The organism is Microbulbifer regidiadema (SeqCode), from assembly GCF_052467605.1.
In genome coordinates this window covers 1,150,263-1,265,605 of the sequence record NZ_CP174316.1, presented here as the reverse complement: position 1 = coordinate 1,265,605, position 115,343 = coordinate 1,150,263, and the positions used below count along the sequence as shown (strand labels likewise).

General features: G+C 50.9%; 95 protein-coding genes and 2 tRNA genes (1 of these 97 only partly in view). 68 read left to right on the top strand and 29 right to left on the bottom strand.

Annotated elements, in window-relative coordinates; genetic code table 11:
• The first annotated feature begins 50 nt into the window (after positions 1–50).
• The 4 genes from ACJJIF_RS06100 to ACJJIF_RS06085 all read left to right on the top strand — a co-directional run bounded on the left by ACJJIF_RS06100 (position 51) and on the right by ACJJIF_RS06085 (position 3,869).
• Complete coding sequence (locus ACJJIF_RS06100; RefSeq protein WP_444931348.1) at positions 51–992, top strand: peptidyl-alpha-hydroxyglycine alpha-amidating lyase family protein; 942 nt, start codon at positions 51–53, stop codon at positions 990–992.
• Between the two features lie 32 nt (positions 993–1,024).
• Complete coding sequence (locus ACJJIF_RS06095) at positions 1,025–1,381, top strand: 5-carboxymethyl-2-hydroxymuconate Delta-isomerase (protein WP_444931347.1); 357 nt, start codon at positions 1,025–1,027, stop codon at positions 1,379–1,381.
• Between the two features lie 378 nt (positions 1,382–1,759).
• Positions 1,760–3,028, top strand: a complete 1,269-nt coding sequence (locus ACJJIF_RS06090; protein ID WP_444931346.1) for a metallophosphoesterase — start codon at positions 1,760–1,762, stop codon at positions 3,026–3,028.
• A 133-nt stretch (positions 3,029–3,161) separates the two neighbouring features.
• Entirely contained in the window at positions 3,162–3,869 is a 708-nt protein-coding gene (locus tag ACJJIF_RS06085) for an ion transporter (protein ID WP_444931345.1), read from the top strand.
• 63 nt (positions 3,870–3,932) lie between these two features.
• On the opposite strand, the gene ACJJIF_RS06080 is transcribed toward ACJJIF_RS06085, so the two are convergent.
• A complete protein-coding gene (locus ACJJIF_RS06080) occupies positions 3,933–5,006 on the bottom strand; it encodes a 3-deoxy-7-phosphoheptulonate synthase (RefSeq protein ID WP_444931344.1) in 1,074 nt (357 codons plus the stop codon).
• Positions 5,007–6,040: 1,034 nt separating this feature from the next.
• On the opposite strand from ACJJIF_RS06080, the gene ACJJIF_RS06075 reads away from it, so the two are divergent.
• The 4 genes from ACJJIF_RS06075 to ACJJIF_RS06060 all read left to right on the top strand — a co-directional run bounded on the left by ACJJIF_RS06075 (position 6,041) and on the right by ACJJIF_RS06060 (position 12,956).
• Complete coding sequence (locus ACJJIF_RS06075; protein ID WP_444931343.1) at positions 6,041–9,580, top strand: sialate O-acetylesterase; 3,540 nt, start codon at positions 6,041–6,043, stop codon at positions 9,578–9,580.
• Positions 9,581–10,162: 582 nt separating this feature from the next.
• Entirely contained in the window at positions 10,163–10,954 is a 792-nt protein-coding gene (locus ACJJIF_RS06070; RefSeq protein ID WP_444931342.1) for a V-type ATP synthase subunit E family protein, read from the top strand.
• A gap of 95 nt (positions 10,955–11,049) precedes the next feature.
• On the top strand, positions 11,050–12,216 hold the full coding sequence (locus tag ACJJIF_RS06065; protein WP_444931341.1) for an acyltransferase family protein: 1,167 nt from the start codon (positions 11,050–11,052) through the stop codon (positions 12,214–12,216).
• A 128-nt stretch (positions 12,217–12,344) separates the two neighbouring features.
• Positions 12,345–12,956 carry an aspartate/glutamate racemase family protein gene (locus ACJJIF_RS06060; protein ID WP_444931340.1) on the top strand — a complete coding sequence of 204 codons (612 nt, stop codon included), beginning with the start codon at positions 12,345–12,347 and terminating at the stop codon, positions 12,954–12,956.
• Between the two features lie 273 nt (positions 12,957–13,229).
• Here ACJJIF_RS06060 and ACJJIF_RS06055 read toward each other — a convergent pair whose 3' ends face one another.
• Positions 13,230–14,126 carry a fatty acid desaturase family protein gene (locus ACJJIF_RS06055; RefSeq protein ID WP_444931339.1) on the bottom strand — a complete coding sequence of 299 codons (897 nt, stop codon included), beginning with the start codon at positions 14,124–14,126 and terminating at the stop codon, positions 13,230–13,232.
• 18 nt (positions 14,127–14,144) lie between these two features.
• Positions 14,145–14,951, bottom strand: coding sequence for a hypothetical protein (locus ACJJIF_RS06050; protein WP_444931338.1), 807 nt, complete (start codon positions 14,949–14,951; stop codon positions 14,145–14,147).
• Between the two features lie 1,723 nt (positions 14,952–16,674).
• On the opposite strand from ACJJIF_RS06050, the gene ACJJIF_RS06045 reads away from it, so the two are divergent.
• The 4 genes from ACJJIF_RS06045 (at position 16,675) to ACJJIF_RS06030 (ending at position 20,520) form a co-directional block, all read left to right on the top strand.
• Positions 16,675–16,992, top strand: a complete 318-nt coding sequence (locus tag ACJJIF_RS06045) for a hypothetical protein (protein ID WP_444931337.1) — start codon at positions 16,675–16,677, stop codon at positions 16,990–16,992.
• A gap of 988 nt (positions 16,993–17,980) precedes the next feature.
• A complete protein-coding gene (locus ACJJIF_RS06040) occupies positions 17,981–18,670 on the top strand; it encodes a hypothetical protein (protein WP_444931336.1) in 690 nt (229 codons plus the stop codon).
• A gap of 135 nt (positions 18,671–18,805) precedes the next feature.
• Positions 18,806–19,351 carry a PIN domain-containing protein gene (locus tag ACJJIF_RS06035; RefSeq protein WP_444931335.1) on the top strand — a complete coding sequence of 182 codons (546 nt, stop codon included), beginning with the start codon at positions 18,806–18,808 and terminating at the stop codon, positions 19,349–19,351.
• A 290-nt stretch (positions 19,352–19,641) separates the two neighbouring features.
• Positions 19,642–20,520 carry a DMT family transporter gene (locus tag ACJJIF_RS06030; protein ID WP_444931334.1) on the top strand — a complete coding sequence of 293 codons (879 nt, stop codon included), beginning with the start codon at positions 19,642–19,644 and terminating at the stop codon, positions 20,518–20,520.
• A 72-nt stretch (positions 20,521–20,592) separates the two neighbouring features.
• Here the strand turns inward: ACJJIF_RS06030 and ACJJIF_RS06025 are convergent, their stop codons facing one another.
• On the bottom strand, positions 20,593–21,420 hold the full coding sequence (locus tag ACJJIF_RS06025) for a DUF2306 domain-containing protein (RefSeq protein WP_444931333.1): 828 nt from the start codon (positions 21,418–21,420) through the stop codon (positions 20,593–20,595).
• A gap of 189 nt (positions 21,421–21,609) precedes the next feature.
• On the opposite strand from ACJJIF_RS06025, the gene ACJJIF_RS06020 reads away from it, so the two are divergent.
• The 3 genes from ACJJIF_RS06020 to ACJJIF_RS06010 are packed head-to-tail and all read left to right on the top strand — an operon-like array spanning position 21,610 to position 23,994.
• Positions 21,610–22,881, top strand: a complete 1,272-nt coding sequence (locus ACJJIF_RS06020; protein WP_444931332.1) for a sensor histidine kinase — start codon at positions 21,610–21,612, stop codon at positions 22,879–22,881.
• Complete coding sequence (locus tag ACJJIF_RS06015; RefSeq protein WP_444931331.1) at positions 22,881–23,555, top strand: response regulator; 675 nt, start codon at positions 22,881–22,883, stop codon at positions 23,553–23,555. The genes ACJJIF_RS06020 and ACJJIF_RS06015 overlap by 1 nt, the downstream gene beginning before the upstream one ends.
• Positions 23,542–23,994, top strand: coding sequence for a hypothetical protein (locus tag ACJJIF_RS06010; RefSeq protein ID WP_444931330.1), 453 nt, complete (start codon positions 23,542–23,544; stop codon positions 23,992–23,994). The genes ACJJIF_RS06015 and ACJJIF_RS06010 overlap by 14 nt, the downstream gene beginning before the upstream one ends.
• 486 nt (positions 23,995–24,480) lie before the next feature.
• Here the strand turns inward: ACJJIF_RS06010 and ACJJIF_RS06005 are convergent, their stop codons facing one another.
• Both ACJJIF_RS06005 and ACJJIF_RS06000 read right to left on the bottom strand, forming a co-directional pair.
• Positions 24,481–24,717, bottom strand: coding sequence for a hypothetical protein (locus tag ACJJIF_RS06005; RefSeq protein WP_444931329.1), 237 nt, complete (start codon positions 24,715–24,717; stop codon positions 24,481–24,483).
• On the bottom strand, positions 24,710–24,892 hold the full coding sequence (locus ACJJIF_RS06000) for a Tse2 family ADP-ribosyltransferase toxin (protein ID WP_444932320.1): 183 nt from the start codon (positions 24,890–24,892) through the stop codon (positions 24,710–24,712). Before ACJJIF_RS06000 ends, ACJJIF_RS06005 begins: the two co-directional genes overlap by 8 nt.
• A gap of 19 nt (positions 24,893–24,911) precedes the next feature.
• Between ACJJIF_RS06000 and ACJJIF_RS05995 the strand changes: the two genes are divergently transcribed.
• The 6 genes from ACJJIF_RS05995 (at position 24,912) to ACJJIF_RS05970 (ending at position 29,016) form a co-directional block, all read left to right on the top strand.
• Positions 24,912–25,346 carry a Tse2 family ADP-ribosyltransferase toxin gene (locus ACJJIF_RS05995; protein ID WP_444931328.1) on the top strand — a complete coding sequence of 145 codons (435 nt, stop codon included), beginning with the start codon at positions 24,912–24,914 and terminating at the stop codon, positions 25,344–25,346.
• Positions 25,346–25,555, top strand: a complete 210-nt coding sequence (locus ACJJIF_RS05990) for a hypothetical protein (protein ID WP_282953297.1) — start codon at positions 25,346–25,348, stop codon at positions 25,553–25,555. The genes ACJJIF_RS05995 and ACJJIF_RS05990 overlap by 1 nt, the downstream gene beginning before the upstream one ends.
• A 479-nt stretch (positions 25,556–26,034) precedes the next feature.
• The gene (locus ACJJIF_RS05985) at positions 26,035–26,550 is read left to right on the top strand and encodes a YcxB family protein (protein ID WP_444931327.1); all 516 of its coding nucleotides are present in this window, start codon (positions 26,035–26,037) and stop codon (positions 26,548–26,550) included.
• Positions 26,551–26,791: 241 nt separating this feature from the next.
• On the top strand, positions 26,792–27,142 hold the full coding sequence (locus tag ACJJIF_RS05980) for a response regulator transcription factor (RefSeq protein ID WP_444931326.1): 351 nt from the start codon (positions 26,792–26,794) through the stop codon (positions 27,140–27,142).
• Positions 27,129–27,581, top strand: coding sequence for a hypothetical protein (locus ACJJIF_RS05975; RefSeq protein WP_444931325.1), 453 nt, complete (start codon positions 27,129–27,131; stop codon positions 27,579–27,581). The genes ACJJIF_RS05980 and ACJJIF_RS05975 overlap by 14 nt, the downstream gene beginning before the upstream one ends.
• A gap of 463 nt (positions 27,582–28,044) precedes the next feature.
• Positions 28,045–29,016 (top strand): 5'-nucleotidase, encoded by a 972-nt coding sequence (locus ACJJIF_RS05970; RefSeq protein WP_444931324.1) that lies wholly within the window; start codon positions 28,045–28,047, stop codon positions 29,014–29,016.
• Between the two features lie 613 nt (positions 29,017–29,629).
• Here the strand turns inward: ACJJIF_RS05970 and ACJJIF_RS05965 are convergent.
• Positions 29,630–29,839 carry a hypothetical protein gene (locus ACJJIF_RS05965; protein WP_444931323.1) on the bottom strand — a complete coding sequence of 70 codons (210 nt, stop codon included), beginning with the start codon at positions 29,837–29,839 and terminating at the stop codon, positions 29,630–29,632.
• Between the two features lie 248 nt (positions 29,840–30,087).
• Here ACJJIF_RS05965 and ACJJIF_RS05960 point away from each other — a divergent pair, with 248 nt between their 5' ends.
• From ACJJIF_RS05960 to ACJJIF_RS05950, 3 genes are all read left to right on the top strand, one after another.
• Positions 30,088–31,395, top strand: coding sequence for an AAA family ATPase (locus ACJJIF_RS05960; protein WP_444931322.1), 1,308 nt, complete (start codon positions 30,088–30,090; stop codon positions 31,393–31,395).
• 346 nt (positions 31,396–31,741) lie between these two features.
• Entirely contained in the window at positions 31,742–32,839 is a 1,098-nt protein-coding gene (locus ACJJIF_RS05955; protein WP_444931321.1) for an IS630 family transposase, read from the top strand.
• Between the two features lie 15 nt (positions 32,840–32,854).
• A protein-coding gene (locus ACJJIF_RS05950; RefSeq protein WP_444932319.1) for an IS3 family transposase occupies positions 32,855–33,942 on the top strand; the annotation gives its coding sequence in 2 pieces (ribosomal slippage) (positions 32,855–33,038 and positions 33,038–33,942; 1,089 coding nt in all).
• 290 nt (positions 33,943–34,232) lie between these two features.
• On the opposite strand, the gene ACJJIF_RS05945 is transcribed toward ACJJIF_RS05950, so the two are convergent.
• Both ACJJIF_RS05945 and ssp4 read right to left on the bottom strand, forming a co-directional pair.
• A complete protein-coding gene (locus ACJJIF_RS05945) occupies positions 34,233–34,682 on the bottom strand; it encodes a hypothetical protein (RefSeq protein ID WP_444931320.1) in 450 nt (149 codons plus the stop codon).
• On the bottom strand, positions 34,682–35,605 hold the full coding sequence (ssp4, locus tag ACJJIF_RS05940; protein WP_444931319.1) for an Ssp4 family T6SS effector: 924 nt from the start codon (positions 35,603–35,605) through the stop codon (positions 34,682–34,684). Before ssp4 ends, ACJJIF_RS05945 begins: the two co-directional genes overlap by 1 nt.
• Positions 35,606–36,016: 411 nt before the next feature.
• On the opposite strand from ssp4, the gene ACJJIF_RS05935 reads away from it, so the two are divergent.
• Together ACJJIF_RS05935 and ACJJIF_RS05930 are read left to right on the top strand one after the other, a co-directional pair.
• Entirely contained in the window at positions 36,017–36,307 is a 291-nt protein-coding gene (locus ACJJIF_RS05935) for a hypothetical protein (RefSeq protein WP_444931318.1), read from the top strand.
• 178 nt (positions 36,308–36,485) lie between these two features.
• Positions 36,486–36,977: a gamma-glutamylcyclotransferase gene (locus ACJJIF_RS05930; protein WP_444931317.1), complete on the top strand. Its 492-nt coding sequence runs from the start codon at positions 36,486–36,488 to the stop codon at positions 36,975–36,977.
• Between the two features lie 156 nt (positions 36,978–37,133).
• Here ACJJIF_RS05930 and ACJJIF_RS05925 read toward each other — a convergent pair whose 3' ends face one another.
• The 3 genes from ACJJIF_RS05925 to murI form a co-directional block, all read right to left on the bottom strand.
• The gene (locus ACJJIF_RS05925) at positions 37,134–40,592 is read right to left on the bottom strand and encodes a UvrD-helicase domain-containing protein (RefSeq protein ID WP_444931316.1); all 3,459 of its coding nucleotides are present in this window, start codon (positions 40,590–40,592) and stop codon (positions 37,134–37,136) included.
• Positions 40,589–43,288 (bottom strand): PD-(D/E)XK nuclease family protein, encoded by a 2,700-nt coding sequence (locus tag ACJJIF_RS05920; protein ID WP_444931315.1) that lies wholly within the window; start codon positions 43,286–43,288, stop codon positions 40,589–40,591. Before ACJJIF_RS05920 ends, ACJJIF_RS05925 begins: the two co-directional genes overlap by 4 nt.
• Positions 43,289–43,376: 88 nt before the next feature.
• The gene (gene murI / locus ACJJIF_RS05915) at positions 43,377–44,210 is read right to left on the bottom strand and encodes a glutamate racemase (protein ID WP_444931314.1); all 834 of its coding nucleotides are present in this window, start codon (positions 44,208–44,210) and stop codon (positions 43,377–43,379) included.
• Positions 44,211–44,468: 258 nt separating this feature from the next.
• Between murI and ACJJIF_RS05910 the strand changes: the two genes are divergently transcribed.
• The 4 genes from ACJJIF_RS05910 (at position 44,469) to ACJJIF_RS05895 (ending at position 47,963) form a co-directional block, all read left to right on the top strand.
• A complete protein-coding gene (locus tag ACJJIF_RS05910; RefSeq protein ID WP_444931313.1) occupies positions 44,469–45,845 on the top strand; it encodes a DNA recombination protein RmuC in 1,377 nt (458 codons plus the stop codon).
• A 6-nt stretch (positions 45,846–45,851) separates the two neighbouring features.
• Positions 45,852–46,784: an AEC family transporter gene (locus ACJJIF_RS05905; RefSeq protein WP_444931312.1), complete on the top strand. Its 933-nt coding sequence runs from the start codon at positions 45,852–45,854 to the stop codon at positions 46,782–46,784.
• Complete coding sequence (locus tag ACJJIF_RS05900) at positions 46,781–47,245, top strand: DUF2489 domain-containing protein (protein ID WP_444931311.1); 465 nt, start codon at positions 46,781–46,783, stop codon at positions 47,243–47,245. The genes ACJJIF_RS05905 and ACJJIF_RS05900 overlap by 4 nt, the downstream gene beginning before the upstream one ends.
• A gap of 103 nt (positions 47,246–47,348) precedes the next feature.
• Positions 47,349–47,963, top strand: coding sequence for a DUF1287 domain-containing protein (locus ACJJIF_RS05895; protein WP_444931310.1), 615 nt, complete (start codon positions 47,349–47,351; stop codon positions 47,961–47,963).
• Between the two features lie 348 nt (positions 47,964–48,311).
• On the opposite strand, the gene ACJJIF_RS05890 is transcribed toward ACJJIF_RS05895, so the two are convergent.
• Both ACJJIF_RS05890 and ACJJIF_RS05885 read right to left on the bottom strand, forming a co-directional pair.
• Positions 48,312–49,175, bottom strand: coding sequence for a sulfotransferase domain-containing protein (locus tag ACJJIF_RS05890; protein WP_444931309.1), 864 nt, complete (start codon positions 49,173–49,175; stop codon positions 48,312–48,314).
• Between the two features lie 1,140 nt (positions 49,176–50,315).
• Positions 50,316–50,403, bottom strand: a tRNA-Ser gene (locus tag ACJJIF_RS05885).
• Between the two features lie 2,323 nt (positions 50,404–52,726).
• Here ACJJIF_RS05885 and ACJJIF_RS05880 point away from each other — a divergent pair.
• Together ACJJIF_RS05880 and ACJJIF_RS05875 are read left to right on the top strand one after the other, a co-directional pair.
• Entirely contained in the window at positions 52,727–53,278 is a 552-nt protein-coding gene (locus tag ACJJIF_RS05880; protein WP_444931308.1) for a hypothetical protein, read from the top strand.
• A gap of 190 nt (positions 53,279–53,468) precedes the next feature.
• Complete coding sequence (locus ACJJIF_RS05875; RefSeq protein WP_444931307.1) at positions 53,469–53,705, top strand: hypothetical protein; 237 nt, start codon at positions 53,469–53,471, stop codon at positions 53,703–53,705.
• On the opposite strand, the gene ACJJIF_RS05870 is transcribed toward ACJJIF_RS05875, so the two are convergent.
• Both ACJJIF_RS05870 and rne read right to left on the bottom strand, forming a co-directional pair.
• Positions 53,706–53,793 (bottom strand) — tRNA-Ser (locus ACJJIF_RS05870).
• Positions 53,794–53,958: 165 nt separating this feature from the next.
• On the bottom strand, positions 53,959–56,931 hold the full coding sequence (gene rne, locus ACJJIF_RS05865) for a ribonuclease E (RefSeq protein ID WP_444931306.1): 2,973 nt from the start codon (positions 56,929–56,931) through the stop codon (positions 53,959–53,961).
• A 782-nt stretch (positions 56,932–57,713) separates the two neighbouring features.
• On the opposite strand from rne, the gene rluC reads away from it, so the two are divergent.
• Both rluC and ACJJIF_RS05855 read left to right on the top strand, forming a co-directional pair.
• Positions 57,714–58,709 carry a 23S rRNA pseudouridine(955/2504/2580) synthase RluC gene (gene rluC, locus ACJJIF_RS05860; RefSeq protein WP_444931305.1) on the top strand — a complete coding sequence of 332 codons (996 nt, stop codon included), beginning with the start codon at positions 57,714–57,716 and terminating at the stop codon, positions 58,707–58,709.
• 14 nt (positions 58,710–58,723) lie between these two features.
• Positions 58,724–59,365: an HAD-IA family hydrolase gene (locus ACJJIF_RS05855; RefSeq protein ID WP_444931304.1), complete on the top strand. Its 642-nt coding sequence runs from the start codon at positions 58,724–58,726 to the stop codon at positions 59,363–59,365.
• On the opposite strand, the gene ACJJIF_RS05850 is transcribed toward ACJJIF_RS05855, so the two are convergent.
• Positions 59,362–59,958, bottom strand: coding sequence for a Maf family protein (locus ACJJIF_RS05850; protein WP_444931303.1), 597 nt, complete (start codon positions 59,956–59,958; stop codon positions 59,362–59,364). The two genes, ACJJIF_RS05855 and ACJJIF_RS05850, sit on opposite strands and share 4 nt — an antisense overlap.
• A gap of 105 nt (positions 59,959–60,063) precedes the next feature.
• Here ACJJIF_RS05850 and ACJJIF_RS05845 point away from each other — a divergent pair, with 105 nt between their 5' ends.
• From ACJJIF_RS05845 to bcp, 17 genes are all read left to right on the top strand, one after another.
• The gene (locus ACJJIF_RS05845) at positions 60,064–60,606 is read left to right on the top strand and encodes a YceD family protein (protein WP_444931302.1); all 543 of its coding nucleotides are present in this window, start codon (positions 60,064–60,066) and stop codon (positions 60,604–60,606) included.
• Positions 60,607–60,679: 73 nt separating this feature from the next.
• The gene (rpmF, locus tag ACJJIF_RS05840; protein ID WP_108733564.1) at positions 60,680–60,874 is read left to right on the top strand and encodes a 50S ribosomal protein L32; all 195 of its coding nucleotides are present in this window, start codon (positions 60,680–60,682) and stop codon (positions 60,872–60,874) included.
• Between the two features lie 3 nt (positions 60,875–60,877).
• Positions 60,878–61,936, top strand: a complete 1,059-nt coding sequence (gene plsX / locus ACJJIF_RS05835; RefSeq protein ID WP_444931301.1) for a phosphate acyltransferase PlsX — start codon at positions 60,878–60,880, stop codon at positions 61,934–61,936.
• A gap of 50 nt (positions 61,937–61,986) precedes the next feature.
• Positions 61,987–62,931, top strand: a complete 945-nt coding sequence (gene fabD / locus ACJJIF_RS05830; protein ID WP_444931300.1) for an ACP S-malonyltransferase — start codon at positions 61,987–61,989, stop codon at positions 62,929–62,931.
• Between the two features lie 41 nt (positions 62,932–62,972).
• Positions 62,973–63,728, top strand: a complete 756-nt coding sequence (gene fabG / locus ACJJIF_RS05825; protein WP_444931299.1) for a 3-oxoacyl-ACP reductase FabG — start codon at positions 62,973–62,975, stop codon at positions 63,726–63,728.
• Between the two features lie 225 nt (positions 63,729–63,953).
• Positions 63,954–64,190: an acyl carrier protein gene (acpP, locus tag ACJJIF_RS05820; protein WP_152453358.1), complete on the top strand. Its 237-nt coding sequence runs from the start codon at positions 63,954–63,956 to the stop codon at positions 64,188–64,190.
• A gap of 189 nt (positions 64,191–64,379) precedes the next feature.
• On the top strand, positions 64,380–65,621 hold the full coding sequence (gene fabF, locus ACJJIF_RS05815; protein WP_444931298.1) for a beta-ketoacyl-ACP synthase II: 1,242 nt from the start codon (positions 64,380–64,382) through the stop codon (positions 65,619–65,621).
• A gap of 45 nt (positions 65,622–65,666) precedes the next feature.
• Positions 65,667–66,437 carry an aminotransferase class IV gene (locus ACJJIF_RS05810; RefSeq protein WP_444931297.1) on the top strand — a complete coding sequence of 257 codons (771 nt, stop codon included), beginning with the start codon at positions 65,667–65,669 and terminating at the stop codon, positions 66,435–66,437.
• A complete protein-coding gene (mltG, locus tag ACJJIF_RS05805) occupies positions 66,434–67,498 on the top strand; it encodes an endolytic transglycosylase MltG (protein WP_444931296.1) in 1,065 nt (354 codons plus the stop codon). The genes ACJJIF_RS05810 and mltG overlap by 4 nt, the downstream gene beginning before the upstream one ends.
• Entirely contained in the window at positions 67,498–68,118 is a 621-nt protein-coding gene (gene tmk, locus ACJJIF_RS05800) for a dTMP kinase (RefSeq protein WP_444931295.1), read from the top strand. The genes mltG and tmk overlap by 1 nt, the downstream gene beginning before the upstream one ends.
• Before the next feature lie 65 nt (positions 68,119–68,183).
• Entirely contained in the window at positions 68,184–69,203 is a 1,020-nt protein-coding gene (locus ACJJIF_RS05795) for a DNA polymerase III subunit delta' (protein WP_444931294.1), read from the top strand.
• Positions 69,204–69,308: 105 nt separating this feature from the next.
• Positions 69,309–69,662 (top strand): PilZ domain-containing protein, encoded by a 354-nt coding sequence (locus tag ACJJIF_RS05790; RefSeq protein ID WP_108733558.1) that lies wholly within the window; start codon positions 69,309–69,311, stop codon positions 69,660–69,662.
• Positions 69,663–69,669: 7 nt separating this feature from the next.
• A complete protein-coding gene (locus ACJJIF_RS05785; RefSeq protein ID WP_444931293.1) occupies positions 69,670–70,446 on the top strand; it encodes a TatD family hydrolase in 777 nt (258 codons plus the stop codon).
• A 27-nt stretch (positions 70,447–70,473) separates the two neighbouring features.
• Complete coding sequence (locus ACJJIF_RS05780) at positions 70,474–71,097, top strand: dUTP diphosphatase (RefSeq protein ID WP_444932318.1); 624 nt, start codon at positions 70,474–70,476, stop codon at positions 71,095–71,097.
• A gap of 133 nt (positions 71,098–71,230) precedes the next feature.
• Entirely contained in the window at positions 71,231–72,211 is a 981-nt protein-coding gene (locus tag ACJJIF_RS05775) for a malate dehydrogenase (RefSeq protein ID WP_444931292.1), read from the top strand.
• A 173-nt stretch (positions 72,212–72,384) separates the two neighbouring features.
• Positions 72,385–72,906: a DUF2244 domain-containing protein gene (locus ACJJIF_RS05770; RefSeq protein WP_444931291.1), complete on the top strand. Its 522-nt coding sequence runs from the start codon at positions 72,385–72,387 to the stop codon at positions 72,904–72,906.
• An 83-nt stretch (positions 72,907–72,989) separates the two neighbouring features.
• Positions 72,990–73,466, top strand: a complete 477-nt coding sequence (bcp, locus tag ACJJIF_RS05765; RefSeq protein WP_444931290.1) for a thioredoxin-dependent thiol peroxidase — start codon at positions 72,990–72,992, stop codon at positions 73,464–73,466.
• 247 nt (positions 73,467–73,713) lie between these two features.
• On the opposite strand, the gene ACJJIF_RS05760 is transcribed toward bcp, so the two are convergent.
• Positions 73,714–73,896, bottom strand: a complete 183-nt coding sequence (locus ACJJIF_RS05760) for a hypothetical protein (RefSeq protein ID WP_444931289.1) — start codon at positions 73,894–73,896, stop codon at positions 73,714–73,716.
• Between ACJJIF_RS05760 and ACJJIF_RS05755 the strand changes: the two genes are divergently transcribed.
• From ACJJIF_RS05755 to ACJJIF_RS05740, 4 genes are all read left to right on the top strand, one after another.
• Positions 73,888–74,334, top strand: coding sequence for a helix-turn-helix domain-containing protein (locus tag ACJJIF_RS05755; protein ID WP_444931288.1), 447 nt, complete (start codon positions 73,888–73,890; stop codon positions 74,332–74,334). The two genes, ACJJIF_RS05760 and ACJJIF_RS05755, sit on opposite strands and share 9 nt — an antisense overlap.
• Before the next feature lie 111 nt (positions 74,335–74,445).
• Positions 74,446–74,778, top strand: coding sequence for a preprotein translocase subunit YajC (gene yajC, locus ACJJIF_RS05750; RefSeq protein ID WP_020415218.1), 333 nt, complete (start codon positions 74,446–74,448; stop codon positions 74,776–74,778).
• A gap of 380 nt (positions 74,779–75,158) precedes the next feature.
• Positions 75,159–76,184, top strand: a complete 1,026-nt coding sequence (locus ACJJIF_RS05745) for a D-cysteine desulfhydrase family protein (protein WP_444931287.1) — start codon at positions 75,159–75,161, stop codon at positions 76,182–76,184.
• Positions 76,185–76,292: 108 nt separating this feature from the next.
• Positions 76,293–77,951: an alanine/glycine:cation symporter family protein gene (locus ACJJIF_RS05740; protein WP_444931286.1), complete on the top strand. Its 1,659-nt coding sequence runs from the start codon at positions 76,293–76,295 to the stop codon at positions 77,949–77,951.
• Between the two features lie 530 nt (positions 77,952–78,481).
• Here the strand turns inward: ACJJIF_RS05740 and ACJJIF_RS05735 are convergent.
• Both ACJJIF_RS05735 and ACJJIF_RS05730 read right to left on the bottom strand, forming a co-directional pair.
• Positions 78,482–80,629, bottom strand: a complete 2,148-nt coding sequence (locus tag ACJJIF_RS05735; protein WP_444931285.1) for a M4 family metallopeptidase — start codon at positions 80,627–80,629, stop codon at positions 78,482–78,484.
• A 420-nt stretch (positions 80,630–81,049) separates the two neighbouring features.
• Positions 81,050–82,384: a glutamine synthetase family protein gene (locus tag ACJJIF_RS05730; protein ID WP_444931284.1), complete on the bottom strand. Its 1,335-nt coding sequence runs from the start codon at positions 82,382–82,384 to the stop codon at positions 81,050–81,052.
• 187 nt (positions 82,385–82,571) lie between these two features.
• Here ACJJIF_RS05730 and ACJJIF_RS05725 point away from each other — a divergent pair, with 187 nt between their 5' ends.
• Positions 82,572–83,861 carry an NAD(P)/FAD-dependent oxidoreductase gene (locus tag ACJJIF_RS05725; protein ID WP_444931283.1) on the top strand — a complete coding sequence of 430 codons (1,290 nt, stop codon included), beginning with the start codon at positions 82,572–82,574 and terminating at the stop codon, positions 83,859–83,861.
• Positions 83,862–83,917: 56 nt separating this feature from the next.
• Here the strand turns inward: ACJJIF_RS05725 and ACJJIF_RS05720 are convergent, their stop codons facing one another.
• Positions 83,918–85,723 carry a M4 family metallopeptidase gene (locus ACJJIF_RS05720; RefSeq protein WP_444931282.1) on the bottom strand — a complete coding sequence of 602 codons (1,806 nt, stop codon included), beginning with the start codon at positions 85,721–85,723 and terminating at the stop codon, positions 83,918–83,920.
• A gap of 1,063 nt (positions 85,724–86,786) precedes the next feature.
• Between ACJJIF_RS05720 and ACJJIF_RS05715 the strand changes: the two genes are divergently transcribed.
• On the top strand, positions 86,787–87,689 hold the full coding sequence (locus tag ACJJIF_RS05715) for a 5'-nucleotidase (protein WP_444931281.1): 903 nt from the start codon (positions 86,787–86,789) through the stop codon (positions 87,687–87,689).
• Between the two features lie 294 nt (positions 87,690–87,983).
• Positions 87,984–88,955, top strand: coding sequence for an HTH-type transcriptional regulator CysB (cysB, locus tag ACJJIF_RS05710; protein WP_444931280.1), 972 nt, complete (start codon positions 87,984–87,986; stop codon positions 88,953–88,955).
• Between the two features lie 46 nt (positions 88,956–89,001).
• Here the strand turns inward: cysB and ACJJIF_RS05705 are convergent, their stop codons facing one another.
• From ACJJIF_RS05705 to ppsR, 3 genes are all read right to left on the bottom strand, one after another.
• Positions 89,002–89,292 carry a hypothetical protein gene (locus tag ACJJIF_RS05705; protein WP_444931279.1) on the bottom strand — a complete coding sequence of 97 codons (291 nt, stop codon included), beginning with the start codon at positions 89,290–89,292 and terminating at the stop codon, positions 89,002–89,004.
• A 149-nt stretch (positions 89,293–89,441) separates the two neighbouring features.
• Complete coding sequence (gene pabB / locus ACJJIF_RS05700; RefSeq protein WP_444931278.1) at positions 89,442–90,800, bottom strand: aminodeoxychorismate synthase component I; 1,359 nt, start codon at positions 90,798–90,800, stop codon at positions 89,442–89,444.
• A 73-nt stretch (positions 90,801–90,873) separates the two neighbouring features.
• Entirely contained in the window at positions 90,874–91,701 is an 828-nt protein-coding gene (gene ppsR / locus ACJJIF_RS05695; RefSeq protein WP_444931277.1) for a phosphoenolpyruvate synthetase regulatory kinase/phosphorylase PpsR, read from the bottom strand.
• 190 nt (positions 91,702–91,891) lie between these two features.
• Between ppsR and ppsA the strand changes: the two genes are divergently transcribed.
• The 3 genes from ppsA to rraA all read left to right on the top strand — a co-directional run bounded on the left by ppsA (position 91,892) and on the right by rraA (position 95,869).
• Complete coding sequence (gene ppsA, locus ACJJIF_RS05690; protein WP_444931276.1) at positions 91,892–94,255, top strand: phosphoenolpyruvate synthase; 2,364 nt, start codon at positions 91,892–91,894, stop codon at positions 94,253–94,255.
• 436 nt (positions 94,256–94,691) lie between these two features.
• Complete coding sequence (locus ACJJIF_RS05685; RefSeq protein ID WP_444931275.1) at positions 94,692–95,255, top strand: L,D-transpeptidase; 564 nt, start codon at positions 94,692–94,694, stop codon at positions 95,253–95,255.
• A gap of 134 nt (positions 95,256–95,389) precedes the next feature.
• On the top strand, positions 95,390–95,869 hold the full coding sequence (gene rraA, locus ACJJIF_RS05680) for a ribonuclease E activity regulator RraA (protein WP_444931274.1): 480 nt from the start codon (positions 95,390–95,392) through the stop codon (positions 95,867–95,869).
• Positions 95,870–95,932: 63 nt separating this feature from the next.
• On the opposite strand, the gene ACJJIF_RS05675 is transcribed toward rraA, so the two are convergent.
• Positions 95,933–97,375 carry a di-heme oxidoredictase family protein gene (locus ACJJIF_RS05675; RefSeq protein ID WP_444931273.1) on the bottom strand — a complete coding sequence of 481 codons (1,443 nt, stop codon included), beginning with the start codon at positions 97,373–97,375 and terminating at the stop codon, positions 95,933–95,935.
• A 338-nt stretch (positions 97,376–97,713) separates the two neighbouring features.
• On the opposite strand from ACJJIF_RS05675, the gene ACJJIF_RS05670 reads away from it, so the two are divergent.
• Together ACJJIF_RS05670 and ACJJIF_RS05665 are read left to right on the top strand one after the other, a co-directional pair.
• Positions 97,714–99,948, top strand: coding sequence for an acyl-CoA dehydrogenase (locus ACJJIF_RS05670; RefSeq protein ID WP_444931272.1), 2,235 nt, complete (start codon positions 97,714–97,716; stop codon positions 99,946–99,948).
• A 22-nt stretch (positions 99,949–99,970) separates the two neighbouring features.
• Positions 99,971–102,178, top strand: coding sequence for an acetyl-CoA hydrolase/transferase C-terminal domain-containing protein (locus ACJJIF_RS05665; protein ID WP_444931271.1), 2,208 nt, complete (start codon positions 99,971–99,973; stop codon positions 102,176–102,178).
• 339 nt (positions 102,179–102,517) lie between these two features.
• On the opposite strand, the gene ACJJIF_RS05660 is transcribed toward ACJJIF_RS05665, so the two are convergent.
• Positions 102,518–104,116 carry an isocitrate lyase gene (locus ACJJIF_RS05660; protein ID WP_444931270.1) on the bottom strand — a complete coding sequence of 533 codons (1,599 nt, stop codon included), beginning with the start codon at positions 104,114–104,116 and terminating at the stop codon, positions 102,518–102,520.
• Positions 104,117–104,230: 114 nt separating this feature from the next.
• Between ACJJIF_RS05660 and ACJJIF_RS05655 the strand changes: the two genes are divergently transcribed.
• The 5 genes from ACJJIF_RS05655 (at position 104,231) to ACJJIF_RS05635 (ending at position 113,133) form a co-directional block, all read left to right on the top strand.
• Entirely contained in the window at positions 104,231–105,166 is a 936-nt protein-coding gene (locus ACJJIF_RS05655; protein WP_444931269.1) for a LysR family transcriptional regulator, read from the top strand.
• Between the two features lie 176 nt (positions 105,167–105,342).
• Entirely contained in the window at positions 105,343–107,517 is a 2,175-nt protein-coding gene (locus ACJJIF_RS05650) for a malate synthase G (RefSeq protein WP_444931268.1), read from the top strand.
• A gap of 353 nt (positions 107,518–107,870) precedes the next feature.
• A complete protein-coding gene (locus ACJJIF_RS05645) occupies positions 107,871–108,437 on the top strand; it encodes a Rieske (2Fe-2S) protein (protein WP_444931267.1) in 567 nt (188 codons plus the stop codon).
• 338 nt (positions 108,438–108,775) lie between these two features.
• Positions 108,776–110,284 (top strand): hypothetical protein, encoded by a 1,509-nt coding sequence (locus ACJJIF_RS05640; protein ID WP_444931266.1) that lies wholly within the window; start codon positions 108,776–108,778, stop codon positions 110,282–110,284.
• An 887-nt stretch (positions 110,285–111,171) separates the two neighbouring features.
• Entirely contained in the window at positions 111,172–113,133 is a 1,962-nt protein-coding gene (locus ACJJIF_RS05635; RefSeq protein WP_444931265.1) for a GMC family oxidoreductase, read from the top strand.
• Positions 113,134–113,208: 75 nt separating this feature from the next.
• Here the strand turns inward: ACJJIF_RS05635 and asnS are convergent, their stop codons facing one another.
• The 3 genes from asnS to ACJJIF_RS05620 all read right to left on the bottom strand — a co-directional run.
• Entirely contained in the window at positions 113,209–114,615 is a 1,407-nt protein-coding gene (asnS, locus tag ACJJIF_RS05630; protein ID WP_444931264.1) for an asparagine--tRNA ligase, read from the bottom strand.
• A gap of 145 nt (positions 114,616–114,760) precedes the next feature.
• Positions 114,761–115,234: a L,D-transpeptidase family protein gene (locus tag ACJJIF_RS05625; RefSeq protein WP_444931263.1), complete on the bottom strand. Its 474-nt coding sequence runs from the start codon at positions 115,232–115,234 to the stop codon at positions 114,761–114,763.
• A 5-nt stretch (positions 115,235–115,239) separates the two neighbouring features.
• A protein-coding gene (locus tag ACJJIF_RS05620) for a sterol desaturase family protein (RefSeq protein ID WP_444931262.1) crosses the window boundary here: on the bottom strand, positions 115,240–115,343 show its 3' end. Its footprint extends 1,066 nt past the window's final position; the window shows 104 of its 1,170 coding nt (coding positions 1,067–1,170); its start codon lies beyond the right edge, outside the window — the gene reads right to left on this strand; it ends in the stop codon at positions 115,240–115,242.

The window sequence follows — 115,343 nt, the reverse complement described above, 5'->3', positions numbered from 1 at the left end:
GGGAAAAAGTGACAATACCCCAGTAGACTGACGAGTAAAAGGAACTCCCAATGAGAGTGGTTATACAGCTGTGTTTGATTTTGCTTCCCTGTGCTTTTGCCTTGGCGGAGCCCTCCCCTAGCAACCCGCTATTTCATATCAAAAGTGGTGACTTTGAGCTGCCAGACGGGTGGTACTTTGGTGAGGTTGCTGGAGTGGCTCGCAGAGATAATGGTCACTTTGTCGTGTTTCACCGAGGATCGCATCCACTGCTGGAGTTTGACGGACAGCGGCGTTTTGTCCGGGAGATAGGGGCCGGGCTATTTGAAAACCCACACGGTCTCCGCGTGGACCAGCAGGGCAATATTTGGACGACTGATACCGCTACACACTTGGTGCTGAAATTTGCCCCCAGTGGAGAAGTGGCGCTGGTCTTGGGGAAGCGCGGTACGGCCAGTGAGGGCTGGTTTGATCGTGACTATAACTTGGTGCTGTTCAACCAGCCTCAAGATGTAGCTGTAGATGGAGATGGGTTTATTTATGTCGTGGATAAGGGCAATAGCCGCATTGTAAAACTGGATGAGAGGGGCCTTTTGGTAACTACCTGGGGTGGTCAGGGCTCTGCCCCTGGTGAGTTTAATTTTCCCCACTCCATTGTGATTGATGCCTCGGGGCAAGTGTATATCGCTGATCGTGAAAATCAGCGGGTGCAGATTTTTAATTCTAATGGCAACTACGTAAATCAGTGGGCGGATATAGGTTATCCCTATGTCCTCTTTCTCAGAGGTGATGCTCTGTGGATGACGGATGCACGGGCCGAGGAGCTGCGGCAGTACGATCTCTCTGGCAATCTCAAGATACGCTACCAGGGGCAGCCCGGGCGGGGTGCGGAGCACTTTGGTTTCGTGCATGGAATTTACGTGGATAAGGATGGGCTTTGGATATCCCATATCCTGAACTGGACGATCGATCGCCTACTGCCGGCAGATTCGGTACCGGCTCCCGCTATGTAGCTTTTTCTTGATAAATGTATTTAGGAGTATTTATGCCTCATTGTGTTATCCAGTGTCCTTCAAGCATGTTGGCGTCGATAGATGTTCCTGGTTTGCTGGCCTCAGTACATATGGCCGCAGATCAGTCTGCTCTTTTTGAGTCGGGGGATATCAAAGTTCGTATGCTACCGGTTGAGCACTACTTGGTAGGGGGCAATCCAGGGCCTTTCATACATCTTGAATGCAGCCTGCTGTCTGGTAGAAGTGTGGAGCAGCGGCAAAACTTGGCTCAGTTGCTGGCTAAGGCTCTATGTACAGTATTGCCTGAAGTGGAGATGATCTCTGTGGAAGTCCGAGAGATCGTACGAGCCGCTTATTGTAACCGCGCCGCATTGGAGCTTGCGCTGTAGCCTCTTAATGAGCTGGAGCGGGTAGCCACAATCGAATTTTAGATGAGCATTGCGCGCCCCAATTGGGGCGCTTCGCTTGATAGCGGGTCAATTTTGCTCAGGTTTTCTTTTCAAGTCTTAAGCGTATCGCGAAAATTTATAGGACTTTTTGGCGATATAGATTTCATATTCCTACCAAGGGCAGTTGGCCTAATTCCGCATATTTCGGGCAGCTTTTGCTGTTTTTTGCTTTTCAAATGTATTTGGCTTCTATTTAATAGGCGGACAGTTCCATTGGGAAGGGGTACGATGGTGCAGGCTCTTTCTTCTTGAGGTTGGGAGCTGGTTTTGGAAAAGCGCTATCTGAAAAATATTTAGTTTGTATAAAGGGAGTTATTTGTGGTTGCAGTGGTTGTTAAGCGAGGGCTGGTTTTACTCTTTGTATTGTCGATTCTTGGGGTTGTCGGCATAGCTGGCCTGCTTAATAGTAGTACGATTATTAAAACTTCGGGGCAGGTAGTTCAAGGTATTAAGATACCTACTGGAGAGACAGCTATTAGATGGCGTGCAGATTTGAGCCGGGTTGCGGAAGACCCGAAAATTGAAAAGATGCAAGGGCCAGTCATAATCCGAACTACAAATGACTATGTTTCTCGGTGGTTTTGTGAAGATCGGGTTGAGGAGCAGCGCTCTACTTCTACAGAATTTACTTTGAGGTGCGGGGCCGATAAGAGAAATTTTTCTTTGAGGCAGCGTGAGGTTGAATTCCAGCCGTATGATGGGGTAAGTCCAATAGCAGTGGTCAGTGATTTGGAGGGGGATTTGGACTTCTTCCAAGAATGGGCTCGCAGCCTTGGTGTTATCGATGCCCAGGGGAATTGGTCATATGGCACTGGGCAGTTAGTAATTGTTGGTGATGTACTAGATCGGGGGCGGTATGTTTATGACTTGCTCTGGTTTATTTATCATCTGGAGAAGCAGGCGGCGGATAGCGGTGGCGCGGTACATTATTTGTTGGGGAATCATGAGCAATATGCATTTTCCTATGAAATAAAATCGGTAGAGGCAGAGCACTTATGGGCTATAGAACAGCTGAGAGCTTATAATCAAGCTTTGGCCGAAGATACCGTTTTAGGGGCTTGGTTAAGAAGTAAGAAGGTGATGCTTAGACTTGGATCTGTGCTCTTTACTCACGGTGGTATCAGCGCTCAGGTGTTAGAGCAGGATCTAAGTATTAATGATTTTAATAACTCCCATCGAGCCTATTTGTCTGGTGATAATAATATAGACGATAGTTTGTTAGTCGGGGGCTTCTCACCAACACAGTATCGTGGCTATGCGTATGGAATGGATGGCTACCCAGAGGCTAATCAGAAGTTGGTTGATGATACTCTGGATTACTATGATGTGAATTACATTGTGGTCGGTCACAGCACTCAAGAAGAGTTGGCTTCTAAGTTCCAGGGCAGGGTGTACTTGGTTGATAGTACTCTGTATGTACCTAAAGCACTGGTCTTTGAATCGGGAGAGCCGGTGGTGCATGATATTGGTGTGATGCGCAAGGATTTTGAGGATGCTCATACTGTGGAAGAGCCATTTGACATTCTCAACTCTAAACACTGGATGGCGTTTCTTGGTGTTTTTCTTGTTCCTTTTCTTACTCTATAGCTGTGGAGATTTAAGCCTCTCAGTAGAGTAGTTAATTTTAGCTGAAGTAAAACTGTATGCTGATGTTTTAGTGTCGAGGTATTTGGGCTCGATTTGTATAAATCCGATGTGAAAGGGTAGGTGGGGTGTTCTGGTGGAGTTGAGAGTTATAACCTGGATTAAAGGTTTTGAGATTAAAAAAGCCTGGGCTGTCTTTATTCAGTGCTTGATAGTTGCGTCTTTGATTTCTTTTTCTATCGGTACTCTCCCTGATTTAACTCAGGGGCAGAAGGACGCACTACACCTGTTTGAAGTGTTTACAGTGTTAGTTTTTACTTTGGAGTATGTGCTTCGCGTTTATTTTTCTGAAAATAGGTTGGGCTTTATTTTTAGTTTTTATGGGTTAGTGGACCTTATGGCATTTTTGCCTTTTTATATAGCTTCTGGGCTGGATTTGAGGGCGCTTAGGGTTGTTCGTCTATTTCAGGTTTTCAGAGTACTAAAGCTATTGCGCTATAGTAAAGCCATTGCCCGGTTTGGCTGTGCATTTCGAATGGTTAAGGAAGAGTTGGTGTTGTTTGGTGTAACCGCACTTATCTTGCTTTATTTATCTGCGGTAGGTATCTACTATTTTGAAAATGCAGTTCAACCAGAGCAATTCAAATCTATTTTTCATAGTTTATGGTGGGCGGTTACAACTTTGACTACTGTGGGCTATGGGGATATGTACCCGGTCACTGTTGGTGGGAGAATATTTACTTTCTTTGTGCTTTTGACGGGGTTGGGGGTGGTTGCAATTCCGACAGGCCTTGTAGCTTCGGCTTTATCTAAGGCTCGGCTCGAAGAGATGGATGATGAGTAGGGAATTGTCGCTAGCTTTGATGGGTAAGAGGCCCTTCGCGGGCCTCTTACAGGGGCGGGCTATTTAAGAAGTGCGTGCCTTTAGAGGTTCGCGCAACTGCTCGGCCATCCGCAGTAGTAGAGACTCTGTAGTTTCCCAGTCGATACACTTGTCGGTAACGGAAACCCCATACTCCATATCGCTCAGGTTTGGCAGGATTTTCTGATTACCGGCCTTCAGATTACTTTCCACCATAACACCGATAATCGACTGGTTGCCGTCGAGAATCTGGTGGGTCACATTGTCGACCACCAGGGGCTGTAGCTCGTGGTTCTTGTTGGAGTTGGCATGGCTACAATCGACCATAATGTTTGGCATGATATTAGACTTGCGTAGCTCCTGCTCACACATAGCGACACTTACGGAGTCGTAATTCGGCTTGTTATTGCCACCGCGCAGTACAACGTGGCCGTAGGGGTTGCCGGCGGTGTGGATTATCGCAACTTGCCCGCGCTTGTTGATACCGAGGAAGCGGTGGGGATTGGCGACAGACTGCAAGGCATTAATAGCCACTTCCAAGCCACCGTCAGTACCGTTCTTGAAGCCTACAGCAGAGGAGAGGCCGCTGGCCATTTCCCGGTGAGTTTGTGACTCGGTAGTTCTCGCACCAATGGCGGACCAGGAAATAAGGTCTTGCAGGTATTGGGGAGAGATCGGGTCCAGTGCCTCTGTCGCAGTGGGTAGCCCCAGTTCGGCGACATCCATTAGCAGCTTGCGGCCGATATGTAGGCCCTCTTCAATTTTGAAGGAGTCGTTCAAGTGGGGGTCATTGATAAGCCCCTTCCAGCCAACAGTGGTGCGGGGCTTCTCAAAATAGACGCGCATTACTATCAGAAGTGTGTCGGAAACCTTGTCTGCCAACGCCTTCAGACGCTTGGCATAATCCATTGCGGCGTCCACATCGTGAACGGAACAGGGCCCGATAACCACCATTAGGCGGTGGTCTTTGCGGTCGAGGATATCGCGTACGGCGGCGCGCCCTTTGGCGACAGTCGCTTCGGCGGCGTCGCTAATGGGGAGTTCTGCTTTCAGCGTCTCCGGGCTGATGAGGACTTCCTGGGAGACAACATTTAAGTCGTCGAACTGCTGTGTGGTCATGGTGCCTTCTGGTTACTCTATTCCTTAGTGCCGCACTGCACTTGCAGGCGGATGACTTATCCTACTGCGCCGCAAAGAATAGGGCGAGGGTTTCATTTGCAACCAAATGTTTGGCCCTATTTTGGGATGTGTATCTCCCTTTACTCTAGCGTGCCTCTGAAAGCCCCGCAGAGCGGACCTTGTCTTATAAAGGATTGTGGCCATTCATGGCGAGCTGCGCCTAACATCTGTAGCCTTCAAGACCCGCAGAGGCATTACGGAGTTACTTAGAGGCTCCTTAAGTCTTTACGCTTGATTTGGCGGTGGTCTAGTGCATCCATAGGGTTTGCAATTATTGTCCCCGATAATATAAAGGCTCGCTTCGCCTTTTAATCGAATGAAAATCCAACACTATGTGCCATAAGGGGGCTAGCCGCCCGGTGGTAGGTTTTGCTTGAGTTTGCCGAATAACTCTATTGAAAAAAGATGAAAAGCTCCCGCGATAATTTTTGCTATTACGAGAAGATTGGAATGTTAACTCCTCCAGAAAAACTTCCGGAAGGGGGCGCTGTGCTCTGAATTTCGCAGACAATTAAAGGAAAAGAAGGCCTCGCTCATTAAGCGTATTGAAAGAGATGGCTATGCTGTTTCCGAAATTGAAGTAAAGATGTGGCTGTTTCTAATTGAAGTAGCTCTATCAGCATGGCAGGCCTGTCAATCTTGATCCTTTGGTGAAAATTTGCACTATTATTGGTTCGGTCGTACCAAGTGGTAGATTGCATAATAATTTTATATGGCGTATTTGCTGGGCTAGAGGTTGGTCATGGGGCGAAACATGAAAACTTTGGCGGTGGGCTAACGTCTCTTGCTGTGACTTTGTCGCCATCAATGCGTATCGCCAAAAAAAAGTTGACCACAAAAGTATAAAAAATCGATATAGGTAAAAGTAAAGAACTGTGAAGTAGGCTGGCTAAATTAAAGAACTATTTCACGGCATGGGGCGCCATGCACGGATAAGCTTTATTCGTTAAGTTCAGAATCTTTAGATGGTCAGCATGTTTACAAGCTCAAATGAAAAACTTCAATCCAAAAAGGTGTTGAAAGCCCCGTTTTTACTATTATTAAGCGCACTGCTTTTTGGTTGTGGCGGGGGCGGTGGTAGTGATGAGGCAACATCGGAAGAGGATTCTGCCGGTGAGAACTCAGGGGGGGAAGTCGTAGACACACCTTCTGAAAATAGTCGTAGTAATAGCCTACCTATTGCCAATGACCAATTAGTGCAGATGGCTGCACATGGTCGTTTGGCTAAATCTATATTTCTCGCCGCCTATGATGCAGATCTAGACTCGCTGCAATATACCATTCAATCCCAACCTACTCATGGCAGCTTAACCGGCAGCGGTCAGCGCTGGGAGTATCTCCCTGAAACAGGTTTTACCGGTACTGACAGCTTTTCTTATATGGCGTCTGACAGTAGCGGTGCCAGCAATCTTGCGACGGTAACGATTGAGGTTGCGGCAAATGATTGTGCCAGTGATTTTCTGGAAGGACCCTCTGACAGCTTACTTATGCACGTTCCCTCCCACCTGGAATTCCGCGATGTAGCCGGTGGTAATAGTGTGGTTGTTGAGGGTACCGCCCTGACAGAAAGCGCCTCCTCAGACCCGGAGGTGGAAGGCCGCACTATGTTCGTGAGCCGCAATGACTTTCATAGTGCGGATATGACCATCGCCCTTCCCGAGCAAGACGATCTCGCTTACTTTAGTCTGTCATTTCAGTTTATTCCGGATAGCGCCAACGGTGATGAAGTGATGGTGCGATCAATCGCCGATCCAACTACTAACAATAATGCCGGCAGTTTTTATGTGGGCACCAGTGGCAGTGGTGTTGTCGGGCAGCTGGGTAGTCAAGACAGTCAGCAGTTTTCTAATACTGAGAGCACTTTAAAGACCCGCAGTTGTAATCATATAGCACTCACAGTTGATAATGGCACATTGACTGTCTACGTGAATGGGGAGGCATCCTCTTCAGTAGCGATCGATAGTGAAAGCTATGCCCACTTGGGCGATATGCTGCAATTTGGGCCCTTTGCCGGGAAGATCTGGGATGTGCGCCTCTACGAGCGTGTGCTGACTTATGATGAGGTTATGGACTTAGGGGGCAGCAAATGTAATGAAGCTATGGTTGCCACCAGCCCCTATGATGGTTACAACAATTACCTGTGTTCAACCTATCAATGTCAGTGGTGGCCTGATGACACCGATAAGACTATGGAAAACTTTGAGCACTATATTGTGGCTCAAGAGCGCGTCTGGGAGCGGAATATCTTTGAGGCCGGTATGTACGGTCAGGGTGAGCTCTGCACCTACTTTAGCGATGACGGCTCCACACGGGACCTGGAACTAAACGATGCGATCAGCGGCACCTTCGTTAAGGATTACACCTTAGAAGATAACCCCCTAACTCAATCAAATGCCCAGCACTGGCTGCATGAGAACTTCCACTCCTACCAGGGGAGGCTAAACAGAGTTACAGGGGAAGCCAGTGGAAAGTACACCCTGGAATCCTCTGCCAGCTGGGGAGCGGATCACAATATCCCCGGAGTTAAGGACAGCCTCTTGGGCTACTATACGCTCCACCCGCATATTAGCCTGTGGGCTATTCAAGACTCCCCGGTAGATCACCAATACGGTTATGATTTCAAGGGCGGTCATCAATACGGGGCGTATATTTTTTGGTCATGGCTTACCAACTACGCAGTTAGTAAGGATCTAATGGGGGGCGTGTTCCGTAATTCCAGGGATGGGCTTAATGACCTGGAAGCTGCCGATGCCTATCTAACGGCTCAGGGGCACGATATGAAAGCCCTGTTTGCAGATTTTGCTGCACGTATTACAACTTGGGATATGGTTGAGAGCGAGGCCTACCAGATATCGGAAGCAGTTTCACTGAGCCGAATGCTGGATGAGCACCCCGATGCCAGCACTCATGACAATAAATTTACCCATACCTTCGATAGCGAAGGAACCGGTAACAGCTGGACCGATATGGATAGCGGCTATGTACCCGGCTCCTGGGCGTTTAATGCCTTTAAGGTGGAAGGTATCACTGAAGATAACAACTACACCATTGCCGTTAGGGTGGATGCTGAAAATAACCCCGCACATGCAGACTTCCGTGGCCGTGCAGTGGTCTACAACCCTTCCACCGGCTCTCGCAGCTACTACCCGTTTGATATTGACAGCTCAGGTGAGGTTTCCAGCACCGTAGTTCCTGTACCGGCAGATCACGAGCTCTATGCGCTGGTGGTTACTACTCCGGATACTTTTAGGGATTTCGAGTTTTACGATTATGACTTCGCCATTTATCCATCGGGCGGTGATATCGACTCTGACCCAGTGGGGGATAGCTCTAATAGTGATACCGTCAAAGTTGTAGTGATGGCTGGTCAATCCAATATGGAAGGCAATAACACCCGCTTGGATCGCTTGCAGGAGCTGGTTTGCCATGCCAATGAAGACTATACCTATGGTGATTCAGACTGTGGCTCAACAGACATCAGTGATGAGCAAATCAACGAACAGTTTATCGATAATACTGACTCGCTAGATGACTACAGTGAGAGACTGAGCAGTGATAGCGAAGATCCGGTGGTACAAAAGCTTGGGCAATTCCTCTGTCGCGCGGGCAGCCTGGACTCCCTCTCTGGGGAGACTTGCGACAGCCGTGATTTTGATTTAACCGATCGACTCTTTGCCACCATCAGCAGTTATTATTTCTCTTCAAGTGATGGCTCTTATGGCTATAACTACGATGCCTGGATGCAAATGAGTTCCGCTATGGAGGTGGCCGAGGCTTATGCTGATGGGCACCTTAGCGCAGATCTTGAATCTGTACGGGATGATGTCACTGTACTCCAGTATCAGGGTTCACTAAACGATACCGGTTCTCTATCGTTTTCAGAGCGCTACGGGCAGCTGTTCCCAAATTATGGTGTATCCACTAACCGCTATGGTCCGGAACTCACTTTTGGCCACTATCTTGGCGAAGAGACCGAGGGTGATTTACTGCTCCTAAAAGTGGTGCAGGGCGGCACTGACTTACGGGTCGATTGGAAAGTGCCCGGCTGCCACGACTCTAGCGCTAATGAGTGGACGGAGGACGAAGAAAACCAGGACTCTCTTTACACCGCCATGCTGGAAAAAATTGAAGCCTTGCGCGATCCAGAGGTTTTGGCCAGTTATTTCCCACAGTATGAAAACAAGACAATAGAGATTGATAGCTTTATCTGGTTCCAAGGTTGGAATGATGGCGGACAATCAGTAAATGAAAGTAATTATCAAGCGAATCTGACTTGCTTAGTAGATGGCATGCGCGAAGCGCTGAATGATTACGACCTGCCTATTATCATCACCAAGAGCCATTACGGCGATTCAAGTGGTGCTATTCAGTCAGCCCAGCAAAATGTTGCAGACGCTACCTATAATGTTGAAGCGCACGATACGGATGATCTCTCCGGTTACTACCACTATGATCCGGCGGCACATTTGGTGATTGGTAAACGCATGAAAGAGGTGCGAGATAGCTTACCCTAAGCAACCACATCCCATTTAAACAAGTGTCAAGTCCTTTCTAAAAGCTTAGGGGGCCTCTAAAAGCGCCGCAGAGATATTGCGGGGCTATATAGAGCCCCCTTTTATTTGCCCCTCATATTATTAGCTCGTAATTTACTGTGTGCTCAACACAGATATGGTTAGATTTATAATCTGCTGAGCGCGCGTACAGTCAAACATTGATGTAAATCGCCCCCGCCTTTAAATCGAATCCTGTGATGTAACACCTAATAATAACAGCCGCAGAACCGCCTATAGAGGCTTGCAGGTTTGTGAATCCTACAAATAATTCAGAGGTTTCTGTTCTGCTGACCTGATCCCGCCAGATTACACTCAGGCTCCTGAGGTGTTATTAGTGTTTTAGGGTATCAGTGATCCGCTTATTTAGGCTTCCCATTGTTATGGCTGTAAAGCAGTGAAAATTTTTCATCAGGAAGCACTGAGAGATCTACCTCTTGCTGGTTAGTTTGGAGCTGAACAGTTTGTGCTGTACGCTACGCTAATATGAATAGGTTCTATTTCAATAGAGCCTAAAATAGCCATCAAATAGCATTGGAGTACCAAGTGGAAAGGGTGTTTCTCAGGACTTTTGGAGTTCTAGGCGTGATTTTATTTGCCCCTCTATTCCTTCTTACATTCGCTGATCCCCATGTGATCGAGAAGTCGGGTAAGTCATTTATTGAATGGAAGCTTCAGTCTGAGGCAAATATGCAGATTGATGCCGTACAGCTCCCAGAGCCAACAAAGCTAGAAGTGCTACTTGGCGCTAAAGCGCGAGAACTCCGCGCTAAAACTGAGAAGAGCCTTGAAAAGGTAAAGCAGCAACTCAAAGCCGATGCGCCAGCTATTTTGGCCGAACAAATTGCAAAACTTCAAAATCTAGACTGTGAGTGCCGAAAAAAGTGGCAGCAGTCAATCAGAGTATCTATGGAGGCAAAGCTTGCCTCCCTCGAAGCGGCTAAGAGTAAACTTGTTGAGTTTAGCCATGTTAAATATATGGAAATTATCCATAAACTAACTTTGGATGTGCGTATTTTCTTGGGGGTAAATGCAGCTGTTTTTATTTTCTTGCTAATCGCCTCATTTATGCAGCCGAGAGCGGTCAAGCAGCTATTCTTACCCGGTGGGTTAATGTTGGCGTCAACAGCGGTTTGCTCATACTTTTATCTCTTTGAACAAAACTGGTTCTATACGATTATTTACTCTGACTATACTGGCTTTGCCTATGTGGGCTATTGGGGGCTGGTCTTTGCTATCCTGTGCGATATTGTTTTCAATAGGGCGAGGGTAACAACAGAAGTGCTCAATGCTTGCCTTACGGCAATTGGCCAAGCGGGAAATTTGGCTCCGTGCTAAAGAGGTTGCTAAAGTAGAGGTTTTCTACATATTGTCCTGGATTTTCTACGAATATTATAACTCACTATAAGCTAATGGAAGGTTGGAGGGGCATGGTGGCACAAAGGTATTCTGAATTAGACTGGTTAAGGGTCTTTTTGATTCTGGCTGTATTTTTGCATCATGTATTTATGCCATTCAATGGTGATGGATGGCACGTAATGAATGGAGAGTCAAGTAAGTTGCTCGATGATGTAATGGTATACTTTGAGCAGTTGAGGTTGCAAACTCTCTTTTTTATTGCTGGAGCAGGAAGTCTACTTTTATTAAGAAAAGTTAATGCCAGAGAGTTTTTGGTTGGTAAATTTCATCGGCTTTTTGTTCCCTTGGTTTTTGCCACCATGCTCATAGTGCCACCACAAAACTATTTTGAGGAAATAAATAGTTACACGAGCATATTTGACGCTTATCAACATCTGTTTCTATCATTTGAGACGAATCACCTTTGGTTTATTGAATTTCTTCTTGTGTTTATGTTGTTGGCTATTCCAGTCAGATTGGGGTTTGATAGTAGGCTGGGGGCTATTCTTATCCATAAGATGGAACGCTTGGTATCCTTTAAGCATGGGCTGTTTTCAATTGTAATCATTTTTTTGTTGTTGAGGTGTGGTCTCAAGCTTCTAATGCCTTCCCAGGACAAGGGTATTGATAACTTATCAGTTTCATTGTTTTTCTTTCTGTTCTTTTTTGTTGGTATGTGTTTCATTCGTAGTCCCAAGATATGGAGGTCTGTAACCAGCAATCGTTTGGTAAATTTAAAGTGGTTCATTTTTAGTTCTATACTGTTTTATGCTTACTATTTCAAGCCTGATATTAGTGAGTACGTGGCACTAGAGGTGCGTTGGCAACTCTGGTGGCTGGTTTGTACACTCGTTTCTTGGTCTGGATTGTTGGCGTTGGTGGGGTACGCAAGTGCGTTTTGTAAGCAAACGCCCAGATGGCTCCATACTGCTAATGAATTAATTTATCCGTTCTATATAGTACATCAAACCGTTATTGTGGCGTTGGCCTTTTATATCGTGCAGTGGAACGCAGGTATTGCAATAAAGTCAATAAGCTTGTTGCTGTGCTCATTCATTGTATGTAGCTTGCTGTGTTTTTGGGTTGTAAGGCCTATAGGGATTTTTCGTTATTTGTTTGGTTTAAAATCAAAGCCGACCGCTTACAATCAGTTAAGCCAAAATGATATCTCTGGTAGGGGTTCGGTCGTGAATGTAAGGTGAACTCTGTGAGCAAAGGACGTCGCGAAATGAATGTTTCACCCATGCATATAGGTATAGTTGGTTGTTCTGCTTAGGGGGCTGCTCTTTGTTATAAAACAATATGCAGTGAAAGTGCTAAAGTTTTAGGGGTGCATTCGCACCCAGAAATTTCCATGCATACCCACTCTCTGGCAAGCTATGTAAATCGTCTAGATTCCAATGACTTGGCTGGGGTTGCTGAGTTAATGCTTTCTTCTGCGCATAAGCTTAAGGCGCAGGGCGCTGATTTCCTAATCTGCCCAGATAATACTATCCACCAAGCATTTGAGTATATTGATGAACAATCGCCATTACCTTCGCTGCATATAGTTGAGGTTGTAGTAGAAAGGGCAAAATCTAGAGGTTTTCAGAAGCTTGGGATTTTAGGTGCTAAATGGCTGGTAGAAAGTGAAGTTTATCAAAGGAAAATAGAAAGCTTGGGTCTTGGCTGGAGGCGCCCGACAGAGAAAGAGACAAGTGAAATGAGCCGTATAATCATGCGGGAATTGATTTGTGGTGTTTTAATGTCAGAATCAGCCGCTTACTTTCAGGGGGTAATTAATAATTTAAAAGATAGCGGTTGCGATGCTGTAATACTTGGTTGTACTGAAATACCACTAATTATTAGCGATCTAAATTTACCTCTGCCTACCCTGAATTCTAATTATTTGCTGGCAGCGGCGGCGATTCGGAAGGCGACAGAGCATGTAGTTTGCCAATAGAGTGAGGGTGGGCGCTGTGCCAGGCGCCTCTGAGTGATTTTGTGGTGTGTAGGGTGGGGGAACACCCTAAAAACCCCGCAGAGATATTGCAGGGGGTGTTCTTGGTCCCTGATTAATTTGCAGGAATTTTTTTGGCGGCTGTAATATTTAAGAATAGAGCTTTATGTGAAGAATATTGCTCAAGCTAAAAGGGCAGAATGTTTCACGGTCTGCCCTGAATCTATTTTCTATCTCAGAAGGCACCGCCGCTAGTAAGTTAATAGTAGCTGCCGGTTATCTTAGTGCCTGTTTCAAAACACCTAAGTAGCTATTGGTTGACTCGATATCATCATAGTAGCCACGAGACTTCAGTAATTGATGTAATGCCCTTAAGTTATAGGTGGGAACCGCCATAAAAGCATGGTGTTCACAGTGGTAGCTTAGGCCATCGGTGGGGCTGACAAACAGTAAGCCTAGTATGCCTCTTGGGAGTGAGCGAGTATTATATTTGGGCTCCAGATCGTAGAGGTCCTTGACCCCAGCATGTTCTGCGATTTGACGCATCCGTATAATAGCCATATATACAGTGAGGTAAGCCGCTACCCATAAAGCATATAAGTGTGGGAAGCCTGAGATCCACAATACGGCAAACATAATAAAGTTGACAAACACTCCTCGAGCTAACTGATTGTTAACTCTTTGCTCTCGGCTTAATAAGTCCCGACCGCTTAAAAGCAGGTATAAGTTTGCTTTCAAGCCTGTAATCCCCAAGAAATCCCTAGCAAATTTTCTGATTAAACTTTTCTTGGTTACAGGATAATCTTTATAGTTTTTTAGGTCTGGATCTTGATCTGTCCCCGCCTTTCGATGATGTTTTAAATGGCACTTAATATAGGTTTCACCATCCATTAGCAGAAAAGGTGAAGATAGCCACTTGCATACAAACTTATTGTAGGATCGGGTTTTAAAGAGTGTTTTATGCCCGGTTTCATGCATGATTGCCGCCAAGGCCTGCTGGCGACCCGCCAGTAAAAATACTGCGGCAAGATAAGTTGACCAGTGTGGTAGCAATGCTGCTCCAATAAAAATACCTGCTATGCCAAGCCAGGCGCTGACCACTATCCACCAGGCTTTGGCATCACTACGCTGTAGGAATGGCTTGAGTTCTTCTTTGCTAATGGGGATGTCCATTGGGGTCACCTTGTTTAATTATTCGTTAACGCCTAACCTTTTTAATTGGTCTAACCAGATATTGCGTCCGGTCCGATCGTATTCATGTAGGATATTTTTTAGTTGCTGATATTTTTTTTGTGGTCTAATTACTTTTGGTAGTAGTGGGTCAACGGCTAAGCGGTGAATAGCTTCACCCCCTAAGCGACAGGTTTCAGATAGTGTTACATTGATCGGCTTCGACGCTAGATTTTTTAGACTGTCTTCAAGTGACTCTATAAGAGCATCATATTCTCTGTCGAGTCGATCAACATCCCATAACTGATGGGTCCACTGACTGGCGAGAGAGTCTGGCGCTTCCTGTAATATAAAGCAGTGGGCACCGTCTTCAAGTCCAAGATTTATTAAGGTTGCGGTTATTTCTGTATAGTTGAGTCGTAAGTTATTAGGCCGCACCCATAGATTGTCCAGGCCAGCGGCAAAACCATGCCACTCAAGTGCTATTAATGATCTTTTGCGGCTGGCGCGAGCTGTTCCTCTTGGGAGATGGCAGGCGAGCCAGCTATGGTTCCAATTATCATAATGAAAAGTATCTTTTTGCCAGCGATTAATAAAGGCACGCTTTGTTAAAGCCTTCTCAGTTAATCGATATACGCCTCTGCCATCATGGGTGACTAAATCAGTGCCGGTCAATCTGTTTAAGGTTACCCGTAGATTATTCATGGAAATATCGAACGCATCAGATATAAAGCTGAGTTGGCTGGTTGAAAGCTCGTGCTGTTGATTGACGCCCATTAGATCCAGGAGGACATTTTTGGGTGTGGGTTCATAGGTAAATTGATACATGATGAATGTTGTGACAACGCCCTGAGCTGTATTTTTTTGGATATTACAGAATTAAACACAGTGTGCAACATTCTGTAAGCTTTAAGGAGGAGGAGGGCGACAAAATAGAAAAAATGGCGCTTATTGTTGCTCTGAGTTTCAATTTCAATTGTTCGTTATTGCTGGGGAGGGGTTTTTAAAGCAATCGATGGGTTTGTAATAAGTGGGGGGGCTAACTGTTATTTTTATAAGTGAATAGCTCACTTGTGCGAGGCGGGTGGCGCAGATGGCAACATTTAGCTCGCAACTTTTTTCTTTCGGTATTGTAAGTGCAGTGTTTGTCCCAATTTTTTGTTTTCGCCACTTCAGCATTTCTCGATGAAAATGTTTATTTTTGTTGGCGTTTGGTCTCTAGCGGTATCCTGGAAACGAGGTCCTTGCTTACAAAGCTGGAATCAAAATAGAGAGACCAAGAGGGCTATCTTTCGTCGAGATCCTGTTCTTTGCGCACCTTATCTTCACCTTTTATCTGAACAGCTCTCTTGACAATGGGTGGTAAAGAGGTTGTGGGTATGGGGGTTTGTTTCTGCTTGGCTGCTACTCATATTTAACATGAGGCCGGGACGATCGTCTCAACTTCTGGTTTTGTTGTTTAAGTTAATAAGTTCGTTATCACTGATATTTAAGCTGTGAGTGAAGATATCTTGGTGTCAGGGTGGAATTTCAGGAGGCTAGATTGTGAACATTTGAGGGGGCAATCGGTTGATTGATATTGGTTCGGTTGCCTGAATTTCTGATGTTTTTTTCATCTGCCTCTTTAGTTGTTAGCCTTGGCGGTTTACACTTTCGCATTGATGAGTGCACAGGGCTATGTCCGAACTAGTTGGGGGTATACACCTCACGGTATCAGAGGGTGAAAGGAGTAGGGCTAAAATTAAAATCTGGCATTTTGCTAAGCCAGAATTTGATTTTTCAGACAATCGGATTAAAAACAGCAGGAAATAGGATGACTAGCAACTTAGAGGGCTATTACAGCAAAGACATCTTCTAGCTATTTACAGCTAGAGGATTAAATGATGTCCGTGAAAAACAAATGGAAAGATCGCGATCTAAATGGTCGGATTCGGCGCAAGTATACAGGACCTTATTCTACATGTTGCTTTAACCATACTCCAAGGTGGTGGGTTCAGCTCTATATGACTAAACCCCGGAGGCGATTGAGTAAGCAGTTATGCAAGGCTATATTTAGGGGTGAAGACCCTGAAAATTTAGTTTTTCCATTAGGAAATAATAGACCTCATGAGTATTACTGGTGAGGTATATCCAGCAAGAGATAAGGCTCAAAATGAGCCTTATCTCTTGACAATTTACCCCCCCTCTTGTCAGTCACTTCTTATACCGTGTAGTTCTCTTAGCGGTGAGCAAGGAAGGGGCGTCTGTTTGTGCTTGGCTCTTGCTCCCAGGTTCTGACTGATACACCTGTTCCGCTTACAGGTTTTCAACTGACTTGGGACGCAGGTAACAATATGCTTATTTTTACCGGTGAGCTTGACAAGCTTTGTTACTCTAAGAGGCGGGTGCTCTATATATATTCCGATTTTTAATTGGCGATTAAATTATTTCCCTCAAGCCTTGAAAATTCTTCTGTTAGCCACAATAGATTAGTAAATTTATCTGAGAAACAAGAATTTTAACGCTTGGTGAGCTTTGTGGTTTAAATCAATGGGCCTGGGGAGGTGGCTTGATGTACAAAGAACAATTTAAATCTGCAATCCGAAATATGACTAAGGTACGCCTAACTTTCTACTCTAAAGAAGATGGCAAGAATTTGGTTCGGCTCTGTGCACCGATGGATTACGGACCAAGCCGATCAGCACACAATAAAGATGAAAGGTACCATCTATGGGATTATGAAAGTGATAAGGAGAATCACGTTCTTTCACTGTTGCCTGGCCAGGTGAAGGATATGGAGTTTTTGGATGAAGCATTTAATCCTAATGAATTTGTCACTTGGACAGCGAATTGGTTTGTCGACAGAGATTGGGGGCCAGATTACAGCTAAAGCTTAACAAGCATAGGTAGGGCCGCAGCTGTGCTGCGGCTAATAATCTTTCCGCACCTATAAACTTTGTATTTACCCAAAAAACAAGAATCCTGGTTCAGTATAAATGGTACTACCAGATAGAGGCTCGGGTAGAATCCTTCACTATCAGGTCGTGTTATCCTTGAAGCATTTGCTCTTAACAGCCGCTATGGACCAGCTTTATTCTCTTTTAGTTCGGGTTTAGATCTCTTTGTTGGTGCAATTTTTGTTTGTTTTCAATTCATCAAATGGTGGTTTTAACAGGGGGATAAAGGAATCGTTATACTCCCTGCTGCTTCTTCCTGTCGGTATGGCTCTAGCTCATACATGTACGAGCTCTCTTCGTAGTTATCATTTTCAGTGGTCTCGGACTGACTTAAAAATTCATTAAACTTAATAGCAGTTTGTAGAGCCTGTATACAAATAACAAGACTTTTTTCATTGAAATTCCTTAAAAGGATGCCGGTATTTTCACCAGTTTGGTACTTTAGGATCAACCTGTTTGTTTGAGGTGAATACTCAAGCTGGGGATGGCTATCGATTTCAGTGGAGTAGGCCGCTGAACTACCAATAGCGGAAAGCCAAGCAGCCACAGATTGACATGTCGGATCTAAAATGAACCCCATAAGGCGTGGACCGCTGAGGTTAAGTATATCTGGGGCCTTATGGGTGCACCTTGTAGTAGTTATTGACCTCTCTGTACGCAAGTCTATCAAGTTATTGCTGGCGTTATCTCTGGTACAATTTTGGCTAAAGGGCGCTTACGATGGCCTACGAATCATGGGGTGCGAGAGGAACCTTATTTCACTAAAGCTAGGGGATCACAGTTATATCACTAGTTACTACAGCTATACCGGTGGCCTACAGTGGTTGACTACCATAGTAAAATAACGTATTTACAATACATGGTGATCTTGGTGTTGTGTATACCATACACTTGCCTTTAAACTGGGTATTATAATAACCGATGCAACAACTTATAATCATCAGTGCACTATTGTTGTGCGCTTTCACCTATCAAAATCCAATACTCACCAGTGAGGAAAATACAACCTTGCTGCAAGCCTGCCAAACCATTGCCGCTCGTTACCCGGTCAACATTGATAGCCAAAAAGAAGTTAGCTTGACAACTTTTAGAGGCTATTTTCCTCACGGTGGGCAGATAGATCAATGGCAGGAGGGGCAGGCGCAGATCTCAGGGGAAATGGAGCAGCATTTAGAAACTGTGCAAGAGATTCGCAGGCTACTGTTTTCCGAAAGTTTTCCCCAGGGATCATTAATCATAGATATTAGGTTACTGTCAGGACCATCAAATTATCAATATGCGCACCTGAGTTTTGGGGAGCGTATAGGTCCTGATATTATTGGCCCGAGATTTAAATTTACTTATCACTGGCCAAATGTGAGTGAACCTTTAAGTCTGACTAGCCAAACTCTGGATGGGGTGGTGCGTACCAGAACCTTTCCCGGTGACTGGTCTATATCCTGTTTTTATGATCAACTAGAAGTTGTGTCTATCAAACAAAATCTACAGCAGGCTAACTTTAAGCTGGATCAAAATAGTATTCTTACCTATGAGATAGCGGGGCTATCGGCTTGGGGGGAGGTGCGTCAGAGTTTTTCTTGCCCTGAAGAACTTGCAGAAATTTCTCTGTGAGTTTTATCTGAGGCGGGTGTTGGTTCCCAGTGCTTTATTTGAGCCTTCTATTTGATTGGTGGTTTTGGCGTTTTATACTTTTGTGTGTTAATTCTCAAGGATTGCTGTCAGTGTTAACGCAGGAGGAACTCCGTAATGAAATGGGCATTTGTCGACTATGAAAATATTGGCGGCATGGAGAAAATAGATCTATCCAAATATGAGAAAACTATTGTGTTTCTCGGTGCGAAGCAGCCGAGGTTAGATTTTGGTGTTTCAAAGTATGATAGTCCCATTGATCTTGTTGTAATTCAAATCAAAGCTACCCAGTCAAATAATCTTGATTTTCATCTGGCTTACTACCTCGGTAAGTTTGATCGTGAAGCAGGAAAAAAGGTTATTTTTGAAGTTATTACGAATGATAATGGATTTGCACCATTGATTTCACATCTGAAGGCAAATGGCAGAACTTGTACGCAGGTTAAAAGTGTAGTAGCTGAAGAGCCCATTCAAAAATTGTTAACTTCACTTATGAAGTCACCCAAGGAGAAGAGACCAAAAACAGTTACTTCATTAAAAAATCATATTGCAGCGCATTTGAAATTGCAGGGCAATGAGGTAGCTGTTCAAGGCCAAGTAAATAAATTGGTTCAAGAGAGAAAATTGATCCTCAATGGGGAATCTGTGGAGTATCAGTGTTAACAAGAGATTGTATGTGGCAGCCTATATTTAGCTGGCTCTGTATTGGCTACCATTTTTCACTAAGGGGATAGTTGATCCCTCACCTTGCTGGAATCGACACGCTGTATCTTATACGTAAATTATGGGGCTAAGAAACTAGCGCCAGTTGGCAAGCCTGATGGGAAATAGATCAATCGGGGGCTAATGTTATAAGAGCCCTGTTTTACAATGATCCGCCTGAAGCGTGAATGAGGGCCTGATTATTGCGTCTCAGGCAGGCTTGCCCTCTATTTGTTGAAGGTGGTGACACCTTGCCCTCTACTTATCAAAATCACTCCCTGGGTGTTGGCCTGGCTCTCGTTGGCGGAGTGTTGATGGGGTGTGTCGGCATTGCCGGTAAGCTGGGTGCTGGCGCAGGCCTCAGCCCCTTTCTGTTGTTAGCTGCACAGGTCGTACTACTTGCTCCATTGTCGGGGGTGCTTCTCCTGATACGACAAGGGTTGGCGGGTATAAAGCCGGTGAACCCACAAATCCTTATCCTTCGCTCAATATCAGGTTTTATCTATTTTGCGGCCTTCTACTGGGCACTAAAAGGAATACCAATTGCGGATGCATTGGTACTGGAAAGCACGAATCCATTCTTCGCTATGTTGATGGCCAAGGTATTTCTCGGCCACCGGGTTAGTACTGCAACTATCTTTCTGGCGGTGGTGGCGTTTCTTGGTGTATGCCTTATTTTACTCCAGCACAGTGCCCAGGGTATGTTCAGCCCTTACTCACTTCTTGCGTTGCTGGCGGGAGTAGCGCGTGCCGCAGGTAGTATCACAACCGGTGTCGCAGGCCGGACCGAGCCGCCTGAGCGCATCATGTTCTATTTTGCTGTTGGGATGCTGGTCTTTAGCCTGTCTATTGTGTCCTGGGAGGGTGTGAAGCTGGAGGCGTCGTCACTATGGATTCTGGCGATTCCCGCGCTGCTGTTCGTTCCGCAGAATCTTGCTTACACAATTGCTAACCGTATCGCCCCCGCTTACCTCATAGGCGCGCTCTTTTACAGTGCGATCCTCGTCGGTGTGTTAGCCGATCGATTTATATTCGGCACTGAATTTGGCATTCATGGAGTGATTGGCATGGGAATTACAGTTGCTGCTGGGCTCGGGCTGGCCTGGTTGCGGGCGAAAGAGCTCGAATAATCAAAGGGCCCCTGAATAACTTCGCGCATCCCAGGAGTCGAAGGAAATCCAGCACCCGTCCAGGCTGTAGCCTCAGATCCGAGGTAACCACAATCCCATCGTAGCGGCAAAAATACCAATGCCCATAAATACGGTCAGCGGTGCCAGCACACAGATAAAAGCAATCTGGGTACCCTGTGTGGTTTTACGCTTTTGACAGTGAAAATACCATTCCAGCATGGCCAGTGGGAGCAGGTATTGGCCGAAGCCCAGCGCATACAGGAAAGGCCCGCTAAAGGATTTCCAGTCGATTCCCCAGCCGCCGGTGAGCATTGCCCAGCCCATCAAGGCTACACGAAAAAACCACACTGCACTGGCAGCCATAAAAAGACGCAAAGCCCAGCGGCGGTGCTCAGCAATGCGCCGAGCCATCGCGGTCTGCACTGCCAGAAAGGCAAACCCCAGAATCAGTATACCGTCCATGGTGATGCTGATTTGCGATACCAGATTACCAAAGGTGTGCCGCGTCCAGGTCATGTACATCCCAGCAACACTTGTGATAACGGCCGCGAGCAGATAGCTGCGCCCCAGCCAGCGATGGAAGCTGGGGGCATACCGCCGCACCGAGGGGATCAGTTGCAGGGGCCCGCCGCCAATCACAATCACGGCCAATAGCACATGGCTCACCGAAGCCAGGTTGCCCAGTGTATCGCCCTCGCGGAAGCCCGTCGGTAGGTGCAGCTCCTTCAAACCATACAGGCCGGACTCGGCGATGGGTGGGTAGAATACGGCCAGAATATAGGCAAGGAAAATTGCATGGCCGATGGCCGCGATGTAGAACCAGATTTTTACTGATAGGCTAACGGCCCGCCGGGTGTTTAATGGCCGCAGCAGAGTTTGGCTGAGTACAGCGTTGTTCATGGGTTTCTCCAGGTGACAATAGTGCGTGTTCGGGCTGAATGTGCTTGCCGAGCATGTTCGGTTTTTTCATGCATGCGCACATCGGCCACAGGCGGGAATCTGACCTCCCCCAAAAGGTGGAGAAGCCCTCGCTTCCGTCTCCCTCGAAAGTCTCATGACAGCTAAGTGCGCCTGGTTTAGCATGCGCCAATGAAATCATCGTCCCTAAATACGCCTGCATCGAACCTGCCTAACGCCAGCCTGGGGTTACCTAAGCTTCCGGTGTGGCAGCCATTCCGTGGACCGTTCGAGCGTTGGCCCCACCTGACTGACCTGCTCATCGTCCTGCTTATGTTCTTGCTGACGCTGCTGATGTGGTCGCATGGCGGCGCGCGCGAAGTGCTGGCCATGCAGAGCCTGTGGGATGTGATGGCTTTTCAGCTCGCATTCGTCGGCTGTTTCGTACTGTTGTGGCGCCGCACACACCCCTGGCAGGTACAGGGCGTTATTCTCGGCGCAACAATATTGCTGGAGCTGGGTTTACCGGCGGATGGCATCGTGGCCATGGCGGTTTCGCTATATAGCCTTGGCCGCTACGAGGCCAATACTCGGGCCAGCTTTATCGGGGTTATCGCAACGCTGGTTTTTGTGGGGTTTGACCAGGGGATTCCGGTTCAGCCAACCGCTGCCGGCACAATAGCGGTGATGCTGGTATGGGCGCTGTGGTATATCGGCCGCCGGCTGCGTTTTCGCGGTGAATATCTGCGCTTGTTGGAAGAGAGGGCCGAATATTTGGAGCGCGAACGCAATGCCGAATCCGAGCGCGCAGTAGCGGCCGAGCGCACTAGAATCGCCCGCGAGATGCATGATGTGGTGGCGCACCAGGTGAGCCTTATGACCGTGCAGGCCGGTGCCGCCAGGGCTATCAGCCGCAATAACCCGCAAGCCGCCAGTGAGGCCATGGCTTCTGTGGAAGCGGCTGGCCGCCAAGCCATGACAGAAATGCGTCATTTGCTCGGCGTACTGCGTCCGACCAGTGACGACACCGGACTCACCCCGCAGCCGGATCTCAATGACCTGCCAGCTCTGATCGAAAAGGTCCGGCAGGTATTAAGTGAGGTCGACTACGAAACCCACGGCGCGCTGGATGGACTGCCGGCCAGTGTTGCGCTCGCCGCCTATCGCATCGTTCAGGAATCCCTCACTAACGTCATTAAGCATGTCGGTGCCGCAGCGCGGGTACAAGTGAGCCTGTGCGTAGGCCATGGCATTCTCAGCATTCGGGTGCGCGATGACGGAAACACCATCGGCGAGCGGCCCATGGTGGTATCAGCTATTGACGAGCAATCCAGTGGTGGGCATGGCATCGCTGGTATGCGCGAGCGCGCGGAATTGCTCGGGGGGCATCTTTATGCCGGCGCGGTCGATGGCGGTGCTTTTGAGGTGCATGCACAATTGCCCACAGGAATGGGGAAAACATAATGTTGCGAGTGATGGTGGTGGATGACCAGGCTTTGGTGCGGCGCGGTTTTGCCCTGATCCTGGATAACGAGCCCGATATTGAGGTGGTCGCCGAAGCCGCTACCGGCATCGAGGCAATTGAAGCCGCAAAAGCACATCAGCCGGATATCATCTTGATGGATATTCGTATGCCGGAGATGGACGGGCTGGAAGCCACGGCGCGTATCCTGGAAGCTGGTGATGCAACTTGCCGCGTTATTATTCTGACCACATTCGATCCCGATGAATACGTGTTTCGCGCGCTGCGGGCGGGGGCCAGTGGTTTTGTGCTCAAGGATATTCTCCCTGAGGCGCTGGTACAGGCGGTGCGCACCGTAGCTGAGGGCGGCGCCATGCTTGCACCGGGCATCACTCAACGCCTGATCAGCCAGTTTGCACAGAAGATGGGAGCTGGGCGCAACCTGGCGGAACGGCTGGAACGCCTGACTACCCGGGAGCGTGAAGTGCTGGGGGCCATTGCCGCTGGCAAGAGTAATGCCGAGATTGCCGAGGCTCTATTTATTGGCCCCGCCACGGTAAAAACCCACGTTTCCAGTTTGCTCTCCAAACTGGGGCTGCGCGACCGTGCACAGGCAGTGGTGTTCGCTTACGAATGTGGCCTAGCCACCGTAGGGGAGTGCGATGTTGGCTTCTAGATCGAGGGGCGATTTCCAGCGCAATGCACTGTATCGACTCGCCGCCTTTGGCGCAGTTATTCTGGGCCTGTTCTTTACCCTCGGAGCCCAGGGTCACTTTTTTGCCATCTGGCCAGTGGTAACTAGCGGCGAAATGGGTTTATCCCGTCGCCTGCTGTTGATGTTGCCCGGCGTAATGCTCGCCGGCACAGTAGTGCTTAACCTCTTGCTCTGCAAACCGCTCTGGCAAGAACGTGGCTACGCACTCAACGTTGCGCTCGCGGGTAATTTGCTCGTGATGAGTTACTTGCTCTATCTGATGATACGCGGCGTTCCCAATCACCCTATCGGCGTTTTTCTCGCATTGGAGATGTCTTTTGTAATACTGCTCGCAGGAATAAGGACCGGACTGGTCTGGCCTGCGGTTGTAGAAGTGCCGGTTGAGCGGGGTAGGCAGTAATACGTGCGCTCTTTTGGGAGAAGCTATTTTTACGGCTTCCATCGGTTTCTTTGCGCTCAACATGATTTCTTCCTGAAGATACTCAAGCGTGGGGGATACTCCTTTGTTGGGGAGCGGCCGTAGTGGAGCGGAATAGGGAGGTGTGATGACTAGTGCCCCTTAATAGATTCGGTGCCAGTTTTATCACTTGGCTACTACTGCCTTGCCACTTCGCCATTTTGTGGGTGTCCAGAATTGTTTTGGTATTGCGGCGTCGCAACTTAGCCCTGTCCCGGCTAATTCTCCGACCAGTTGAGACTCTCGCTTATTATTCTTTAGAGAGGCAATGAAAGTATCTACTGCATTTTTTCTGGAGGTGAAGTGGTCTAATACTTGACCACTACAGATCGCCTGGAGAAATACATCAGCCTATAAGCTGTTTAGCTGACACAGAGTTTTGAACACCCTCGAAACACATCCTAAATCTCCATGCACGCCTCTCTAAAGTTATTCTTGCTCATCTATCAAAATGGATTCTAATGGTGGCAGATCTGCCCCGCTTTCAAGCTCCTCAAGATATACACTCTTGAGGACCTTAAAGGCTTCATCATAAGTTATTAATAATTCAGTAATATTTCCCGGATCTCTCAGGGTCTCAAATTTTAGTAAAGACTCAAATCTATTAATGCTCTCATAAACTGACTGAACAGAAACTAAAAGAGTATCCCTGTCAATATTAGGCATTTTTTAATTGACCTCTTTGTTTTTCGATGTTAGCGAGCAATTGATCTATTAATACTTTGAAATTAGCTATTGACATTGGGTGGTCAGGTACAATTGAATAGTGTGTAGCTTGAAACCGATCATTGTAGTCATCTTCAATTATAAGGATTCCACCTGGAATCTCAGTACTGCACAAACGTGCCAATCAAGTCTATATGAAGAGATTTGATGTGGATGTGGTGCTTAGGAAAGGAACGCTTGATAATCCGCAGATCGATAAAGTTAGGTATCGTGAGGACCATCGGCCAATGATGGTGAAAAACAACAGAACGGGTGAAGAAAGGCCCAAACGAAACGATATCGTAACCTACCGGATGCCAGGCTCTTCAGAGCCGTATATTTTGGCTAAATCGGGTGGGGTATCACTTTTCGATGGTATCAGTAGTAAAGTTCCATTTAGAGAGGGAAAGGATGCTTGGTGGATAATTACCAAAGATGCGAGATTGGAACCAGGGTTGATTATTGCAAAAGATATGTTTCCCGATGCAGAAGGCAATACCCACTACTCGATTGAAGCGGAAATCGATATGCCTGTTTCCGAGTATTTTGAAAAGCTTGCCGCCTTAAAAAAATATATGAGAGTTAAGTGATGTCTTATAACTACAAAGATTTGAACTACATACGAGAAGCCCTTGCTTGCTACGAAGAAAAATTGTGTGATGTTGATATTAACGAATGTGATGATGAAGAAGCTGAAGAGCTTCAAGAAGATATTCTGTACATGGGACGTTTGAGGGCGCTGACCGAAAGAATGATTGACGAGTGGGAGAATAAGGGCCCCACTTTAACCTCAGTCTGAAGGTCAGGACATAAAGTAAAAAGGTTAAAGTGGTTAAGGCCTCCCTTGTGTAGGGAGGTCGTATTGAGCTAATTATTTAGACAAATATAGGTACAGGTTGCATCTGCCTTCAACTGCCTAACCTAGGTTTTTGTTTTATGAAGAGATTTATACTCCTGGCATGCAAGCTTCTATTGATAACCGCTGTATTTATACTGCTGCTGTTAGTGTCATTTCTAACTACTACGCTATTGGTGCAAGGAGATCAACACCCAGAAAGCTGGGTGATAAATGTCTATGATATTTCTGCTATGGCGATAGTAATTGCCCTTTATATTGCCGTAATGGTATATACGTTCAGAAGATTTTTTAAGACAGAAAAGCGCCTCAGGGAGTAGAAATATAGTGATGTGATTAGCTTTCGCTGTGTGTCCAAAAAATTTACGCTTGGGCTTAAGGTAGATTGACCTTTATATATGATGTAGATTGTGGAGATTCGTTTGAAACTTAAAGTAGTAACCTCTAAAGCTGACCATAATAATTTTTGTGACTATGTGGTATGTAGTCGTTTGAAATCACATACATGGATATCGATTTTTAAGAACCTAGTTGTTTGGTTGGCTATCGGTTTAATTTTTATGTCTTGTGTTAAGTTTAAGGCTGGGGAAATTGAGCTGAGTCCGTTCATATTAGTTATGGTAATATCACTTGCGTTTCTTTTTTATGTTGCTCTTAGTAGGTTGTTGGCTGTAAAAATAGGCAAGTGCTTTACACCAAACAAAGATGGAATAATATTAGGCTCTAAAGAGTATGAGATTACTCCAGAGGGTATTAAAGAAACTTGTCAACATGGCCATAGTTTTTATAGCTGGGCAGTGGTTGAGCAGGTAGAGGAAGTTAATGGGGCAGTTTATGTTTTTGTGGATCAAGCATTAGCTTTGATTTTTACAGCTGAATCATTAGAGCAAATTGATTTTAAAGATGATCTTTTAGATACATTGAAAATGCATACATAATACACCCAAGATGCATTTAGGCCAGAATGTGGTATCTGGCCTTTTTAAGAAAAATACTATTTCCGGTCTAACAACTTATCATGTGAAGAAGTATAGATTATGAGCAGAATAATAGTTTAAGATATTTGTGTCCGCATAAAAGCATTGAGGGTATTTGCTTCAGAATTTTCAGATAGGGTAGAGATGCTAGATTCATTTATTTCTTAGATATGCTTGCTTCCTGTTGATTCTTAAGGTGTGAGTGGGTATCTCTGTTGGGGGAGTTTGCACCGTAGCTGAGGGCGGCGCCATGCTTGCACCGGGCATCACCCAGCGCCTGATCAGCCAGTTTGCACAGAAGATGGGAACTGGGCGCAACCTGGCGGAACGGCTGGAACGCCTGACTACCCGGGAGCGCGAAGTACTGGGGGCCATTGCCGCTGGCAAGAGTAATGCCGAGATTGCCGAGGCTCTATTTATTGGCCCCGCCACCGTAAAAACCCACGTTTCCAGTTTGCTCTCCAAACTGGGGCTGCGCGACCGCGCACAGGCAGTGGTGTTCGCTTACGAATGTGGCCTAGCCACCGTAGGGGAGTGCGATGTTGGCTTCTAGATCAAGGGGCGATTTCCAGCGCAATGCACTGTATCGACTCGCCGCCTTTGGCGCAGTTATTCTGGGCCTGTTCTTTACCCTCGGAGCCCAGGGTCACTTTGTTGCCATCTGGCCAGTGGTAACTAGCGGCGAAATGGGTTTATCCCGTCGCCTGCTGTTGATGTTGCCCGGCGTAATGCTTGCCGGCACAGTAGTACTTAACCTCTTGCTCTGCAAACCGCTCTGGCAAGAACGTGGCTACGCACTCAACGTTGCGCTCGCGGGTAATTTGCTCGTGATGAGTTACTTGCTCTATCTGATGATACGCGGCGTTCCCAATCACCCTATCGGCGTTTTTCTCGCATTGGAGATGTCTTTTGTAATACTGCTTGCAGGAATAAGGGCTGGGCTGGTCTGGCCTGCGGTTGTAGAAGTTCCGGTTGAGCGGGGTAGGCAGTAATGCGTGCGCTCTTTTGGGAGAAGCTATTTTCAGCAGCTTTTGTCGGTTACTTTTCACTCAACCTGATTTCTTCCTGAAGATACTCAAGCGTGGGGGGTACTCCTTTGTTGGGGAGCGGCCGTAGTGGAGCGGAATAGGGGGGTGTGAGGGCTAGTGGCCTTAAGCTGAAATTCCACTGTAACTTATTGAATTTAAACAGTCTTCATGAACTCGGCGTCAGTCTTATCACTTGGCTACTGCTGCCTTGCCCACCTTGCTATTTTGTAGGTGTCCAGAATTAAAAAATTATTTTAAATAATTTGTTTGGTTTTATATTTCTTAATGCATCTTTATTTTCTGGGTTATTTCCCTGTTTAATTATGAGTCTTGCCGGTTTATACTTTTATTAGTGGGTGTCCATGGTTGCATGGTGCCGCTTTTGGGGTGGCTGCGCAGGACGCCTAATCAATCTGAAGGATAGTTGATGCCATATCCAATCGAAAGTAAGCTTGTAATAGCAGTATCGTCGAGTGCATTGTTTGACCTGTCAGAATCAAATGCCGTTTTCGAAAATCAAGGCCCAAAAGCCTACAAAGAATTTCAAGAAGCGAATCTGAATAATGTTCTTAAAAAAGGTGTTGCTTTTCCATTTATCCGACGGTTCCTTCAGGTAAATCAGCGGTTTAAAGATGAGGTCCCGGTTGAAGTGGTTTTGTTGTCGAGGAATTCTGCTACTACAGGCAAAAGAGTATTCCGCTCTATTAAACACTATGAGCTTGATATTTCTAGGGCAGCTTTTGTCGAAGGGAAGTCTCCTTATGAGTATGTTCCAGCGTTTAATGCATCACTCTTTCTTTCAGCAAATGAAGTGGATGTCCAAAATGCAATAGATGCAGGATTCCCTGCTGGTGTTGTATTGCCTAGCAAGATTGTAAACGATGATGGTGATGATGAGTTAAGAATCGCATTCGATTTTGATGGTGTGATTGCTGATGATGAGGCTGAAGCCATATTCAAAGATGGGGACTTACCAGAGTTTCATGAATATGAAGTAAAAAAGTCTGCAATTCCTCATCAACCGGGGCCGCTGGCAGATTTTTTTAAAAAGTTATCCTCTCTACAAGAATTAGAGGATAAAGAGGTTGAAGCGGACCGAAACTATAAGCGTATACTTAGGACTGCGATTGTAACTGCTCGAAATGCACCTGCACATGAAAGGGTCATTACGACTCTTGAAGATTGGGGGGTAAGTGCTAATGAAATGTTCTTTTTAGGTGGGATGGTAAAAGAAAGAATATTAACCAGGTTTAAACCTCACATGTTTTTTGATGACCAAAGAAGTCACCTTAAATCAGATACTGGTGATATACCTATGGTGCATATTCCGTTTGGCATTGCTAATAACTCAGATCTTAAACGCGAAAGTGCTGGTGGCCAGCTAGAGTTGGTTACCTAAAGCTGAATGATTATCATTAATTTCAGTAAGCATACTTAAGGAGGAAGCATGCAACCGTTTCCTCGGCCGTGATCGCCCGCAGTGCGTAGTTGTCCCGCAGCCTTCAGTATCCGATAAAAGCTTGATTCTCAGGCTATATACTCATTACGGTCTGCTAGTGCAGGCACTATTTGACCCGGCGGCTTACTGGCAAACTCTGGGCTATTACACACAACTAAAACAATTTGCCACTCCTCTTCCGTTAGCCTATTTTTCGACATTGGGCTGAAGATCCTCCTTCGCCTCTCCAGTGCTGCAAGGTGCGCAGACGGATGCCGACCTCATCACAAGCAGAGACTTTACGGGCACCGGCTGCCCCAGCTTCTTCTATCCAACCAATGAGTTGATGCTGCTCTGGGGGCGGGGTTAATCGTCCCTGCTGTCTACCTCTCCCCTGAGGGCATTCAACTTTTTCTCTAAGCACCAGCAGTGCCGCTGTCTCAGCTAGCGCTTTTTCCTTGCGTCTGAGATCCCGCTCCAGCTCCTTGATACGCCGCTTAGATTGTCGAGCTTCTTCCCGTTCCCGTTTGCGTCTCTCAGTATCCGATAACGCCTCTTCAATAAAAGCCGTTTTTCAGGTCTGCACCTGCTCGGGGTGTGGTCCCTTACTGCGGCAGTGTTCACTTAGTTCAGTCTCGCTGAGTTTTGCTGTTTCAACGACGACAGCAAACTTAGCTTCTGCCGACCAATTTTCACCCTGCTTACCGCTACCCGGCACAGCCCCCCTTTCTTTGGCTTCTTGGTGCCAATTGTACAAGGTGGCTTCACTAATGCCTTCCTCCACAGCAACCATCCGGGATGGGCCGATTATCCGGTGGCAATAGCTTCTTAAGTACTGAGGCTTTGCGTTCTATTGAGTAACGGGGTATTTGCTCCTCTTAGCGCCCCCTGTCTTACTTTTCCATTTTAAAGAGGCGACAACTATCCTGATGCAGGGGGCTTTAGCTAGTAGTCTTGGTGGTTTATACTTTTACTTTGTGAATGTTCAGGATTTTACTTGTGAAAGACTAAGAGTGTATCTAAAGGGAATTTATGCAAATAGTATATGATCAGGATCAAATGTTGGCGATTCAGCTAATTGAATCTGCTATTCAAAATTCCTCATTTAAGCAGCATATACTTATAAAGGGCGAGGCTGGTAGCGGTAAGAGTGCTATAATAAAGGCAGCAATTGCTAGGCTTTGTATTGTCAATCATCCTATATCAGTTACGGCTCTTACAAGTCGTGCTACAAATAAGCTCAGGGATGGTATTAGTGGGGTGTGTCCGGAAACTTCAATATCTACGACGGGTCGTTTGTTTGGTTTTTGGTTTGACAGATTGGGTTATATAAATTGGCGCAAAAAAACACCAAAATTTCAGGTGGGGCATGTAATTTTTATAGATGAGTGTGGGATGCAGGATGGGAAGGCAGTCAAGTTTATTATAGATGTTGCAAATGCCCAGAATTGCTTGCTGGTTATGGCTGGTGATCCTTATCAAATACCGTATATGGAAAACGATAAATATGTCGAATCCCCAATTTTTGATGATTTATCTTTCACGCAAGTAGAGCTTTCTGGTTGTTATAGGCAGGATTCTGTAGGGAAAAATGATTTATATCAACTGGCAAGAGATGTTAGAGCGTCTATCGATGGTAAGAGATTTCCAGATTTTTTATCATTTAGTTGCGTTGAAAAATTGCCATTCACATCGTTTGTAGATGCGGCCTCTAAGCGTTTTAAAAATGGAGATTCAGTAAAAATAATTTCAATTTCCGGGTCTGATGCAGAGATTGATGGGTTAAATAGAGGGGTGAAGAAAAAGGTTCTTCCTGGTAGGTCTAGCTCCGCATTTCAAGAGCAGGAGATATTGATTACATTAGCTGATATGGAGACCGCTCAAGGTTTTATATCAAAGGATACTGATTTGATTGTTGAGTCTGTTTCTAAGCCAAAAAAATCAAGTGTTGGTGTAAGAGTTAACGATTATGTTTGTCGATCAATGGTTGATGATAAACGTGTAGAGCTCTCAGCTGCTCTTAATATAGAGGAGGCTGTTGCAGTGCATAGAGATCTAAAAAATAAATTGAGGAAGTCATTGGAATTAGGGGATAGGTTGGGTGCCAATGAGGTAAGAAAGAAGATCAGTGAGTTTGAGCGCTTTGCGGCTCCTGTTAATTCGGCTTATGCCGTAAATATAATTAGCTCTCAGGGTTCTGATTATGATCATGTTTTTCTTGATTTAACTGGATTGCGAAAAAAATATGATCGTAATTTACTCTTGCGAAAAATATATGTGGGGGTGACTCGTGCTCGAAAGTCTTTAACAATTACTGGTAACTTCCCTAAAAATCTATAAGTGTGTGAGTCTTGTTAAGGCTAAATTGAAGTTTTTTCTTGCCTGTATTCGCTCTCGAAATGTATTATCTTCTGGGTTGTTACGGCAGCTGCATATTCTTCCGCTGCCTATCTGGTGTGCTGTATTAAATGGGTTGCTGATTTGGATGATCCTACCCATCAACGACGGACACTCTCTTAAGCGATAAACTACGCAGCAGAGGTGCTCTATGACAAGACCAAGTAATCCAACCAAAGCCACTCGTAAACAATACTCAGAGGAGTATAGAAAGGATGCCCTAGTGTAGTGTATTAAATAGGTTGCTGATATATAATGTGAGCTTCATTTAGCGATTAAGTGAAGATCAATGCCAGCTCAAGTCGAAATCAATTTATCACCGGAAGAAAAAAAGCAGTTGGAAAAGAATATAAAAAGTCGAAAAATATCGGTGAGATTAGCTGAGCGTTCAAAGATTATTTTGCTCGCTGCCAAGCAGGTTCCCAACTACCAAATTGCGAAAAAGTTAAGCGTTGATGTCAATACGGTGGGCCGATGGCGCAATCGTTTTGCAGAAAAGCGTCTGGCAGGGATAGAGAAGGATTTGCCCAGGGGGGCTAATCATGGCGGTAAGAATTCAGAAGAGCAGGCAAAACTCCGCTCGAAAATTATCAAGATGACGACAGGAAGTAAGCCAAAGGATGGGACACACTGGACAACGCGAGGCATGGCGAAAGTCTTAGGAATTAACCACTCTTTTGTCAGCAGGGTATGGCAGGAAGTGGGCCTTAAGCCTCATCTAACCGAAAAGTTCAAGGTGAGTAACGATCCTGCTTTTGAAGAAAAATTACGCGATGTTGTTGGCTTGTATATGTCACCGCCAGAAAATGCTGTTGTCTTTTGTGTGGATGAAAAAAGCTCGATTCAGGCCCTGGATCGGACACAGCCTGGACTACCCATGAAACCGGGGCGGTGTGGCACTATGACCCATGATTATAAACGTCACGGGACAAGCACTCTTTTTGCCGCCCTTAATACGCTGACTGGTGAGGTCATAGGTGAGTGTAGAAAGCGCCATCGTCATCAGGAGTTCTTAGGCTTTTTAAAGACCGTAGAAAAGCAAACACCTAAAGAACAGGATCTTCATCTTATCGTCGATAATTACGCGACTCACAAGCATGAAAATGTAAAGCGCTGGCTCAAGAGAAACAAACGAGTTCATCTTCATTTTATTCCGACCAGTTCATCCTGGCTAAATCTGGTAGAAAGATTTTTTGGATTACTCACAGAGAAGCAGTTGCGCCGAGGGGCATTCACCTCAGTCAAGGAGTTGGAAACGGCTATCGTGAAATTTATTGAAACACATAATGAAGCCAAGAAAGCTTTTGTGTGGACGAAATCTGCTGAGGAAATTTTATTGAAAGTGGAGCGTGCACGCCAAGCACTCTCAAATCAGCAATCTATTTAATACAGCACGCTAGCACTGGCGCTCAAGGTCGGGGTAAGCGTTGCAGCTAAACAGCTTGGGTTGCATCCTTCCCAGATTTATGGATGGCGAAGTAAGGCTAAGTTACATCAGAGCCGAGGGGATGCCGAGAGAGAGCTGGCCACAGAGAATGCTCGATTTAAGCGGCAGCTGGCTGAGCAGGCAGAGGAGCTGGCGATCTTAAAAAAGGCCGCAGCGTACTTTGCAAAGAGCCTGAAATGAGGTACGCCTTCATGCAAAAGGGCAGGCATGAATTCAGTATCAAAGCGATGGCCAAGGTATTCGACGTATCTCGCAGCGGATTTTACGATTGGGTGTCAAGATCGGCCGACCAATCCAAGCGCTTGCAGTACCGAATGCAGCTCGATAGCTTGGTACAGCAGCGCTTTATAGCCAGTAAAGAACGTAGTGGTGCCCCTCGCCTGACGAAGGAGTTGGCCAGTGAGGGGAGTAAATATAATCAAAAAACAATTGCTGCCAGTATGCGTCGACAGGGCCTACGGGCTAAAGCAGGCAGAAGATATAAAGCCACAACCTACTCAAAACATGGCCTGCCAGTAGCTCCAAATCTGCTCGAGCAGGACTTCAGTGCTGAAGCGCCGAATCAGAAATGGGCTGGGGATATTACCTACCTACGAACGGAAGAAGGTTGGTTATATCTGGCTGTAGTGATAGACCTATATAGTCGGCTGGTTATTGGTTGGGCGATGTCAGAAACGATGACAGCTACACTGGTCTGTGACGCCCTTCAAATGGCTTTATGGCGACGCAAGAAACCTACGAATGTTATCGTGCATACTGACAGGGGAAGCCAGTATTGCTCTAAAGATTATCAATCTTTAATTACAGCGTATGATCTGCGGTGCAGAATGAGCGCCAAAGGTAATTGCTATGATAACGCATGTGCAGAAACGTTCTTCCACTCACTTAAGGTAGAAGCAATCCATGGTAACCGCTTTCCTGCAAGGTGCCTCATGCGAGAAACCGTATTTGAATATATAGAGATAGACTACAATCGAAACCGCTTACACAGCGCCAATGGCTATCTCAGCCCTGAGGTGTTTGAGGAGCAACTAGTCGCTTAGTGGTGTGTCCGTTGTTGATGGGTAGGATCAGTAACGTTTTGTCATCACTTAATCTTTTGGTGGAGAAGAAGCGGTAGATGTTACCTTCAGCTAATCGTTCTTTTTCAGATGATTAACTGATACTGTTCAGAGCTGAATGCAGGGATCAAATATTCAACACGGCCGTGCTTTTATTCTTTTCTGGTGAGTATAACTAAACAGAGGTGGATTTACTATGCTCCGTGTTTGTTTTTCACAATCTATGGATGTCCATTTTCTACCTTTAGTTCTTCCATCCCCATACTCTTCAATCAGGATTCAGATACTTCAGCTTTGACATTTCTCAAAGCCCTGGCTTCTTTCATATAGTTAAAAAAATCTCGGTATTTGACGCTATTTATTGTAATCAGGCTTGCCACGGAACAAGCCGCAGAAATTAAGCATAAAGTAACACCCGCAGAAAAAATCAAGCTCATCAAAGATAAGCCCAGATATAAAACTGAAAGAGCCTTAAGCCCCAAGACGCCAAGTCTGATTCCGCGAGTAACCAGAATATTAAACAAAATAAAAATCAAAATGCTGAGGGCGGAAATAGGAATCGCCAATTTGGGGTTAATGTCGGTTAAATAGATTACCGCAATAGAGATAGATAGGCCGTGCGCTACCATTAGAGCGAGGGTAACCAGCAAAAAACGTGACATATTAGGAGGGAAAACAAGCAGCGGCCTTTTTTTGTCATCCCCATTAATCTGAGAGTTCATCAATTACTAACCTCTTCGTAAACACCTACGGCTAGCGCACTTACAGAACCAGATGTTGCGATTCCGGTAAAACTAATACTGGCAGCAATAGCCTCTTTTAATTTTAGTGTCAAGGCCTGATTAATGCTCTCGTGAGGAAAGCGCTTAGGGTAGCGCCCAGATCGAATTAATGCCTTCATCGCCTTCCCAGAAACATTTTGGTGGTTCAGGCGTATAACTTCTTCAGTCAATCGCTTACGTTCTTGACGAGTAAGCCCTTTCAATATTTCGAGTGTAGATTTAGATGAGGCCTTCTTAAGCGTTTGCACTGTCTTCAATATTACAACTGAAGAAGCCGCCACACCAGTTAAGGAAATGACATCAACTGCATGTGAGGCATTGTTATACCATTCCTGACTATCAAGCCAATCCTTAGTTTGAGAATCAGATATCTCTAAAGCAGTTCTTCCTAATCCATTCGCACACTGAAGTGTACTTGCGGTAGCGGCCGCGTAACCCAAGTAGGTCACGGCAGCGCTAGTGCCTCCAGAGATAGGGATTGCCGCTGTAGCGCCTACAACAACGATCCAAGATAGTATCGCGGCGCCGCAACTTAGCCCTGTCCCAACTAATTCTCCGACCAGTTGAGACTCTCGCTTATTATTCTTTAGCGAAGCAGTGAAAGTATCTACGGCATTTTTTTCTGGAGGCTCCCTCAAGACAATATGAATTGGATTTTGCCTGCATAAGGGCTGAAACTCCCTTAGTGTTACTAAAGTAAAATCAGAGTCTATATATGAAACACCTGCCCCATTCAGCTCATAGGTATCATCGATAGACTTGAAGAGTTTAGGTAAATCAATCTCGTGGGATAGCCGCTGCTTGAGAAGCGACTCTTTGTAGGTAGAGCTGGGTAGTGATACCGCAAAATTATTGCTGTTCATGGAATTCCTTTTCCTTCACATTCCCTATGTGCTTTCAGAGCATACGAGTCACGCTGCTCATTCATTAGACTACATCACTAGTTCAGTTACTAATAGACTTTAGTGGTGTTCTGGGAAGACCAGAGTGTGAACTTGAGCACATACATGAAAATCGTGAAACCTGCCCCAGTGTAGTGGTCAAGTATTTTTGGCTACTTTCTTTTGAGTATCTCGAAATTTTTCTTCTACCACATTTGGCGGCAAGCTTTTGCTGTGCTTTTGCCGCTTAATTTGAGGTTTGTAGATTATTAGAAAGATAATAGATGCTATCTTCTATCCGTTACGAAGATATGACGGTTTCTCGGTTAGTCCAAGAACTCCAGTTGGTTGCTGATCGTATGAGTCAATAAGAGATGACGCGAAGGTAATAGGATGATTAATTATAAATTGCCCGAGGAGAAAGAATTTCTTTTACATTATGCAGAGTTATTCAATGATGAAAAAAGTCTTGATATTATCAATTCGGGATCTTTGGCTAATAAAGAAGAGGCTATTCACTTCGCTGAGTTTTTCTGGATAACTGTCAGTGAGTCTAACAGGCAAGATAAAAAGAAAGGTGAGAGTAGTGAGTATATCCTTGAGAAAATCATCATTACGCTGATGGCCTACTTTCGTTCAGCTGGTTATGAAGATGAATGGGAAGAGGTAACTGATAAAAATTAGTGTAAACAGATTGCAGCAGTGCTAGCCATTGAGAATGAGGCTGTAAACTTATGGCGTGGTAGCGGTATGACTAAGCCGCTGACCTCTTACGCTGTTGGGCTGGTGTGCTTTGGAATTATAGCGAAGCGTGGCATATAGATGCTGCTTTTGCATTCACTGTTAACTATATGGAGTCAGCATGAGGTATTTTGCTTACGGGTCAAATATGTCTCTTCCAAGACTCAAAAAAAGGGTTCCTAGCGCTGTGCGAATAGGAATGTTTACTCTTGCTGAACATTCTCTTCGTTTTCACAAGGTGAGCAAAGACGGTTCTGGCAAGTGTGATGCACTGTTTACCCAAGATTCCAAAGATTGTGTGATTGGTGCACTGTTCGAAATATCAGATAAAGAAAAAGGTGCTCTAGATAAGGTAGAGGGTTTAGGTTACGGCTATAAGGAAAAGAGGGTTCGGGTAAGTGATGTCAAAGGAAATTCCCTCGAAGCAGTAACCTATTATGCAACGAATACGGAGCCGTCTTTGCAACCTTATTCTTGGTATCTATATCACGTAATATATGGAGCGAAAGAAACGGGGATTCCTACGGACTATCTAAATAGATTGGAAACAATCAAGGGTAAGGAAGACCCTGATAGAGAGCGGGATGCAAGAGAACGTGCAATATACAGTTGAAAAACTCAGGCGCAATAATGGCTATTGCGTTGCGACTTTTCTTTTGCTGCAAGCTTGTGCGTGCTGGAGGATGTAAGGCACAGTGTTGGAGATAGCTGATCTCTGGCGGCTTTATAAAAAGTGCAGGTACAAGCCCTGCACTATACTAAATTCGCTCTACCCCAACTCCACCAACCTCCGCATCAACGGAAAATACAGCGCACAGCGAATATTCCGCTCCCCCCGCGCATAAAAGAGCTTGCGGTAATTCTCCAACTGATTCCGATACTGCTCCAGCTGTGCGGCAATAAACTCCTCCTGGCTCTCTCCAGCACTGGGTTCTGCGGTTTTATAATCGACAATCCAGCGGGTGCCTTCGTTGTCGATAAACGTGCGGTCCACAATGGAGCGTCTCAACTGTCGGCCACCGCTGTGCAGTTCCAGCTCGCAGGCGGACTCTCTCAGTGAACCATCCAATAGCCAGCGGCCGGTGGGGCAGTTGAGGCTGTTGCGCACGGCGATCTCCACTTTCTCGGCGGCGCGCTCCAGGCTGGTGGCGGATAGCCCTAATTGTTTCAGGCGCAGTTGCCACAGGGGGCGCTGGGCTTCCAGTTTGCTGGGGGTCCAGTCGTGGAGGTTGCTCTCGGCAATGGTGGCGAGGGTTTCGTGGGCGACGGTGCCGGCGTGTTTGAGCCAGCGCAGGGCTACCTGGCCCAGTTCGGGAATATTATCTTCTTCCTCCGTTTTGGCTTGGTAGTCTGGCATGCGGTATTGGGCCAGCCATTCCTGCCGGGGCATGGCTTGGGCGCGCCACTGATTGGGCAGGCGCAGCAGGTAGTCGTGATCTCTGCCGGCGTCGTCCGGGTTGAGCTCGGCTTCTTGGGCTTCCAGCCAGTGGCACCAGTCGCTTTCCTGGTGTTGCGCAATACTGGGCCAGATACCGGCGAGTAGGGCGGCACTGCCGGGGGCCTTTAAATTGCCCTTTTTTTCATCCCGGTTGATGCAGGCCAACAGGTGCAACGAGCGGATGGCGCGGGTGCAGCCCACATACAGCAGGCGCGTGCCCTCCAGGCGTTCGCGCTCGCTGTTGTCGTGCTTTAGATACTCAAATACTGGGTCCTGCCCGCCGCGCGCATTTTTAGGGGCGAGCAGGAAGCGGCTCTCGCCTTCGCGGTTGAGCCATTCGCTCCAGCGCAGCAGTTGATCGCTGCCGGGTTTGCCACTCTGGTCCAGGCCGGGAATTAGTACGTGTTCAAACTCCAGACCTTTGGATTTGTGAATCGTCATTACCTGCACTTTGGCATCCTGGGCGGGACGGGCGTAGAGCTGTTCCAGGGCCAGGGTGAACTGTTGCCAGTCGGTAATGGCGCCGCCAGTATCAAAGGCCTCTAATAATTGCAGAAAATCCTGCACATTATTCAGGTCGGACTTTTGTGCAACGGTGGCGGGGCCGCCCAGTTCCAGCCAGAGGCCTTCAATCCAGGTGCGCAGGGGTTTGCGCCCGCGCTGTTGCCAGGCGTGCAGCAGTTTGGGGGCCACCTGGGCCAGGCGGTAGCGCCCTTCGTCGCTGAGCAGGGCGATATCGCCCACTTCCTGTAGGGTCATCAGCAGCGGGCGGGCGCTGGTGTCGGTTGCGCTGATATCCCCGTTGCCCCAGTTGGCCAGGGTGTAGAGGTCTGGCAGTTGCAGTCCGCACCAGGGGGCGCGCAGTACGGCCAACCAGCTGATGCGGTCGCTGGGGTCGAGTAGGGCGCGGGTGAGGCTGAGCAAATCCAACACCACCATTTTACTGGCGAGCGGTGCCAGCTCCGGGGCCTGAAAGGCGATATTGTTGGCGCTGAGGGTCGCTAGAATCCGTTGCAGGTGCTTTTTCTTGCGCACCAGAATGGCGATGCGGCTGTCGGGATCTTGCGCTTGTAATTGCTGTACCAGCTGCGCGGCTTGGGTTGCTTCGCGGTTGCGCTCTTCGTCATCAATACAGCCGTAAAAGTTTACCGAGGGCTCGGCCCACTGGCTGTCTTTAAAGGCTTCGGATTGCAGGTAGCGCACGGCGCCGCGACCGATATTGTCCGCCTGTGGAAAGGCCCGCTGGAAAGTTTCATTGACCCAGTTCACCAGTGCACTTTCGGAGCGGAAATTGACCTGGAGGTCGAGGGCTTCCAGGGGGACCTCGCCGATGCCGCGCTCGCGCGCGTCGAGGAAAATACCCACGTTGGCATTGCGGAAGCCGTAACAGGATTGCATGCCGTCGCCGACGATAAATAAGGTGCGGCCGTCACCCGGTTGCCAGCCGGCGGTGAGTTTTTCCAGCAGTTGCAGTTGGGTGTGGGAGGTGTCCTGGAACTCGTCCACCAGAATATGCTGGGTTTGCAGGTCCAGTTTTAGCGCCAAGTCTGTGGGGTTATCGCTATCGCCCAGGGCGATCAGGGCGGCCTGGGCCACTTCGGTATAGTCGGTGGCGCCCAGCTGCTGGAATACCAGTTTTAATTCGGCGACAAGCTTGGGCAGTACCAGGGCGAGCCCTTGCAGCAGTTGCCACTGGCTCTGTTGCAGCCCGCTGGGGAGCTTGCCCACTTCCCGCAGGGCGGCGAGCAGCGCTTCGTTGCCGGTCAGTTCCGCCAGCAGGTCTTTCATGCGCTGCTTGTACTCTTCGGCGATGGGGCGTTCGGGGTCTTTTTTATCCGGTAGGCCAAAGCCGAGTTTTTTATTGATACCGCCGCCTTTGCGCAGATCGCCGGTGGTGGTGAGGAGCAGGTTGCCGAGGGCGAGCCAGGCGGGTAGGCCACTGCTGTCGCTAGTCGGGAAATCGTCCAGTTCGGCGAAAAGGCACAGGTCGTGGTTGGGATTTTCCCTTTTTAAATTAGTGCCGGCATAACAGGCCAGTTCCAGCAGTTCCCCGGCGTAACTGCCGAGGGTTGCAGTGAGGTCCTGCAGTTTTTCTGCCACCAGTTCGTCGATCACAAAATGGAAATAGTCCTGGGCGCCGGCGAAGTTGACGCTCAGCAGTGGGCCCAGCCATTGCTCGCGCTTTTCCAACAAAATACGCAGTAGCTTATTGAGCTGGCCCAGGTCATTGTCCAGGTGGAGCAGCAGTTGCTGTAAGTCTGTATCTGGGGTTTCGCCATCGAGGTGTTTGAGCAGGTTGACCACAGCCCGCTCGAAGGCGATTTGGGTGCGCTCCAGGGGTTCGCCCGGTGCGCCCAGGCCGCTCTCGATGGGCAGTTGGCTGGCGAGGTTGCGGCAGAGGCCGTCGATGGTTTGAATGCGCAGGCGCTGGGGGGTTTGCAACAGCTCCCACTCCAGTTCGCGATCCCGCTCCAGCAGGGCGCGGGCCAAATCCCAGGTGATGGCGTCGTGGGGGTTTTCTGGGCGGGCTTGGTCGCGGGCGCTGTGCAGGGCGTCGATCAGGCGCTCGCGCATTTCACCGGCGGCTTTGCGGGTGAAGGTAATGGCGAGCACTTCTTCCGGCTGCTGGCAGGCGGCGAGCAACTTTAATACCCGCTGGGTGAGCAGGCCGGTCTTGCCGGAGCCCGCCGGCGCGGAGACGGCAAAGCTGCGGCTGATATCTAGGGCCTGGCTGCGGGCATCGGCGTCAATGGGGCGGCGCAGGGCGGGAGTGGTCACAACTTCGTTCATTCGCTTATTTGCTCCCTTTCCGGCCAGCGGTTTAGGGGCCAGAGTTCACTGTGGTTATCGGTGGGCCGGTCGAAGGCGAGGGTGGCGATACCACTGCGATACTCAGTGGCGAGGGATTCCAGGCTGTAGCGCCAGTGCTCCACCAGATTGCTCCAGGTGCCGTAGGGGGATTCTTTTTCGGTATCGCCCACGGCTTTAATGCCGGTGATGGGGTGCTCCAGGTCTCCGCAGCCATTCCATTTGCAGTTGCCGTTGCGCACCTGGCCGAAGGCGATGGCGTGGGCATCCGGTTGGAATAGGGCGTAGAGGGGCAGCTGGGGCTCGCGGATGCGCTGGGTCAGCCAGTCGCGAATACTGGGAACACCGGTTTTGTAATCGATAACCAGTTGTTCACCGCTGGCGAGTTGGTCCAGCCGGTCCAGGCGCAGATTAAAGTGCAGCCCGCCGATCTCCACGGCCTGTTCCCACTCCACTTTTTCTACGGAGAAGTTGGGCCTGTCTAATTCGACGGACAGCCACTGTTGCAGCAGGCGCTCCAGGCGCTGCTTTTCCATCTCCCAAAATCCAATCGGCAGGTGATTGTATTTTTTGCGCACGCTGCCGAGGGAGCGCTCCACCGCCCATTCGACTTGGGCTTGGCGCTGCTCGTCGTCCATAGCTTGTAGCTGCGCCAGAGTGCCGCACTGCTGCCAGAATTCCGCCAGCACCTGGTGTACCACATTGCCGCGTTCGGCGGGGCCGAGGCCGATATCCGGTTGGGTAAAACTGCTGGCGCCGAGGCGGAAGCGCAACTGCGCATTCAGGGGCGACAGGGCCTGGGCCTTGAGTACCGAGGCGCCGCCGCGCACTCGCTCGCATTCGGCGGGGGTGAGCGGCGGTAGCTTTTTATCCGCGACTTTTTCCAGCCAGCTGGTTTGCGCCAATTGCTGGTAGTGGTGGTGCAGGGCGCTGTCGGCAAAGGGCTGGGCGGTGTGCGGGGGTTCAAACAGGCTGCTCAGACCCTGCTGCACGCCGTCCTCTTCGCAGGTGTAGCTCACGACGATATCGCCGCTGGCATTCTGCAGGTCGGCGGTGAGTTCGCGGGCCAGTTCCAATTCCCGCTCGGCGCTGGCGCGGGGCATCTTCCAGTGTTTTTGCCATTGAATCGGCAGCAGCGGGTTGGGCGCCGGTGCCGGCGGCCACTGCTGTTGGCCGAAACCGACCAGGCGCAGGTGATCGAAGGCGAGGCCGCCGGCTTCCAGCACGCCGAGAATTTGCAGGGGGCCATCGCGGGTTTCCGCCTGGAAGGGGGTGCGGCTGGCAATCTGTCGCAGCAATTGCAGGGCCTGGGTGAGGGGCAGGTTGCCGCCGCAGGCACTGATTGCGGCGAACTCTTCCAGGGTCGACTCCCACTGCATCAGCTGTTGGTACTCCTGGCTATCCGGGTTGCGGCTGCCGGGCCAGTTTAGTGCGCTGAGGGTTTCGGAAAAGCGCGCGGCCCAAACTTCTGCCGGGGCCCGCTGCCAGCGGCGGGCGCGCTCGGCGATTTGCTCCAGCTGTTGCGGCAGTTGCGGTGCCTCCAAATGGAGTACACCGGCGCTGTGCTCGGCCCAGTAGCGCAGGGTTGCGCCGTCGATACGGCGCAGTTCCAGCTTTTGTAAGCGGCGGAATAGGGCGCTGCGCAGCCAGATTTCGCTGTCGTCGCCCCAGAAAGGGCTGAACAGGATATTTTGCAATTGGGGGTAGTCCCACTCGTCTTGCAGCAGCGACAGCAATTGCAGGGCGGCACTGCCAATCGGTGTTTGCGCCAGGGGGGTGCCGGCGGAAAAGTTAAATGGCAATGTGTAGCGCGGTTGCCTGGGGTCCAGGTATTGGGGTTCGAGCACGCGGGAAAATACCGCCTCCACCCGGGCGCGGCACTGGCCCAGATTGTTCACCACTATGCCGACGCTGTGGCCGGGATTTTCGGCCAACTTTTGCCCGGCCCAAAGGGCGGCCTGGTAGAGCTCTTCATCTAAATCGGCGCAGGCGGATACGGATAAATCGCTCTCTTGGGTGAGGCCCGGCCTTTCAAAAACGGCTTCGGCACCGGCGTGAATCAGGGCGCGGGCCAGGGGCGAAATCTGTGCGAAGCCGGCGGTATCAATCTGTGTTAGCGGCTCCAGGATACCCTCTTTGAAAGCGCGCAGGATCAGCTGGTCGCGCTGGTCCGGGGTGATGGCGTTGTGGCTCTGAAGCTCCCTGGCAAAGGCTTTGATCATGGCGCATAGCGGCAGTTCGTCGCTGCGCATAGAGAGCGCGAACTGCTCCAATAGGGGCGTCAGCGCTTCATCTATTTGCGTGAGGTCAGGGATCAACTGCCACTGGAACAGCTGTGTCAGGGCGCTGTCGGCATCCCGGCACAGTTGCTGGCTGTTGAGTAATTGCCGGTCTAGGGATTCATCCAGGGCGCGCTGCCAGAGTAATTGCCGCTGCTCTCGATTCAGTACCTGTGGCAAGGCGGGTTGCCAGTTGCGCTGTTGCAGCTGAGCCCAGAGTTTGTCCAGCCAGCTGCGCAGAGATTCCACCGGCGGCGGCACCCAGCAGGCATCCGGCGGCTGCTGTGCGGCAAACACCTGCTGGCAGCGGTTGCGCAGGCGGTTGTTGGGAGTGAGCAGCAGCCCTCCTGGGGGCAGCTGCGCAAATATATCGAGAGCGGGAAATGCCGGCTTCAACATGGATTCGGGTACCGGTTAGGGCCTGTTATTCCGAGAACGGTCGCGGTTTGTGACGGGACTGTCAACCTTAGTGCGCAGTTCTTATCATTTAGCAGCGGGATATCGGGGGTTCGGCAATGGGGGAGAACTCGCGAAATGCCTGTTCGAGCTTGCCGGTTTGATCAGCCGTGCTGGTGATTAGGCGGCCGGTGCCGGGGGTGTCCGGTAGCATCAGCTTTAGTTCTTCCAGCCACCAGCGCACCCGCCGGGCGATGGCTTCGCCGGAATCGAGCCACTGGATCGGACGCGGGGCGAACTGGCCGAGTTCTTCGCGCAGCAGGGGAAAGTGAGTGCAGGCCAATACGGCAATATCCACTTGGTCACCACCGGCGGTGTGAAAGACGCGGTGCAAGACCGGCTCTAAATCCTCTGCGCTGATAGCTTCGCCGCGCAGTTTGTTCTCTGCCAGGTGTACCAGCTCCGGCGCGGGCACATTGATCACCCGATTGCCGTTGGCAAATTGCTCGATCAGCTCGCGGGTGTAGCGGCGGTTGACGGTGCCCTCGGTGGCAATCAAGGCAATGGTGCGGGAGCGGCTGGCGGCAGCGGCGGGCTTAACGGCGGGCACCACCCCGACTACGGGTTTCTGGAGGGATTCGCGCAGCTGGGGCAGGGCCAGGGTGCTGGCGGTATTGCAACCCACGACTAAAATATCTGCCGCGCAGCGCTCCATCATGGTCTGGGCCTGCTGGACAATTCGGGGGCGCAGCTCCTCTTCGCTCTTGTTGCCGTAGGGGTAAAAGCCGTTGTCCACGCCCAGGTGCAAAGTCAGGCCCGGTATCAGTTGGCGGATCTCCCGCGCAATGCTGATGGCGCCCACACCGGAGTCAAAGATCAGGGCGCTGGGGGCGGGGCTATCTGAATGGGGGCTGTGTTTGTGCATGCGTTCTGGAATATCAACATCGAAACCAATCCTTCAAGAATACCTAAAACCCGGTAAAAATTCCCGCTGGGTCTCCTGTGCATTGGGCTCTGCCCCCGATACTCGAACCGCTGCTTGCGCTGGCGCGGGGTACTTTCCCGGGGGCAAGCTGCTAGAATGGCACTTTTGCCTGGGTGACTTCCCGGGCAGGTCAGTGGCTGAGGCCCCTGGCAGAATCCTGATTTATCCATCTCTTTCCGGGTCTGGGAGTACCACTCTATGTCAGCGTTCCCGCTGCAATTAAATGCCGATCATGCGGTGATGGTGGCTGTTGCCATCTTATTTCTGGTGGGCTTGGTGTTTTGGCTGGCGCGGGCGAGTAGTCGCCGCGCCCTGTTGCAGAGTGAGGCTGCGCTACAAGTGGCCCAGGCGCGTATCGATAGTAGCCGCGAGCGGGAGTCTCAGCTTGGCCTCGAAGTGGAGTCCCTGCGCACCGAGCTGGCGGACAAGCTGCAACAGCTGACCCGCAGCCAAGTTCTGGTGGAAAAAGGGGAGGCGGCCCTGGCGGAGCAGCGCAAGCTGATGGAGCAAATGCGCATTGCTATGGGGGAGCAGTTCGAAAACCTGGCCAACCGGATTTTTGAAGAGAAGCAGCAGAGTTTTGTTCGCCGCAGTGAGGACAGCCTGCGCAAGAGCCTCGATCCGCTGGAGCGCCAGCTGGGGGATTTCCGCAAGCGGGTTGAGCATGTCTACGATCGCGAGAATGCTGAGCGCAACAGTCTGCTCGGACAGATCAAGGCGCTGCGCGAACAGACCCAGCGCATCAGCGATGAGGCCCTGAACCTGACCTCGGCCCTAAAAGGGGACCGCAAGGTCCAGGGTAACTGGGGGGAGGTGGTGCTGGAGCGCCTGTTGGAGGAATCCGGCCTACAGAAGGGCCGCGAGTACGAAACCCAGGTGACCCTCACCAGTGATGGCCGCAGGCGTCAGCCGGACGTGGTTGTACGCCTGCCGGAAAACAAAGATCTGATTATCGACTCCAAGGTCTCCTTAGTGGATTACGAGCGCTACAGTTCGGCGGAGACCGACGAGGAGCGCGCTCAGGCCCTGAAGCAGCACGTGACCTCTCTGCGCGCGCATATTACCGGCCTCAACAAGAAAGCCTACGAGCAGCTGGAGGGGGTGCGCACCCTGGACTTCGTCTTTATTTTCGTACCCATTGAAGCTGCGTATATGTTGGCTATGCAGGCGGACCCGGATTTGTTCCGCTTTGCTTACGAGCGGCAAATTGTGTTGGTGAGCCCCACCAGCCTGATGGTGACTCTGCGCACGGTCGAGAATATCTGGCGCTACGAGAAGCAAAACAAGAATGCGGAAAAGATCGCCGACGAGGCCGGCAAGCTGCACGATCAGTTTTCTATGGTGCTGGAGTCGCTGGATCTTCTCGGTGACCGCCTGCGCCAGGCGGATGATGCCTACCAGCAAGCTTACAAGCGACTGGCGACAGGCCGAGGCAATGCAGTGAAACGCATCGATGGTCTGCGCAAGCTCGGGGCTAAAACTCGCAAGCAGATTTCTGCCCAGCTGCGCGAACAGGCTGAGGACTCTGGACAAAAGGCGCTGCCTCGGGGAGAGGGGGTCGCTGCGGAAAGCTAACTCCCTATGGAAAATATTGCCTTTGCCCTGCTGGTGACAGGCCCGATTTTTTTGATGATTGTTGGCGGCTACCTGTTATCCAGGCAGGGAGTCCTGCGAAAAGGCTTTTTCGACGATGCGATGGTGCTGGTTTTCAACGTAATGTTGCCGGCGCTGTTATTCGATAGCATTTACTCGTCGAGTGCCAATCCCACCCATGAGATCCCTCTGCTGACTGCGGGAATTCTGGGGACTTGTGTCATCATTCCCATTGCCTGGTTGATGGCCAGACCGATTGCGGTTAAAGATCGCAGTGCATTTATTCAGGGGGCTTTTCGCGGAAATGTTGCCATCGTGGGGCTCGCCTGGGTGGAGAAAGCCTTTGGCGCATCCGGGGTTTCTCACTCTGCGGTACTGGTCGCTGCGCTGACAATACAGTTCAATATTTTCGCGGTGATATTATTCGTTTTTTACAATGAAGAGAAAAAGTTCGGGCCGCGCTTGCTCCTTACTGAGCTGACAAAGAACCCATTGCTTATCGGGGTTTTCCTGGCAATATTGTGCCGTGTGCTGGACTTCAAAGTCCCGCAAGTGGTGTTGGATACGGTTAAAATTCTTGGCTCTGCCAGTTTGCCGTTGGGATTGATTTGTATCGGTGCCAGCATGAGGTTGGGCCAGCTATTGCGCAGCTCGCCAACAGCGCTGACATCTTCGGCGTTGAAGTTGATTGGGGTGCCGATACTCTCTGTGTTGATAGGCTGGGCTATGGGAATGAGCCCGACCTACTTGGGCTATCTGATGCTGATCACCGGCTCACCCTGTGCCATATCGGCCTTTGTAATGGCCCATACCATGGGTGGCAATAGCCAGTTGGCGGCCAATATTATTGGCCTCAGTACAGTGCTCTCTGTTATTTCGGCCAGCATCGGGCTGGCGTTACTTAAGGTGTATATTAAATGACTGTGTTTCCTACTTGGCTGCTGGTGATTGCGGCTTTGGTTATCTTCTCTCTGGCGATTGTGGCTGGTTATTATCTGCGCAAATTATCCGTCGCACAGAAAGAGCAGGCCACACAGCTAGCCGAGCTGGAGCAAGCCGCAGAGGATCAGCGCCAAAGGGTCAACGACAGTATTCAGATTATCGCCCGTACACTGCTGGATGATGGGGTGGGGCTCACCGAGGCGTCGATTCGTATTCGTGTTCTTCTGGATTCGCTTCAGGTTGAAGACAAAGTGCGTGAAGAGTTTGTGGCTTTTTACACTATCGCAGAGAAAACCAGCCATATCCCTATTCTGAAAGACTGGAAAAAGTTGCCGCGCAAAGAGCAGTTCAAGTATGAGCGGGAGATGGCGCAGGTAGAGGCGGACTATAAAGATTTTGCAATAGATGCGGCCAAGCGCATTTTGGGGCGTTCGTTTTAGTCTTGAATGGAACCGCCCTCTGTTTGGGGGTGGCGTTGTGAATCAGCGGGCAGGTGACTGCCTGTTGATTGAAGAAACTTAATAAGGTCCTACCAGAAGTGGTATGAAAAGATTAATTGGAAGTTTTCTTTTTATTGTTGTGGTGGCAGCTCTCTCCCTTTATTGGATGACCTACAAAGGTGAGCGAAATTTTAAGGAGCACGGTGGGTTACCTGATGTAAATCAGGTTGTTCGAAATGCCCGCTCCCTTTCATATACACCCTATGATCCATTGATGGGGATGTATAATAATATTGGGGGGAAGCTCGGATTTATTGTATGCAGCGATGTGCCTAATATTGCATATGGTATGGCTGGGTACTCATTTGAGGTGGTGATGAGGGAGAGCTTCAGTAAGAATGCTGCTTTCTATGATTCTCGTAATGGAAACAACCCTGCCAATCCATTTTTTCACCGGCGGGCGCGAAATTTATACTCTTATTTTCAATCCATCCAATCTCTGAAGCCTGCTTCCTATAAGCCAAGGCTGGGAGATCTTGTGTTTTATAGAAAGTCCGAAAATGGATATATTGCTCATGTGGCCTTGGTCACGGAGGTGGATGGTAACGGCTATAAAATTATGGAATCAGCCCCCAAAACTGTGCTTGCGCAAGAGGTGGATATGACTTCCCCTATCAATAGAGGTTGGATATTGGCCGGGTTTGGTAAGATGTATTGAGGGGGGCGTAGGGTGCCCACGTTCTGTATTGTGATTTCTTGAAGGGGCTATATTCCTGCGAAGCGGTGCCTTGATTGGGGGCTACTCCGAAATTTAGGGGGTACGGAATTACTTGGTGGCTTCCTAGGGTTGGCAGTAAGGCGCAAGCGGGGTTTTATATTGGTGGCGGATGGTAAGCGCTAACTATGATTGGCGCAAACTCTTCTGAATAAGGATTTCTCACTGAACCTTTGTCTGCGGTAATGCTATATACTTATAAGGTTTGAGTTGCACGATGGCGATTGGAGTAATGAATTTGTGGGAATTTTACCATGCCATCCGCTATACGGGTGGCATGGTGATTAAATTTTATGCATAGTTCCATCCGGACCATTGATCTTTAACTCCAAATCTGTACTGGCAAAAATCATAGGTTTCTCGGTAGTGTTGGAAAATGCGTTCAGCTAAATCCCGGTTTAGCTCCTGAAGAGAGTCACTTTTTTTGGATACATTAACTCTCTGTTTTGTGTCGGCTTCAAATTCATTTAGCGCTAAGAATTTCTTTATTCTGGCAATGGTATTTTCTTCGAAAAGCTCTTCGTAAAGTGAGTAAAAAATATTTTCTGGTTGAAAGATAAGCTCTAGATTTTGGATTGTTGTTTCATACCTAGTGCGCATTTCTGTAGTTCTGAGTCCAAACTCTGCTTCTAGTTGTTTTTGTTCATCTGGTAGATGGGCAGATGGGTCTGCTATCAGCTTCTTTCTTCGTTTCATTCTAACCATTGACCAGCATCGCTCTATAGGGTCCCTCATTATAAATATGACCTTAACGTTAAATCCTCGCTCCTCAAGATTTAACTTGATATCGTTTAGTGCTGTCGGGGGGAGGGCTGAGTAGCTTGGAGTGATATCTCCAACAGTAGTAACTTCTGGACCTCCTTTGTGCCACAAGTAGTCAAAGTAATCGTAGTAATTTTGAGTGTCCATGTAGAAGCTGAGGTATTTCAGGAGTCGGCCTTTTTCGGGGGATGCTTCTTGGGTAATTGGGGCGGCCTCTAGATCCTTAAATTTTTGGGTTAAAAAGTGTTTGCACTCTGGAATATGTAAGGCATCAAATACGTGATACTCCTTCTTGAACCCCGTATCAACATTTTTCGACTTATTCAGTTGGGAATGTAGCCATGAAGTACCGCCTTTTTGGCATCCAACCCCTAGGATAAAATTCTTTTCCACGCTTTGCCCTTGCTGTATTAGATGTACATCGATGGGTAATTATTATGCCGATTGCTATTCATAAGGCAAGAAGCAAAGCTGGCCTGGGTGTTGAGTTGTGCGGTATTTGGTACTGAATAGTGGGGTTGTGTGGGGGCTTGGCCTTAACCAGTGTTTATCTTCGCTGTATTCGCGATGGTAGACTTTGGTTGGGTTTTTCAGGCGTGCTTTGGCTTTAGGTTAATAGCTTTATTTTCGGTTTTCTTAGGCGAATGTAGTTGCGCGATGAAGTTTGGTAGACGTTTTTTCTGGCTACCTATAAAAAAGGGATGGGAACTGTTAGTCTCTGCGTCTTGTATTTAAATAAGGTTCGGCCTAAATCCGTTTGTCGAAAGTTGAAAGCTCGGTATATGACTGGATTTTTTATATTAATGATGGAGGAGTGGGTGTTTGAACTTGGGATTTGTTTGGGGCAATGATTTCCAAGGCTATTTCTTTTGGCTGCTCAGTCATCTGATCAAATTGAGTTGAGCCATGTAGTGATCTAATGCTTCTGGGCTCTTGGTTAAGACAGAAAAGCTGTCCGGCGAGATGAAATATGACAGTAAGGGGATGTTGGTATTTTAAATCAGAAACTATGAAAGGTGCCGTAGCTTTTGTGTCTGGAGAAAGGGCTCCTAAAAGTCAGTACTTTCTTTGCTAAAAGTATTAAATAAAATGCAAGCTTATTAAAGGGCGGTAAAGCAGTTTTCCGGCTGGATTACTCTGTCGGATAGTGCAAACAGATAAGAGTACTATTGCGTTTTGTGTCGGCTTGTTGGTTGGTATCTAGAGGTTCTCGCTAGCATTCAGAACTCTGTAGCATCTTTGTGGGTCTTGGTGAGTATAGTCTTAGGCGTATGGTCGTATTCCTTTACAAGAGTCGCAATGGAGTAGTTGTGGCCTTTAAGGGGCTCCATAGAACTCCTATTCCTGCGAAGTCACGTCTTGGCGGGAGGTATTCTGAAGGCCAGAGCCATCGCGGAGTTGTTCAGAGGCTCCTTAGTTAGGCGCGGAACTGTAAATATTTGTAGAGATTGGCTGCGCCTTGTGTGGAGCTCCAGTTTGGAGATCTTGCCCAAAAACAAAAAGCCCGGCATATAGCCGGGCTTTTTATTGATATGGCGGTGGGGCAGGGATTCGAACCCTGGGACCTGTTACAGTCAACGGTTTTCAAGACCGCCGCTTTCGACCACTCAGCCACCCCACCAAATTGAACGGTGCATTATCCATGGCTTTTCAGAATATACAAGTGCCATGTTGAATTTTTTAAGAAATTCAGCAGTTTAGGCGATTTATTGGACAGTTTTGGGGCTTGGCTTGAGAGTGGCCCTATCTATCTATCTATCTATCGGTCGGTGGATGCGGCCTCAAGCGATGCCGTATGTTGGCTCTCTAATATCAGTCGAGCCCAGGAGTTGCTCTATAAGGGTGATTGGGCCTGGCTTGTGTTTGTGTAGGAGAGTTTCCACTTACCCCCCCCCTCTCCGCTATGGGTTGTAATTAGGTAGGCTTCTTGTTCTGTGTAAAAATCTTTCATAGTTGTCACGGTAATGGCGTTCTGCAAAATGACTTATATGGGATACTAAGAATTTCCTTACCTTAAAGATCACCCTGTATGAGTCGCGGCCGATGTATTTCATATGAGCGCGCATGGCAAAAAAGATGGCGTCTAGAATGTGTGCGTCGACATCCGGAATCATTAAAAGAAAATCGTCCAGGTAAAGAGTCTTTTTTTGCGAATCGTAGGTTGCCATGACAAGCCCTATTAGGGTTTCCTTGTGCCAGATGGCGCATTCGAAGCGATCGGGTTCATATTTTTTCGCAAGGAGCCCCCTACGTGAAAACCATAGTGTGAAATAGGATGGAATGCGTCCGCATGGTTGGATGTCTGTTTTTAGGTGTTCGTAAACAGGGGTTTGGTCAAAAAGTGTCAACTTAATACTAGGTGGGAAGTTGGGACTTCTTTCCTTGGCAAATTGTACCCCTGTGGCGAGTGATAGAAGTCTGACCTTGTTATGGTCTCCCTCTGAGAGAGGGTGCGATTGATGTGATGATGGGTATCGTGGGGGTTCTGGGGGGGAATCATTCATGTGGAATCCTTTCCGTCTTTAAGGTGGGGCCAACGCTATAAGCCGGCCGACTCCTCTTAGCTAGATATAAGGCATCTATAGAGGTGATTGTTTTTTTAAGTTCCTGGAGTTGTTAAACCCTGTGTCCATAGGCTTTTATAGTGGCGGTCATCTTTAATGGGTTATATTAATGCAGCCACAGTTGGCGATGCACTTTCGAGATCGATTGGAGGAATATGCCAGCGATGGGGGATCTCCTATTTGGCGAGGTAAGAAGTTTAAGGTGCCCCCCCTTATGATGTGTAAATAGGTAAGAAGCCGGTTGCCAGGCTGTACTTTAATTCGTTATGTCTATAGTAGCTTTCTGCAAAATTAGCCGTAAGGTTTTTTAGTTCGGAATGAACAGAAAGGACTAGTGTAAAAGATCTGCGGTTATCGTGGTTAACGTACCTCATGTAGGCATGTATGGAATAAAAGAGAAAGCCAAAAATTCTAAGGTCTGATTTAGTTAAGACAAAATCCTCCAAGAGAAAAATCTTTTTGTCACGTTGGCAGGTCGCCATGAAAAGGCCTGTTACGGTTCCTGTCTCTTTATTCCTGATGGCGCATTCAAATCGGTCGGGTTCATGTTTTTCCGCAAAGCGCCATCTCCGTGAAAACCATCTTGCTATTTGGGGTGGAATATTTTTGGGTCCCAGTGAATAATTTCCGCGCGGAGGTTCGTGAATGAGCGTTGTCTGAAGAAGTATATATTCTATTTCAGGTGAGAGGTCGGGGTGATGTCTTTTGGCAAGTTGCATCCCTTTGCAGAGCGCTAGAAATCTGATCTCGTCATAGCTGCGACTTGAGAGAGGGGGCGGTGCTGTACGTGGGTATGGGTGTTTTGGGGGTTCTGGGAGGTTTGGGTTTGGAGGGTAAGACATTGCGTGGAATCCTTTCCATCTCTAGGGCTGGGTGGGAGTTACAAGTTAGCTGACCCCCCTTGACTAGGTCCAGTTAAAAATTGGAATCTAGTGGGCTGCATTAAGCTAAATATAGATATAAGGCATCTGTAGGTGGAGTGCTTTTTAAACTCCTGAGGCTTTTGAACCCTGTATTCATAGGTTTTTATCGAAAGCGCGGCGGAGATAGCTGGCTAATGTAGTATTCTCTGCTGTTGTACGTACTTTTTGATGGCATTGATTGGTGCATCTCCACAGCTTGCTGCAAGGCAGCTTGGACTTATAGCGCTGATTTCTGCTGGATACTTGTCGCTTCTTGCGGTGATTCTGGGGGCTGAATATCTAAGGATGATGTACTTCAGAGTTGAATGCAGGCTCTAAAGGTGGCCGGGTAGGAAAACTAATCGTTACAGAATTAACCGCGTGGACCAATAGGTTCTAATTTTTAACTGGACTTGATCAGGGGGGGAGTGCTAGCTTGCAGGCTCACCCCCGACCTTGGCGATGGAAAGGATTCCTTATGAGCTACAACAACCAACAACACCCCAAAATGTGTCTACGGCTCTCAAAGAACCCGGAGGGTGATAATAGCGAGAATAGGCAAAAATCATTCCAGTATGGTCTGGATCGTGCCAGGAAAATAAACTTAGCTTTCCCGCCCAACCTCGATTTTGATGATTTTTGGGAGGGGCATTTTGATAACCCCGCGTATAAAAATTTTTCAGGCGAAACTAAAAAGATATTTTTAGGTGGGCTGAATCGATTAAAAGGGAACCACAGGCGATTTGAATGTGCCTCCTGGGAGGGGGACGTTGTGACAAGTCTCGCCTTGGGGGCTTACAAGCAAGGGGAAAGCAACCTTGTCTTGCAATATTTCGCTATACATAAGGCTCTTGATGCGAATACTTTGGACGCCCTCTTTTTTGCCATACATGCCTACATGATATATACCGCTGGCAGGTCATCAAAGCTGCTCTTTATGAATAATCCTGATCTATCAAGCTCTGAAACTCGGAGGGCAGAGCAATACTATGAATTATACCGGCCACGCTACGAGCTGATAACTGGGTAGTTATAATCTTGATGTTGAATTCGCTGAAAAATTATCGATAGCCCAGCGGTTGTGGAAAAGTCACCCTGTCCAACGCCTTTGCCTGGTATTTGGTATTCATCGCAGTAGCTATCGGGCTTGGCGTAACAGGCATACAGATTCAGGGCTATTTCTGCAGGGGCATGGGTTCCTGAAAGTCGGGGTGGGGCTGGTGGAGCTTATTCCCTGCTCGCCAGGCCAGGGCGATATGTTCACCGGTGAGACCATGCAGGCCATTGATCAGATCGGCCAGAAGTTACGCTCTGGCTTCTGTGTCAGCGTATGGGCTTTTTATAAGGTTAAGGGGTGGGTGATCGTAGGGTACGCATCGCCTGAAACGCTACGGAGTCATCCTGCAAAGGGTAGAAACAAAAAAGCCCTGAAAAATCAGGGCTTTCTGTATGAATAATGGCGGTGGGGCAGGGATTCGAACCCTGGGACCTGTTACAGTCAACGGTTTTCAAGACCGCCGCTTTCGACCACTCAGCCACCCCACCAAATTGTGCTGCGCATTATACATGGCTTCTCAGGATGTACAAGCGTCATTTTAAAAATTTTTTATATAGTTCAATAAGTTAGCTGGTTTATTGACCAGCCCAGAGCTTGCCGTCAGGTTGACAGCGCCGCCCCGGCATCGGCAGGGGCGGCGCTGTAGATATCGCTTAGCTCGCTTCTGCGGAGTTGCGATCGATATCTACACCGGCGTCAACGTCCACAGCCTTGCGGCTGATACGCGGGTCGTTGGCTGGGCGGGCGAGGGCGCGGGGGCTGTGTTCAATCGCTGCCGGCTGCGCGGTATCCAGCGGTTGTTGGGAGCCCACTGCGCGGCGCTCGGTAACGATGGAAAACTCACCCAGAGGTTTGGGGTTGATGCGCGGATCGTTAATTGCACGCCCCCGGTTGGGTGCAGTCGCTTCCTCTGAGGCTGCCTGCTCAGCGGCTACTGCGGCCTCTTGGACCTCCGGTTCGCTGGTGCCAGTCTGCTCCTGTAGTACCTCAACTGCGGCTTGAGCTTCTTCGAGTACGATCTCCTCGGCGATATCCGCCTTCGCCTCGGCAGGAGCGGTTTCGGCTTTGGGGGCCTTTGGCGCTTCAGCTGGAGCAGCTTCTTGCGTCGGAGCTTGTGCCGTTACTACTGCGGGCTCTGAGGCTGGTGTCGTTACTGTTTCGGCTTCTGCCGCTTTGGCTTTTGTGGGCTCGGCTACCGGCGGTTGCTTGGCAGTTGCCGGTTTGCTCGGTTGCTGGGGAGCAGGTTTGGCCGCTGCTTGCGCTTTTGGTCGCTCCTCAATGGCGGTCCGCACCGGAACGGTAACGGCCGGCTCGGCAGCTGCCGGTTTGGGGGCTCTCTGTGGTTTGGCTTCCGCCGCCTTGGGTTTGGCTTTGGGTTTTTCAGCAGGAGCTTCGGCGCGAGCCTCTTTGACCACTTCCTTGGTTTTGCGAGCCTCACTTTCCGCTTCATTGATAGCTTCGTGAACTTCGCGATTCAGCTCTTCCTGGTTGTGAGCTACCGCTGCTGCTGCGGTGTTTTCACTGCGGCGACCTCCGCGACGGCGCGCCTGCGGGCGGCCGCGCACATTGCTCGGGCGGCGGGCAGGGCGCTGCTGCTCGGTCATCTCACCGGTCTGCTCGTCAGTATCAATCGGGCTCTGGGTTTCAACGGCTTGGGTGCGGTTGTCGTCTTTGCGGCGGTTGTCGTTGCGACGACGACGGCGGCGGCGCTGGCCTTCACCCTGGCGCTCGGCGGCGTTGTCGTGCTCATCCAGCTTGGCGCTGCGCTTCTCTTCGCGTTGATCGTCGCGCTTGCTGTCGTCGCGGCGATCATCCTTGCGGCGAGTCGGGCGGCCGTTGCGGTTATTGCGATTTCCGCGCTGATTGCGGTTGCGATTGCGTTGCTGGTAGTCCTTGCCGCGCCCTTTGGACTTTTGATGCTTCTTCGGCTCTTCCTCTTCGCGGCTGAAGAGTGAGGCGATGGCGCTGATCAGTCGGCTGAATAATCCAGGCTCTTCTTTTTTCTCTGGGGTGGGAGCTGGGGCCGTGTGGGCAATCTGTTGCACGGCGGCTTGTTGCACTGGCGCTGGGCGCTGGGGTTTTTCCTCTTTCTTGGTCACGGCTTCTTCGGCAGTGCCAGAAATCTTGTAGGAGGTTTCCAGGGTGGCGGTGTCGTCGTCGCGTAGGCGCTGAACCTCAAAGTGCGGAGTTTCCATTTCGGCACTGGGTACAACCACTACACGAGTGGAGTTGCGGGATTCGATCTGGGAGATCGTTTTGCGCTTTTCGTTCAGCAGGTAGGTTGCGACATTCACCGGGGTGATCGCGCGTATCTCGGCGCTGCGCTCTTTCTTCGCCTCCTCTTCTACCAGGCGGAGAATGGAGAGGGCGAGAGATTTTGTGCCGCGAATGGTGCCCTGGCCGCTACAGCGCGGGCAGACGCGGAAGGTGGTTTCACCCAGAGAGGGGCGCAGGCGCTGGCGGGACATCTCCAGTAGGCCGAAGCGGGAGATGCGGCCAACCTGAACGCGGGCGCGGTCCATGCTGAGGGCCTTCTCCATGCGCTTTTCGACTTCACGCTGGTTGGACTTGTTCTGCATGTCGATAAAGTCGATCACGACCAGGCCGCCCATATCGCGCAGGCGCAGCTGGCGGGCGATTTCATCGGCGGCTTCCAGGTTGATATTGCGCGCGGTCTCTTCGATATCGCCGCCCTTGGTTGCGCGGGAGGAGTTGATGTCGATAGATACCAGGGCCTCGGTCACATCGATAACGATGGAGCCGCCAGATGGCAGTTTTACTTCGCGCTCAAATGCTGTCTCAATTTGGCTTTCGATCTGGTAGCGATTGAATAGCGGGATGGCGTCTTCGTAGTACTTCACCTTGTTGGTGTAGTGAGGCATTACCTGCTCGGCAAAGCCCTTGGCAAGATCGAAGGCGCCTTTGTCGTCGACAATAACTTCGCCGATATCATCGCGCATGTAGTCGCGAATTGCGCGGATAATGACGTCGCTTTCCTGGAAGAGGAATTTGGGTGCGTTGTAGTTTTCTGCGGCTCCGTTGATGGAGTTCCACAGCTTGAGCAGGTAGTCGAGATCCCACTGTAACTCTTCTCCGCTGCGGCCAACGCCGGCGGTGCGCACAATGATACCCATACCTGAGGGTACTTCTACGCTCGCCAGTGCGTCGCGCAGTTCGGAGCGCTCATCGCCTTCGATGCGGCGAGAGATGCCGCCGGCGCGGGGGTTGTTGGGCATCAATACCAGGTAGCGACCGGCGAGACTGACAAAGGTGGTAAGGGCGGCGCCTTTGTTGCCGCGCTCTTCTTTGTCTACCTGGACAATAACTTCCATACCCTCTTTGACAACATCTTTGATTTTGATGCGGCCTTCGATGTCTTTGGGCTGCTTGAGGAAGTACTCGCGAGAGATTTCTTTCAGGGGGAGGAACCCGTGGCGCTCTTCGCCGTAGTCGACGAATGCGGCCTCGAGGGAGGGTTCTACGCGGGTAATTTTACCTTTGTAGATGTTCGCTTTTTTCTGTTGGCGGGTTCGGTTTTCAATATCCAAGTCATAGAGCCACTGGCCGTCGACCAGGGCAACACGCAACTCTTCAGGTTGGGTTGCGTTGATTAGCATTCTTTTCATGCGTGTCGTTTTCCTTGCGTTGCGCAAAGGCGTGACACCGCTACTCACAGGCTTGCTTGTCGGCTACCCGGTGGAGAGGACCACCGGGTAGGGCAGGGAGATAAGGCAAGTCAGCTCTACCGCGCCATGGATCTATGCGGCTTGTTGAGGCTGGTGTTCGCCAATTATTCGCTCTGCAAAAACTCCGGAGGCGCGTTGCTATCGCGCCATCCGTTGGTACCTTTAATACCTTTTGTTAGTACTGCCCTGTACCTGTGCCGCAGACTTCTGTGGCTGGGTTGGGCGCCGCCCCTCGGTTCGTTTCATACTGGGCGGCAAGGTTTGCGTCAATCGTCAAAGGTTTTGCAGTTCAGCTTTTGGCTGATACCCATTCTTCTTAATTTTTACCGGGCTTGCGGAAACTGTGCTGCCCTGGTTGCCAGTTCGGTTGCTGGCTCGTCGTATTCTGCAAAACCGGACGCAAGTTTGAGTCGTCCTTTCAAGCGCTGCGGGTCACGGCCCGTCTTACCTTCGCGATAATTACCCGCGTAACTGCGAGCTGTTGTTGCCGGTGAGCTCCCCTCAGGTTCTGGTAGTTGGGGGATGCCTCAACGGCTAAGTTTTATCAATGACGCGGCATCCCCGCGCACCGACCGAATGGCGATATTTTCTCCGAAGCCACGGCTGTCTCTTCATGTGGGAAGCCGCCAGTGACTGAAAATACGCCGAATTCAGGCCGGCCGAATATAGCACGGGCCGGGAGGTGCTTCAATTGTATCCCCGGCAGCGCTATGATGCGCGTCATGCGAAGTATACCCCCCCAAAAAAAGGCTCCGGCCGAGACCCCATCAAAAACCTCAACTCCATCTGGCGGCGTACAGTTTTTAACTGTGCCTGAAGAGCTGGCGGGACAGAGGATCGACAATTTCCTTCTGGCGCGCCTCAAGGGTGTGCCCCGTTCACGTATATACCGAATCCTGCGCAAGGGTGAGGTAAGGGTAAATAAAGGACGAATAAAGGCTGAATACAAGTTAAAGGCGGGCGATATGGTGCGCGTGCCGCCAATTCGTGTCGCCGAGCAGTCGGAGGCGCCTCTGGCTGGAGAATCTCTGCGCCAGTTGATTCAAGAGTCCATACTCTACGATAAGCATGGGCTGATGGTGATCAACAAGCCATCGGGCCTTGCGGTCCACGGCGGTAGCGGTGTCAGGCTGGGCCTGATCGAAGTTTTACGGCAGATGTTTCCGCAGAGCCCGTTTATCGAGCTGGTCCACCGCCTGGACCGGGATACCAGCGGTGCCATTATGGTGGCCCGCAAGCGCTCGGTGCTACAGCATGTGCAGTCGGAGTTGCGGGCCGGGCGCGTTGGCAAGTCCTATCGGGCGCTGGCGGTGGGTAAATGGCCGCGAGGCCGCCGGGTTATCGAGGCGCCCCTGCGTAAAAACACGCTGAAAAGCGGTGAGCGGATGGTGTCGGTGCACCCGGAGGGAAAACCTTCGGAGACCCGCTTCGGGCTGATCGAACGATTCCCTGCGGCGACCCTGCTGTCGGCGGAGCCGGTTACCGGGCGGACACATCAGATTCGTGTCCATGCACAATTTGTCGGTTGCCCTCTGGCGGGGGATAGTAAGTACACGCCGGATGAGGTTAATCGAGAGTTTCGCGAGCGGGGCCTTAAGCGCCTGTTTTTACACTCGGCGTCGGTGCGCTGTTCGTTGCCCGATGGCTCCAAGGTCGAGGTGGAGGCACCCCTGCCGGCAGAGCTGGATGCAGTGTTAAATCGATTGCGGCAAGAGTAGGGCGTTGTATCGTTATGTTGGTTGTCCTCGATTGGGATGGAACGGTTTGTAATTCTGAGGCGCGCATCGTCGAGTGTATGCTGCGCGCGGCGGAGCGAGCGGGGCTGCCGGTGCTGGCCCCTGAGGCGGTAAGCAATATTATCGGGCTCGGTCTGCCGGAGGCGATCTCTTCCCTTTTTCCAGAGGCTGCCAGCGATGAAAGGCTCGCCCTGCGCGAGTTCTACTTCGAGGAGTGGATGCTCGCCCGGGTTGACCCCCTTCCTTTATTTGAGGGGGTTTTGGACACCTTGGATCGGCTGTTGTGCGGCGGTCACCGGTTGGCGGTGGCTACTGGCAAGAGTCGGCGCGGTCTCAATCGGGAGCTTGAAGAGCACGGGCTCGGACATCTATTTGCGGCAAGCCGCTGCGCAGATGAAACCGCTTCCAAGCCGGACCCCTTAATGCTGAATGAATTGCTAGATGAAACCGGATGCACCCCGGAAGGGGCGGTTATGGTGGGGGATACCGTGTACGACCTGGAGATGGCGGCGGCCATAGGTATGCCCTCCATCGGTGTGAGTTACGGCGCCCACTGCCCGACCCGGTTAAGGGATTGCGGTCCCAGGGTTATTATTGATCGTTTTCCCGAGCTGCTCAGCTGGCCCCCGTTGCTCTAGGTGCTCTGCGGGCCCAGTGGGTCGATAGCGAAGTGATTTAGCATGGCCGTTAGGCGGATAAGCGGCAGTCCAACCAGGGTGTTGATGTCCTTCCCTTCCAGTTTCTCAAACAGGGCGATACCCAGCCCCTCCACCTTGAATGAGCCGGCGCAATCGTAGGGTTGCTCCAGCTCGACATAGCGCTCGATTTGCGCGTTACTCAGTTGGCGAAAGTAGACGGTAAAAGTTTCGACACAGCTCAGCTGTTCCCCGCTGGCGCTGTTTAGCAGGCTCAGGCCGGTGTGGAAGACCACTTTTTCACCGTTGCAGGCTAGCAGCTGCTTGATGGCGCGCTCTCTGTTTTCAGGTTTGCCGAGAATTTGTCCCCCGCAGGAGGCGACCTGGTCTGAGCCGATAATAAGCGCCTCGGGGTGTCTGTCGCGCAGGGCGCGGGCCTTCTCGCTAGCGAGGCGCTGGGCGAGTGCGTGCGCATCCTCTCCTGCGAGCGGTGTTTCATCTATATGGGGTGAATCCTGCTGAAAGGGGATGCCTAACTGCTGTAGTAGTGATCTGCGGTAAGGTGAGCTGGAGGCTAGTATCAGAGGGAGGGGCATTCTGGTGAATTTTCCGCTGGTCGAGTGGATGTTTATGACCGGGTGATACTGCAATGTCTGATTTGTTTTGACAAGGGTGGGGCGAGTCCATAGAATTGCGCGCTTATGTCGATAGCCCCCTCTAAATCAGTATTACCAAAGAGCATTGATGCTCGGAAATTGGTGCAGCGAGAGCAGTTGCTCGATGGCGTTTTGCCGTTGGAGTCCCTGCCTCGGGTCAGTAGTGCAGTTGAGTCTGTCCACGGACAGATTTCTGCTGAGTTGCAGTTCGAGCGAGACTTGCAAGGTCACCAAACCGTGAGCGGCAAAGTCCAGCTTGCGGTTGATCTTTTGTGTCAGCGCTGTCTTGCGCCGGTCCACGAGCAGATCGAGGCTCGGTTTAGCTGGGGTATCGTATGGACTGAGGAGCAGGGTAAGGCCCTGCCCAAAGATCTGGACCCGGTGATCCAGGACGGCGATGAGCTGGACTTGCACCAGATCCTTGAAGATGAAATTTTGCTCAATTTGCCAATGGTGGCCTATCACCAAGAAGAATGTGTCTCCAAGGAGAGCTTTCATTTTGGTGGTGAAGTTGCCGAGGCGGATGAGCAACAGGCAAACCCCTTTAAAGTGCTGGAGCAGTTGAAGGGTTCGTCGGGTAAACCTTAGGTTTTCCGATGAGTTTGGGCTCGCCGGTAGGCGCCCCGGTTCCAGTGAAATTTGTTTATTTTAGGAGCTAGCAATGGCTGTTCAACAAAACAAGAAGACTCGTTCCCGTCGCGGTATGCGCCGTTCCCACGATGCGCTGGGCGCAGGTGCTACCCTTTCCGTCGATCCGACTACCGGTGAAAAGCACCGTCGTCATCACGTGACCAAAGACGGTTTCTACCGTGGTCGCAAAGTGATCGAAGTTAGCGGCGGCTCTGAAGAAGAGTAAGCTTTGTCCAGCCAATTGCGATTGGCCGTGGATGCAATGGGCGGGGACTTAGGTCCCCGCTCTGTCGTTCCGGCCTGTATTAGATTCCTTCAACACTTCCCCAAGGCGCAGCTAAAGCTATTTGGCCCGCGTGCAGAACTTCAGGCTTTGGTTCAGCAAGAGCTGCAGCTTCACCGTCGCCGCATTACCCGCCGTCTCGAAATCGTCCACTGCGAGCAAATCATCACGCAAGAGTGCAATCCGTTGCAGGCGGTTCGCCACAAGCGCGATTCAACCATGGCTATGGCCTTGAAGAGCGTTGCCTCAGGAGAGGCGCAGGCTGCGGTCACTTCCGGTAATACCGGTGCCCTGCTGGCGCTGAGCCGCAGTATCCTCGGCAATATTCAAGGTGTTAGGAAGCCGGCGCTCGGTAAGTCTGTACCTTCGGGGATGGGCTCCTGTTACCTGTTGGATCTCGGAGCCAATGTGGATTGCAGTGCTGAGGATTTGCTTCAGTTTGCCCGTATGGGTATCGAGGCTCAGCGCATTCACACCGCGCGCAAGAGCGTAAAGGATATCAGGGTGGCACTGCTCAATATCGGAGCGGAGGCGCACAAGGGCAGCGCGGAAATTCGCCGGGCGGCAGAGCTGCTCCATGCGGACCCCGGGGTCAATTATGTCGGCTTTGTTGAGGGTCATGATATTTTTGCCGGTTCGGTAGATGTGGTTGTTTGCGATGGCCTGATGGGCAATGTCGCAATGAAATCTGCCGAGGGTGTCATTAGACTAATGGGTCAAAAAGCGTTCACAATCGAGAAAAGAGGGTGTTTTAAGCGTTTTTTTGGCCAATTGGCCATAAAGCTGTTGCGAAAATGGCGTACACAGGTGGAACCTGCTCGCTATAATGGCGCCAGCTTTGTAGGGGTAAAGGGCAACGTGATCAAGAGTCACGGCGGTGCCAGCAGCGAAGCTTTTTATCGGGCGATGGTTACGGCGAAGGAGTGTGCCGACGCTGACCTGGCCGCCAGGGTTGATGCCGCTATGGCGCAATCCGGCGAAAGGCGCTCCATGGATGAAGGGTAAGAAGTCGTATCCCTTACTGAAATCAGCCACATTTAGGTTAAGGACATCTTATGACCAATGCTGCACTTGCATTTGTCTTTCCGGGGCAGGGTTCCCAGAAGATAGGTATGCTTTCTGAGATTGCCCAAGAGGCGCCTGAGATTCAGGCGACCTTTGCCGAGGCTTCAGATGTGCTCGGTTATGACCTCTGGGACCTGTGCCAGAATGGCGAGCAGGAGGCGATTAACCTCACCCAGCGCACCCAACCCCTCTTACTGACTTCCAGTGTTGCCCTCTATCGCTTGTGGCGCGCTCGCGGCGGTGTCCAGCCGGCATTTATGGCGGGCCACAGCCTGGGCGAGTGGTCTGCGCTGGTGTGTTCGGGAGTGCTTGGGTTTAAAGATGCCGTTCACCTGGTTTGCGAGCGCGGTCGCCTGATGCAAGAGGCGGTCCCCGCAGGGGAGGGCGCTATGGCGGCGATCATCGGTCTCGAGGATAAAGCTGTCGAAGAGGTCTGCTCCGCTTCTGCCGAGAGTGAAGTGGTTGCCGCAGTGAACTATAACTCTCCCGGCCAGATTGTTATCGCCGGCAGCAGTGCGGCAGTGCAGCGCGCTATTGAGGCTTGTAAGGCTGCCGGTGCCAAGAGGGCTATGCCTCTTCCGGTGAGTGCGCCATTTCACACCGAGCTGATGCGCCCGGCAGCGGAAAAGTTAACCTCTCAAGTTGAGGCGACAAAATTTAACGCGCCAGAAATTCCTGTCGTACACAATGTCCACGCCGAGCTTGAGGCGGCGCCGGAAAAAATTAAATCGCTGATGATTGAGCAGATTTACAGCCCGGTGCGCTGGACAGCCTGTGCGCAAAAAATTATCGCCTCTGGCGTAGAGCAGATGGTCGAGTGTGGTCCGGGTAAAGTTTTATCCGGTCTGATCAAGCGTGTCGATCGAAGCGTTTCCAGCCATGCAATCGACAGTCCCAGTAACTTTAATGAAGCCCTGCGAGCTACAGCGGTTTAAGCCGCTCGAAGCAGTTCAGAATCGAAAAAGGATAAGTGAGAATGACCTTACAGATTTCCCTTCAGGGTAAAGTGGCCTTGGTGACTGGCGCCAGTCGCGGTATTGGTGCGGCAATTGCGGATATGTTGGGCGGTATGGGTGCTACAGTGGTTGGCACTGCCACCAGTGAGTCCGGCGCTGAAAAAATTAGTGCTCGCTTTGCTGAGGCGGGTATTTCTGGTGCGGGAAAAGTGCTGGATGTAACCGATGGCGAAAGTATTTCTGAGTTTCACGCCGCCGTTAAAAATGAGTTTGGTGCTCCCACCATCCTGGTCAATAATGCGGGCATCACCAAGGATAACTTGTTGATGCGCATGAAGGACGATGAGTGGGAGTCAGTTGTCAACACCAATTTGACAGCGGTCTATCGCATGAGTAAGGCTTGCCTGCGCGATATGACCAAGGCGCGATGGGGGCGGATTATTAATATCAGCTCCGTCGTCGGCAGTATGGGTAATGCCGGTCAGAGCAATTATGCGGCGACCAAAGCGGGAGTGGCAGGCTTTGCCCGCTCTCTGGCTTCAGAGGTGGGTTCCCGTGGAATCACCGTAAATACTGTAGCTCCCGGTTTTATTGATACTGATATGACAAAAGTCTTGCCCGAGGCGCAACGTGAGCTGCTTCTGGGCAAGATTCCTCTCGCTAGACTCGGTAAGCCCGAAGAGATCGCCTCGGTGGTTTCCTTCCTGGCCAGCGATGCGGGGGGCTATGTCACCGGTGAGACAATCCATGTCAACGGCGGTATGTACATGGCGTAGTTTGTGTTTCAGAATGTCTCTTTAACCTATTGATTTTAGAGATATTTTTGTGTTGGCTGCGGGTGTTCAGAGGCCGCACATTACATCCCGAAAAACTTGGGGTACAATGGCCTCTGAATTATCCAAAAGCTGTGAGAGCCGGTCGTTATCACCAACAATATTGGATACGGTGAAAGACAATAGCGACTAAAACAGATTTTTACCCACTAGGAGTTAAATTGAATCATGAGCAGCATTGAAGAGCGCGTTAAAAAGATCGTTGCTGAACAACTGGGCGTTAAGGAAGAAGACGTTAAGCCTGAAGCCTCTTTTGTTGAAGATCTGGGCGCTGACTCACTCGACACAGTTGAGCTGGTAATGGCTTTGGAAGAGGAATTCGAAACCGAAATCCCCGATGAAGAAGCCGAGAAAATCACTACTGTTCAGCTGGCAATCGACTACATCAAGGACAACCTTGGTTAATTCCTGCTGGGTAGTTTAGGCTCGGCAGCTCAATATGCTGTACTAGCCAAGCGATTCTGAAAGCCGTTCTATGTTTCATAGTGCGGCTTTCTTTTTGTTGGAGCTGTGAAATCGTGACTGCTGGCCGGGTTTTGTTCTTTTAGCTGCATTGGCGCTGGGCGGTAGTAAAAAATTTTAGGGGGAAGTGTAGTGTCACAAAGGAGAGTTGTTGTAACCGGAATGGGGGCTGTTAGCCCGCTGGGTAACACCCTAGAAGATACATGGTCCGGGGTTTTACAGGGGGCAAATGGCGCTGCTCCGATCGATACATTTGATGTCTCATCTTTTTCGACCCGCTTTGCCGCTACTGTAAAAGATTTTGATCCCACACCATATATGCCCGCAAAAGACGCGCGCAAGATGGATACTTTTTTGCAGTACGGGCTGGTTGCCGGTATTCAGGCCATGCAAGATAGCGGCCTGGAAGTTACCGAAGCGCTCGGACCGCGCGTGGGCACCTGCATCGGTTCCGGTATGGGGGGTATTCAGGCCATTGAAGACAATTCATTGCTAATTGCGGAAAAGGGCCCTCGCCGCGTATCTCCTTTCTTTGTACCTGGTGCCATTATCAATATGGTGGCGGGTAACCTGTCGATTAAATACGGCCTCAAAGGCCCCAATCTTGCAGTGACAACAGCCTGTACTACGGGAACCCACGCAATTGGCCTCGGTGTCCGTGCGATTCAGCACGGTGATGCGGATGTGATGGTCTGTGGTGGTGCAGAGATGGTTACCACCCCGGTGGGGCTCGGCGGCTTCTGTGCGGCCAGGGCGCTGTCGACTCGCAACGACGATCCGCAATCTGCCAGTCGCCCCTGGGATAAAGACCGCGATGGTTTTGTATTGGGCGAGGGGGCAGCGGTACTCGTTTTAGAAGAGTACGAAAGTGCCAAGGCGCGGGGCGCGAAGATTTACGCGGAAGTTGCCGGCTTTGGTATGAGTGGCGATGCCTACCATATGACCTCCCCACCGGAAGATGGCGCTGGCGCTGCACTGTCTATGGCGAATGCCCTGAGAGATTCCGGTATGAGCCCCAGTGATATTCAGTATGTCAACGCCCACGGCACCTCGACAGTGTTGGGGGATAAGGCTGAGGTCCTGGCGGTGCAGAAAGTATTTGGTGCCGCAGTGGATTCACTGGCGGTGAGCTCTACCAAGTCCATGACGGGCCACCTGCTGGGCGCTGCCGGAGCCATTGAGGCGGTGTTCTCGGTGCTGTCGCTGCGCGATCAGGTTGCCCCTCCTACAATCAATCTCTTCTCTCCGGATGAGGTCTGCGCCGGTATCAATCTGGTACCCCATGAGGCGCAATCAATGGCGATCAATGCGGTCCTCTCCAACTCCTTTGGTTTCGGTGGCACCAACGGGTCACTGATATTCAAGCGAGTCTAATTTCTGCGCCCACCTTGTGGTGGGCACACCTGCCTTGGGGATTCCATGGACCAGTTACCTCAAATGTACTTTCGGGGGCTGGCCGCTGATCAGTTGCCAGGTGATGCTGATTACGCGGGTGGAATCCTCGAAACAATGCGCTGTCACAACAAAAGTCTCCCGCTTTGGTCTTTGCACCGTGCTCGTCTGGAGCGCTCAGGCGTGCTCGATAAAGCCGGTCTGGGGGACATTGAGCGGTTGACGCTAGAATTGGCTGCTGATTGCCCTTGGCCCGAGGCTATTGCCCGCTTGCGCACCGGTCTTGTCGATGGGCAACGGTGTTGGGATCTGACCCTTCGGCCCCTGGATTTGACCGCTGAGGCACAGGTGGGCGCCAAGTTATTTCCCTGTTCGACCCGCTTACCAATAGATAGTAATTCGAACCAGGGCTGCAAAACTTTGCTCCGCAACCGATATAATGCGGCAAAAGCGGAGCTGCCAGAGGGGCAGTTTCTCGATGGATTGATGCTGGACTCTGCCGGAAGGGTAATCGAAAGCTTGCGCTGTAATATTCTGGCCCGGTTTGGCCGGGACTGGGTGACGCCGGCGCTGCACCGCTGTGGTGTTCACGGCGTAATGCGGCATTGGCTTTTGCCGCACCTCCACTGGCAAGAGCGCGACATAAATCTTTCAGAGCTCTGTGGGGCCGATGAGCTGGTCCTTTGCAACAGTGTCCGGGGTGTATTGCCGGTGATCGAGATCATCGGTTACAAGAATTGGGCTGTGGGTTCGGAGACTCGCAGGCTACAGAAGCTGATATTGGATAAATTGTGGTGAAGAAAAAGCAAGCGAGTTTCGCTTGGAGGATATTAAAGCTGTTGTTTGGCGGGCTGGTACTGGCCTGCTTGGTTGCCGTAGCTTCCCTTTGGGTGGCCAGGGAGGCCCTGGAGTCTCCTCTGCCGATCGGGCAGGAGGGGCTTAAACTCCAAGTGGAAAAGGGCGGCAGTCTGTCTCGGACACTGCGAAGCTTGCATGGGGAGGGCGTTATCCAGTGGCCGCAGATACTTCTCGCCTACGCCTATTGGGAGGGGACAACAGAAATCCATTCCGGTGAGTACCTGGTCCCCTTCGGCAGTAGTGCGCGGGATCTGATGGCGCGCCTGAATCGCGGCGAAGTCACCCGCTATCGGGTCACCTTGCTGGAGGGCTGGACTTTCCGCCAGGCCCTGCAACAAATCCGCTCCGGGGAAAGTGTTGTCCAGTCTGAAGCGGGCAGTGATATCCGTGCGGCCGCCCGGGCACTGGGCCTAGAGGAGCATCAGGTTGAGGGTTGGATTTTTCCAGATACCTACGTCTATCGCTCCGGTACTACAGACGTAGAATTGCTGCGTCAGGCCCATGATCGGATGCGACAAGTCCTGGATGAGGAGTGGCAGTTAAAAGGGGATAACCTGCCCTATAAGTCTCCCTATGAGGCTTTAATCATGGCCTCGATTATCGAAAAAGAGACCGGCCAGCCCTCCGAGCGCAGTGAAATAGCCGGTGTTTTTGTACGTAGGCTCAATATGGGGATGCGCTTGCAGACAGACCCCACCGTTATCTATGGCCTGGGTGAGGATTTTGACGGGAATTTAACCCGCACCCACCTGCGTCAGCCAACACCGTATAATACCTATGTTATCAATGGCCTTCCCCCCACGCCGATTGCCCTGCCCGGGCGGGCGGCAATTCGGGCCGCTTTAAATCCGAAGCCCGGCAAGAGTTTGTATTTTGTCGGCAAAGGGGATGGCTCCCATCATTTCTCAGCAACTCTGACCGAGCACAACCGTGCGGTGCGGGAGTATCAGCTGAAGAGGCGGGCGGATTATCGCTCGAGTCCGGCAAAAGGAAAAAATTAGTGTCGCACGGCAAGTTCATTACCCTCGAGGGTGTAGAGGGCGTGGGGAAGTCGACCAACTTACTCTTTATCACCGAGTGGCTCAAAAAGCACAATATTAAGTTTGTTCAGACCCGGGAGCCCGGCGGCACGCCGCTGGCGGAGCAGCTGCGCGAGCTGCTGTTGAGCAAGCGGGAAGAGGCGGTTGATCCCACCGCAGAGCTACTGATGGTGTTTGCAGCCCGAGCCCAGCATCTGTCGCAGGTTATTTTGCCCGCCTTGAGGCGCGGGGAGTGGGTGATTTGTGATCGCTTTACCGATGCCACCTATGCCTACCAGGGCGGTGGCCGCAAGCTGGATCGACAGTTGATCGAGCAGCTGGAGCAGACAGTGCAGGGAGATTTACGCCCCGATAAAGTGCTGTTGCTGGATCTCGATCCCGAAGTGGGGCTACAGCGAGCTGCGCGCACCGGTGAGGCCGATCGTTTTGAAAGTGAACATCTCGCGTTCTTTCAGCGGGTGCGCGCCGCCTATCGCGAGCGCGCTGAAGCGGCGCCAGCCCATTATGCGATAGTGGATGCCGGCCAACCGCTGCAACAGGTGCAGGTGGACCTGGCCAGGCAGCTGGAGCTATTGCTTTAAATGCTAGCGGCGCTATCTTGCGCCCTGAGCTTCTTCTTAAATGATAAAAACTATGGCTGATGTCCGTGCCTGAAACTTTTGAGTATAAATCGATACCGGTACCTTTACCCTGGCACTCCGAGCAATGGCAGCGATTGGGTTTGCAGTTGCAGGCGGACCGCTGTCCGCACGCTTTGCTGTTGACGGGCCCGGAGGGCTTGGGCAAACGCCAGTTTGCAGCGGCCTTTACTGCGCTGGCTCTATGTGAGCAGCCGAGAGCGGGGCAGGCCTGTGGGGAGTGTAAGGATTGCCGCCTGTGGATGGCGGGCTCGCACCCTGACTTCCTGCAAGTTGAGCCCGAAAAGCCCGGTGGCCCTTTGAAAGTGGAGCAAATCCGCCAGTTGGGTAACTTTGTTTCTCGCACCAGTGGACGGGGCGGGGCGCGCTTGGTTTGGTTGTCGCCGGCGGAGGCCATGAATATCAACGCGGCTAATGCCCTGTTGAAAAACTTAGAAGAGCCGGCGGCCTCCGTTATCTTTGTACTGATCACCGATGCGCCCACAGGCCTTTTGCCGACAATTAGAAGTCGCTGCCAGTCCATTGCTTTTCCACCGCCAAGCGAAGAGGTCGCGCTACAGTGGTTGTACGGCAGTGGTCTTGAAGAGCCGCTGGCGCAGCGCGTATTGACCCTGGCTGGCGGGGCGCCACTACTGGCTGCCGAACTGGCGGAGCCCAAGTCGAGGGAGGTGCGCGAGCAGTTCTTCAAAGACCTGGTAGCTGTGGCCGAGGGGATGGCGAGCCCTGTTTCTAGCGCGGGCCGCTGGGAGACGCCAGCCGACGGTGTGGAGCTGGTCCAGCTGTTGCTTTTCTGGCAGCACTGGTTGACCCAGATGGCGCAGATTCGCAGCTGTGACCTCAGCGGTGATACCCAGCTAATGGCCCTGTTGCAGAGGTTGCCGGGGGCGGGGGAGCAGAGCCTGCAATCGGTTTTTGCCTTCTACGATCACCTGCTCCAGGCGCGCAAAGGATTGTTGGGGAACGCCAACCCGAATCGTCGCCTGCTGTTGGAAGAACTGTTTATCCGCTGGGCAAAACTTTTTGCCTAGACGTGCCGCCCCAGCCGGGGTGGCTCTGTGACGCTGTCTGGACACGGGCAGCGGGCTTAGATAAGTTAGCGCATCATTTAAGAAATATTAACATTGAGGTTGTCCATGAAAGCCATGGGAGGCGGTGCCCGCAACGGCATCCTGTCACTGAAAATCCAGGATAAATCGGTGCTCTATGCGGCCTATATGCCCTTCGTAAAGAATGGTGGCCTGTTTATTAGTACGGATAAGTCGTACAGCCTCGGCGATGAGGTTTTTCTGCTTTTGAGTTTGATGGATGAGCCGGAGAAAATTCCGGTTGCCGGCAAGGTGATTTGGATCACCCCTAATGGGGCTCAGGGCAACCGCACTCCCGGTATCGGAGTTCAATTTGGCGATAAGGACAATATCGCGCAAAACAAGATTGAAACCCACCTGGCGGGAACCTTAGAATCCAGCCGCCCAACCCATACGTTGTAATTCTCCCATGCTTGTTGATTCTCACTGTCACCTGGACAGACTTAAGCTCGATAAATTTGACGGCGACTTGGATGCCGTGCTGGACCTGGCTCGCAGTCGCGGCGTTGGCAAATTTCTCTGTGTCGGTATCAGTCTGGAAAATGCCGATGCCGTTGTTGAAATTGCATCCCGCTACGAGGATGTAGTCTGCTCTGTTGGTGTACATCCGCTGGATGTCGATTCCGGTATGGCCGATGTTGAGCGACTGGTGGAAATGGCTAATCAGCCCGGTGTCGTCGCACTGGGGGAGACGGGGCTCGATTACTACTACAGTACCGATACCCAGGAAATCCAGCAGCAGAGTTTTATCGCACACCTCAAGGCGGCGGGGCAGGCTGAACTCCCCGTTATTGTACACACGAGAGATGCGCGGGAAGATACGCTGGCCCTGATTAAAGAGCACGGCAATACCAATACGGCGGGTGTTCTGCACTGCTTTACCGAGAGCTGGGACATGGCTAAGGCCGCTCTGGATCTCAATTACTATATTTCTTTGTCCGGTATCGTCACGTTTAAAAATGCCGAGGAGCTGCGGGATGTTGCCCGCAAGCTGCCTCTGGATCGCCTGCTGGTTGAGACTGACTCCCCTTATTTGGCGCCAGTGCCCTATCGGGGCAAGCCCAATATTCCGGCCTACGTCCGTGAAGTGGCGGAATTTATCGCTGATTTACGCGGTATTCCCTACGAGCAGCTGGCCGAGATTACCTCAGAAAACTTTTTCAGATTATTCCCCCGGGCAGTTTGATCCGGATCTATTGGATGTACCCCTATGATGAAGCAGCAGTTGCAAGTCATGCTGACTCTGCAAGATGAGATTAATACGGTAGTTAATGAAAACTGGCGTGAGCAAAACTTTGCCTGGTACCGCGCAATTTGGGTGGAAAGTGCAGAGCTGCTGGATCACTACGGTTGGAAGTGGTGGAAAAAGCAACTTCCGGAAATGGATCAGGTAAAGCTTGAGCTGGTGGATATCTGGCATTTCGGTTTGAGCCTGGAATTGCAAAAAGGCTCTCCGCAGGAAGTGGCTGAAATCATGCTGAAGGCGTTTGCAGATTCCGAGCGCACAGCGGGCGATTTCCGTGAAAACCTCGAGTCTTTCACCCTCAACACCCTGGCGGGCAAGCAGTTTGATGTGGCTGGTTTTGCTCAATTATTGGCCGATGCAGAAATGTCTTTTGCCGAGTTGTACCAGCGATATGTTGGTAAAAATGTACTCAACCGATTCCGTCAGGATAACGGCTACAAAGATGGCAGCTATGTGAAAAACTGGGCGGGCCGCGAAGACAATGAGCACCTTGCGGAAATTGCCGGACTTTTGGACGCATCTGCCGCTGATTACAGCGAGCAGGTGTACAAGGCTTTGCAAGAACGCTACCGGGAATTGGCGCTGACATAATCACTCGCAAAGACTGTCCATTACAGTCTGAGAGATTTTGTCATACAAATTGAGCCGCTATTTCGCCTGTGTAAGATGAAATTTACTCGCGAAGCCCTATAATGCGGCCGCTTACAAACGAGGGAGAACTATCGTGAAAGCACCTGTACGTGTTGCTGTTACCGGCGCTGCCGGTCAGATTAGCTATTCGCTGCTGTTCCGCATCGCCTCTGGCGAAATGTTGGGTAAAGATCAGCCAGTTATTCTGCAATTGCTGGAAATCACCCCAGCACTGGAAGCGCTGAAAGGCGTTGCCATGGAGCTTGAAGACTGCGCTTTCCCGCTGCTCGCGGGTATCGTTCAGTCCGATGACGCTACCGTTGCGTTCAAAGATGCCGACTACGCTTTGCTGGTAGGTGCGCGCCCCCGTGGACCGGGTATGGAGCGTAAGGACCTGCTGGAAGCTAACGCTGCTATCTTCTCTGCGCAGGGTAAAGCCCTGAACGACGTTGCTTCTCGTAACGTAAAAGTATTGGTTGTTGGCAACCCGGCGAACACCAATGCCCTGATCGCTCAGCGCAATGCACCAGACCTGGATCCGCGTAACTTCACCGCGATGACCCGTCTGGACCACAACCGCGCTCTGTCCCAGTTGGCCAACAAAACGGATTCCAGCGTTAACGACATTACCCATATGACCATTTGGGGTAACCACTCTTCCACTCAGTACCCAGACCTGCATCAAGTGAAGGTTTCCGGTGCTGCGGCTATGGATCAAGTGGAGCAGGAGTGGTACGAAAACGACTTCATCCCCACTGTTCAACAGCGCGGTGCGGCTATTATTAAAGCCCGTGGCGCTTCCTCTGCGGCTTCCGCTGCCAACGCTGCCATCGACCATATGCGCGATTGGGCTCTGGGCACCGCTGAAGGTGACTGGACCAGCATGGCTGTATTCAGCGATGGTTCTTACGGCATTCAGGAAGGCCTGATTTACTCTTTCCCTTGCACCTGCAAAGATGGCGACTGGGAAATTGTTCAGGGCGTTGACATCAACGACTTCTCCCGCGAGAAAATGTCTGCTACCGAGCAGGAGCTGGCGGAAGAGCGTGATGCAGTAGCACACTTGCTGCCGTAATAAGGCGTGGCCTGCCTCGGGCTTTGCCCGGGGCGCACCCCAAAACCCACACCAAGGTGTGGGTTTTTTTATGCCTGAAACTTGCGCTGCGGGGCCCGCTGGCCTGGATCTCAGTGTGGGCGGCCGCTGTCGGCACTACACTAGCTGTATATGTCTGCCGGAGTGTACCTGCTATGGTCACTGAAGTTGGACGCAACACCGCCCGTTGTGCCTGTATCCTATTACAGCCCAACCAGTCCCTGTCCCTCTCCGGCAACCTGTGGGTGTTCTTCTCTCTGGTTGGGGTGTCTCTCGGTATTAGTCTCGCTTTTGCACTGGCCGGTGCCTGGGTGATTCTGCCTTTTGCCGGGATTGAAATGCTCCTGTTGGGTGTCCTTTTTACCTATGTATACCTTGAGGGTACTCGCCGGGAAGTGATACGTATTAGTGAAAAGCGGGTAATACTGGATTGCTGTAAAGGATTTCGGCAGCAGACGGTGTATCACCGGGAGTTCGACCGCGACAAGCTGACGGTTCTTGTGCGTATGGGAAGCACCGTTACTGAAATGGCCTCGGTTAATTTTAGCGGCCCGGAGGGCTGTCTTGAGATTGGGACATTCCTCTCTGAAGCAGAGAAAGCTGAGTTGGTACAAAAGTTGGGTCGCTTTGGTATTTGCGCCAGGAAAGAGAAGGAGTTTCGCTTGCAGCAGTTCTGATTTTTACTTTGAGCTGACGTCCCATTTGTTTCTTTTCGCTATAATCCCCGCTTTACTTCAATAAGCTTCATAGGGGATATCAGATGGCTTTTCCGAAGATCGGTAATTTGGCACCGGCTTTTACGCTGACCAACCAAAGTGGCGAGAAGGTGTCGCTTAAGGATTTTCGTGACAAAAGTCATGTTGTCCTCTACTTTTACCCGAAGGCACTGACTCCCGGCTGCACCACTCAGGCATGTGGTATTCGCGATAGTGCGGCAGAATTTAACAGCGCCAACACCGTTGTCCTGGGGGTAAGCCCAGATCCGGAAGCCAAGTTGCAGCGCTTTATCGACAAGCACGAACTGAACTTTGATTTGTTGTCCGATGAAGATCACAAAATTGCAGACAAATATGGCTGCTGGGGTCTGAAAAAGTTTATGGGCAAAGAGTATATGGGGCTCCTGCGGACTACTTTTATTATCGATAAGAGCGGGCGTCTTCGCCACATTATCGACAAGGTGAAAACCAAAACCCACGACACCGATGTGTTGAATTGGATTGGCGAGAATCTGGATTAATTGCCAGACTCTAGACTCTGAGGGGCGGAGCTGGCCTGGTGTTAGGTTTACCAAAGTTCCATTTTTCAGACTTAAAGGCGACAGGTAAGTGCTGAAAGTTCGTTTTTTTGGCTCTTGATACACAATAAGATGAAAAAAGGCACTGTCGCCCCTTGCTTTCTTAATTCTTGGTCTATACTGGCAGTTGTAAAGGAAAGGTGCGCCGGCTAGAGAGAGTCTCTCTGTGGGAATTGCCGGAGCGGTTAGTTTAAAAATTGTACATCTCTGTGAAGGATTCGATGTCTGTTTTTGGTGCATCCCGCATCATGTAGTCGTCCGCCGAAGTTGATGTTGTGTTGGTGTGGGCAGGGGCAGCCGGGATTTGCTGGATGCGGACATAGAAAAATAACTGCGGCTCACGGAACTCAAAAGGAGCAGCTCGATGAACCATACTCAGCCCGACCAGACTTCGCTCTCTGAAGACAAATCACTTCAGCAGGCCAGAATATCCGGAGAATCGAATATTCTCGACCAGCTGTTGGCTCCCCCCGAAGCAACCAGTTTTGGTATTGCTGCGCGGGTGATAGATGTGCTGGAGCAGCGTATCGGTAAGGCCTCTCTTGCTATTCGCCCGGTAGCGTCCGACTTAAGCATGTCCACCCGGACTCTGCAGCGCCGGTTGCAGGAACACAACCTCAGCTTTGCATCTTTACGTGACCACGTCCGTTTTCGTCACGCTGTGCATTTCCTCAAAGATACTGCGCTGAGTGTTGATGGAATTTCACGCATTCTCGACTTTTCAGATAGGACGAGCTTTACCAGCGCCTTCAAGCGTTGGACCGGGATGTCTCCTACTGGCTACCGCCGGCAGGTCCGCCAGCGGTTCTGAGTGTGGATGGATTTGGCCGGTCTCGATGGGATCGGCCCAATCCGTTGCCTCGGCGAGGCAAACCCGTTAGAGTTGGCGGCAATTTAATAGGCTGACTCTTTGAGGTTTTGCATGAGCTTTTTTATCCCCTCTGCTATGGCACAGCAAGCGGCGCCTGCACCGCAGGGTAATCCCATGATAACCCTGCTGATGTTTGCAGGTTTGTTTGCGTTTATGTGGTTTTTTATTATTCGCCCACAGCGCAAGCGCCAGAAAGAGCATCAAGAGCTGGTTGGCGCTCTGAAAAAGGGTGACGAAGTTGTGATGAGCAGCGGGATGCTGGGTCGCGTCGACAAGGTCGACGAGGACTACATCGTACTGGAAGTTGCAGACAATATGTCTTTAAAGTTCCAGAAAGTAGCTGTGCATGCAGTATTGCCCAAAGGTACGATTAAAAAGATCTAATCCCTTTTCGGGTTAATCTTTTAGTGTCGCACCTTATAAAAAGCCTGGCTGTCGCCGGGCTTTTTTGTATCTGCTGATAGGGCTGCTGACCGAGTGAGCCGGCAATCTCCCTGTCGGCCTTAAAAGCTATAGGGGCTGGGCGCTTGTGTTGCAGGCGATGAAATTCCTGCACCGCGCAAAAAATAGTCGGCGGGGCACAAAGTGAAGAGCAGGTAGAGAAGATAGGTTTTCTATCTGTGAAAAATTGGCTCTCTGCTGTTGTATCGAGGAGTTGTATCGAGCAATCCGAACTCAGGGGGAGGGTAATTTTTCAGTGATCAGTATCCTTGTATAGGGTAGTCTCATAGCTCAATAACCGACCAGTGCAGGTTTGATCCTCCGTGCTTAAGAGCTTACCAATACCGCTGCCTGAGCAGTTGCGCCTGGCAAACCTGCCAACACCGCTGCAACCGCTGGAGCGTATCAGCGATCGCTACTCTCGCCCCTATGGTGGACCTACGATTTGGGTGAAGAGGGATGACCTTACCGAGTTCGGTATGTCGGGCAATAAGTTACGCAAACTTGAATTTGTTGCCGCTGAAGCCCGAGCCCAGGGGGCACAGGTTTTGATTACCTGCGGTGGAGTGCAGTCCAACCACTGCCGCACCACAGCTTTGTTGGGCGCTCGCCTGGGGTTCAAAGTGCAATTGATCCTGCGGGGAGAAAGCGATTTAGAGGCGGATGGTAACCTCCTGCTGGACCATCTGGCCGGTGCCGAGATCGCTGTCTACTCAGCAAAAGAGTACGGCCGGGATTTACAGGGGCTGTTTGATGGCTGGGTGGCAGAGTATCAGTCCCGGGGGCACAAATCTTTGTGTATCCCCACCGGTGCTAGCGATGGTCTGGGTATCTGGGGGTATATCGTTGCTTCCCAGGAGCTATTGGCAGATTGTACTCAGCGGGGATTTGTCCCTGATGACATCGTTTGTGCTAGTGGCAGTGGGGGAACCCAGGCGGGACTCACTTTGGGGCACCATCTGTTGCAGGCGAGAACCAAGGTTACGGGTTTTGCCGTTTGCGACAGCGCCAGTTATTTTCGGGAGAAGGTGCGCGAGGATATTTCGCAGTGGATGCAGCGATCGCAAGTCCCTGTGGATTTGCAATCTCTCGAAATCTTAGTCAACGATGACTATAAGGGGCCCGCATACGGCGTAGCGGAGCCCGAGGTGTATCAGACTATACGGGAGCTGGCCCGTTTAGAGGGAATTCTTCTCGATCCGGTCTACACCGGTAAGGCATTTTACGGTCTGCTCCAGGAATTAAAAAAGGGAAAATATAAGGGGGCGAAGCACTTGGTTTTTATCCATACTGGAGGGCAGTTTGGCCTTTTCCCATACCGGGAGCACTTCCATATGGCGGCTGAATAATGCGACATTACTGTTCTAGTGCTGCGTAAGCTGCTAATCTGCGCTACAAATTGCAGTTTAACTGTGCATAAAACAAACAGAAATAAGTCAGAGTAGTGGGGGGTTAGTTTGGATTCCTTTAACAATCTGCTGTTGTTAGTAGACGGCATGCTCGGCTCAGCACCTTGGTTCCCCTGGGTGTTACTTGGAGTCGGTTTCTTTTTCACCATTTATCTCGGTTTTCCGCAGCTCCGCTATTTTGGGCATGCGATTAAGATTGTGCGGGGCAAGTACGACAAGCCTGGCGATCCGGGTGATACCTCCCACTTCCAGGCACTGGCCACAGCGCTGTCGGGTACCGTTGGTACCGGTAATATCGGCGGTGTTGGTTTGGCCATCTTCCTCGGTGGTCCAGCCGCTCTGTTTTGGATGTGGATGACCGCTTTCCTGGGGATGACCACAAAATTTGTGGAAGTTACCCTGTCGCATAAATACCGCATTAAAGCGGCGGATGGTTACTACGCGGGTGGCCCCATGTTTTACATGGAGCGCCGCTTAAACATGAAGTGGCTCGCGGTGCTCTTTGCCATTGCGACGGTTATCTGCTCCTTCGGTACCGGCAGCTTGCCCCAGGTCAACAATATTGCCCAGGCAATGCATGACTCCTTTGGGGTTGAGAAGGCGCTGACTGGCGGTGTCTTGGCAGTTTTGTTGGGTATGGTGATTATTGGCGGTATCACTCGAATCGCTAAGGTAACCTCCACCATTGTCCCCACCATGGCAGTTATCTATGTGATTGGTGCCCTGGCCGTTATTATCTATAACTACGAAAACATTTTGCCGTCCTTTGCGGCTGTTTTCCGCGATGCCTTTACTGGCAGTGCGGCTGTGGGTGGATTCCTGGGGGCGAGCTTTGCCTATGCCTTTAACCGTGGTGTGAACCGTGGTCTCTTCTCGAATGAGGCGGGTCAGGGCTCTGCACCCATTGCTCACGCCGCCGCCCGTGCCGATGAGCCGGTTTCCGAGGGTATGGTTTCTCTGCTGGAACCCTTTATCGACACCATTATCATTTGTACTCTGACCGGGCTTGTTATTCTTTCTTCCGGTGTTTGGAGCGAGAAGCATGAGAACCTGTTTGAAGGTGCGGATACTTACGTTGTAGCGGGTAGCTACGATGAGAAGAATACTCAGGAAGTTGAGCAGTTATTCAAGTATTTGAGTGGCCAGTCCAGCGATGTTAAAGCCTATAACGGCTCTATTGTCGTGACCGATGGCCTCCCTCAAAATAGTCAGGACTTTACCCTGATTCATGCCCGTTCTATTGCCGAAGAATTGAACTTCCGCGTGGGCGAAGACAGCTTTAGCGGTGTTCTGGATGTAAAAGATGGTAAGTTTGCCAATGAGGATGTGGATATCTGGGGCAAATCCCTGGTGCACTCTGTGGCTCTGACCAACCTTGCCTTCCAGCGCGGTTACTTTGGTGAATACGGAGGATTAATCGTCACCCTGGGTATTCTGTTGTTTGCTTTCTCAACAGCGATTGCCTGGTCTTACTACGGTGACCGTTCAATGGTTTACCTCTTTGGCCCCAAAGCGGTGATGCCCTACCGAATTGTGTATGTTATTGCATTCTTCTGGGCAGCGATTGAGGACACTACGGTAATCTGGAACCTCTCTGCGGTAGCCATTGTGATTATGACCTTGCCCAACCTGTTTGGTATTACTGTGTTGGCCAAGGAGATGAAAGATACGGTGAGAGACTACTGGAAAGATTCAAGTCATAAGTAAGTTGGCTTGGGTTTAATTAGGTAGTCATACCTGAATGCCAGTCAGTGAAGCTGACTGGCATTTTTTTTAGGGGTCTTATAGTTCCCATCTTTTGCTGCCCCTGGGGGATTGTGTTCTTGCTCGGCGCCAAGGCCGGCGACAGCGTTTTGGCAGCTGAGATAGGGCGTTGATTGGTTGTCGCTCAGTTTATAGAGTCTTACCAACCCCGGGCTGTCCTTTTTAGGGGGCGGGCGCTTGCCAGGGAGGTGCGGAACCCGCTGTTTGCAGGCACGGCTTTCAGTATTTTGACGGGAGGCTTCAGGGCGAGAGAAGAGTTGCTCTACTGTGACAGGGTGGGGAGCAACCATATTTGGCTTGAAGTACATAAAAATCCGGAGCCCTTATTAAGGGCCCCGGATTTTTTGTGTCTGATCGGTAAATGAAAGCACTTAATGGATCCGTATCGGGGGGATTTCCCGATCGCTGTTGCTGCTTCGATCGATTGAGTGCGGCGCCCAGCCCATAAAGTTGCTAGGGTGGGCGCCCTCCTATCACTCAGTGCTGGCGCTCAGGGTAACGCCAGAGTATGCAGAGTAGCCGCGGATACTGATATACCAGGTGCCGGCATCCGGATTGCTAATACTGCAGCTTTCATCATTGCCTGACTGGTAGGGACGGCAGTCGTAAGCCAGGCGCGTTGGCTCTTGACCGAAGCGAACGTAGAGGTCGGCATCGCCACTGCCACCTTCCATTACAGCATCCAGGGTTGAGGCGCCGCTATCCACTTCAATAGTGAAGTGCTGCCAGCTCCGGCGAGAACCGGAAAGGTCGGTTTCCTCCCAGCTGTCGCTGCCACCGCCACCGCCGCCACCGTCGGTGTAGCTACCTACCAGACTGACTCCGGAGAAGGAACTGTAGCCGCGCACCATGACGTAATAGGTTCCGTCTTGTACGTTAGCGATATCACAGGTCTCGTTGTTGCCCGAGTTAAATGGGCGACAGTCATAGGTGCTGGTTGTCGGTGGGCTGTCAAAGCGCACGTAGAGGTCGGCATCTCCACTGCCACCTGACATGACAAAGGAGAGGTCTGTGGCATCCCCGGGTACATCCAGAGTAAAGTCTATTTCATCACCAGAGTTGCCCTCGATGCCGGTCTCGGGGACACCATTTTCGAGTTCACCGCCGTCGTTACCGCCACCACCACCGCCGCCGCAGGCGCTAGTGGAGACACCTACTGTGGCGAATGCGGCAGCAACGTCGGCGGTGTCGTAGCCCAAATCGGATGCCGCTGAGTAAACACCGCAGCCACCTTCATCAAAATCTGTATTGGCACCCCAGTACATTTGGTTGGCGAGAACAAAGGTGTCGAATGCTGTGCGGGTGTTCCAGCCATTGGTATTAGCCAGCAGGTAGAAGGCTCGATTAAAGACGCCGGAGCTGTAGTGCACATCCATGCCGTTATAGTAGTCATCGGCATGACCAATGGAGCTGCCATCATCGGTTGGATCTTCAAAGTAGCGGAGTGCGCCACTGGACTTAAAGATTTCAGCGCCGACAAGCCAGTCATTGCTGCCGCGCATATAGTACTCGGCGGCTTCACCGGCAATATCAGAGAAGGCTTCGTTGATACCACCGGACTGGTTGTAGTAATTCAGGTCTGAGTTTTGTTCAGTAAAGCCGTGGCTGACTTCGTGAGCGGAAACATCGAGGCTAACCAGCGGATAGAAATAGCTCTGGCCGTCACCAAATGTCATCTGGCTGCCGTCCCAGAAGGCATTTTCGTAGTTGTTACTGTAGTGCACCCGCATTCGCAGTTTTTGTGTCAGTGGCGAGGTATTGTACCAGTCGCTATAGAGGTCAAAGACGACACCACCAAAGAAATGGGCATCATTGAGTGGTGAGTAGGCGCCGTTAATTTCCTTGTAATCATTGTCCGGGCAGGTAAATGAGTGAATGCTACCGCCACTAGTGCGATGGTTCATGTCAACGGTTTCGACGTTGTCCGTATCCATGGCGCAGCTGTTATCAACAATCATGTGGGGGTAGTCAGTGCCGTACTCGTAGCGCCCGGTTTTTGTGTTGCCCCCTGGTCCCGTGGCATTCTGCTGAAAATTCAAGCCGTCCCAGTGCTTGATAACTTCACCGGTCATCGCATCGATAAAGTAGAAGGGGCGTGTGGGATCACTGCCATACTCTACCCAATTGACCAAATAGGCCAGGCGAGCATCATTTTGCTCATCGATATAGATATAGAGTTTCTTTTTCGGGTTTTGCGCTTCCAGTTTTAGTGCTTGAAGTGACAGCGTGCGCTGAGCGATTCCCTGTTGCGCACGCCAGTTAATCTGGTGGTCCATTGCCCGTTCAATCGCATTTTCTTCGTCGATAAATGCTCTGATATTGGGAACTTCCAGCTCTAATCCGGTAATCACATCACCGTGAACCTCGGTAATTAGACCCTGCCCAGAGCTGGTGACCGTTTGGCCGTAGACAGGAATACCTTTATGAGTCTGTTGGTAGCGGGCTACAGTTCTACCATTGATGAGGGTGCGCTCACGAACTTTTTCGAGCGCCATATCCGATCCGCCAGCGGTTGCTAACGTCTGTGGTGAGAGCATATCCACTGTGGCGGGGACACGCTCAACGGCATGTGCACTAATAGCTATCGCTAAAGTGCAGCTGAGTCCTACAAAATGCTTCATTGCTAGCTTTCCCTTTTATAGCTTTTTTATATATAAATCCGCCTGCGTACAGCGGTTTTCCCGTGTGGGGGCCGTATTAAATCTGGCTGGCTGATACGGGCTGGATTTTTTTTGCGGTAAGACAGCAGAAGATAACCGTCGCCAGGGAAGGGACCGCACCTGCGGCAGTGGCGTTCGCTTTCTCAAACCGGTTGCCCAAACATATTGGGCAAGCAGAGATTACCCTGCATCGGCGCGTAGGCAATATAAAGATGATGGCAAACTAATATATTTTAATTTTTTTCGATATTTTTGCATGGGGAGTCACAAATTAGGAGGTAATGTTCTGCCGGAGAAAGAGCGTGGGAGGGTGGTTTTTTTCGAAAAATAAAATTTCAGATAATGATTTATTGTTTTTGTGGGGTTTGAAGGGGTGGTTGTTTATACATTTAATAATAGAAATTCTCGTTCCCAGGAGCTGATCACGCGATTAAATTCCTCGTATTCACTTCGCTTAATTGCGTTCCAGGCTTTTACGAATTTTATGCCAAACATTTCTTTTGCCTCTTCGCAATCCGATAGGAGTGCTAGAGCGTGTTCTTGTGTGCGGGGTAGGGTAATCGGCTCTTTGGAGCAGTCGCCCTGATAGGGTGCGCTCGCTGCCACTTTGTGAATCATGCCCAAATATCCGCAGGCGAGAGAGGCCGCTATAGCGAGATAGGGATTGCAGTCTGCCCCGGGGAAGCGGTTTTCAAGGCGTTTGCTTTGTGGGGGACTATCGGGGACACGAAGACCTGTTGTTCGGTTGTCGTAACCCCAGTGGAGACTGGTGGGTGCAGACATCTCCGGTGTGAAACGGCGGTAGGAGTTGACGTTCGGGGCGAAAAAACTAATAAATCCAGGGGTGTATTTCTGCATTCCGCCAATAAAATACAAGAAGTTATGGCTTTCTTCTCCCTTGCTATCGACAAAAATATTTTTCCCGGTTTTTTTGTCTGTTACGCTCTCGTGTAAATGTAGAGCACTTCCCGGCTCATCCTCCATGGGCTTTGCCATAAAAGTGGCATAAATGCCGTGGCGCAAGGCGGTTTCGCGCACTGTACGCTTAAAGGTGAAAACTTGATCGGCCAGTTGAAGGGGGTCCCCGTGGCGGAAATTGACTTCTATTTGTGCGGTGCCTGATTCATGGGTTAGCGTATCGATATCAATTCCCTGGGTTTCGCAAAAATCATAGATATCTTCAATAATAGATTCGTACTCATTGGTAGCGTCTATACTATAGGATTGGCGGGTTTTTTCCGTGCGTCCTGATCTTCCTACTGGCGCCGATAATTTTTCGTCCGGGTCCAGGTTTCTTTTGATAAGGTAAAACTCTACTTCCGGGGCAACAACGGGTTCCCACCCTTTATTTGCATATTTTTTAAGGACAAACTTTAAAATGTTGCGGGTGCTTATTGGGTGGGGGGTTCCATCGCGATAGTGGCAGTCGTGAATAATTTGTGCTGTTGGATCATTGGCCCAAGGATTTAAGCGCATTGAGCTGGGATCTGGGATCAGACGCATATCCGTGTCTGCGGGATCAACAAGTTCGTTGTGTTCGTCGACATAGTCCCCGGTAACGGTTTGCACCAAAATACTTTCTGGCAGGCGACTGTCTTGAGTTAGGAACTTTTTGGTGGGGGTGAATTTGCCTCTGGCATTGCCTGACATGTCGGGAACCAGGCACTCGATTTCTGTAATATTGTGATTTTCCAGCCAGGTTATAATTTTATCCATGGGTTAGCCGTAGGTTGTCGTTCCTCCCTGAATGAAATTTCGTAATCGGCGCCCCTGAATCCCGCGCTGAAACTGATCTCCCTAGAGGAACTATATACTGCCGCTTGAAACTTCGCTGTTTATTTAAGTGGCATTTGAGGGCGGCAGGTAAAAATATGAAGGTGAATCAAATTGCGGCAGGTTTAGCGTGAAGGAGTTGGATGGGCATGTTAAATCCTATTATGCCGCTACGGCCAATGATTCTTGCGAATACCCCTGTCTGGAAGGGGATGTGCAAGCGGATGTCTGTATTGTGGGTGGCGGTTATACCGGGCTTTCCAGTGCGTTGCATTTGGCCGAGCGGGGTTATCGCGTGGTTCTTTTGGAGGCTGAGCGAATTGGTTGGGGGGCATCAGGGCGGAATGGTGGCCAGGTTGGTGTCGGACAAAGGCGGAGTCAGGCTGATCTGGAGGCTATGTTCGGATTTGGGGTTGCCAAACAGCTCTGGAGCTTGAGTATCAGTGCGGTCCAGCTGGTAGAGAGCCTTATAGTCAGGCACCAGATTCAATGTGACCTGAAGCGCGGAATTATGCATCTTGCGGCAAAGGCTAGTCACGATAAATACCTGAGGTATGAAGCCGAAAGGCTCAGGAAGAAATATGGGTATAGACAATTAGAGTATGTGGAGAAAGGTGAAGCCCGGCAACTTGTCGGCAGTAAACGCTATCTTGGGGCCCAGGTGGATTTTGGTTCGCTGCACCTCCATCCACTAAATTTTGCCTTGGGTTTGGCCCGTGCAGGGGCTTCGGCGGGAGTCAGCTTTTTTGAGGGCAGTCGCGTACTGGGGTATTCAGGGGCTTCCCCCTTCAGCATTAGTACTGCGCGAGGGCAGGTGAGGGCGGAAAAGCTGGTTTTAGCTTGTAACGGTTACCTGAAAAATCTGGAGCCGCGCCTGGCTGGACGTATTATGCCTATTAATAACTTTGTTCTCGCCACAGAGCCTTTGCCGATAGGTCTTGCCAAAGAGGTCATCGCCAATGATTTTGCCCTGCAAGATAGCTTGTTTGTGATCAATTATTGGAGGTTGTCTGGTGATAACCGATTAATTTTTGGCGGTGGAGAAAATTACACCAAGCGTTTCCCAAAAGATATTCGCAGCTTTGTGCGCAGGTATCTGTTGAGAGTTTATCCGCAGTTGGAAAATATTGGGGTTGAATTTGGCTGGGGAGGGACGCTGGCTATTACGGTGAACCGTATGCCCTGCATGGGGCAGTTGCAGCCCGGCCTATATTACAGTCAGGGCTATTCTGGGCACGGTATATCCACGGCAACTTTTGCCGGAAAGCTCCTGGCAGATGCTATTTACGGGGAGAGTGAAGGTTACCAGGTATTTTCCTCCCTTCCGCAAACAACCTTTCCCGGCGGTACTTTACTGAGATGGCCGGGCCTGGTGCTGGGAATGCTCTACCACAGTTTATTGGACAAGATTGGAAATTAATACAAGTGCTGGCAGAGGGTGCCGATACGCAAGTGTATCGGCACCCGCCATGGCTGTTACTCGCTCTGAGCAGACAGTGTTACGCCTCGGTATGAGGTGTAGCCGAGTACACTGATATACCAAGTGCCGGCACTGGGATTGTTAAAGGTGCAAGTTTCTTCATTGCCCGACAAATAGGGGCGGCAGTCCCAGTTGCTGGATGTGGGTGTGGCACCGTAGCGAACATAGAGGTCGGCATCGCCATTGCTGCCGGACATCTCTACGGTTAAAGAGGAGGCGCCGGAGGGTACGTCCAGGGTGAAGTGCTGCCAGCTATTGCGGCGACCTGATAAGTTGGTCTCCTCCCAGCCCTCAGAGCCGGAGCCTCCATCGTCACTACAGCTACTGGTAGATACGCCGACAGTGTTAAATGCCGATGTGACGGTTGCTGTGTTATAGCCGAGATCTTCAGCCGCAGACAGGGCTCCACAGGCACCCTCGACAAAATCTGTGCTTGAATTCCAGTAGGTCTGGTTTGCCAGTACGAAAATGTCGAAGGCGCTCTGGGTATCCCAGCCATTTGATGTCGCTATCAGATAGAAGGCCCGATTAAATACGCCGGAGCTGTAGTGCACATCCATGCCGTTGTAGTAATCATCGGCATGGCCAATTGAGCGGCCGTCCTGGGTGGGGTCATCCATGTAGCGGAGGGCGCCATCGGCTTTGTAAATATCGGCTCCCACCATCCAGTCGTTAGTGCCTTTCATATAGTATTCGGCGGCTTCACCGGCCATATCGGAAAAGGCTTCGTTGATACCGCCTGATTGGCCGGAATAGGTCAGGTTTGAGTTTTGCTCAGTAAAGCCGTGGCTGACTTCGTGGGCGGATACGTCCAGGCTGACCAGCGGATGGAAAGTTGTGTAACCATCGCCAAAAGTCATCTGGCTACCGTCCCAGAACGCATTCTCGTAGTTGCTGCTATAGTGCACACGCATTTTTAATTTTTGCGTGAGTGGTGATGAGCCATACCAGTCGCTGTACAGGTTGAAAACTACGTTGCCAAAGAAGTGGGCGTCATTCAGGGGGGAGTAGGCCCCGTTGATTTCTTTGTGATCATTCTCCGGGCAGGTGAAGGAGAAAACGCTGCCCCCACTGGTACCGTGGTCCATATCCACCGTTTCAACGTTGTCGGTGCTCATGGCGCAGCTGCTATCGACCTCAAGGCTGGGATAGTCGCTTCCATACTCGTAGCGCCCAGTTTTTTCATTGCCGCCGGGGCCTGTGGCGTTCCGGAAGGCCAGTCCATCCCACTGTTGAATAACTTCACCGGTGAGGGCGTCAATAAAATAGAAGGGTCTGGTTGGCTCTTCGCCGTACTCCACCCAGTTGACCAGGTAGGCTAGGCGAGCTTGGTCATTTTCGTCGACGTAGACATACAGTTCTTTCTTTTGGTTTTGGGCGTTCAGCTTTAGTGCGGGCATAGATAATGCCCGCTTAGTTGTCCCTTTTTGTGCGCGCAAATCCAACTGATGGGTCATGGCCCGTTCAATGGCATTGTCGGCATCAATAGAGGCGCGAGCGGTGGGAACCTCAAGCTCAAGGCCTGAAAGTACATGCCCTCTGACTTTTTGCGATAAACCATGCTTGGTGCTGGCAACTGTTTTCCCCCAAACAGGAATGCCCTTGTGAGTCTGTTGATATCGAGCGACTGTTTTCCCATTGGGAAGTGTACGTTCGCGTACCATTTCCAATTTCATATCAGAGCCGGCAATGGAGGCCAGCGACTGATTGGAAAGCAGATCTGCTGTGACAGGAATGCGCTCTGCGGCCTGGGCGCTAATGGTTAATGCGAGCGTGCTTACTGCTCCTAATAAATATTTCATTTTAGCTTTCTCTTTATGATTATTATCGATGGGCCAGGGTAAACCAGGAGCTTTTAGAAAAGCTCAGCTTAAAGTGCGATCTGGGATAGATTGACCCGTCGAATTTCACCGTTGAAATTGTCGCGCGCTACCGGTTGGAATCCGTATGGATGTGGTTGCACGGAAGTTCCTGAGGTGCTTTGTTGCCATTACAAGGCGGAATAACGATATCCGCTGCTATTATTTATGGCAATATGTCTGTGTCGTTAAAATTATTGTTTTAATCTTTATGTTTTTATTTTGTTGCGTGTGTCACATTTTTTTCTGTTTATATGTTCGGTTAATTAAGGAAGGTCTGACGGGTAGTTTAGTCACTTATTGCTAGATATAGCGGGTTGCTTTTTTATAATTTTCCTCGGTTTTTGAATTGGTTGGGGGTCGCAATTTGCTTGCCAATTTTTGGTGCGGAATTCACGGATTTTATTTGAGGTGCACATAAGCTGTGCTTTGCTATTTTTATATCTGATGAAGTGTGAATTTGGTAGCTGGGTTAACTTAAAGTTTAAACTTTATTATTGTTTTGATTTTCCTTGATGGGGGTATGGAAATATTGCAGAGGTAATTGGGGGCGATAAGATTGCATTTTGTACCATTCCTTACCTTAAAGCCTAAATTGTCTTAACCCGCTCAATGCTATGGCGCGGGTGTAAAGGGGGCTTTAAATAAACCCGCAATATCTCTGTGGCCCTTGGCGGTTACAGGTGTTGTCGCGCATGGATATAGCCCTTTACCGCAGCTGTGATCCTTAAGATCCATCCTGCGGAGTTTGCACAGGTATCGCAGAATTGCTCAGAGGTGCCCAGGGTCGGTGTGAAAACTGAGCGGGTGTGATTGCCTATATCCTCATATTTGTAGAATATAGGCTTGTCGTTTACCTTGGGCGCTAACCTTTCTCTGGGTGGGGACTCTTCAACCCCGTCTATCAGTGTGTTTTGGGGCTGTGAATCGCCGTTGGTATCGCTGCACTATCGCTGAGTGGTGGGGATAGGTTACTTTAGTTGATTAAAGACCTGGAGATGTCTCAATGGCTGTACGTCCTGACAAGTTGGTAATTGCTATTTCCTCTCGCGCTCTATTCGACCTCGGTGACAGCCACAGGGTCTTTGAGGAGCAGGGCCTGCACGCCTTTTCCCACTATCAGGTTGAGCGGGAAAATGACATCCTGAACAGGGGGGATGCTTTCCCCCTGGTAGAAAAGCTGTTGAAGATTAATAACCTTCTAGAGGGGGAGCCTAGGGTCGAAGTGATCCTGCTATCGAGAAACAGTGCGGATACCGGGTTGCGGGTGTTCAACTCCATAGAGCACTACGGATTGGATATTTCACGGGCAGCCTTTTGTAATGGCGAAAGCCCGTACCGCTATATTGCTCCGTTTGGGTGCAACTTGTTTCTTTCCGCCGATGGTGTCGATGTTCGCCGGGCATTGGAGCAGGGAGTTGCAGCCGCAACCCTGGTTGCAGGGGCGAGTCGCGAGAGTCGGAATGATATTTTGCGCTTTGCTTTCGATGGTGATGCAGTCATTTTTTCCGATGAGGCTGAGCAAATTTACAAAAGAGAGGGATTGGCGGCCTTTGCTGAGGCCGAGCGCGTATCGGCACAAAAACCGTTGGGCGGTGGGCCCTTCAAGGGGTTTCTCGAAGCTCTGCACCGGTTGCAGGCGGAGTTTGAAATGGATACTTGTCCGATTCGCACGGCCCTGGTCACTGCTCGCTCCGCGCCGGCTCATGAGCGGGTTATCAGAACCCTGCGGGCCTGGGATATTCGAGTGGATGAGTCCGTTTTTCTGGGGGGGTTGCCGAAGGGGGAGTTTTTGCAGGCGTTTGGTGCCGATGTCTTCTTTGATGATCAGCCCAGCCACTGTGCCTCTGCCGCTGAGCATGTGGCGACGGGCCACGTTCCCCATGGAATCGCCAATATTAAGGCCTAGGTATTTCAATCATTGAGCGAGGGGTGTTTCTGTTGGGCGTATTTTATGCGGTGTCTCGCGCCACTTCGAGCAAGGCGACTGGGCACTGGAAAATAATGCCGACAGAAAGGCTGGCATCATCCAAAGTAGATTGACACTTCCGTCTCTACCACGGATATTCAACCGTCTATTGGCCCTGGCTCTGATTCACTGCTATTCTTTTCTCGTATAACTCAAGATAGTTTTTATAACTATCAACCAAAAAATGAATTATTCGCTCTTGGCCAGGAGCGCACTGAACGAAAGGGAGGACTTATGAAGCTGCAGCAGTTGCGATATATCTGGGAAGTGGCCCATCACGACCTCAATGTTTCTGCTACGGCGCAGAGTCTCTATACCTCCCAGCCGGGAATTAGCAAGCAAATCCGCTTATTGGAAGATGAGCTCGGTGTGGAAATCTTTGCCCGCAGTGGCAAGCACCTTACCAGGGTGACCCCGGCAGGTGAGGCAATTCTAAAAACCGCCGGCGAAATTATGCGCAAGGTGGAGAATATTAAACAGGTTGCGCAAGAGTTCAGTAACGATAAAAAAGGCAGTCTCGCAGTCGCCACTACCCACACTCAGGCGCGCTATGCTCTGCCGTCAATCATAAAGCTGTTTATTGGACGCTACCCGGAAGTCTCCCTGCATATGCATCAGGGAACGCCTATGCAAATCTCTGAGATGGCCGCAGACGGCACCGCTGATTTTGCTATCGCCACTGAAGCCCTAGAGCTTTTTAGCGATCTGGTCATGATGCCGGTCTACCGCTGGAATCGCTGCATTCTGGTGCCGAAAGGCCACCCCCTCTGCCAGGTGAGTAAGCTATCCCTTGAGGATGTGGCGAAATACCCGATCGTTACGTACGTGTTCGGCTTTACCGGTCGCTCCAAGCTGGATGAAGCTTTCCTGGAAAAAGGGTTGTCGCCCAAAGTGGTCTTTACCGCTGCTGATGCGGATGTTATCAAGACCTATGTGCGCCTGGGGCTGGGGATTGGCATTGTGGCAGATATGGCGGTCGATGGCGGAGATGAAGACTTGGTGGCTCTGGATGCGAGCGACCTGTTCGAATCGAGCGTCACTAAAATTGGTTTCCGCAAGGGGATATTCCTGCGCGGCTTTATGTATGAGTTTATTCAGCAATTTGCCCCCCATCTCACCCGAGAGCTGATCGATCAGGCGGCACAAGCGACATCTCGATCCGAGGTGGATGCGCTGTTTGCCGATATGGAGTTGCCGGTCTATTAAGAAGAGGGCAAAAGCCGGTGAGCTGAGAGGCCTGTGGTGGAGGTGATTAAGCCTCCACGTTAATGAGGGGGCGCAGAACTTCTTTGGCAAACTTAAAGTAAACCGTGTAGATCTCTGCCTCCTGGCCCTCGCGCTCTACAACAAAGAACGGGGCGCGCTCTACTTTGTGCTGTTGCGCCAGTTGCAGCCCTGAGCTTTGCGGGTCGCGCACGTCGGCGATAAGGGTCTGGTTGATAAATTGCATTTGGCCATTTTCTTCCAGCTTCTCTTCAACGTCGCGGCACTTGGCGCAGGGAGAGCCGTCGGCGAGAATTTTCTTGACCAGTGTGATCTTCACGATAATTTCCTTGATCCTGTGCGATGCCATTAGAGGCAAGATGGACCGAATCTATCAGAACACCTAATAACTTTGAAATATCAATCGCCGATATCTTTATAACTGAAATTTGTAGTGATGCTACAAAATGCACCGATTTAGACTAAAAATTAGACATTTTTTAGTGAGTTTGACGGCTGCTGCAGAAATTGTTCGGCGGTTTCCAGTAGTAGGCGCACTTTGGTCAGGCACTCCTGGTGTTCTGACGTGGGGTCCGAGTCTGCAACGATGCCGCCGCCTGCGGCACAGGTTAAATGGCTACTGTTGGCACTGAAAGTTCGGATGGCGATATTGGTATCGGCGCGGCCGCAGCTGCTGATATAGCCGATACTGCCACAGTAAATGCCCCTGGGGCTGGACTCCAGCTCTCGTATCACTTCCATTGAGCGCCGCTTTGGAGCGCCGGTGATAGAACCGCCGGGAAAGCAGGCTTCCAGTAGCTCGCTGTAGACGGCCTCCTCCGGCAGTTCGCCAGTGACCACGCTGACCAGATGGTGAACATTGGCGAAGCTCGCCAACTGGAATAGCTCGGGAACGCGCACTGTGCCGCTGCGACATAATTTACTGAAATCATTGCGCAGCAAATCTACGATCATCAGATTTTCGGCGCGGTCCTTGGGGCTTCTCTGTAAAGAGAAGGCCGCGCGCTGATCCGCCAGCTTGTCGACCAGCCTTGCCGCTGTGCCCTTGATCGGCTCCGTGCGCAGGCTGGCACCATCGGCTTGAATAAAGCGCTCTGGGGACATGCTGAGCAGACTGCCCTGAGGCAGGGCCATATAGGCGGAAAAGGGGCCCGCTGCCCGAGTGCGCAAAGCCAGGTAGGCCGCCAGAAGATCGCCGTTATAGGGCGCCTGGAAGCGCTGGGTAAAGTTTGCCTGATAGATATCGCCAGCGGCGATATATTCCAGTATCTGCTCGATTCGGGCCCGGTAAGCCTCCGCACTCAATTCGTGCTCAAACGGTGTCAGGAGCTGGAAGTTGCCGGTGCTGGGGGGGCTCTCCCAGCGGATAGCGGCAAATCGCTGTTTTAACTCGTGAACCTGCTGGGGCGGGCAGGCGGGGTGGAAGACCAGGTGGCTGCTGCCCAGTTGGTGATCGGCAATAAAGGCCCAGGTATAGAGCCCGAAAAAGCCGGCGGGCAGATCTGTGGGGCGCATATCTGCGGGCAGGTAATTTCCCTCTACACCGAGCTCGTAGCCGGCGTAGCCAATAACGCCACCGCAAAAAGGCAGCTGTGAATCCCTGTCCTGGGGGCAGAGCTCGCACACCAGATCATCCAGCTGGGCAAATGGCTCCGGGGTGTCGGCGTTCAACTCCAGAGTGTTTATCGGGTCGGCGCTGATGATGTCATAGCGCCCCCCCTCTGCCAGTGGCCGGCCGCTGTCCAGCCATACGGGAACAGGTAAATCCGCTATTGCCGCAAAAGCGGCAGGTGTGTTTAACGAATAGGGTAGGGGGACAATTTGCATATCAAGCTACAGCAGTCTGGAAGACGGCGCACACTACACATTTTGCGGCGGCAATTAAAGTGTGTGTGGCTCTTTAGTCAATCCTGCGCTCAATACCGGCCTGGGACATCAGGCGGGTGGCGAGCTCCTCCACCGAAAGTTGGGTTGCGTCGAGGAAGGGCACCTGGGCCCGCCTCAGCATCTGCTCAACCTGGCGCACCTCGAATTCACACTGGGCCTTAGAAGCGTAGCGGCTGTTGGCGCGTCTTTCCTGTCTAATCTGCATCAAGCGCTCCGGCTCGATTGTCAGACCAAACAGTTTGTTGCGAAATGGGCGGAGGATCTTTGGCAGGGTGGTGGAGTCCATATCCTCTTCAGTGATGGGATAGTTTGCCGCGCGGAGGCCAAATTGGAGCGCCAGGTACAGGCAAGTTGGCGTTTTGCCGGAGCGGGAGACCCCGAGAAGAATAACGTCGGCCTGCTGGAATTCGCTAACCCTGCGGCCATCGTCGTTGTCCATGGCAAAGTGGACTGCGTCTATGCGGTCGGTATAGCGGCGATTGTTGTCGATGCCGTGGGAAATATTGACCATCTGTGCGGGGTCGCGGTTAAACAGGTTGGCCAATGGGGTGAGATAGTTCTCGAAGATATCGAGCATCAGCGCAGAGCTTTGGTGTAGCTGCCCCCGGATTTGGTCGGAGACGATACTGGTAATAATGATGGGCTTTAAACCGGACTCATCGGCCGCTTTCTCGATGCGTTGCAGGGCCTGCTTTACTTTTTCGGTGGAGTCGATATAGGGGAGTGTGACCTGTTCAACATGTTGGTCGCGAAACTGTGCGAGAAGGCTGTGGCCAATCGCCTCCACAGTGAGACCGGTACCGTCAGAGATAAAGAAAGCGGTGCGTTTGTCTTTTGCCATGTTTGTGCTCTGTTTGTTGGCGTGAGGGGGGATATTGTAAGAGAGGATTGGGTCAAAGGTCTTTTGTTCTGGCACCTTGCGAATTTTGTAGAAAATTTACAACATTTTGGCCGATTTTTACGGGCTATTTTTTACAAAACGCATCCTTATAATCTGCCGCCACTCAACCTGAATTTTAGAGGGCCTTCACTTGACGAACTTCACGATCGACTTCGCAAAACTGGGCATGGCCGATGTCGACAAAGTCGGCGGCAAGAATGCATCGCTGGGCGAGATGATCTCTTCTCTCGCCGGTGCCGGCGTGAGCGTACCGGGTGGCTTTGCCACCACCGCAGAAGCCTTTAGGGCTTTTCTGGCCCACGAGCAGCTGGAACAGCGTATTGCCGAGCGTTTGCAGGGATTGGATGTCGGCAATGTCACCGAGCTGGCCCAGGCGGGTGATGAGATCCGCAACTGGATTCTACAGACCCCGTTCCCAGAGCAGCTGGAGCAAGAAATTCGCGCGGGCTACGAGGCTCTGGGTGGCGCCGAGACCGCTGTTGCAGTGCGTTCCTCCGCCACTGCCGAAGATTTGCCGGATGCGTCCTTCGCTGGTCAGCAGGAAACTTTCCTGAATATTCGCGGTATCGATGCGGTACTGAAAGCGGTAAAAGAAGTTTTTGCCTCCCTCTACAATGACCGCGCTATCGCCTACCGCGTACACACCGGCTATGCCGATGTGGGTGTTGCCCTGTCTGCGGGTATTCAGCACATGGTGCGCAGTGAGACCGGTGCAGCGGGGGTGATGTTTACCCTGGACACCGAGAGCGGCTTCCGCGATGTGATCTTTATCACCGCCGCATTCGGTCTGGGTGAGACCGTTGTTCAAGGTGCGGTAAACCCGGACGAGTTCTACCTCTACAAGCCCGCCCTGGACGCGGGCCGCCCAGCGATCCTGCGCCGCAATCGCGGCAGTAAAGCGATCAAGATGATTTACGATAAGAGCGGCGAGTGTGGTCGTTCCGTGAAGACTGTCCCGGTGGCGGATGAAGATCGTCAGCGCTTTGCCCTCAACGATGCGGAACTGACAGACCTGGCGATCCAGGCCCGCAAAATTGAAGAGCACTACGGTCGCCCGATGGATATCGAGTGGGCCAAAGATGGCGATAGCGGCAAGCTGTTTATCGTACAGGCGCGCCCGGAGACAGTGCGTTCCCGCGATCAGGGAACCAGCATCGAGCGCTACAGCCTGCAAGAGCGCAGCGATGTGCTGTGCGAAGGCCGCGCTATCGGCCAGCGTATTGGCGCAGGTCCGGTGCGCAAGCTCGAATCCGTAGAAGATATGGCACTGATGCAGGACGGTGAAGTCCTGGTGACCGATATGACCGACCCGGATTGGGAACCGGTGTTGAAAAAGGCCAGCGCTATTGTCACCAATCGCGGCGGCCGTACTTGTCACGCGGCAATTATTGCCCGTGAACTGGGGATTCCCGCAGTGGTGGGCTGTGGCAACGCCACTGAGTTACTGGAAACCGGTACCCCGGTGACGGTTTCCTGCGCCGAGGGCGATACCGGTTTTGTGATGGCCGGCGAGCTGGAATTCCAGCGCGAGGAAACTGAAGTTGCGGAAATGCCGGAGCTGCCGTTCAAGATTATGCTGAACGTGGGCAATCCGGATCGCGCATTTGCGTTTAGCCACCTGCCAAACCAGGGTGTCGGTCTTGCGCGCCTTGAGTTTATTCTCAACCGCATGATCGGTATTCACCCGAAAGCACTGCTTGAACTGGATAGCCTGCCGGAAGATCTGCAGCAGAATATTCGTGAGCGTATCGGTGGATACGATTCTCCAGAAGATTTCATCGTCGAAAAACTGGTAGAGGGTATCGCGACCCTGGCGGCGGCTTTTGCGCCGAATCGCGTTATCGTGCGCCTGTCCGACTTCAAGTCCAATGAATACGCACACCTTGTGGGCGGTCAGTTGTACGAGCCCAGCGAAGAAAATCCGATGCTCGGCTTCCGTGGCGCGGCTCGCTACCGCTCCGAAGATTTCCGCCAGTGTTTTGCCCTGGAGTGTCGCGCGCTGAAGAAAGTTCGCGATGAAATGGGGCTGACCAATGTTGAAATTATGGTGCCCTTCGTGCGCACTCCGGAAGAGGCTGAAGAAGTAGTCGGCCTGCTGGCTGCAAACGGCTTGCGTCGCGGTGAAGATGGCCTCAAGGTCATTATGATGTGTGAACTGCCATCCAACGCGCTGTTGGCTGAAGAGTTCCTGCAGCACTTCGATGGCTTCTCCATTGGTTCCAATGACCTGACCCAGCTGACTCTGGGGCTGGATCGGGACTCCGGTCTGGTTGCCGATCTGTTCGACGAGCGCAACCCGGCGGTCAAGGCGCTGCTGTCCAGGGCGATCCAGGCCTGTAAGAAGGCAGGCAAGTATGTGGGTATCTGTGGGCAGGGTCCATCTGACCATAAAGATTTTGCCCGCTGGTTGATGGATGAGGGAATCGACAGCGTTTCCCTGAACCCGGATACCGCCGTCGATACTTGGCTATTCCTGGCTAACGAGGAAGCTTAATCTTCCTTTGCAAGCGGCCCCTTTGCGGGCCGCTTTTCCAATATTTCCCCTTATCTTACCCCGCTGTTTTTTTTAATTGTGGCTGTGCCTGTCGCAATAAAATTTGAGTCCCCTGTTGCGGTAAAGCCTAGAAATTTCTTATTTTGTTCTGCAAATTTTGTTTGAAATTTTTGTCGGCTACATTATCCAAAAAATATAAGTCTCTATCAGTCTGCGCACAAAGAAGAATTCATTCTAAATATTGCCGCGTGCCTCAATAGAATCGAAAGAGTTATAAGACTTCGTGTAACCCGAAAAGACAGGTTGCACGAATGTACTTCAGAGCAATGCTCGCTGTGGGTATTTGCCCCGCAGTCACACAATTAGAAGTTGCCGCCAGGCTGTTTGTCTGCTGGCGTGCAGGGAGGGGCCAGACTCGGTGAGGTGATCTATGCAAGTGAGTAGACAGTTACCAATCCCCATATTGCATCTCTTTTTAATGGTGTGCCTGCTGGCGTTGATGGCGGCGCCGCCGGCAGGTGCTGCCCCCCGCGCGGCAAACTGGTTTGATGATCGGGCCGCAGCTAAGGGGGGAAGTGCATCAATCCGGGTTGATTTGAGTGAGCAGCGCGCCTATTTGTATAAAGGCGGAAAGCTGGTGGGTGTCTCTCGTATTTCCTCTGGAAAAGAGGGCTATAGAACGCGCCCCGGCCATTTCCGTGTACTTTCCAAACACCCTTATCACCGCTCATCTATTTACGGTAGTTTTGTCGATAGGCGTACGGGTCGGGTGGTAAAAGCGGATGTCAATACTCGCAAGCATCGCCCCCCGTTGGGGACTGTGTATCGAGGTGCGAAGATGAATAATTATATTCGTTTTAATGGCGGTGTTGGTCTGCATGCCTCTGGCCATGTTCCCTCTTATCCGGCGTCACACGGCTGTGTGCGTATGCCCCCGGATATGGCAAAAAAATTCTATCAACATGTGCGTATAGGTACTCCGGTTCGAGTTACGCATTAGTATCGAATTCGTGGCAGCGAAGGCTTGGCCGGGTATTATCCATTGAGGTGATACCCGGTATTTATCTACTTCTTAGCCCTCCCGCTTTTTTCTCGTTATTATCATTTTTTTGATCAATTGCAGCGAGAATATTGATGCTCAAGTCAACCCCCGATTTATGTGATGCCTATCCCGATGATGTGCGTGTCGTCGACCCTATGTTTATCAACTATGGCGCGCGCGAACGTTTTGGTGGGCAAATTGTGACTATCAAATGTTTTGAAGATAACTCCCTGGTGCGCGAGCTGGTGGCTGAACCCGGCCAGGGCAAGGTGTTGGTGGTGGATGCCGGGGCCTCGATGCGCCGCGCCTGTCTCGGGGATATGCTGGCTGAAAAAGCGGTTGCCAATGGCTGGGAGGGTATCTTGATGTACGGATGTATACGCGATGTAGATGAAATTGCGCAATTGGATCTGGGGGTGCAGGCATTGGGCAGCCATCCGATGAAAACAGAAAAAAAAGGGGTTGGTGAAAGGGACTTGGTGGTAAGTTTTGGTGGGGTGGATTTTCGTCCGGGGGAATACCTGTATGCGGACAACAATGGCGTTATTATAGCGAACAAGGCGTTGAGTTAAGCCTTTCAACACTGGCAACTGGCAGCCCTAAACTAAAGGTGCCGCCGGTTGCCAGCAATGTGCTTAGCGGCGAGGATTAATTAAATCATCCACTGGATCTTCCGGCATTCTTAGGGACATCAAGAAAGCTAAGACTTTATTTTGTTCGCTTTTGCTCAAGTATTTGAAGTTCTGCGCCGCACTACTGGCTTCGCTTCCGGGGCTGTCGTGAAGGAAAATTGCTTCGGCCAGGGTAGTTGCCCGTCCATCGTGCAAATAGGGTGCGGTATCCGCAACCCCCCAAAGTCGGGCAGTGATAAATTCACGATTTTGCTGCTCCGTCTGGAAGAAGGCGCTTTCGGCCAGTCCCTCGCCCATATCGTGGCGCTTGAGATCGGAGAACATCTCAACCTCTATACCGCCACTGCGTGCCTGACGAAATTTAGTGGGGTGTTTAGTCAGATCGACCTCGTAGAAAATATCTTCAAAGGGTGCCTCTGGGGAGCCGGTTAACTTATAGGGTAGGGTTTTCCTCTCTGTGACCATGTTCGGGCGATGGCAGTCGGCGCAGCCAATATCTGAAAATAGCTGGCGTCCTTCGCGGTGTTCCCTTTCGTCAATGTCAAATGGACGCTCCAGAGTGGTAATAAAAATACTGAGTGCAGATAGGTCGCCAACAGAAATCTCATTGACCACCCCGTCGTTGTCAGCATCTGCGGTCTCCCCGCCAAATTCTTCCACAGCCTGCATACCCATGTGAAATGCCAGGGCTATCACATCAAACTCCCTGACTGAGGCATTGTCACCTTTTCGTCCGAAGGGCCTGACTACCAGATCGTGATCGATACCTTCGACATTAGTGGTATCCAGGTTGCCATATTGGTCGGCGACAATATGTCCAAAATTAACGGACTTCGTTTCCAGCTCAACGATAGTGCCGGGATTGTTGAGAGCGTATTGTTTGAGTCCCTGTAATTCATAAGTCATTTCCCGGCCCACCAATTCAATGCCGCCAGCGCCAAATAAAAATACCGGGTTGATTAGGCGCCCATTGAATTCGGCAACACCATCAAAATTTTCATCGATAATATCAATATTGGCGGGGCGGAATAATACACTGGTAGAGAAACCGCCGCCCCCGCCAATCCCCAGTGTGGCGGGGACGGTTCTATTGCTGATAATGGTGTGGCATTCCAGACAGTTCTGTGCATCGAGTCCATTGGCTCGCAAAAATGTGCCGTTGCCCTGGAGGGTTGGTCTGTTGCCGCCCTCGGGGGTGTTGTTGTCCGGTTCGGACAGCTCATGGGGGCCGTCACCGTAGCCATCGTAGCGATTAAATGGGGTGCTAAAAATAATTAAACCCGCCTCACGTATTTCGTCGAGGTGTAGTTCGTTTTGGGTTATTTCATGCTGGCTGATTCTATCTTTTGGGTCTAAGCGTGGTTCCTCGCCGATAAGGCCGGCATAAATTAATGAAGGGAACATCAATCCGATGCTGCTGAAGGATATAGCTATTAGTCTTTTCATATCAAAGTCCTTGTTTATTTTTACCCTCCTTTCAAAAAAGTTATAAAGCTGACCTCTCAGTAAAATGGTTATTTAATTGAAAGGAGTGCGGGTCTCACAGAGTTAATCTGTGTAGACGGGGTGAGAAAAAGCTAATCTCAAATGATTTTCAATGGGGTCAAGAAAAATAGCGCCGTTTTTTTCAAAAAATAAAAAGTCTGTCAGGATGGCGTCATGAATTCCCTCTGTGAATTTCTTTTTGCGATCAAAAATCTCCTATTATTGTGTGTTGCTGGCCCTCTCGACTCTGAGGGTGTTGGCAGCATTTGTTGTGCTGGCTGCCGCTATGGAAGGTGAAAATGAGCGAGTTGCGCAAAAAACTATTTACCGCGCCCCTGCTAAAAATTATCAAGCGGGTACTTCCGCCAATTTCCGCAACAGAGCGGGAGGCAATGGAGGCCGGTGAGGTCTGGTGGGATGCCGAGTTGTTGTCCGGTAAGCCAGACTGGGATCAGTTGTTGGAGATGGGGTCGCCTGAACTCAACGAGGAGGAGCAGGCTTTTTTAGCCGGGCCGGTCGAAGAGCTGTGCCAAATGATCAACGATTGGCAAATTAGCTATGTGGATCATGATATCCCGGAGCATGTTTGGGACTTTCTGCGAAAAAATCGCTTCTTGGGTATTATTATTCCGAAAAAATATGGTGGTCTCGGGTTTTCTCCCACAGCACATGCGGAGATAGTGACAAAAATTACCACCCGCAGTACTTGTGTCGGTGTCACCGTGATGGTGCCCAATTCTCTGGGTCCCGGAGAGCTATTGCTGGCCCATGGTACACAGGCGCAGAAGGACTACTACCTGCCGCGCCTGGCGAATGGCAGTGATATTCCCTGTTTTGCACTGACCAGCCCAGAGGCCGGTTCTGATGCTGCCTCCATGATTGATTATGGGGTTGTCTGCTACGGTGAGTACCAGGGAGAAAAAGTACTGGGTATGCGGGTGAATTGGCATAAGCGCTATATCACCCTGGGGCCAATTGCCACCGTGCTCGGTCTGGCATTTAAGCTCTATGATCCAGATCATATTCTCGGTAATGAAGAGGCGCTGGGTATTACGGTCGCTCTGGTGCCCACAGATACACCGGGGGTTACGATTGGGCAGAGGCACCTTCCGGCTATGCAGGCTTTTCAGAATGGGCCCAACTGGGGAAAAGATGTTTTTATGCCCATGGATTGGATTATTGGCGGCGAGGAAAATGTAGGTAAGGGCTGGGAGATGCTGATGAGTGCTCTGGCTGCCGGTCGTGGTATTTCGCTGCCCTCACTGTCTACGGGGGGAGCAAAAATGGCCGCGCGCCTGACCGGAGCATACGCCCGTGTGCGCGAGCAGTTTAATGTTCCTGTGGGCCGTTTCGAGGGTGTACAGCGTCGCTTGGCTGAAATTGCCTCTATCGCATTTGTATTGGATAGCGCCCATAAAACCACTACCCGAGCCCTGGATGAGGGGCGAAAGCCGGCGGTGATCACTGCGATTATGAAGGCCAATGCTACCTGCGGCCTGCGCCAGGCCATTATTGATGCAATGGATATCCATGCGGGCAAGGCCATTATGGATGGTCCGCTGAATTACCTGGGCAATGTCTATCGGGCCATACCGGTGGCAATTACTGTAGAGGGCGCCAACCTTCTCACACGCAGCTTGATGATCTTTGGTCAAGGCGCAATTCGCTGCCACCCTTATATCTTGCAGGAGATGTTGGCGGCGGAAAACCCGGACTCTGAAGTGGGGCTGGAGGCGTTGGACAAGTTGCTGCCCAAGCACCTGTGGTTCCAGTTTAAAGCACTTTGTCGGGGTGTTTTTCACGGCTGGACGGTGGGCTTATTTGCCAACAGCCCTCGCAACGTGAGCTATGCGGCCAAGTATTACCGGCAGTTGAATCGCTACTCGGCGGTGCTGTCGCTGGTTACAGAGTTCTCCCTGATGAGCTTGGGGGGAGAGCTCAAGCGCAAGGAGTTGATTTCTTCCCGCCTGGGGGATGTATTGAGTCAACTGTATCTTCTCAGTTGCACCTTGAAGCGCTTCTATGATGACGGCAACCCCAAAGATGATCTGCCGCTGTTGGAATTTGCTATGCGTGACGGGCTGCACAAGATTGAAGTGAATTTACTTGAGGTATTTCAAAACTTCCCCCGCCCATTTATTGGCCAGTTAATGCAGTTCCTGACTATGCCCTGGGGGCACAGTGTTCACACGGCTTCAGATCGACAGGCGAAAGCGTGTGCGGAGTTATTGCTGACCCCCTCAGAGACCCGCGACCGCTTGACCAAGGGGGTTTTTCTCGGTGTGCCCGGTGATGGAGTCGATATTATTGAGCAGGCGTTTGATCGGGTGTGCGCCTCCGAGCGCGCTCGTGAAAAGTTAAAGCAGGGGGGAATTCGCACGCTCAGTAGGGATTCTGTGACGGAGGGATTGGAGAAAAACCTTATCAGTGCTGAGGAGGCTGAAGCACTCTACGATACGGCGGATGCCGTGGAGAGGGCGATTCAAGTGGATCACTTTGAACACTTGGGTGGGCGTGCGGGGGCAGTCCAATAAAATGCAAGGGAATTGACGTTTGATGGAATTTTCGCACAAAGGCCCCCCGGAAACTTTTTCCAATGTAGAGGCGTGCATCGATAAGCTCTTACAGGTCGTCGGCAAGCAAGTTGTGCTGGGATTGCCGCTGGGTTTGGGCAAGGCCAATCACTTTGTCAATACCTTGTACGCCCGCGCCGCACAAGACCCTTCAATTTCACTGACAATATTTACGGCCTTGACGCTAGAGCGGCCCCGGGCGAAAGGGGATATTTCCCGGCGCTTTATCCAGCCGTTACTGGATTCTATTTACAGCCAATATCAGGACCTTGCCTATGTGCCCGCCAGGCGCAAAGGGTACCTGCCGAGTAATATTCGGGTGATTGAATTCTTTATGCAGCCCGGCTCATTGCTCGGAAATAGCTATGCTCAGCAACATCATGTGAGTGCAAATTACACCCAGGTGCCCGGGGAGTTGATCAATCGGGGGGTGAATGTTATTGCGCAGATGGTGGCGCCATCAGAGCAGGGGGACAAATACAGTTTGAGTTGTAATCCAGATCTGACCCGACCTGTACTTGAGCTGGCAGCCCAGCATAAAAATTACCCGATCTACTTATTGGGTGAGGTAAATACTCAGCTCCCCTATATCGACGGCAGCAGTGAGCTGCCGGCAAATGCCTTTGATTTTTTACTTGCCGGCGAGGCGTTTAACACGCCGCTGTTTGCGCTTCCGGCTCTGCCGGTGACTTATACGGAATACGGTATCGCATTCCATATTGCCAGCCTGATCGAGGATGGGGGTACCCTACAGTTGGGCATAGGTGCTATTGGGGATGCGGTTTGCCATGCCCTGCGCCTGCGACACCAGCAAGGCAGCCTTTTTGAGCGGCTGCTGGATGACCTGGTTGAAGGGGGTGGTGAGTGCTACCGAGAGGGTTTGCCCCCGCGCACCGAGCCTTTTCGGCGGGGGCTATATGCCGCCAGTGAAATGGTGCCTCACGGTTTTTTACACCTGCGCAGAATGGGAGTTCTCACTCGCAAAGTTTACGCCGATGCGACACTTCAGCACCTGCTGGATAGCGATCAGATCACTGACACAGTGCAAGAGGAGACCCTGCTGGCACTGAAGAATGCCGGTCGCATCCACTGTCCCTTAACGATGGCGGATACGGAGTTTTTACAGCGCTTTGGCATTATCGATCCCAGTTACAGTTGGCGGGGCCATAAATTACTGACTCCGGATGGGGAGGAGGAAGAGTGCGATCTGCACAGCGAGCATGGACGTCGCCGCTTAATCGGCTCCTGCCTGAATAACAAAATAGTTGGCGGCACCTGGTTGCATGGCGGTTTCTATTTGGGCCCAGAGCTAATGTACCGGGAGTTGCGTGAGCTCGATCTCCAAGAGCGAGATGGGCTCGATATGATTGATATTTATTTTACCAATGACCTTCGCTGCCAGAGGGCGCTCAAGGTGGCGCAGCGCCAGCATGCACGCTTTATTAATTCCGCCATGATGGTGACACTCGGGGGCGCCGTTGTCTCCGATGCCCTGGCGGATAATCGCGTCGTGAGTGGCGTGGGCGGGCAGTATAACTTTGTTGCCCAGGCTTGGGATTTACCGGGAGCCCGCTCAATTATTGCGCTGCCCAGCGTGAGCATGCGCGATGGAGTCTGTGAAAGCAATATTGTGTGGGAGTACTCTCACGCAACAATCCCCCGACATTTGCGCGATATTGTGGTGACGGAATATGGCGCGGTGGACCTGCGTGGTAAAACCGATCGGGATGTGATGGTGGCTATGCTCAGCATCTGCGATGCCCGCTTTCAGGCTGGGTTACTGGAGCGGGCCAAGCGTGCGGGGAAAATAGAAAAAAGCTTTTCGATTCCCGAGCGCTTTAACAAAAATACCCCTGAGTATCTTGCCGGTGTCTTTGATAGTGAAAAATACCTCGCGGAGTTGCCCCACTATCCCCTGGGTACGGATTTTACGGATGAGGAGGCTCTACTGGCAGTGGCGCTACAGCATTTGCGCGCTGCTGATAAGAGCGGCTGGAAAAAACTGACTTCTATCTTTAAGGGGCGCCGGGTTTGGCACGATAAATCCCCGGATGCCGACTATATCCAGCGCTGCTTACAGCGCATGGGATACGACCATACCGAAACCTATGAACACAGGCTGGAGGCCTATATTGTTGCGGCGGCACTAGAGGAGTCTATAGACCCGCGCAGGCCCTTGCGGCGGGAGTGACTGGGGTTTGTCCGGCATGAGAGTGACGCCGATCGGATCCGGGCTGAATGGCTTTATAGGGGGGCTGCCAGTATTTGCTACTGGGTCAGAAGAAAAGTGTACACGGCATTCGCGACAGGCTGCGAATACATCTCTTTCTGTGTCACCAGGCAACCTGGTGGCCTTGTCGATTGTAGAGGGGCGTTAACCTGAAATAAAAAGGGGCCGCAAGCGGCCCAAGTAATAGCAAGTGCAGAGATCAAAGCGCGGCTAAATTCGCCGTGCTTTGGGAGAACCAACTGGGTTCAAAAAAAGAGGCGACAGGTGCCGCCTCAAATCTACTGAAACTGTATCGGTCGATTAACCGAACTGGTTCATGGTGTTGTCTTTACCACCGGCCTTCAGGGCTGCATCACCAGCGAAGTACTCTTTGTGGTCGTCGCCGATGTCGGAACCGGCCATGTTCTGGTGCTTAACGCAGGCGATGCTCTGACGGATCTCTTTGCGCTGTACGCCTTTCACGTAGCCCAGCATACCTTGCTCACCGAAGTACTCTTTGGCCAAGTTGTCGGTAGACAGGGCCGCAGTGTGGTAAGTCGGCAGGGTAATCAGGTGGTGGAAGATACCTGCTTCGCGAGCCGCGTCGGCCTGGAAGGTACGGATCTTCTCGTCGGCAGCTGCAGACAGCTCAGAGTCGTCGTACTCGGCGCTCATCAGGTTGGCGCGGTCGTAAGCGGATACGTCTTTGCCTTCTTCAGACCAGGCATCGAATACCTGCTGGCGGAAGTTCAGGGTCCAGTTGAAGGACGGGCTGTTGTTGTAAACCAGCTTCGCATCGGGAACGACTTTGCGGATTTCGTCCATCATGCCGCCGATCTGGCGAACGTGAGGCTTCTCGGTTTCGATCCAGATCAGGTCTGCACCGTTTTGCAAAGAGGTGATGCTGTCCAGGATACAGCGCGCTTCGCCAGTGCCCTTGCGGAACTGGAACAGGTTGGAAGCCAGGCGCTTAGGACGCAGCAGCTTGCCTTCACGGTTGATGATTACGTCGCCGTTAGCCAGCTCGGAAGCATCGATTTCTTCGCAATCCAGGAAGGCGTTGTACTGGTCGCCCAGGTCACCCGGCTTATTGGTTACAGCGATTTGCTTGGTCAGGCCAGCGCCCAGGGAGTCAGTACGGGCAACGATAACACCGTTGTCTACGCCCAGCTCCAGGAATGCGTAGCGAACTGCGCGGATCTTGGCCAGGAAGTCTTCGTGAGGAACGGTTACTTTACCGTCCTGGTGACCACACTGCTTCTCGTCGGAAACCTGGTTTTCGATTTGGATACAGCAAGCACCCGCTTCGATCATTTTCTTGGCCAGCAGGTAAGTTGCTTCGGCGTTACCGAAACCTGCGTCGATGTCGGCGATGATCGGTACAATATGAGTCTTGTGGTTGTCGATCTTGTCCTGGGCAGCTTTCTCAGCTTCTTTATCGCCAGCTTCGCGAGCGGCGTCCACTTCGCGGAACAGGTCGTTCAGTTCGCGGGCATCAGCCTGGCGCAGGAAGGTGTAGAGCTCTTCGATCAGAGCAGCTACGGAAGTTTTTTCGTGCATGGACTGGTCGGGCAGAGGACCGAATTCGCTGCGCAGAGCGGCGACCATCCAGCCGGACAGGTACAGGTAGCGACGGTCGGTGTTGCCTTCGAAGTGCTTCTTAATAGAAATCATCTTCTGCTGACCGATGAAACCGTGCCAGCAACCCAGGGACTGGGTGTACTTGGACGTGTCCTTGTCGTAGTTTTCCATGTCGGCGCGCATGATGTCGGCGGTGTACTTGGCAATATCCAGGCCGTGCTTGAATTTGTTCTGAGCACGCATACGGGCAACGGATTCGGGATCGATGGCGTCCCAGGAGCTGCCATGGTTTTCACGGAGCTTTGCTACCGCGTCGATGTCTTGAGTGTAAGTGGACATGACTGAAAATCCTTAAACGGTGACTGCGATTAGGTGTTGAGTATCTTAGGGGGAGTGGCATAATTTGCCTAATTTATTGATTTTATTTTCACTATCGATTTGGCGAATAGATGTATGCAACTGGAAAGAGCTGACCTGAACCTGCTGGTTTACCTCGATGTGCTACTGCGCGAACGCAATGTGACCCGTGCGGCGAATTACCTGGGTTTGTCCCAGCCGGCCATGAGTAATGGCCTGAAGCGCCTGCGGGAGTTGTTTGACGATCCGCTACTGGTGCGCACCCGCGAGGGCATGATGCCCACAGAGCGGGCTCTGGAGTTGCAGCCGATGGTGCGCGAGGCGCTTTCCTCCATTGATCGGGTTATTCAGCCAAATCGGGATTTTGACCCCGCCAATACACGCCGCACCTTCCGCATCATGGCCAGTGACTACGCCGAGTCCACCCTGATACCTCCGCTGTTAAAGCAGCTTCGGGATGACGCCCCGGGTATCAGCCTGGATATCATGACGCCCAGTGATGTGAGCTTTGTGGATGTAGAGCAGGGCAAGGTGGATATGGTGATCAACCGCTTTGACAGCATGCCGCAGAGCTTTCACCAGGCCACCGTTTGGCGCGATAGTTTCTCCTGCGTTATGCGCGCCGATAATCCAATTCTTAAGGGTTACAACTTGCAGAGCTACCTGGAAGCTCAGCATATTTGGGTGAGCAAAACCGGTATGGGGGTGGGGGTCGGGGTCAACCCGGAAGATGTGCAGCGCTTGGGCTGGGTGGATGAGGCCATAGGTCGCCTGGGAGAGAAGCGCGATATCTCCGTTTTTACTCGCCACTACCAAGTGGCTATGCTGCTGGCTGAGCAGAGTGACCTTATTGTCACTGTGCCGACTCGCCTGGCCCAGTTGGCCAGTGATAACCCCCGTGTGGTGAGGCGTGACCCACCCCTGGACATTCCCAATCTGGAGCTAAAAATGGCCTGGAGTCCACTTTTACAGCAGAGTGCCCCGCACCGCTGGCTGCGTCGTTTAATCCTCGATATTGGTCGCGCTTTGTAAGCTGTTTGCTGACGGGGGGGTGTGTCTGCTCAGTTCTGCCCGAGCAATTGCCATCAGCTGCTTCGTCATAAAAATTTGATCTGTGAATAGTGGGAATTGCGTCTATAAATTAGCGGTATGTGGAATTGGCTGTTTAGAATGCCGCTATTCCAACAATCTGATGAGAGGCCCTGGGTATGACGGAACGAGTCCAAATCGGCGATCTACAAATCGCACCAGCATTGTACAACCTGGTTTGCGAGGAGGTGATTCCAGGAACTGGAGTTAGCGCCGAAGCTTTCTGGGCCAAATTGGAATCTATTGTTCACGACCTGGCACCGGTAAATCGCGCCCTGCTGGAAAAGCGCGATGAGTTACAGGAAACTCTCGATCGCTGGCACACCGACAACCCCAACGGTTTCCGCGATCAGGCAGGCTATCAGGCCTTTCTGCGGGAGATCGGCTACCTTGCCGACGAGCCCGCTGAATTCAGTGCGACCACTGAAAATGTCGACGAAGAGATCGCCGTGCTGGCAGGCCCTCAGTTGGTAGTGCCGGTAATGAATGCCCGCTACGCACTCAACGCCGCAAACGCGCGTTGGGGCAGTCTCTACGATGCCCTTTACGGCACCGACGTTATCGGTGAAGAGGGCGGCGCTGAAAAGGGCAGTGAGTACAACCCGGTTCGCGGCGCTAAAGTGATCGAATATGCGCGTAACTTCCTCGATCAGTCGGCCCCGCTCACTTGTGGTAGCCATGCCGAATCCGTGCAGTACCGCATTAACGGCTCACTGCTGGAAGTGGTCCAGGCCAATGGCGATATCGCCACCCTGAAAGATGCCAAGCAGTTCGTTGGCTACCTCGGCGACAGCGAAGAGCCCGCCAGCATCCTGCTGAAACAGCACGGTCTGCACTTTGAGATCCAGGTTGACCGGGAAAGTCCTATCGGTAAAACCGATGAGGCGGGTGTCAAGGATGTGCTGATGGAGTCCGCACTGACCACCATTATGGACTGTGAAGACTCGGTGGCGGCTGTTGATGCCGAAGACAAGGTGGTGGTTTACCGCAATTGGCTCGGCCTGATGAAGGGTGATCTGAAGGAGGCTATCCACAAAGGTGGTAAGACTTTTGAGCGCAAGCTCAATGCAGACCGTGAATATACTACGCCGAATGGCAACCAGCTCACCCTGCCGGGGCGCAGCTTGATGTTTGTGCGCAATGTTGGCCACCTGATGACCAACGATGCAGTGCTGTTTGGTGATGGCAAGGAAATCCCCGAGGGGATTCTCGATGGCATGATCACCAGCCTGATCGCTTTGCACGATCTCCGTGGCGAGAGTCCGATCAAGAACTCCCGTGAAGGCAGCATCTACATCGTAAAACCGAAGATGCACGGCCCGGAAGAAGTGGCTTTTGCCAACACCCTGTTCAATCGTATTGAAGATGCGCTGGATCTGCCCCGCAATACGGTAAAAATGGGCATTATGGATGAAGAGCGCCGCACCACGGTAAACCTGAAAGCCTGTATTGCCGAAGCGAAAGAGCGCGTAGTCTTTATTAATACTGGCTTCCTGGATCGCACCGGTGACGAAATTCACACCTCAATGCTTGCAGGTGCGATGATTCGCAAGGGCGACATGAAGCAGTCCACCTGGATTGGCGCTTACGAAGAGTGGAATGTGGATGTTGGCCTGAACAGCGGTCTTAAAGGCAGAGCGCAAATTGGTAAAGGTATGTGGCCGATTCCGGACCAGATGGCCGCGATGATGCAGGCTAAGCTGGCGCACCCAATGGCCGGTGCCAACACGGCATGGGTGCCATCCCCCACTGCGGCAACACTTCACGCACTGCACTACCACAAGGTGGATGTAAATCGTCGCCAGGAAGAGATTCAAGATCGCCATCACGCCAAGCTGGAAGATATTCTGACGGTGCCTGTGGCTACAGAGACCAACTGGAGTGCAAAAGATATCCAGCTGGAGCTGGACAACAACGCCCAAGGTATCCTCGGCTACGTAGTGCGCTGGGTAGAGCAGGGCGTGGGCTGCTCCAAGGTGCCGGATATCAATGATGTGGGTCTGATGGAAGATCGCGCAACTCTGCGTATCTCCTCCCAGCATATTGCCAACTGGCTCAAGCACGGCATTGTTAGTGAAGAGCAAGTGCGTGAAACCATGGAGCGTATGGCTGCTGTGGTGGACCGTCAGAATGCCGGAGACTCTAACTACAACGATATGGCCCCGAACTTCGATAAGAGCGTCGCCTTCCAGGCCGCCTGTGAGCTGGTATTTGAAGGCTGCGCCCAGCCGAATGGGTACACCGAGCCAGTTTTGCACCGCCGCAGACGCGAGTTTAAGGCTCTGAATGCTTGATAGTTGAACTTGAGTTTGAAAGGCCCCGCAAGGGGCCTTTTTCGTTATTGGCTAAGCCTTAAAGCCCCTTGAGGGCATGTGGTTTACTGCCTGATACTAATTTACCCCTCGCCTTAAGCGGTGAATAAAGGTGCAGCAGAGACTCGCTGTGAATCTATTCCTGCCAGCTCATAATCGGCGCCCATGCTTTATGCGGTCCTGAGCGTAGTATATTCTTCCTTTCCGATCTTTCAGCATGTCATTTTTCCCCCGCAGAATTTACCACCCCTGATATTTGTCAATAGGTGCGTTGTCTGGACAGGGTATGGTTACTTTTAAGGAGTATATAGTTGGTACATTTTAACAGTGTTGCTATGAACAAAAGGAAAGTTCTTGCTTGGTGTGTTGGGGGGCTGGTTTGTATTGGCTTACTATTTTCTCTGTATCCCTTTGTTGAAAGCTTGGGGCCATCTGCTGTCACTGAAGAACCTTTGGAAATTAATCTAGGTGAGATTCCCAGGGGAACCCTGCGTGTATTTGACTATGCGGGAAGGCCAGTGGCGGTCTACCGGTCCAGCGAGCAGTATGTAAAAGAACTCATTGCTAATAATAAACTGACAAACGGTCCCTTTTATAAGGAGGGGACTGTTCCTCCTTTTTTTATCTATTACCTGCAAAGTACATATAGAGGCTGCTATCTCTACGAGTCAAAAGAATATGTCGGGTTCAAAAGTAATGTGCCACTACAAGGGCTGTTTGATCCCTGCCATATGGGGTTCTGGGATTATTCCGGAAGGTTTATTCGGGAGGTTAATTCCTCGAAAGAAGCAAACCTGGAGAATCTGGAATCAATTAAAGATTATTACTGGAAGGATGATAACACCTTGCGTCTCCGCTCAAAGCCCCGTAATGATCATTGGATATACACGCAACGATGGTAGAAAGAACGCCTGCGGGATTTAGGTACTGATATCTTAATTGAGGTTAAGGAGATACGATTTAAGCTCTAAACCTATAAAGTGTTCCGTTGAAATCAACAGTGCTCTATTTTAACCTGAAAATGAAATCCTACAGCCACTAAAAATGCTTGATATAGATTATTACTTGCGTAGTTTTCGTATGGTTTCGTTAGTTTTTTGTCTGTATCTGCCCGGTTGTATTCTCGATGGATTCTGGGAGTACGATGGTCTCTAATTTTTATGTGTTATTTAGGGTTTTTGTTTTTCAGTCTATGAGAACTTAGATAAATCTATCTTTATAAGAAAAGGAAGGCTTTGCGATGGTGTTTTTTCAAGTTAAGCACTTTGTGTTTTTGATGGTATTAATTTTTCTTTCTGGTACTGCAAGTGCAGAATTGAGTAGTGATCCGCCCAAGAACCCCTTTCTCGCCGATTCGCCCTGGCCCATGAGCCATGCAAATCCTTACAGTCAGGGTTCTACCAGCTTACCTGGTATTGAGTCGGCCGATGTAGCTAGTGTTAATAAAGAGCTTTATAAAACACTACCGGTGTCCATTGTTCTTGCTTACTCCTCAGCCTATGAATCCACCGGGGAGGGGGTTGTCTGGGGGAGTACATTTGGCAGCATTATTAAAATGGATCTAAATGGTGAGCAGATTGATAAAATTGACACCCTGTCAAAAGGGGAGTTTAAAAGCGGTATTTCTGGTGCTTATGTACTCGTCGATAAGGATTATAGGTTCTACGTACCCAATGATACGAGTTTAATGGTTTATGAAGATACCGTTAAAGGAGAGCCCGGCTCAGGAATAGCTCTTTATAAGCAATTTGATATCCCCCCAGCGCTCTTGTCGGATGAGGAAGAGGTGATCGTGGGGCTCAATATGACCTATGACGGGTATCTCTGTCTGGTAACTTCTACGGGTTTGGTCGTCATTGTTAGCAGGGAATTAGACGAGTACTACTATGCTGAGGTTGATGAAGGCGAGGAGGTCTCCAACTCAATTTCGATTGATGAGGATGGCGGTATCTATGTGGCCTCTAGTAAGAAAATGTATCGATTTCAATGGAATGGAGATAGCGTAAGCTCCAGTGAAAAAGAGGGGGGCTGGAAAGCCGCTTATGAATCTGGGCCAGACACGCCTTGGGTCGGTCGTTTAGGCACCGGTTCTGGCTCTACTCCCTCCCTGATGAATGCGGGGAGGGATAAGTTGATTGTCTTCACTGATGGTCAGGAATTGATGAACCTTGTTGTTATGTGGCGGGATCAAATACCGTCGGATTGGCAGGGGCTCTCTGAGGGCAAAGACAGAAGGATAGCAGCAGAAGTACCGATCACTTTTGGCAATCCGCAGGCAGTAAGGAGTATATCTGAGCAATCCGTATTGGTTCGAGGGAGTCGTGCATTTGTCGTTAACAATGATTACAGCGGTGATTCTGGTCAGGAGCTAGAGATACCATCATGGCTAAAAGTACTGTTTTCGAATTTGCCGGCATACGCCCCCTATGGTGTAGAGCAATTTGAATGGGATTCTAGTAGCAGAAGTCTGTATAGCAACTGGGCAAATGCGGAAATAAGCTGCCCAAATGGTATACCCACTATGAGTGAGCCTTCCAATTTGGCGTATTGCTGGGGGCAGCGCGAGGGGGTTTGGGCATTAGAGGCCATAAACTGGGATACCGGTGAAAGTGCATTTCATATCCCCCTAGGCTATCTGGAGAAATATAATAGTATTTACTCGGCTACTCAAATTGGTGCGGGGAAGGAAATGCTCTCGGGGACTTTCGGAGGTGTCGTGCGCCTGAAACCCTCCATATCGGGGCGCTAACCTCATTCGCTGATAGGTATAAGGCCCCATAGATTTGTATGGGGTCACTGTAGGTAAAAAAGCCTTGTTTTTACTCAAACTGCTTGCGCCTTTCTTTTTATACGCGGTAGCGCCCGGGATCTTGAGCTTCAGCTCCATAAAGAGTTTTGGTTATAAAGGCGGGTATAAAAGTTAAGCGCTAGATTTTTCCATATCTGTATAAAACTTCAATGGGAAATTTCTCTATTTCTGGAAAATGATAGTTATAAAAAACTCGATTCCGGTATGATTTGGCCGCATCAGTTTAAAGTTATCAAGGATGAAAAAGTGCAGCTACATGGTGAATACCTGAATCTAGATATCAATACTGCTCCTGAATTTGAAGTGATGCCTTCTTGGCTCTCCATGTCGCAGTAATACAGACAAGCTGTTTATAGCTTGCGGAGAGGTGAGCCATTAGTTAGAGGGTGAGGCTTCCAATACTTGGTCTGCTGGCCAAGATTAAAGTTTAAAGTGAATGATTTAAATGGAGGTTATTGTGGCACCAAGGCTTGCTGTATCGTCTGGGTGCTTGGTATTCAGTCTCTCAGTGGAAATCTGACGTATATTTTTGATTATATTGGCAGTGGGGGTGAACTCCTGTGCCGGCAATGGCCATCTCGGTCTTTAGGTGCTTGAGGGGCAATTGGCCTCTCCACAGTGTATTCATTGTTGATCTCTAAGATTATGGCTCAACTTCCAGTCCTCTGAGAGAGGCTTCTATTCTGCATTTATTGGCATGTAATACTTCCTTATGCTGCTAATTAGCTCCAGTTTTTAACTGAATTTATCTATGAGAGAGGGAGTTGATAAATTTGGTATGCATAATGCTTTTTCGAGGAGAGCCCTATAAAAACGGATAAAGCACTATGGAAGAGAAGGATAAGGTTGAAAAGAAATCGTCGGACAGGAAAATTAGTCGCAGAAGTTTCACTAAGCGTGCAGTTCAATTAGGTATTGCTGCCAGTGCGGCCTCAACAGGGCTGGTCTCCGCGCTCTCAATGTTAGAGGGGGGCTTTTACGATCTGTACGACTATGTAATTGTTGGGTCGGGAGCGGGAGGTGGGCCGCTGGCGGTTAATTTAGCGAAGGCTGGGTTTTCTGTTTTGGTGCTGGAAGCCGGTGCCAATGACCCTAGTGATGATACTCACAATATTCCAGCGTGGCACCCTTTTGCATCTGAAGATCGGAAATTGAGCTGGGACTTTTATGTCAAGCACTATGCAGACATTAATCAGCAACAACTGGATGATAAATATGTTGCCGGCAAGGGGATTCTCTACCCCCGGGCGAGTACGATCGGAGGTTGTACCACGCACCATGCACTGATCACTGTTTATCCTCACAATAGTGATTTTGACCGTATAGCCCGAGACACAGGAGATATTTCCTGGGATAGCGCCAATATGCGGCAATACTTTGAGCGTTTAGAGCGCTGTGAGTATGTGCCTCGGCCAATCTTTTCCAACCCCTCTCGCCATGGTTTTGATGGGTGGCTGCCAACCAATCGCGGTAACCCCGCCTTACTGCTGGAAGATCCAACTCTCCTGAAGATCGTGCAGGCGGCACTGGCAAAGTACGGGCTCGAGGGGGCGTTGGAGCAAATTGTGAATGGCAATCTTCGCCTGGATATTAATCACTGGGATGTGGCTGCAGGCCAAGAGGGGCCTTTTGTTGCCCCTATGGCCGCAGATAGCCGAAGCCAGCGCACCAGTGTGCGCGAGCACCTGCTTGCTGCTCAGGCTATTTACCCAAACTTACTTCATATCCGCACCAATTCACTGGCTACTCGTGTGCTGTTTGAAGAGAAAACCGCTATTGGTGTCGAGTTTCTAGAGGGGGCGAGTTTATACAAGGCCGATCCTTATTACGAAGAAAATGGATCGCCTGGAGTATTGCGGCAAGTGCGTGCAAGCCGGGAAGTTATTCTGTCTGGGGGAGCATTTAACAGTCCGCAGCTATTGAAGCTATCGGGTATCGGCCCTGCACATGAACTTCGCGATCACGGCATAGAACCCCTGGTCGATTTACCCGGGGTGGGAGAGAACCTTCAGGATCGCTATGAGGTCGGTGTCGTCAGTGAGATGAGCGAAGACCTTTCGCTGCTGAAAGATTGTACTTGGGGTGAGGGGGATGACCCCTGCTTGAATCGCTATCGTTACGGCTGGTTAAACCAGGGCCCTTACAGTGGAAATGGACCGGTATTGTCACTGGTCAAGCGCTCCAGGCCGGATCTGGAGGACCCGGATCTATTTATTTTTGGGGTGCCGACCGACTTTCACGGTTATTTCCCCGGGTATTCGCAGGCGCTGAGAGACTACAAGGATCGCTTTTCCTGGGTTGTACTTAAGGGCCATACCAACAACACGGCCGGTCGTGTCACCCTTCGCTCTGCCGACCCGAGAGATACACCGGAGATCAACTTTCATTATTTTGCCGAGGGCAATGATGCTTTGGGAGAAGATCTCCAGGCGGTGATTGAGGGGGTGAAAATATCCAGAGATATTATGTCCGGCCCTATTGTGAGCAGCAGGGTCTCCAGGGAGCTTCTGCCGGGTAGCGAAGTTCAATCCGACCCGCAGATTGGCGATTTTGTGAAAAATCAAGCGTGGGGACACCACGCCTCCTGCTCTAACAAAATGGGTCCAGCCAGCGATCCTATGGCGGTAGTGGATAGTAAGTTTCGAGTGCATGGCACCCATAATTTACGGGTAGTGGATGCCTCGGTCTTTCCGCGAATTCCGGGCTTCTTTATTGTGGTGCCGGTTTATATGATCAGTGAAAAGGCGAGCGATGATATTATTGCGGCGGCAACCGGGGGAAGTGTTTGAGCCGGTTTTGCTTTGACTCAAAAAAAGCCCCGCGTGGTTGGCGGGGCTTTGTTGTCGCAGTGCGGCACTTTTTTATTAGAACGAGATGTTCTTCGGTGTGCGCGGGAAGGGGATAACATCGCGGATGTTGCCCATGCCGGTCACATAGGACACGATGCGATCGAAGCCGAGACCGAAGCCCGCGTGAGGTACTGTGCCGTAGCGGCGCAGGTCACGGTACCAGTCCAGGTGCTCCTTGGGTACATTCATCTCATCCATGCGCTCGTCGAGCTTCTCCAGGCGCTCTTCACGCTGGGCACCGCCGATAATTTCGCCGATTCCCGGTGCCAAAACGTCCATCGCAGCAACGGTTTTGCCGTCGTCGTTCATACGCATATAGAAGGCTTTGATGTCCTTCGGGTAGTTCATCACGATAACCGGCTTCTCGAAGTGTTTCTCTGCCAGGTAGCGCTCGTGCTCAGAGGCCAGGTCGATACCCCAGGATACGGGGAATTCGAACTTCTCTTTGCAGTTCTCCAGGATTTCGATGGCTTCTGAGTAGTTGATGCGGGCGAAGTCGTTATCGACAATATTCTCCAGGCGGCTGATAGCTTCCTTGTCGATACGCTGGGCGAAGAAGGCCATATCGTCGGCGCGCTCTTCCAGTACCGCTTTGGAAACGTACTTCAGCATTTGCTCGGAGAGATCGGCAATATCTGCCAGGTCGGCAAAGGCGACTTCCGGCTCAACCATCCAGAACTCCGCCAGGTGGCGGGTGGTGTTGGAGTTTTCCGCGCGGAAAGTGGGGCCAAAGGTGTATACCTTGGACATGGCCAGGCAGTAGCTCTCTACGTTTAGCTGGCCGGATACGGTGAGAAAGCTCTCCTCGCCGAAGAAATCCTTGCTGTAATCCACGCCACCTTTGTCGGTGCGCGGTAAGTTTTCCATATCCAGGGTGCTTACGCGGAACATCTCACCGGCGCCTTCACAGTCGGAAGCGGTGAGGATCGGGGTGTGTACGTAGAGGAAGCCGCTCTCGTGGTAAAAGCGGTGGATTGCCTGGGCGATACAGTTGCGCACGCGGGCTACGGCGCCGCTGACGTTGGTGCGCGGGCGCAGGTGCGCGTGTTCACGCAAGTGCTCCATCGTGTGGCGCTTGGGGGACATGGGGTAAGTATCCGGGTCTTCCACCCAGCCCACCACCTGAACTTCGGTAGCGAGCAGTTCGATAGACTGTCCCTTGCCCTCGGAAGGCTTGATGGTGCCGAGGATTTCTACCGCGCAGCCGGTAGTTAGGCGCTGCACTTCTGATTGGTAATTGTGCAGGTGATTTTCTGCAACGGCCTGGATCGGATCAAAGCAGCTGCCGTCGTGTACGGCCAGGAAAGAGAGGCCCGCTTTGGAGTCGCGGCGGGTTCTGATCCAGCCCTGAACGCGGACTTCTTCGCCCTCGCGACCAGTGGATTTCAATAGGCTATCTACGGATTCGACTTTTACTGTCATTTTCTATCGGTTTCTCATTAGTCCGGAAGGTGGTGTTCTGTCAGCTTGCCTAAAAGTTGACCACTCCACCAAGGTGAAGTTACGGCGGGCATATTGACTGGTTGTAGAGGGGAAATCCAGTCCCTTGGAGATATATGCGGCTACCCTACCAGCGGATTTCGATGGGGGTGCCGGTTTGTACCAGCGACATAAACTCATCCATTTCATCATTGGTCAAGGCAATACATCCATCGGTCCAGTTAAAGCGCTGGCTCAGTGGTGCGAGCCAGCCGAGTCGATTGCGCTGGCCGTGAACCATAATAAAGCCCCCCGGTGACACGCCCCGCGCCTCGGCGCGGCTGCGATCTTCGGCGTTGGGGTAGGAGATATGCATGGCTCGGTAGTAGGATGAGTCCTCTTTTTTGTAGTCCAGGGTATATAGGCCCTCGGGGGTTCTCTCATCGCCTTCCTGCTGTTTGTGCCCCTGGGGCTGCCCACCCAGTGCCACGTGATAGCTCCTTACAATTTTACTGCCGTCCAGAAGGCGCATCAGATTTTCAGATTTGATGACTTGCACCAGTGTGATATTGGCATTAGCTGCGCTGGCGAAAGTTAGCAGAAGAATAGTGAGATAGCGCATAGGGGTTAGGGATTCTCTGAGCGGCTGGAGGTTGTTTTACGCTGGTCCAGGAGTGCAGTTATTGGGTAGAACATTTGCCCCAAGTAGCTTTGTGGCAGTTTTTTTGTCG

Coding starts and splice junctions, on each gene's coding strand:
- ACJJIF_RS06100 (WP_444931348.1), top strand. CDS start 51: ATGAGAGTGGTTATACAGCTGTGTTTGATTTTGCTTCCCTGTGCTTTT.
- ACJJIF_RS06095 (WP_444931347.1), top strand. CDS start 1,025: ATGCCTCATTGTGTTATCCAGTGTCCTTCAAGCATGTTGGCGTCGATA.
- ACJJIF_RS06080 (WP_444931344.1), bottom strand. CDS start 5,006: ATGACCACACAGCAGTTCGACGACTTAAATGTTGTCTCCCAGGAAGTC.
- ACJJIF_RS06075 (WP_444931343.1), top strand. CDS start 6,041: ATGTTTACAAGCTCAAATGAAAAACTTCAATCCAAAAAGGTGTTGAAA.
- ACJJIF_RS06055 (WP_444931339.1), bottom strand. CDS start 14,126: ATGGACATCCCCATTAGCAAAGAAGAACTCAAGCCATTCCTACAGCGT.
- ACJJIF_RS06050 (WP_444931338.1), bottom strand. CDS start 14,951: ATGTATCAATTTACCTATGAACCCACACCCAAAAATGTCCTCCTGGAT.
- ACJJIF_RS06045 (WP_444931337.1), top strand. CDS start 16,675: ATGTACAAAGAACAATTTAAATCTGCAATCCGAAATATGACTAAGGTA.
- ACJJIF_RS06040 (WP_444931336.1), top strand. CDS start 17,981: ATGCAACAACTTATAATCATCAGTGCACTATTGTTGTGCGCTTTCACC.
- ACJJIF_RS06035 (WP_444931335.1), top strand. CDS start 18,806: ATGAAATGGGCATTTGTCGACTATGAAAATATTGGCGGCATGGAGAAA.
- ACJJIF_RS06025 (WP_444931333.1), bottom strand. CDS start 21,420: ATGAACAACGCTGTACTCAGCCAAACTCTGCTGCGGCCATTAAACACC.
- ACJJIF_RS06020 (WP_444931332.1), top strand. CDS start 21,610: ATGAAATCATCGTCCCTAAATACGCCTGCATCGAACCTGCCTAACGCC.
- ACJJIF_RS06015 (WP_444931331.1), top strand. CDS start 22,881: ATGTTGCGAGTGATGGTGGTGGATGACCAGGCTTTGGTGCGGCGCGGT.
- ACJJIF_RS06010 (WP_444931330.1), top strand. CDS start 23,542: ATGTTGGCTTCTAGATCGAGGGGCGATTTCCAGCGCAATGCACTGTAT.
- ACJJIF_RS06005 (WP_444931329.1), bottom strand. CDS start 24,717: ATGCCTAATATTGACAGGGATACTCTTTTAGTTTCTGTTCAGTCAGTT.
- ACJJIF_RS05995 (WP_444931328.1), top strand. CDS start 24,912: ATGAAGAGATTTGATGTGGATGTGGTGCTTAGGAAAGGAACGCTTGAT.
- ACJJIF_RS05990 (WP_282953297.1), top strand. CDS start 25,346: ATGTCTTATAACTACAAAGATTTGAACTACATACGAGAAGCCCTTGCT.
- ACJJIF_RS05975 (WP_444931325.1), top strand. CDS start 27,129: ATGTTGGCTTCTAGATCAAGGGGCGATTTCCAGCGCAATGCACTGTAT.
- ACJJIF_RS05970 (WP_444931324.1), top strand. CDS start 28,045: ATGCCATATCCAATCGAAAGTAAGCTTGTAATAGCAGTATCGTCGAGT.
- ACJJIF_RS05960 (WP_444931322.1), top strand. CDS start 30,088: ATGCAAATAGTATATGATCAGGATCAAATGTTGGCGATTCAGCTAATT.
- ACJJIF_RS05955 (WP_444931321.1), top strand. CDS start 31,742: ATGCCAGCTCAAGTCGAAATCAATTTATCACCGGAAGAAAAAAAGCAG.
- ACJJIF_RS05945 (WP_444931320.1), bottom strand. CDS start 34,682: ATGAACTCTCAGATTAATGGGGATGACAAAAAAAGGCCGCTGCTTGTT.
- ssp4 (WP_444931319.1), bottom strand. CDS start 35,605: ATGAACAGCAATAATTTTGCGGTATCACTACCCAGCTCTACCTACAAA.
- ACJJIF_RS05935 (WP_444931318.1), top strand. CDS start 36,017: ATGATTAATTATAAATTGCCCGAGGAGAAAGAATTTCTTTTACATTAT.
- ACJJIF_RS05930 (WP_444931317.1), top strand. CDS start 36,486: ATGAGGTATTTTGCTTACGGGTCAAATATGTCTCTTCCAAGACTCAAA.
- ACJJIF_RS05925 (WP_444931316.1), bottom strand. CDS start 40,592: ATGAACGAAGTTGTGACCACTCCCGCCCTGCGCCGCCCCATTGACGCC.
- ACJJIF_RS05920 (WP_444931315.1), bottom strand. CDS start 43,288: ATGTTGAAGCCGGCATTTCCCGCTCTCGATATATTTGCGCAGCTGCCC.
- murI (WP_444931314.1), bottom strand. CDS start 44,210: ATGCACAAACACAGCCCCCATTCAGATAGCCCCGCCCCCAGCGCCCTG.
- ACJJIF_RS05910 (WP_444931313.1), top strand. CDS start 44,469: ATGTCAGCGTTCCCGCTGCAATTAAATGCCGATCATGCGGTGATGGTG.
- ACJJIF_RS05905 (WP_444931312.1), top strand. CDS start 45,852: ATGGAAAATATTGCCTTTGCCCTGCTGGTGACAGGCCCGATTTTTTTG.
- ACJJIF_RS05900 (WP_444931311.1), top strand. CDS start 46,781: ATGACTGTGTTTCCTACTTGGCTGCTGGTGATTGCGGCTTTGGTTATC.
- ACJJIF_RS05895 (WP_444931310.1), top strand. CDS start 47,349: ATGAAAAGATTAATTGGAAGTTTTCTTTTTATTGTTGTGGTGGCAGCT.
- ACJJIF_RS05880 (WP_444931308.1), top strand. CDS start 52,727: ATGAGCTACAACAACCAACAACACCCCAAAATGTGTCTACGGCTCTCA.
- rne (WP_444931306.1), bottom strand. CDS start 56,931: ATGAAAAGAATGCTAATCAACGCAACCCAACCTGAAGAGTTGCGTGTT.
- rluC (WP_444931305.1), top strand. CDS start 57,714: ATGCGAAGTATACCCCCCCAAAAAAAGGCTCCGGCCGAGACCCCATCA.
- ACJJIF_RS05855 (WP_444931304.1), top strand. CDS start 58,724: ATGTTGGTTGTCCTCGATTGGGATGGAACGGTTTGTAATTCTGAGGCG.
- ACJJIF_RS05850 (WP_444931303.1), bottom strand. CDS start 59,958: ATGCCCCTCCCTCTGATACTAGCCTCCAGCTCACCTTACCGCAGATCA.
- ACJJIF_RS05845 (WP_444931302.1), top strand. CDS start 60,064: ATGTCGATAGCCCCCTCTAAATCAGTATTACCAAAGAGCATTGATGCT.
- rpmF (WP_108733564.1), top strand. CDS start 60,680: ATGGCTGTTCAACAAAACAAGAAGACTCGTTCCCGTCGCGGTATGCGC.
- fabD (WP_444931300.1), top strand. CDS start 61,987: ATGACCAATGCTGCACTTGCATTTGTCTTTCCGGGGCAGGGTTCCCAG.
- fabG (WP_444931299.1), top strand. CDS start 62,973: ATGACCTTACAGATTTCCCTTCAGGGTAAAGTGGCCTTGGTGACTGGC.
- acpP (WP_152453358.1), top strand. CDS start 63,954: ATGAGCAGCATTGAAGAGCGCGTTAAAAAGATCGTTGCTGAACAACTG.
- ACJJIF_RS05810 (WP_444931297.1), top strand. CDS start 65,667: ATGGACCAGTTACCTCAAATGTACTTTCGGGGGCTGGCCGCTGATCAG.
- ACJJIF_RS05790 (WP_108733558.1), top strand. CDS start 69,309: ATGAAAGCCATGGGAGGCGGTGCCCGCAACGGCATCCTGTCACTGAAA.
- ACJJIF_RS05785 (WP_444931293.1), top strand. CDS start 69,670: ATGCTTGTTGATTCTCACTGTCACCTGGACAGACTTAAGCTCGATAAA.
- ACJJIF_RS05780 (WP_444932318.1), top strand. CDS start 70,474: ATGAAGCAGCAGTTGCAAGTCATGCTGACTCTGCAAGATGAGATTAAT.
- ACJJIF_RS05770 (WP_444931291.1), top strand. CDS start 72,385: ATGGTCACTGAAGTTGGACGCAACACCGCCCGTTGTGCCTGTATCCTA.
- bcp (WP_444931290.1), top strand. CDS start 72,990: ATGGCTTTTCCGAAGATCGGTAATTTGGCACCGGCTTTTACGCTGACC.
- ACJJIF_RS05755 (WP_444931288.1), top strand. CDS start 73,888: ATGAACCATACTCAGCCCGACCAGACTTCGCTCTCTGAAGACAAATCA.
- ACJJIF_RS05760 (WP_444931289.1), bottom strand. CDS start 73,896: ATGGTTCATCGAGCTGCTCCTTTTGAGTTCCGTGAGCCGCAGTTATTT.
- yajC (WP_020415218.1), top strand. CDS start 74,446: ATGAGCTTTTTTATCCCCTCTGCTATGGCACAGCAAGCGGCGCCTGCA.
- ACJJIF_RS05735 (WP_444931285.1), bottom strand. CDS start 80,629: ATGAAGCATTTTGTAGGACTCAGCTGCACTTTAGCGATAGCTATTAGT.
- ACJJIF_RS05730 (WP_444931284.1), bottom strand. CDS start 82,384: ATGGATAAAATTATAACCTGGCTGGAAAATCACAATATTACAGAAATC.
- ACJJIF_RS05720 (WP_444931282.1), bottom strand. CDS start 85,723: ATGAAATATTTATTAGGAGCAGTAAGCACGCTCGCATTAACCATTAGC.
- ACJJIF_RS05715 (WP_444931281.1), top strand. CDS start 86,787: ATGGCTGTACGTCCTGACAAGTTGGTAATTGCTATTTCCTCTCGCGCT.
- cysB (WP_444931280.1), top strand. CDS start 87,984: ATGAAGCTGCAGCAGTTGCGATATATCTGGGAAGTGGCCCATCACGAC.
- pabB (WP_444931278.1), bottom strand. CDS start 90,800: ATGCAAATTGTCCCCCTACCCTATTCGTTAAACACACCTGCCGCTTTT.
- ppsR (WP_444931277.1), bottom strand. CDS start 91,701: ATGGCAAAAGACAAACGCACCGCTTTCTTTATCTCTGACGGTACCGGT.
- rraA (WP_444931274.1), top strand. CDS start 95,390: ATGCTCAAGTCAACCCCCGATTTATGTGATGCCTATCCCGATGATGTG.
- ACJJIF_RS05675 (WP_444931273.1), bottom strand. CDS start 97,375: ATGAAAAGACTAATAGCTATATCCTTCAGCAGCATCGGATTGATGTTC.
- ACJJIF_RS05670 (WP_444931272.1), top strand. CDS start 97,714: ATGAGCGAGTTGCGCAAAAAACTATTTACCGCGCCCCTGCTAAAAATT.
- ACJJIF_RS05665 (WP_444931271.1), top strand. CDS start 99,971: ATGGAATTTTCGCACAAAGGCCCCCCGGAAACTTTTTCCAATGTAGAG.
- ACJJIF_RS05660 (WP_444931270.1), bottom strand. CDS start 104,116: ATGTCCACTTACACTCAAGACATCGACGCGGTAGCAAAGCTCCGTGAA.
- ACJJIF_RS05655 (WP_444931269.1), top strand. CDS start 104,231: ATGCAACTGGAAAGAGCTGACCTGAACCTGCTGGTTTACCTCGATGTG.
- ACJJIF_RS05650 (WP_444931268.1), top strand. CDS start 105,343: ATGACGGAACGAGTCCAAATCGGCGATCTACAAATCGCACCAGCATTG.
- ACJJIF_RS05645 (WP_444931267.1), top strand. CDS start 107,871: ATGAACAAAAGGAAAGTTCTTGCTTGGTGTGTTGGGGGGCTGGTTTGT.
- ACJJIF_RS05640 (WP_444931266.1), top strand. CDS start 108,776: ATGGTGTTTTTTCAAGTTAAGCACTTTGTGTTTTTGATGGTATTAATT.
- ACJJIF_RS05635 (WP_444931265.1), top strand. CDS start 111,172: ATGGAAGAGAAGGATAAGGTTGAAAAGAAATCGTCGGACAGGAAAATT.
- asnS (WP_444931264.1), bottom strand. CDS start 114,615: ATGACAGTAAAAGTCGAATCCGTAGATAGCCTATTGAAATCCACTGGT.
- ACJJIF_RS05625 (WP_444931263.1), bottom strand. CDS start 115,234: ATGCGCTATCTCACTATTCTTCTGCTAACTTTCGCCAGCGCAGCTAAT.